Annotated in this window: 97 protein-coding genes and 2 tRNA genes (2 of these 99 cut by a window edge); 43 read left to right on the top strand and 56 right to left on the bottom strand. The window is 55.9% G+C overall.

All coding sequences use genetic code 11. The features are described 5' to 3' along the window. Positions 1 to 484: the 3' end of a glycosyltransferase family 4 protein gene (locus AC2FH8_RS08675; protein WP_496689386.1), read on the top strand. Its footprint begins 680 nt before the window's first position; 484 of the gene's 1,164 nt are visible here — the last part of the coding sequence; the start codon falls outside the window, past its left edge; it ends in the stop codon at positions 482 to 484. 33 nt (positions 485 to 517) lie between these two features. After that, the gene (locus AC2FH8_RS08670; protein WP_496677161.1) at positions 518 to 1,354 is read left to right on the top strand and encodes a sulfotransferase family protein; all 837 of its coding nucleotides are present in this window, start codon (positions 518 to 520) and stop codon (positions 1,352 to 1,354) included. Between the two features lie 24 nt (positions 1,355 to 1,378). Here the strand turns inward: AC2FH8_RS08670 and AC2FH8_RS08665 are convergent, their stop codons facing one another. Further along, positions 1,379 to 2,611, bottom strand: coding sequence for a glycosyltransferase family 4 protein (locus tag AC2FH8_RS08665; RefSeq protein WP_496689384.1), 1,233 nt, complete (start codon positions 2,609 to 2,611; stop codon positions 1,379 to 1,381). Between the two features lie 424 nt (positions 2,612 to 3,035). Here AC2FH8_RS08665 and AC2FH8_RS08660 point away from each other — a divergent pair, with 424 nt between their 5' ends. The 3 genes from AC2FH8_RS08660 (at position 3,036) to asnB (ending at position 7,377) form a co-directional block, all read left to right on the top strand. Beyond that, on the top strand, positions 3,036 to 4,199 hold the full coding sequence (locus tag AC2FH8_RS08660) for a DegT/DnrJ/EryC1/StrS family aminotransferase (RefSeq protein WP_496689382.1): 1,164 nt from the start codon (positions 3,036 to 3,038) through the stop codon (positions 4,197 to 4,199). Between the two features lie 94 nt (positions 4,200 to 4,293). Further along, positions 4,294 to 5,424 (top strand): glycosyltransferase, encoded by a 1,131-nt coding sequence (locus AC2FH8_RS08655; RefSeq protein ID WP_496689380.1) that lies wholly within the window; start codon positions 4,294 to 4,296, stop codon positions 5,422 to 5,424. A gap of 3 nt (positions 5,425 to 5,427) precedes the next feature. Continuing rightward, the gene (asnB, locus tag AC2FH8_RS08650) at positions 5,428 to 7,377 is read left to right on the top strand and encodes an asparagine synthase (glutamine-hydrolyzing) (RefSeq protein ID WP_496689378.1); all 1,950 of its coding nucleotides are present in this window, start codon (positions 5,428 to 5,430) and stop codon (positions 7,375 to 7,377) included. A 31-nt stretch (positions 7,378 to 7,408) separates the two neighbouring features. On the opposite strand, the gene AC2FH8_RS08645 is transcribed toward asnB, so the two are convergent. The 3 genes from AC2FH8_RS08645 to AC2FH8_RS08635 are packed head-to-tail and all read right to left on the bottom strand — an operon-like array spanning position 7,409 to position 9,617. Next, positions 7,409 to 8,104, bottom strand: a complete 696-nt coding sequence (locus tag AC2FH8_RS08645; RefSeq protein WP_142636210.1) for a PIG-L deacetylase family protein — start codon at positions 8,102 to 8,104, stop codon at positions 7,409 to 7,411. Continuing rightward, complete coding sequence (locus AC2FH8_RS08640) at positions 8,101 to 9,015, bottom strand: methionyl-tRNA formyltransferase (protein ID WP_281995073.1); 915 nt, start codon at positions 9,013 to 9,015, stop codon at positions 8,101 to 8,103. The genes AC2FH8_RS08645 and AC2FH8_RS08640 overlap by 4 nt, the downstream gene beginning before the upstream one ends. Beyond that, positions 9,012 to 9,617 (bottom strand): sugar transferase, encoded by a 606-nt coding sequence (locus AC2FH8_RS08635; RefSeq protein WP_142636214.1) that lies wholly within the window; start codon positions 9,615 to 9,617, stop codon positions 9,012 to 9,014. Before AC2FH8_RS08635 ends, AC2FH8_RS08640 begins: the two co-directional genes overlap by 4 nt. A 1,020-nt stretch (positions 9,618 to 10,637) precedes the next feature. Here AC2FH8_RS08635 and AC2FH8_RS08630 point away from each other — a divergent pair. The 10 genes from AC2FH8_RS08630 to AC2FH8_RS08585 all read left to right on the top strand — a co-directional run bounded on the left by AC2FH8_RS08630 (position 10,638) and on the right by AC2FH8_RS08585 (position 22,294). After that, the gene (locus tag AC2FH8_RS08630; RefSeq protein ID WP_185956665.1) at positions 10,638 to 12,572 is read left to right on the top strand and encodes a polysaccharide biosynthesis protein; all 1,935 of its coding nucleotides are present in this window, start codon (positions 10,638 to 10,640) and stop codon (positions 12,570 to 12,572) included. Positions 12,573 to 12,656: 84 nt separating this feature from the next. After that, positions 12,657 to 13,079: a GtrA family protein gene (locus AC2FH8_RS08625; protein WP_142636218.1), complete on the top strand. Its 423-nt coding sequence runs from the start codon at positions 12,657 to 12,659 to the stop codon at positions 13,077 to 13,079. A gap of 1 nt (position 13,080) precedes the next feature. Next, positions 13,081 to 14,715 (top strand): glycosyltransferase family protein, encoded by a 1,635-nt coding sequence (locus tag AC2FH8_RS08620; protein WP_496689374.1) that lies wholly within the window; start codon positions 13,081 to 13,083, stop codon positions 14,713 to 14,715. Between the two features lie 96 nt (positions 14,716 to 14,811). Further along, a complete protein-coding gene (rfbF, locus tag AC2FH8_RS08615) occupies positions 14,812 to 15,621 on the top strand; it encodes a glucose-1-phosphate cytidylyltransferase (RefSeq protein ID WP_142636222.1) in 810 nt (269 codons plus the stop codon). Positions 15,622 to 15,629: 8 nt separating this feature from the next. Continuing rightward, a complete protein-coding gene (gene rfbG / locus AC2FH8_RS08610; RefSeq protein ID WP_281995076.1) occupies positions 15,630 to 16,763 on the top strand; it encodes a CDP-glucose 4,6-dehydratase in 1,134 nt (377 codons plus the stop codon). A gap of 24 nt (positions 16,764 to 16,787) precedes the next feature. After that, entirely contained in the window at positions 16,788 to 17,990 is a 1,203-nt protein-coding gene (locus AC2FH8_RS08605; RefSeq protein ID WP_142636227.1) for a DegT/DnrJ/EryC1/StrS family aminotransferase, read from the top strand. After that, on the top strand, positions 17,990 to 19,234 hold the full coding sequence (locus AC2FH8_RS08600; RefSeq protein ID WP_496677139.1) for a methyltransferase domain-containing protein: 1,245 nt from the start codon (positions 17,990 to 17,992) through the stop codon (positions 19,232 to 19,234). The genes AC2FH8_RS08605 and AC2FH8_RS08600 overlap by 1 nt, the downstream gene beginning before the upstream one ends. Positions 19,235 to 19,244: 10 nt before the next feature. Beyond that, positions 19,245 to 20,192: an NAD-dependent epimerase/dehydratase family protein gene (locus AC2FH8_RS08595; RefSeq protein WP_496689371.1), complete on the top strand. Its 948-nt coding sequence runs from the start codon at positions 19,245 to 19,247 to the stop codon at positions 20,190 to 20,192. Beyond that, entirely contained in the window at positions 20,153 to 21,172 is a 1,020-nt protein-coding gene (locus tag AC2FH8_RS08590) for a glycosyltransferase family 2 protein (protein ID WP_496689369.1), read from the top strand. The genes AC2FH8_RS08595 and AC2FH8_RS08590 overlap by 40 nt, the downstream gene beginning before the upstream one ends. 3 nt (positions 21,173 to 21,175) lie before the next feature. Beyond that, positions 21,176 to 22,294 (top strand): glycosyltransferase family 4 protein, encoded by a 1,119-nt coding sequence (locus tag AC2FH8_RS08585; RefSeq protein WP_496689367.1) that lies wholly within the window; start codon positions 21,176 to 21,178, stop codon positions 22,292 to 22,294. Here AC2FH8_RS08585 and AC2FH8_RS08580 read toward each other — a convergent pair. The 16 genes from AC2FH8_RS08580 to AC2FH8_RS08505 all read right to left on the bottom strand — a co-directional run bounded on the left by AC2FH8_RS08580 (position 22,269) and on the right by AC2FH8_RS08505 (position 44,973). Continuing rightward, positions 22,269 to 22,925, bottom strand: coding sequence for an HAD family hydrolase (locus AC2FH8_RS08580; protein WP_496689365.1), 657 nt, complete (start codon positions 22,923 to 22,925; stop codon positions 22,269 to 22,271). The genes AC2FH8_RS08585 and AC2FH8_RS08580 overlap by 26 nt on opposite strands. Continuing rightward, complete coding sequence (locus AC2FH8_RS08575) at positions 22,925 to 23,896, bottom strand: ATP-grasp domain-containing protein (RefSeq protein ID WP_221929479.1); 972 nt, start codon at positions 23,894 to 23,896, stop codon at positions 22,925 to 22,927. The genes AC2FH8_RS08580 and AC2FH8_RS08575 overlap by 1 nt, the downstream gene beginning before the upstream one ends. Before the next feature lie 155 nt (positions 23,897 to 24,051). Then, positions 24,052 to 27,426, bottom strand: a complete 3,375-nt coding sequence (locus AC2FH8_RS08570; protein ID WP_496689363.1) for an error-prone DNA polymerase — start codon at positions 27,424 to 27,426, stop codon at positions 24,052 to 24,054. Further along, the gene (locus AC2FH8_RS08565) at positions 27,423 to 28,901 is read right to left on the bottom strand and encodes a Y-family DNA polymerase (RefSeq protein WP_496689361.1); all 1,479 of its coding nucleotides are present in this window, start codon (positions 28,899 to 28,901) and stop codon (positions 27,423 to 27,425) included. Before AC2FH8_RS08565 ends, AC2FH8_RS08570 begins: the two co-directional genes overlap by 4 nt. 258 nt (positions 28,902 to 29,159) lie before the next feature. Further along, entirely contained in the window at positions 29,160 to 30,266 is a 1,107-nt protein-coding gene (locus AC2FH8_RS08560) for a transporter substrate-binding domain-containing protein (protein WP_142636241.1), read from the bottom strand. A 44-nt stretch (positions 30,267 to 30,310) separates the two neighbouring features. After that, positions 30,311 to 31,552 (bottom strand): peptidoglycan-binding protein LysM, encoded by a 1,242-nt coding sequence (locus AC2FH8_RS08555; protein WP_496689359.1) that lies wholly within the window; start codon positions 31,550 to 31,552, stop codon positions 30,311 to 30,313. 19 nt (positions 31,553 to 31,571) lie between these two features. Next, the gene (locus tag AC2FH8_RS08550) at positions 31,572 to 32,360 is read right to left on the bottom strand and encodes a PP2C family protein-serine/threonine phosphatase (protein ID WP_281995081.1); all 789 of its coding nucleotides are present in this window, start codon (positions 32,358 to 32,360) and stop codon (positions 31,572 to 31,574) included. Positions 32,361 to 32,363: 3 nt separating this feature from the next. Then, positions 32,364 to 33,335, bottom strand: a complete 972-nt coding sequence (locus tag AC2FH8_RS08545) for an FHA domain-containing protein (RefSeq protein ID WP_496689356.1) — start codon at positions 33,333 to 33,335, stop codon at positions 32,364 to 32,366. A 202-nt stretch (positions 33,336 to 33,537) separates the two neighbouring features. Next, entirely contained in the window at positions 33,538 to 35,697 is a 2,160-nt protein-coding gene (locus AC2FH8_RS08540; protein WP_496689354.1) for a serine/threonine protein kinase, read from the bottom strand. A 334-nt stretch (positions 35,698 to 36,031) separates the two neighbouring features. Then, positions 36,032 to 37,318 (bottom strand): dynamin family protein, encoded by a 1,287-nt coding sequence (locus tag AC2FH8_RS08535; RefSeq protein ID WP_496689352.1) that lies wholly within the window; start codon positions 37,316 to 37,318, stop codon positions 36,032 to 36,034. Then, complete coding sequence (locus AC2FH8_RS08530) at positions 37,315 to 39,357, bottom strand: dynamin family protein (RefSeq protein WP_496689350.1); 2,043 nt, start codon at positions 39,355 to 39,357, stop codon at positions 37,315 to 37,317. Before AC2FH8_RS08530 ends, AC2FH8_RS08535 begins: the two co-directional genes overlap by 4 nt. Positions 39,358 to 39,424: 67 nt before the next feature. Continuing rightward, complete coding sequence (locus AC2FH8_RS08525; RefSeq protein WP_142636255.1) at positions 39,425 to 40,297, bottom strand: hypothetical protein; 873 nt, start codon at positions 40,295 to 40,297, stop codon at positions 39,425 to 39,427. A gap of 22 nt (positions 40,298 to 40,319) precedes the next feature. Beyond that, on the bottom strand, positions 40,320 to 40,721 hold the full coding sequence (locus tag AC2FH8_RS08520) for a hypothetical protein (RefSeq protein ID WP_142636257.1): 402 nt from the start codon (positions 40,719 to 40,721) through the stop codon (positions 40,320 to 40,322). A gap of 30 nt (positions 40,722 to 40,751) precedes the next feature. After that, positions 40,752 to 42,344 (bottom strand): P-loop NTPase family protein, encoded by a 1,593-nt coding sequence (locus AC2FH8_RS08515; protein ID WP_496689348.1) that lies wholly within the window; start codon positions 42,342 to 42,344, stop codon positions 40,752 to 40,754. Between the two features lie 131 nt (positions 42,345 to 42,475). Then, complete coding sequence (locus AC2FH8_RS08510) at positions 42,476 to 44,488, bottom strand: dynamin family protein (RefSeq protein ID WP_142636261.1); 2,013 nt, start codon at positions 44,486 to 44,488, stop codon at positions 42,476 to 42,478. A gap of 2 nt (positions 44,489 to 44,490) precedes the next feature. Further along, entirely contained in the window at positions 44,491 to 44,973 is a 483-nt protein-coding gene (locus tag AC2FH8_RS08505; protein WP_246097206.1) for a hypothetical protein, read from the bottom strand. A gap of 664 nt (positions 44,974 to 45,637) precedes the next feature. On the opposite strand from AC2FH8_RS08505, the gene AC2FH8_RS08500 reads away from it, so the two are divergent. The 5 genes from AC2FH8_RS08500 (at position 45,638) to AC2FH8_RS08480 (ending at position 50,709) form a co-directional block, all read left to right on the top strand. After that, a tRNA-Leu gene (locus tag AC2FH8_RS08500) sits at positions 45,638 to 45,722 on the top strand. A gap of 403 nt (positions 45,723 to 46,125) precedes the next feature. Continuing rightward, entirely contained in the window at positions 46,126 to 47,331 is a 1,206-nt protein-coding gene (locus AC2FH8_RS08495; RefSeq protein WP_142636285.1) for a YcaO-like family protein, read from the top strand. Then, positions 47,328 to 48,650: a TfuA-like protein gene (locus AC2FH8_RS08490; protein WP_142636287.1), complete on the top strand. Its 1,323-nt coding sequence runs from the start codon at positions 47,328 to 47,330 to the stop codon at positions 48,648 to 48,650. Before AC2FH8_RS08495 ends, AC2FH8_RS08490 begins: the two co-directional genes overlap by 4 nt. A gap of 44 nt (positions 48,651 to 48,694) precedes the next feature. Further along, positions 48,695 to 49,990, top strand: coding sequence for a gluzincin family metallopeptidase (locus AC2FH8_RS08485; RefSeq protein ID WP_496689345.1), 1,296 nt, complete (start codon positions 48,695 to 48,697; stop codon positions 49,988 to 49,990). A gap of 113 nt (positions 49,991 to 50,103) precedes the next feature. Continuing rightward, positions 50,104 to 50,709 carry a pentapeptide repeat-containing protein gene (locus AC2FH8_RS08480; RefSeq protein ID WP_246097208.1) on the top strand — a complete coding sequence of 202 codons (606 nt, stop codon included), beginning with the start codon at positions 50,104 to 50,106 and terminating at the stop codon, positions 50,707 to 50,709. Positions 50,710 to 50,761: 52 nt separating this feature from the next. On the opposite strand, the gene AC2FH8_RS08475 is transcribed toward AC2FH8_RS08480, so the two are convergent. From AC2FH8_RS08475 to AC2FH8_RS08450, 6 genes are all read right to left on the bottom strand, one after another. Then, positions 50,762 to 52,531 (bottom strand): adenylate/guanylate cyclase domain-containing protein, encoded by a 1,770-nt coding sequence (locus AC2FH8_RS08475; RefSeq protein ID WP_281286267.1) that lies wholly within the window; start codon positions 52,529 to 52,531, stop codon positions 50,762 to 50,764. 85 nt (positions 52,532 to 52,616) lie between these two features. Continuing rightward, positions 52,617 to 53,264 (bottom strand): GNAT family N-acetyltransferase, encoded by a 648-nt coding sequence (locus AC2FH8_RS08470; RefSeq protein ID WP_246097210.1) that lies wholly within the window; start codon positions 53,262 to 53,264, stop codon positions 52,617 to 52,619. Between the two features lie 151 nt (positions 53,265 to 53,415). Next, positions 53,416 to 54,360, bottom strand: a complete 945-nt coding sequence (locus AC2FH8_RS08465; protein ID WP_142636294.1) for an ABC transporter substrate-binding protein — start codon at positions 54,358 to 54,360, stop codon at positions 53,416 to 53,418. A 48-nt stretch (positions 54,361 to 54,408) separates the two neighbouring features. After that, positions 54,409 to 55,416, bottom strand: a complete 1,008-nt coding sequence (locus tag AC2FH8_RS08460) for an ABC transporter permease (protein ID WP_142636296.1) — start codon at positions 55,414 to 55,416, stop codon at positions 54,409 to 54,411. After that, positions 55,413 to 56,939 (bottom strand): sugar ABC transporter ATP-binding protein, encoded by a 1,527-nt coding sequence (locus AC2FH8_RS08455; protein WP_271948851.1) that lies wholly within the window; start codon positions 56,937 to 56,939, stop codon positions 55,413 to 55,415. The genes AC2FH8_RS08460 and AC2FH8_RS08455 overlap by 4 nt, the downstream gene beginning before the upstream one ends. Positions 56,940 to 56,979: 40 nt before the next feature. Continuing rightward, positions 56,980 to 58,533, bottom strand: a complete 1,554-nt coding sequence (locus AC2FH8_RS08450; protein ID WP_281995157.1) for a UxaA family hydrolase — start codon at positions 58,531 to 58,533, stop codon at positions 56,980 to 56,982. 83 nt (positions 58,534 to 58,616) lie between these two features. Here AC2FH8_RS08450 and AC2FH8_RS08445 point away from each other — a divergent pair, with 83 nt between their 5' ends. The 6 genes from AC2FH8_RS08445 (at position 58,617) to AC2FH8_RS08420 (ending at position 63,352) form a co-directional block, all read left to right on the top strand. Then, positions 58,617 to 59,354: a GntR family transcriptional regulator gene (locus tag AC2FH8_RS08445; protein ID WP_281995093.1), complete on the top strand. Its 738-nt coding sequence runs from the start codon at positions 58,617 to 58,619 to the stop codon at positions 59,352 to 59,354. Beyond that, complete coding sequence (locus AC2FH8_RS08440) at positions 59,351 to 60,403, top strand: aldo/keto reductase (protein ID WP_496689342.1); 1,053 nt, start codon at positions 59,351 to 59,353, stop codon at positions 60,401 to 60,403. Before AC2FH8_RS08445 ends, AC2FH8_RS08440 begins: the two co-directional genes overlap by 4 nt. Continuing rightward, positions 60,393 to 60,821: an RbsD/FucU family protein gene (locus tag AC2FH8_RS08435; protein ID WP_142636301.1), complete on the top strand. Its 429-nt coding sequence runs from the start codon at positions 60,393 to 60,395 to the stop codon at positions 60,819 to 60,821. Before AC2FH8_RS08440 ends, AC2FH8_RS08435 begins: the two co-directional genes overlap by 11 nt. Then, on the top strand, positions 60,818 to 61,648 hold the full coding sequence (locus tag AC2FH8_RS08430) for an amidohydrolase family protein (RefSeq protein WP_496689340.1): 831 nt from the start codon (positions 60,818 to 60,820) through the stop codon (positions 61,646 to 61,648). The genes AC2FH8_RS08435 and AC2FH8_RS08430 overlap by 4 nt, the downstream gene beginning before the upstream one ends. Before the next feature lie 86 nt (positions 61,649 to 61,734). Then, on the top strand, positions 61,735 to 62,490 hold the full coding sequence (locus AC2FH8_RS08425) for an SDR family oxidoreductase (protein ID WP_496689339.1): 756 nt from the start codon (positions 61,735 to 61,737) through the stop codon (positions 62,488 to 62,490). A gap of 19 nt (positions 62,491 to 62,509) precedes the next feature. Next, on the top strand, positions 62,510 to 63,352 hold the full coding sequence (locus AC2FH8_RS08420) for a fumarylacetoacetate hydrolase family protein (protein ID WP_496689338.1): 843 nt from the start codon (positions 62,510 to 62,512) through the stop codon (positions 63,350 to 63,352). 32 nt (positions 63,353 to 63,384) lie between these two features. On the opposite strand, the gene AC2FH8_RS08415 is transcribed toward AC2FH8_RS08420, so the two are convergent. Next, the gene (locus AC2FH8_RS08415) at positions 63,385 to 64,422 is read right to left on the bottom strand and encodes a GlxA family transcriptional regulator (RefSeq protein WP_496689336.1); all 1,038 of its coding nucleotides are present in this window, start codon (positions 64,420 to 64,422) and stop codon (positions 63,385 to 63,387) included. Between the two features lie 157 nt (positions 64,423 to 64,579). Between AC2FH8_RS08415 and AC2FH8_RS08410 the strand changes: the two genes are divergently transcribed. Beyond that, positions 64,580 to 65,257: a GntR family transcriptional regulator gene (locus tag AC2FH8_RS08410; RefSeq protein WP_496689334.1), complete on the top strand. Its 678-nt coding sequence runs from the start codon at positions 64,580 to 64,582 to the stop codon at positions 65,255 to 65,257. 1 nt (position 65,258) lies between these two features. On the opposite strand, the gene AC2FH8_RS08405 is transcribed toward AC2FH8_RS08410, so the two are convergent. From AC2FH8_RS08405 to AC2FH8_RS08375, 7 genes are all read right to left on the bottom strand, one after another. Continuing rightward, a complete protein-coding gene (locus AC2FH8_RS08405) occupies positions 65,259 to 66,215 on the bottom strand; it encodes an ABC transporter ATP-binding protein (protein ID WP_496689332.1) in 957 nt (318 codons plus the stop codon). Continuing rightward, the gene (locus AC2FH8_RS08400; RefSeq protein ID WP_142636312.1) at positions 66,212 to 67,189 is read right to left on the bottom strand and encodes an ABC transporter ATP-binding protein; all 978 of its coding nucleotides are present in this window, start codon (positions 67,187 to 67,189) and stop codon (positions 66,212 to 66,214) included. Before AC2FH8_RS08400 ends, AC2FH8_RS08405 begins: the two co-directional genes overlap by 4 nt. 4 nt (positions 67,190 to 67,193) lie before the next feature. Further along, entirely contained in the window at positions 67,194 to 68,096 is a 903-nt protein-coding gene (locus AC2FH8_RS08395) for an ABC transporter permease subunit (protein WP_185956667.1), read from the bottom strand. Beyond that, positions 68,096 to 69,103, bottom strand: coding sequence for an ABC transporter permease subunit (locus tag AC2FH8_RS08390; protein ID WP_142636316.1), 1,008 nt, complete (start codon positions 69,101 to 69,103; stop codon positions 68,096 to 68,098). The genes AC2FH8_RS08395 and AC2FH8_RS08390 overlap by 1 nt, the downstream gene beginning before the upstream one ends. After that, positions 69,103 to 70,197, bottom strand: a complete 1,095-nt coding sequence (locus AC2FH8_RS08385) for a M24 family metallopeptidase (protein ID WP_142636318.1) — start codon at positions 70,195 to 70,197, stop codon at positions 69,103 to 69,105. The genes AC2FH8_RS08390 and AC2FH8_RS08385 overlap by 1 nt, the downstream gene beginning before the upstream one ends. A gap of 65 nt (positions 70,198 to 70,262) precedes the next feature. After that, entirely contained in the window at positions 70,263 to 71,846 is a 1,584-nt protein-coding gene (locus AC2FH8_RS08380; protein WP_142636319.1) for an ABC transporter substrate-binding protein, read from the bottom strand. A 368-nt stretch (positions 71,847 to 72,214) separates the two neighbouring features. Then, complete coding sequence (locus AC2FH8_RS08375) at positions 72,215 to 72,832, bottom strand: TetR/AcrR family transcriptional regulator (RefSeq protein WP_142636321.1); 618 nt, start codon at positions 72,830 to 72,832, stop codon at positions 72,215 to 72,217. 193 nt (positions 72,833 to 73,025) lie between these two features. On the opposite strand from AC2FH8_RS08375, the gene AC2FH8_RS08370 reads away from it, so the two are divergent. The 5 genes from AC2FH8_RS08370 (at position 73,026) to AC2FH8_RS08350 (ending at position 77,560) form a co-directional block, all read left to right on the top strand. Then, positions 73,026 to 73,955: an AEC family transporter gene (locus AC2FH8_RS08370; protein ID WP_142636323.1), complete on the top strand. Its 930-nt coding sequence runs from the start codon at positions 73,026 to 73,028 to the stop codon at positions 73,953 to 73,955. A 104-nt stretch (positions 73,956 to 74,059) separates the two neighbouring features. Beyond that, a complete protein-coding gene (gene fghA / locus AC2FH8_RS08365) occupies positions 74,060 to 74,893 on the top strand; it encodes an S-formylglutathione hydrolase (RefSeq protein ID WP_142636325.1) in 834 nt (277 codons plus the stop codon). A 3-nt stretch (positions 74,894 to 74,896) separates the two neighbouring features. Next, positions 74,897 to 76,345 carry a Si-specific NAD(P)(+) transhydrogenase gene (gene sthA / locus AC2FH8_RS08360; RefSeq protein ID WP_496689328.1) on the top strand — a complete coding sequence of 483 codons (1,449 nt, stop codon included), beginning with the start codon at positions 74,897 to 74,899 and terminating at the stop codon, positions 76,343 to 76,345. Continuing rightward, positions 76,342 to 76,797, top strand: a complete 456-nt coding sequence (locus AC2FH8_RS08355; protein ID WP_281972917.1) for a YaiI/YqxD family protein — start codon at positions 76,342 to 76,344, stop codon at positions 76,795 to 76,797. The genes sthA and AC2FH8_RS08355 overlap by 4 nt, the downstream gene beginning before the upstream one ends. A gap of 142 nt (positions 76,798 to 76,939) precedes the next feature. After that, positions 76,940 to 77,560 (top strand): HAD family hydrolase, encoded by a 621-nt coding sequence (locus AC2FH8_RS08350; RefSeq protein ID WP_496689326.1) that lies wholly within the window; start codon positions 76,940 to 76,942, stop codon positions 77,558 to 77,560. Position 77,561: 1 nt separating this feature from the next. Here AC2FH8_RS08350 and AC2FH8_RS08345 read toward each other — a convergent pair whose 3' ends face one another. Then, on the bottom strand, positions 77,562 to 78,800 hold the full coding sequence (locus AC2FH8_RS08345; RefSeq protein ID WP_496689324.1) for an MFS transporter: 1,239 nt from the start codon (positions 78,798 to 78,800) through the stop codon (positions 77,562 to 77,564). Between the two features lie 146 nt (positions 78,801 to 78,946). On the opposite strand from AC2FH8_RS08345, the gene zapE reads away from it, so the two are divergent. Next, positions 78,947 to 80,005 (top strand): cell division protein ZapE, encoded by a 1,059-nt coding sequence (gene zapE / locus AC2FH8_RS08340; RefSeq protein ID WP_496689322.1) that lies wholly within the window; start codon positions 78,947 to 78,949, stop codon positions 80,003 to 80,005. A gap of 59 nt (positions 80,006 to 80,064) precedes the next feature. On the opposite strand, the gene AC2FH8_RS08335 is transcribed toward zapE, so the two are convergent. Genes AC2FH8_RS08335 through AC2FH8_RS08320 form a run of 4 tightly spaced genes read right to left on the bottom strand, consistent with a single transcriptional unit; the run spans position 80,065 to position 86,300 of the window. Next, positions 80,065 to 81,339: a bifunctional folylpolyglutamate synthase/dihydrofolate synthase gene (locus AC2FH8_RS08335; RefSeq protein ID WP_496689320.1), complete on the bottom strand. Its 1,275-nt coding sequence runs from the start codon at positions 81,337 to 81,339 to the stop codon at positions 80,065 to 80,067. Beyond that, the gene (accD, locus tag AC2FH8_RS08330; protein ID WP_496689318.1) at positions 81,336 to 82,253 is read right to left on the bottom strand and encodes an acetyl-CoA carboxylase, carboxyltransferase subunit beta; all 918 of its coding nucleotides are present in this window, start codon (positions 82,251 to 82,253) and stop codon (positions 81,336 to 81,338) included. Before accD ends, AC2FH8_RS08335 begins: the two co-directional genes overlap by 4 nt. 59 nt (positions 82,254 to 82,312) lie before the next feature. Next, positions 82,313 to 83,209 carry a CPBP family intramembrane glutamic endopeptidase gene (locus tag AC2FH8_RS08325; RefSeq protein ID WP_496689316.1) on the bottom strand — a complete coding sequence of 299 codons (897 nt, stop codon included), beginning with the start codon at positions 83,207 to 83,209 and terminating at the stop codon, positions 82,313 to 82,315. After that, positions 83,202 to 86,300 (bottom strand): ABC transporter transmembrane domain-containing protein, encoded by a 3,099-nt coding sequence (locus AC2FH8_RS08320; RefSeq protein WP_142636344.1) that lies wholly within the window; start codon positions 86,298 to 86,300, stop codon positions 83,202 to 83,204. Before AC2FH8_RS08320 ends, AC2FH8_RS08325 begins: the two co-directional genes overlap by 8 nt. A 246-nt stretch (positions 86,301 to 86,546) precedes the next feature. Here AC2FH8_RS08320 and AC2FH8_RS08315 point away from each other — a divergent pair, with 246 nt between their 5' ends. After that, complete coding sequence (locus tag AC2FH8_RS08315; protein WP_271948884.1) at positions 86,547 to 87,308, top strand: DUF6478 family protein; 762 nt, start codon at positions 86,547 to 86,549, stop codon at positions 87,306 to 87,308. 10 nt (positions 87,309 to 87,318) lie between these two features. Further along, on the top strand, positions 87,319 to 87,666 hold the full coding sequence (locus AC2FH8_RS08310) for a hypothetical protein (protein ID WP_496689313.1): 348 nt from the start codon (positions 87,319 to 87,321) through the stop codon (positions 87,664 to 87,666). Positions 87,667 to 87,740: 74 nt separating this feature from the next. On the opposite strand, the gene AC2FH8_RS08305 is transcribed toward AC2FH8_RS08310, so the two are convergent. Then, on the bottom strand, positions 87,741 to 88,439 hold the full coding sequence (locus AC2FH8_RS08305; protein WP_496689311.1) for a helix-turn-helix transcriptional regulator: 699 nt from the start codon (positions 88,437 to 88,439) through the stop codon (positions 87,741 to 87,743). 133 nt (positions 88,440 to 88,572) lie between these two features. Here AC2FH8_RS08305 and AC2FH8_RS08300 point away from each other — a divergent pair, with 133 nt between their 5' ends. Further along, positions 88,573 to 88,929: a VOC family protein gene (locus AC2FH8_RS08300; protein ID WP_142636355.1), complete on the top strand. Its 357-nt coding sequence runs from the start codon at positions 88,573 to 88,575 to the stop codon at positions 88,927 to 88,929. Positions 88,930 to 89,054: 125 nt separating this feature from the next. Here AC2FH8_RS08300 and AC2FH8_RS08295 read toward each other — a convergent pair whose 3' ends face one another. The 6 genes from AC2FH8_RS08295 to AC2FH8_RS08270 all read right to left on the bottom strand — a co-directional run bounded on the left by AC2FH8_RS08295 (position 89,055) and on the right by AC2FH8_RS08270 (position 96,167). Beyond that, complete coding sequence (locus tag AC2FH8_RS08295; protein WP_142636359.1) at positions 89,055 to 90,395, bottom strand: S41 family peptidase; 1,341 nt, start codon at positions 90,393 to 90,395, stop codon at positions 89,055 to 89,057. 6 nt (positions 90,396 to 90,401) lie between these two features. After that, the gene (locus AC2FH8_RS08290) at positions 90,402 to 91,532 is read right to left on the bottom strand and encodes a murein hydrolase activator EnvC family protein (protein ID WP_496689309.1); all 1,131 of its coding nucleotides are present in this window, start codon (positions 91,530 to 91,532) and stop codon (positions 90,402 to 90,404) included. Continuing rightward, positions 91,529 to 93,046, bottom strand: a complete 1,518-nt coding sequence (gene gpmI, locus AC2FH8_RS08285; protein ID WP_496689307.1) for a 2,3-bisphosphoglycerate-independent phosphoglycerate mutase — start codon at positions 93,044 to 93,046, stop codon at positions 91,529 to 91,531. Before gpmI ends, AC2FH8_RS08290 begins: the two co-directional genes overlap by 4 nt. Before the next feature lie 104 nt (positions 93,047 to 93,150). After that, complete coding sequence (locus tag AC2FH8_RS08280) at positions 93,151 to 94,824, bottom strand: sulfatase-like hydrolase/transferase (protein ID WP_496689305.1); 1,674 nt, start codon at positions 94,822 to 94,824, stop codon at positions 93,151 to 93,153. A 66-nt stretch (positions 94,825 to 94,890) separates the two neighbouring features. Next, on the bottom strand, positions 94,891 to 95,127 hold the full coding sequence (nqrM, locus tag AC2FH8_RS08275) for a (Na+)-NQR maturation NqrM (RefSeq protein WP_271948901.1): 237 nt from the start codon (positions 95,125 to 95,127) through the stop codon (positions 94,891 to 94,893). A 14-nt stretch (positions 95,128 to 95,141) separates the two neighbouring features. After that, positions 95,142 to 96,167: an FAD:protein FMN transferase gene (locus AC2FH8_RS08270; RefSeq protein WP_281972907.1), complete on the bottom strand. Its 1,026-nt coding sequence runs from the start codon at positions 96,165 to 96,167 to the stop codon at positions 95,142 to 95,144. 363 nt (positions 96,168 to 96,530) lie between these two features. Between AC2FH8_RS08270 and AC2FH8_RS08265 the strand changes: the two genes are divergently transcribed. Beyond that, positions 96,531 to 97,055 carry a CBS domain-containing protein gene (locus AC2FH8_RS08265; RefSeq protein WP_496689303.1) on the top strand — a complete coding sequence of 175 codons (525 nt, stop codon included), beginning with the start codon at positions 96,531 to 96,533 and terminating at the stop codon, positions 97,053 to 97,055. Between the two features lie 3 nt (positions 97,056 to 97,058). Here the strand turns inward: AC2FH8_RS08265 and AC2FH8_RS08260 are convergent, their stop codons facing one another. Then, on the bottom strand, positions 97,059 to 97,829 hold the full coding sequence (locus tag AC2FH8_RS08260; RefSeq protein ID WP_271948909.1) for a metallophosphoesterase family protein: 771 nt from the start codon (positions 97,827 to 97,829) through the stop codon (positions 97,059 to 97,061). Between the two features lie 159 nt (positions 97,830 to 97,988). On the opposite strand from AC2FH8_RS08260, the gene AC2FH8_RS08255 reads away from it, so the two are divergent. Together AC2FH8_RS08255 and tviB are read left to right on the top strand one after the other, a co-directional pair. Next, entirely contained in the window at positions 97,989 to 99,002 is a 1,014-nt protein-coding gene (locus tag AC2FH8_RS08255; protein WP_281995105.1) for a GDP-mannose 4,6-dehydratase, read from the top strand. A 5-nt stretch (positions 99,003 to 99,007) separates the two neighbouring features. Further along, a complete protein-coding gene (gene tviB / locus AC2FH8_RS08250) occupies positions 99,008 to 100,291 on the top strand; it encodes a Vi polysaccharide biosynthesis UDP-N-acetylglucosamine C-6 dehydrogenase TviB (protein WP_496689481.1) in 1,284 nt (427 codons plus the stop codon). 53 nt (positions 100,292 to 100,344) lie between these two features. Here the strand turns inward: tviB and nqrF are convergent, their stop codons facing one another. The 6 genes from nqrF to AC2FH8_RS08220 are packed head-to-tail and all read right to left on the bottom strand — an operon-like array spanning position 100,345 to position 106,205. After that, positions 100,345 to 101,568, bottom strand: a complete 1,224-nt coding sequence (gene nqrF / locus AC2FH8_RS08245) for an NADH:ubiquinone reductase (Na(+)-transporting) subunit F (RefSeq protein WP_281972904.1) — start codon at positions 101,566 to 101,568, stop codon at positions 100,345 to 100,347. 10 nt (positions 101,569 to 101,578) lie between these two features. Then, the gene (gene nqrE / locus AC2FH8_RS08240; protein WP_142636377.1) at positions 101,579 to 102,187 is read right to left on the bottom strand and encodes an NADH:ubiquinone reductase (Na(+)-transporting) subunit E; all 609 of its coding nucleotides are present in this window, start codon (positions 102,185 to 102,187) and stop codon (positions 101,579 to 101,581) included. Beyond that, positions 102,187 to 102,840: an NADH:ubiquinone reductase (Na(+)-transporting) subunit D gene (locus AC2FH8_RS08235; RefSeq protein ID WP_142636378.1), complete on the bottom strand. Its 654-nt coding sequence runs from the start codon at positions 102,838 to 102,840 to the stop codon at positions 102,187 to 102,189. The genes nqrE and AC2FH8_RS08235 overlap by 1 nt, the downstream gene beginning before the upstream one ends. Beyond that, the gene (locus tag AC2FH8_RS08230; protein ID WP_496677034.1) at positions 102,840 to 103,655 is read right to left on the bottom strand and encodes a Na(+)-translocating NADH-quinone reductase subunit C; all 816 of its coding nucleotides are present in this window, start codon (positions 103,653 to 103,655) and stop codon (positions 102,840 to 102,842) included. The genes AC2FH8_RS08235 and AC2FH8_RS08230 overlap by 1 nt, the downstream gene beginning before the upstream one ends. Beyond that, positions 103,648 to 104,856: an NADH:ubiquinone reductase (Na(+)-transporting) subunit B gene (locus tag AC2FH8_RS08225; protein ID WP_282027194.1), complete on the bottom strand. Its 1,209-nt coding sequence runs from the start codon at positions 104,854 to 104,856 to the stop codon at positions 103,648 to 103,650. Before AC2FH8_RS08225 ends, AC2FH8_RS08230 begins: the two co-directional genes overlap by 8 nt. Positions 104,857 to 104,861: 5 nt before the next feature. After that, positions 104,862 to 106,205, bottom strand: coding sequence for a Na(+)-translocating NADH-quinone reductase subunit A (locus tag AC2FH8_RS08220; protein ID WP_496689299.1), 1,344 nt, complete (start codon positions 106,203 to 106,205; stop codon positions 104,862 to 104,864). Positions 106,206 to 106,481: 276 nt separating this feature from the next. Here AC2FH8_RS08220 and AC2FH8_RS08215 point away from each other — a divergent pair, with 276 nt between their 5' ends. Further along, positions 106,482 to 107,597: a THUMP domain-containing class I SAM-dependent RNA methyltransferase gene (locus tag AC2FH8_RS08215; protein WP_282027196.1), complete on the top strand. Its 1,116-nt coding sequence runs from the start codon at positions 106,482 to 106,484 to the stop codon at positions 107,595 to 107,597. A 115-nt stretch (positions 107,598 to 107,712) separates the two neighbouring features. Continuing rightward, positions 107,713 to 107,789 (top strand) — tRNA-Pro (locus AC2FH8_RS08210). 80 nt (positions 107,790 to 107,869) lie between these two features. Here the strand turns inward: AC2FH8_RS08210 and AC2FH8_RS08205 are convergent. Further along, on the bottom strand, positions 107,870 to 108,130 hold the full coding sequence (locus AC2FH8_RS08205) for a hypothetical protein (RefSeq protein WP_496689297.1): 261 nt from the start codon (positions 108,128 to 108,130) through the stop codon (positions 107,870 to 107,872). Positions 108,131 to 108,764: 634 nt separating this feature from the next. Here AC2FH8_RS08205 and AC2FH8_RS08200 point away from each other — a divergent pair. Further along, positions 108,765 to 109,844, top strand: coding sequence for an extracellular solute-binding protein (locus AC2FH8_RS08200; protein WP_496689295.1), 1,080 nt, complete (start codon positions 108,765 to 108,767; stop codon positions 109,842 to 109,844). A 29-nt stretch (positions 109,845 to 109,873) separates the two neighbouring features. Continuing rightward, positions 109,874 to 111,475: a BCCT family transporter gene (locus AC2FH8_RS08195; protein ID WP_496689293.1), complete on the top strand. Its 1,602-nt coding sequence runs from the start codon at positions 109,874 to 109,876 to the stop codon at positions 111,473 to 111,475. Between the two features lie 382 nt (positions 111,476 to 111,857). Here the strand turns inward: AC2FH8_RS08195 and AC2FH8_RS08190 are convergent, their stop codons facing one another. Further along, a complete protein-coding gene (locus tag AC2FH8_RS08190) occupies positions 111,858 to 113,879 on the bottom strand; it encodes a DEAD/DEAH box helicase (protein ID WP_496689291.1) in 2,022 nt (673 codons plus the stop codon). A 410-nt stretch (positions 113,880 to 114,289) separates the two neighbouring features. After that, positions 114,290 to 115,343, bottom strand: the 3' portion of a protein-coding gene (locus AC2FH8_RS08185) for an ATP-binding protein (protein WP_496689289.1). The gene runs 110 nt beyond the window's last position; 1,054 of the gene's 1,164 nt are visible here — the last part of the coding sequence; its start codon lies off the right edge, out of view; the stop codon is at positions 114,290 to 114,292.

Genomic DNA, 115,343 nt, shown 5'->3' with positions numbered 1-115,343 from the left:
CATTCAGAAACAGTTTGCGGACAGGCCGGTACATGGCCTGCTGTTTGGCAAAGTACTCAATCCCGATGACGGGTTGGACTTAGGCTCCATGGACGTGGCCCGAGAACAGGGGATGGGCGCGCAGATTCATATGATGGGTTTTCGGCAGGATGTTGAAAAGTGCATGGTCGCCATGGATGCCACCCTTGTGCCGGCCTTGAACGAGCCATTTGGACGCACCTTGATCGAGGCCATGCACCTTGGGCTGCCCGTTGTGGCCACACGGCACGGCGGCAATGTCGAGGCAATCGATCATGGCAAAACCGGTTTTCTGGTAGATCCGCAGGACCCCGAGGCCTTTGTTGAGCCGGTCGTCTCTCTGATTGAGGACCCGAGCCTGAGACAGCAGGTAACACAGGCGGCTTACCAATATGTGCAGGATAATTTTGGGTTGGATAAACACGTGGCCGAAGTGTCCGACGTGTACCGGGAATTGGTATCGTGATCCCGATGCGAATTGTAGGGTTTAGAGGGTAAAATGGGTTTGGCGAACGAGCGAAAAATAGATTTCCTGATTTTTGGTGCTGCAAAATGTGCGACCACCTGGTTGCAGAATTCTTTGACCGCGACACCGCAGATTTTCATGCCGGACCCCGAGCTGCACTATTTCTCGGATCATTATGACCGGGGGGCGGCCTGGTATCGCGATCAATACGAAGGATATTCGGGCCAGAGTATCGTGGGTGAAAAGTGCAATACCTACCTGACACATCCAGAGGCCGCCAAAAGGATCGCCCAGGATCATCCTGATGTCAGGTTGATCCTGCAGATGCGCGATCCGGTTCGCAGGGCTTATTCCGATTACTGTATGCTGTATCGCCGGGGCACTGTCGGGGACGACATTCATCGGTATCTGGACCCCGACAAAGCCGGTGATGAAAGGTTCTTGCACAACGGCAGATATGGCTATCACCTGCGCCGCTTTTACGATCTGTTTCCGACCGATCAGATTTTGTTACTGGCCTATGAAAATACCGTCTCGCAACCGGTGGAAACCTTGCGCCGTGTTGCCGATCACATCGGTTATTCCGGCGTCGTGGAGCCGCCACTAGAAGAGCGGGTCAAAAACAAAAATACGCCAATCGTGCCCTTGCCTCTGAGGCGGGTTCTGGCGCCGCTTCGACCGTTGCTTGACCCGATCCGGCATACGGGGCCGTTAAAGGCCATTCGCAGAGCGGTGGCGCGGCAGGTGGAATACCCTGAATTGCCCGATGCTTTGGCGCAGAAAATGGCCGATTTCTACAGGCCAGACGTTGCCGAGCTTGATGCGATTGATCCGGGTCTCAGCCGCGGGTGGCGCAGTTTCTCGGATTAGACGTCAGCTTAGAATGGGTGTGGATCAGTCGGTGGCAGTCGAGGGCAGCGTGGTATCGCTGTCGATCAGCCCCATTTTCCGTAGCAGGATCGTGTTGATCCGCGCGACGTCAAACTCTTGCTCGGCACGCGCCCGCGCGGCCTGACCCATGGATTCGATTAGGCTCCGGTCTTCAACGAATTTTCTCATCGCATCCGCCAGCCCCTCTGGATTGCGTTTGGGGACGATAAACCCGTTTTCCCCGTCGCTGACCGCATCGGCGCATCCCGGGGCATCGGTCGTAATGACGGCGCGCCCGGTCGACATCGCCTCAAGAATGGCGCGGGGGATGCCCTCGCGATAGACGGTGGGTAGTACGAAGACCGAACATTCCTTGAGAAATGGCCGAACATCCTTGGTTTCGCCTAGATACTCGATATGCCCCAGCTGGCCCCATTCTTCGAGCTGCTGTGCGTTGACCGAGTCCGGGTTGTCATCCAGCGGACCCAAAAGCTGACAGCGCACATCAGGGAATTGTTCCCTAAGCTGCCGGGCGGCTTCGGCATATTCGAACACGCCCTTGTCACGCAGCAAACGTGCGATCATCAGAAACACGGGTGGATCCGTAGGCTGATGGGATTTTGCGTATCTGGCGAGATTGACACCGGAACCGGGCACAATCGACAGCGCGGCCTGAGGTGCCAGCAAACGTCTGCTGCGAAACTCCTCGGCGTCGACCGAGTTGTAAACCAGAACTTCGTCGGCACCTTTCAATCCGATGCGGTAAAGGCCTGTCGCCACCGCTCTCAGCACTTTTCGGCGCAGGGTCAGTTTGGCATCCGCAAATACATAACCTAAACCGGTACACATCGCGAACCGCCGCCGAACGCCGGTCAACCGCGCCGCAAGGCCGCTGAAGATGATCGGCTTCATCGTATAGGCAAAGACGATATCGGGCCGTATTTCCCGGCAGATCCCGATCAGTGTGAACAGGGTGGACAGATCCTGAAATGGATTTAACCCCGCGCGCGCCATGGGGATTTGCCGAAATGTCACGCCGATCTCGGCAAGGGCTGCTTCGGTCGCCGCATCGTTTTCTGGTGCGCAAGCAAGTACGTCTGCGCGTTCAGCAAGCTCTTTCAGCAGGTCATAACGAAAATTGGTCAAAGAGGTCGTAAGATTGCCGACAAACAGAACTTTTGGACGTCCGCCAGTTGTCGAACCTCGTTCGGCAGGTACGGCTTGGGCACCGGAAGCGGTGTCGGGAAAATCACTCATCAAAGAAACATTTCAAACTTTAAAAACCAAGGTTGAGGCGATGCTGATCCATGTCGCCGAAGCTGTCAACGGCGCTGTCACCAAAGCCGATTGTTGCCTATTTTTCACCTCTGACTGTCTGCGGCCTGATTGTTGAAAAATCACGCTGTTAAGTGACCTGGAACCTTGCATAAGCAATCGATTCAGGTCAGGTTTCGCCTGCCGCGGCACAAAAAGATATTTCCGAACCTGCGGAGTTTGTTTCCAATTCAGGCGCTGAGCGCCAAAAATTTGTTAATTGTTGAGCTTGCCTGACCTCCTCGGATGGTTTGGCGCGAGGTAAAGAAATGATCCGGAAATCCTGCTGTCTAAATTTGAGCAATTATAGGCTTGGCCCATCTTCCATCGGCTATCCTCTGGCCGCTTATCTGAAGGGAAACAGCTGATGCCCAAATGGCCATTCTTCGAAGAAGATGAAATTGATGCTGTCAGCGCAGTGCTAAGATCCGGTTGCGTGAATGCCTGGACCGGCCCCGATGTCAAAGAGTTCGAACGTGAATACAGCGCCTATACCGGCGCGCAGCATGCGATCGCCATGGCAAATGGCACGGTCACTCTGGACGCCGCGCTGCTGGCGTTGAACATCCGACCCGGAGACGAGGTTATCGTCACACCGCGTAGCTTTATCGCGTCTGCCAGTTCGATCCTTCTGGCCGGTGGCAAGCCGGTATTTGCAGATGTGGATCGTGACAGCCAGAACATCACCGCAGAAACGATTGCACCGGTTCTGACCGACAGAACCGTGGGGATTATCGCGGTCCATCTGGCCGGGTGGCCATCGGATATGGCGGGTCTCATGGATCTGGCGCGCAGCCGCGACCTCTGGGTGATCGAGGACTGTGCGCAGGCGCATGGTGCCATGATCGGTGACCAGCACGTGGGAACCTTTGGCACCTGCGGCTCGTATTCTTTCTGTCAGGATAAAATCATCACAACCGGCGGCGAAGGCGGAATGCTGATCACCAATGATGATGAGCTGTGGTCCAAGGTCTGGAGCTATAAGGATCACGGTAAAAGCTATGAACACGTGTTTAACAAAAGCCACCCTCCGGGGTTTCGCTGGCTACATAGTGGGCAGCCGGGCACCAATCTGCGGATGACCGGGCTTTCCGCCGCCATCGGGCGCATTCAGCTGGGGAAACTGGACGGGTGGCGCGCCCATAGAACCAGAAATGCCGAGATTTTGGCGGAAGCTCTATCCGGATGCGCTGCGTTTCGGGTACCTGTTCCACCTGCCGGGCTGACACACGCCTATTACCGGTTTTATGCGTTCATAAGACCTGAGAATCTGGCCTCGGGTTGGAGCAGGGATCGCATCATAGCTGAGATTTCTGCGGCGGGTTTCCCCGTGTTCTCGGGCAGTTGTTCTGAAATATATAGAGAAGAGATGTTCGCACGCCTTGGTGTTGGCCCGGTTGATCCCTTACCGGTGGCGAAAGAGCTTGGTGAAACCAGCCTTGCTTTTCTGGTTGATCCGACCTGGTCGCATCAAGATATCGTCGGTCTGGCCGAATTTGTACGCGAAATCGGAGATCGGGCGCGTGCATAGGCAATTCACACCGCCGCATCCAGGGCGCGTGTCTGAAGGTTCCGACCCGGCATGTGCCGCCGGATCAGGTTAGTGAGTTACGGGTGTTGAACGGATGATCATGCATGTCATCACCGATTTTTCCGGTCAGGGCGGGGCCCAGGCGATGCTGGCGCGGCTGGTTGCCAAATCCGGGGATCGGGTATTGGTGGTGTCGCTGACGGAGGTTTCGGACAGGATCAAAAGCCAATGTGCAAATCCAAACGCCGTTCTGATCGGATTGAATGCCAGATCACTGTCGTCCATGCCCCGCGCGATATTGCAGATATCGCGTCTTATCCGTCAGTATAAACCGCAGGCGGTTCTGTGCTGGATGTACCATGCGATGGTCATCGGGCTGATTGCCAGCTGGATATCAGGTCGAAAGGTGCCAATTTACTGGACGGTGAGGCAGGCTTTGGACGATACCAGCTCATTCACGCGCAGCACGCGGATTGCCGTTGATCTGTGTCGGCGTTTGTCGGGCAGGTGTGCAGGGATCATTTATAACTCGCAACGCGCATTGGATCAGCACGCGAAGAACGGGTTTGCTGCTGCGCGGTCTTGCGTCATTCCGAACGGTCTGGTCATGCCGCAAGTGAAATTGGTGCGGAACGATCCGCCCAGGGTTTTCGGGATTGCGGCGCGGTTTCATCCACAGAAGGATCACGAAACCCTTTTCCAGGCTCTGTCCCTGGCGCTGCTGTCAGTCCCCGATCTGCGCATCATCGCGGCCGGAGAGAATATGTCGCCTGAAAACTCCGAAGTACAATCATTGCTGGCGCGCTATAACCTGACTGCCGACAATGTAGAGCTGTGCGGCGACCTGCATGATATGGCTGCATTCTACAAACGGATTGATGCGCTGGTGCTTTCATCCCGAACCGAAGGGTTTCCGAATGTCATTGTCGAAGCGATGAGCTATGGCCACCCCGTTGTGTCGACGGATGTGGGTGATGCGGTGGTGATCATTCGCGACTGCGGATTGATCGTACCGCCCCGCAACGCGGAATTGCTGGCAGACGCTTTGGTCCATGCCGCAAATTGGTCGGCCCCAGAGTATCTGGAAAAAAGAGAAAAAGCCCGGGCGATTGTGGCCAGTACCTACCAGCTTGACCGCATTGCCGCGCAGTATCGGAACATTTTGGAGAGCGGCAGTCTTGATCCCGGTAAGATTGCCTCTCAGCCAGAACAGAAGGGGATCTGAGCGATGTGTGGCATCACCGGATTTATCAACTTTGGCACCGTTGATCGGTCTCAGGCCTCATCCGTCCTTGGCAGGATGTGTCAATCGATTGAACACCGTGGCCCGGATGGAACCGGGTTGTTTGTGGACCCGGATCAGGGTGTGGCCCTGGGGCATCTGCGTCTGGCCATTATTGATCTGTCGGAAACCGGGGTCCAGCCGATGGATTCCGCAGATGGTCGGTTCACCATTGTGTTCAATGGTGAGATCTATGGCTATCTGGAACTGCGTCAGGAATTGCAGGATCTGGGCATAAGCTTCAGGGGCACGTCCGATACCGAAGTTTTGCTGGCGGCGATGCAGCTTTGGGGTATCCGCAAGACACTGGACCGCGTCCACGGGATGTTTGCCATTGCCGTGTTTGACCGGAAAACCCAGAGCGTGACATTGGCGCGCGACCGGATTGGCAAAAAACCTCTCTATCTGGGCCTGGCCGGGAAAACCGTTCTGTTTGGGTCCGAATTGAAGTCACTGCGCGCGCATCCGGAATTTGGACCGGCAGAGGTGGACCGCGCAGCCTTGGGATCGTTTCTTCGGTTGGGATATATTCCTGCGCCGCGCACGATTTACCCAAATGTCCTGAAACTACCTGCGGGCTCTATGGTCGAGATCAAACTTGACACCCCACCGGCCTCGTTGGATGCGCTTCTGCAAGGGATCGAGCGGTTTTGGGATATCGAGGCCGTAGTCACCGAGGCGCGCGCAAACCCCTATCCTGACGATGAAACGGCCATAGCTGAAATCGAATCCGAACTGCTGCGCGCGGTGGGCGAACGGATGGTTGCGGATGTGCCGGTTGGGACATTTCTGTCCGGAGGCGTCGACTCGTCGCTGATAACTGCAATGATGCAAGAGCAATCCAGCAGGAAGGTTCCCAGCTTTACCGTACGCTTTGAGGACGAAGACACCAACGAAGCCGACCATGCAAAAGCCATCGCCGAGTATCTTGGGACGGATTACCACGAGGTGACGGCGACGCCGGAAATGGCGTTTCAAGCCATCGAAGGCTTGCCGCAGGTGTTTGACGAACCTTTCGCCGACCCGTCGCAACTACCAACCCTGCTGGTTTCGCAACTGGCGCGCCAGCAGCTTAAGGTCGTCATGTCCGGCGACGGCGGTGACGAGTCGTTTGGTGGCTATGCCCGATATGTTCGGATGCAGGCCTTTGAGCGCCTGAAGGGCAAGATGCCCGACCTGGCAATTCAAGCCCTGTCGCAGGCGCCGCAATCGGTTCTTGCCGCTCTGTTGCCAGTCCTAAGGCCATTCGCCCCGCGCAGCATGCGCGATGATCTGAGCGCCGACCGTCTGGCCAAGCTTGCGCCGGTTCTGCAGGGACGAGAGTTCCAGTGCCGCTATCAGGCCCAGTTTTCGATCTGGTCCTCCGGTATGCTTGGAAAGTCCGGCATCCCGCTGGGCAATGAGATCGGAACGCATGATTTGCCCGCAGGGTTGAGCCAGTTGGACAGCATGATGTTGTTGGATTCGCTCTATTATTTGCCGGATGATATTCTGGTGAAGGCCGACCGCACTTCGATGTCGGTGGGCCTTGAGATGCGCGCGCCGTTGTTGGACTACCGCGTTGTCACCGCCGCCTGGCGCTCTTCGGCATCGCTTCGGTGCGACGGGAAGGTTGGCAAGGTGGCGTTGCAGGAGCTTTTGAAAAAGCGGGTTCCGCAATCGCTGTACGACCGGCCAAAGCGCGGGTTCGGTATCCCACTCAACGCTTGGTTGCGCGGGCCCCTAAAGTCCCGTGTTTCCAGCATTCTTCTGGATGGGAACGGGCTTGAGGGTTTCGTGGAAAAGGCAGCGCTGGAAAAATGCTGGGCCGAGCACCAATCAGGCAAACGCAACTGGGGTGCTCAGCTGTGGACGGTCTTTATGTTCCAACTATGGTCCGAAGCGTGGATGCGCTGATCACAGCTTGGCGATTTTGCGACCAGGTCAGTCAGATAACTGACCTGACCAAGACAAAGCCCTCAGCCGCGGCCCGGTGAACCGTCGCGCCACGCAAAGTTGCCAACGCTTTCAAGCTCTGAACCGAACGCTCGTGCGGCGGCTGTTTGACCTGGCTTGCAAATAACTGGAATGCTTCCAGTTTACGCTCCAATGTATCCGAAATGTCCACAAACATGTTCGGTACGAATGGCGGCGTCAGATATGGCGCGTTCCAATTTGTCTCGGACAGCGTCTCATAGGCCGCGATCGTCGTCGGGTATTTGTCCTGATAAGGTCGGCTTGCTACCAAAGTCGAAAGGAAACTCAACTGGTGGTCCAGATGGATGTCGCCGGGATGCGGCGCCAGGATGACACTTGGGTCGAGATCGCGGATCAGTGTTCCCAGACCTGCGTTCAGGTCACCATGGGGGTGCTCAGCCAGTTCAGCGGCAGGGAAATCCAACCAATGCGTATGCGTCACACCAAGATGCTCATGTGCGGCCCTGGCTTCGGCCTGTACATTGGCGATCTGTTCCGTGCTGAACCGGGGCGACCGACCCGTTGTGACAATCGCAATATGGACTGCGCGACCTGCATCTGCCAGTCGTGCGATGGTGCCGCCAGCCCCAAGGACTTCATCATCCGGGTGCGGAGCAACCACAAGTACCGGTCCGTCCTGTCCGTCAAAAGGTGTCAGCGCTGTCATTCGGAATTCCTGAGCTTTGAGTGCAGTTCGGGCGGCGCATCGGCGCCGGTCCAGTTTATGATGTCCAGACATTTCCCATCCCCACAGGCGACCGTAAACCGGTTTCCTTCGATGGCCTGTATCTGACCAGGCAGGCCGATATAGTAGCCCTGCAGGGCGGTGTTCTGTACACCCAGCAGGACCAGCTTCTCACCGGAGGCAGTGTAGGTGAAAGCGCCGGGATAGGGCGGTCCGGCTGCGCGTATCAACCGGTTAATCTCTGCCGCGGGTCTGGTCCAGTCGATCAGCCCGTCCTCGGGCCGCCGCCGCGCACAAAGGCTGATCCCGGTTTCTGGCTGCGGAGCCGCCGGGATATCGCCTTCAGAGATTTGCGTCAGAAGCTGAGGCAGCAGCTGCGTCAGGGCCTGAAGCGCCCGGTCATACAGCTCGCGTGCTGTTACCGTGTTGGGATCGACCGCATATCGAGCTTGCGCCGCAATCGGGCCGTCATCGGCCCCTTCACCCAGCCAGAACAATGACGCGCCTACATCGGTTTCGCCCAATATGACAGTCCAGGGGATCACACCGCGCCCGCGCAGACGGGGCAGGGCGGATGGGTGAAACCCGACGCATCCGATCTTTGCCTGGGCCCGAAATTCCGGCCCGCAAATCTGAGACCACCCGATGACCAGTATCAGATCAGGTTTTACGGCTTGAATGGTTTTGATTGTTCCGGCCGAGTCACTTTTGGCGGTATAGTGGACAGGAATATCATACCGATCTGCAGTGGGTTTGAGATCTGCAAAATCAGAGTGCCGGTGGGACAAGTCCGGCGGTAGTGTCACCACCAAATCCGGTACAAACCCTCGGGCACATATGGCGGATAAGGCGACATGCGATCCTTCGACCGCCCCCACAAATACCGTCTTCATGCAGGTGTCTCCTTTCGGCTGTCCAGCCAGTTGTCTGCGGCCTGAATTCGGTCAGGGCGTTTATGCTCTCCGGCCAAGGCTACCATAATGGTTTCGAACAATATCTTCAGATCAAGCGACAGTGACCGGTGCGCGACATACCATAGATCCAGCTTTAGCTTCTCGTCATTTGAAAGCGCGGTATTGCCGCTGACCTGAGCCCACCCTGTCAGGCCGGGCCGAACCGTGCAGCGCACCCGCCCATTGTCTCCAAACTCTTCGATGGTTTCGGGAAGCAGGGGACGGGGGCCAACAAGGGCCATATCTCCGCGCAAGATGATCACAAGCTGGGGCATCTCATCCAGCCTCACGCGGCGCAGAAGCTTGGTGGTTTTTGTCTGACGTTCCGAATCTGGCAGCAAAGCCCCGCTTTGATCGCGTGTGTCGGACATTGTTCTCAGCTTCCAGATGCGAAAGACGCGCCCGTTGCAGCCTGCCCGCCGTTGGCCAAAAAACAAAGGTCGCCCGACCGAAAACAGCACAATCACACAACCCGCCAGAAAAAAGGGCAGCGCGATCGTGCCCGCGATCAGGCAACACAGTATTTCGAGAAATCTGTTCATATTCAAACCCAAGAACTGTAGCTGAAAACTACGAATATCAAACCAAGAACCAACATCTCTCCGGATCATCCTGCTGGCCGGATCCAAGTTCCGGCGCACTGATCCGAAGTCTGGGCTGAGTTGATCCCAAATTGATTCTCGATTCAAGCGGCAGAGCTGACCGGCACCCTGACTATGCGGAAATTTTTCCAAGCATGCGCCAAGTTCACAAAGCCTTTGTCAGGAAAACCGGCCTGCGACTCATGAGAGGATTGGCCGAAAGGAGTTGTCATCTTTGTTGCGTCTTGGTTCACAATGCTCCGATTGGGGCTTATTGTGGATCGATTAATCAAGATTGAGGCCCGGACAGCGGCCCACGAAGATTTCATCGGATTGAGAAAATGACTGTAATTTTCCCCGTGAGATTAGCATTTCCATTGTTTACGCTAGGTCAATCGGCGCTCAAGTCAGCCGAAACAAGGAGGAAATTCTGCAACCCTCAGCAAAATATCAGTCAAAGAGTACTTCAGGAAACGCTGCATTTCGTTAATGAAGTGTGAAGAAATTACTTTTGAGGGCGCGGAAACGTATGTTAGCGTTGAAGGAGATTGAAGAAATTGCGCTAACCGGCGAACCAGAGGAACAATTTTGTTACTTGCGCGAATTATTATTATTAACGAGTGAAGTGAGTGTGTTCAACTTGGGCGATTGAGACAAGCTCAAGTGAAGGGGGCAAAACAAAGATACGGGTACAAGGCTTTCGGTTGATCATCTGATCGCGAGCCTTTGGTTTATATAGGACAGCTGCAAGCGGTCTGTGAGTGATCAGTTGGGAGCTGTGGCAATGTTTTGATGCTGCAGGATCCTGTTAGGTGACGATGTACGAGTAATTCTCGACCGGAATTGAGCCGGTGATGAGATAAAGGGGTGAGGTAAATGGTTTCGGGTTTTCATTGCTGGCAAACGCAGATTGTTAGTGAGTTGCGTGCCAATCATCGATTAGTCTTTGGAGACATTGTTGCTTCGTCTTTCTCAGCCGTAGTGGCAATCAATCTTGCGAATGGTGGAACGGTAGCGCAACAGATGGCGCCAGCCATGTTCCCGCTGATGCTCTTGTCCAGCCTGATTGGACTGGCGGTTTTCCCGCTTGCGGGCATGTACCGGCGCCACACACGCTCGACATCACTGCGAGACATTCGTCTGATCCTGCGGGGATCGACAATGTTGGTCCTGTGCCTCATGGCTGCCAGTGCAGTTTTCGAAGTGACCAAGGCTGTACCCTTCGCGGCCTTCATTATTCAGCTTGGCTTGATGATCCTTCTGCTCAGTGCCCTGCGTGTAGTTGCCCGTAGCCGTGAGCTGAATCGCCAGAATGCGCGGTTGATGGCCGAACATCAGGACAAAGTTCCGGTGCTTTTGGTTGGTACAGGTGCAAGTTGTGATCTGTTTGTCAGGTCTTTGCGGAATACGCATTCCAAGTATCAGCCGGTGGGCATTATTGACGATGCGCGCAATACCATGGGGCTGTATTTCCACGATGTTCAGATTATCGGATCTCTTCTGGATGCCGATCGCGTGGTCGAGCGACTTAAAGCCTGGGATCATTTGCCCAGACGCTTGTTCCTGACCGAACCGATCACGCATTTTGAAAGTGATGGCATCCGCAAGCTGACCAGCTGGTGTGAATCCAACGGTATCGCTGTCTCACGCGTGCCGGGTCTTGGGGAAGAAGGCCAGGATGCGGCCAATGGCTGTATTATCAACCCGGAAGAAATTCTCGAGCGGCCACAAAAAGCTGTCGAACGCTCGATGTTGCGCGAGATGTTCCGTGGGCGCCGCGTATTAGTGACCGGTGCAGGTGGTTCGATCGGTAGCGAACTGGCACGTCAGATTGCCTCTTTCGATCCGGCGGAACTGGTGATGATCGACCATTGCGAGTTCAACGCCTATTCCATCGACATGGATTTGTCGCAGAACTTTCCAGATGTTCCCCGGCGGATGTATATCGCAAGCATTCGCAATGCGTCGCGTGTGAATGACATCTTTGAACGTCATCGCCCCGAGCTGGTATTCAATGCCGCAGCGCTGAAGCATGTTCCGATGGTTGAGATGAATCCCTGCGAGGGCGTTTTGACCAATGTGATCGGAACCCGTAACGTCGCGGATGCGGCCCGGAACTATGGTGCCATCGCGATGGTACAGGTTTCCACGGACAAGGCTGTAAACACCACCAATGTGATGGGTGCAACCAAGCGCGTTGCTGAGTTCTACGTTCAGGCGCAGGACCGTGTAACCAACGGAACCGAGGAAGAAACCCGGTTCTTCTCGGTGCGGTTTGGCAATGTTCTGGGGTCGTCGGGCTCGCTGATCCCGCTGTTTCAACGTCAAATCTCGAACGGTGGTCCGCTGACCGTGACTGATCCCCGGATGGAACGGTACTTCATGACCATCCGTGAGGCCGTGCAACTGACTCTGGTTGCGGCCGCAAGCGGGTTGAAAATGGAAAGCAGCCACGGAGAGATTTTCGTTCTGGATATGGGTCGGCCGGTCAAGATCGTGGATTTGGCTGAACGGATGATCCGCCTTGCCGGGCTAAAGCCTTATGAGGATATCGACATCGAATTCATTGGAATTCGTCCAGGCGAAAAGCTGTTCGAGGAATTGTTTGATGCGTCTGAGAAGCGCCACGAATGTGGCATTCCGGGCGTCGGATCCGCGCGGCCCGAGGGCATTCCCGTCGCCCGCCTGCGCGCCATGATCCGGAAACTGGAACAGGCTGCGGCAGAAGGTGACGAACTGGCAGCCAAGCGCCTGCTGAAAGAGCTCGTGCCTGGGTATGGTGCAAATGGCCTGCGTCCGGTTCCGATCTCGGAATTTTCATCCAAGCCCATTTTCAAAAGCGCTGGCACAAACGCAGCAAATGCGGTCAGTCAGTCTGAAGGAGAAAACCCGGAACTGCTGCCCGCTGGCAGCTGATTTAGCATTGTTTTTTCTGGTGTCGGTTATTTTGCCGAATTTGGTTTCTGTGTTTAATATTTCCGCCGAAAGGGCCAACATTTGATGGCGAGGCTTAATATACGCTCGGCTTTTGCGCCGTCAGAAGAACGTGCGCAGGTGGTACGGTTTCTCTGGGCCGGCCTGATAAACACGGCGTTTGGCTATAGCGTGTTTGCCCTTTTGATTTTTGCGGGCATGCATCCGCAGCTTGCGCTTCTGCTTCAGTTTATTTTGGGTGTGATCTGGAATTTTTGTATCCACGCCCGGTTTGTCTTTGGCGTGCAGGGATACCGCCGTTTCCCGCTATATGCGATGTCTTATGTCGTGCTGTATTTTGTGAATGCGCTGCTTTTGCGCGGTTTGATGCAGGTTGGGCTTGATCCCTATCTGGCACAGGCGGTCGCATTAGGGCCCGTTGTCATATTGTCTTACCTCATGATTTCGCGTGCGCTTGGCAGGGGTCAGGCGATGGATCGGAGGGGCTGAGATGAGCGATGCGAGAATATCAAGCTTTAAGGGCACCACCCCGTCAAGTACGCGCATGGGTGCTATGCTTGGGATCGTGACCGCTGGTCTGGGGCTTGTGTTGCTGATTGCCGGTTTGTTCGGCCGCCTGATGACCTATGATCTGCGCCGGGATGAGCTGATGTTCGTCCCTCCGGCGCGTTTGCTCGGAGAGTGGGAGCTTTATTCGGACTTCTTCTACAATCACGTCCCTTATTCGGCGTGGTATTACCTTGGGACCGGCATTCTGTTCGATGAGTTCGGCCTGTTGGGGTCCGCTCGGATCGGCCTGTTTCTGGCCTGGCTTGGATTGATCGCGGCGACTGGCTGGGTAACGCTGCGCTTGTCGGGATCACCGGTTCTCGCTGTCTTTTCAATTATCGGCATTGTGACATGCGAGCTGTTTCTGACCGGTGCCGGTATGGCCGCAACCAACAATCTGTTGCCACTGCCATTTGCGGTCATCGGGCTTGGCCTGTTTTTGATCGAGACGTCAAAGCCCGCGCCGCGATTTTTGACGCTGGTTCTATCGGGCGTCGCATTGTCTATTGCGGCGGGGATGAAGGTCAGTGCGGTACTGTTTATTCCGCCGATTGCTCTTGCCGCATTCTTGTTGCCTGCGGATGTTTCGATGGCACGACGACTGAAAGCCGTGGTCCTGCCGCTGCTGATCGGAGGGCTGATCGGGGCCTTGCCCCTGTTTGCCTTTCTGCTCGCTGATCCGGGCGTCTTTCTGGCGCATGTCTTGGGGTTTCACACCGGACCACATGTCGCCTATTGGGAGGCCAACGCCGCAACAGAACCGGGGCTGGCCCTGAGATTGTCGGGCAAGTTGATGCTGGCCCATTCGGCATGGGTGGCCGGAGTGGGCCTGGTGATGGTTATGGCCATTCTGTCCGTGCTTTGGATTATCCTGCGTGGTGGTGCGCGTGTCGACGAAATGCAGCCCTCGCAACTGCGGCATGGTGGTGTTGTTCTGGCGATCATTATCCTGACTGCCTCAATGGCTTTTGTTCCAACGCCCGGTTTTCCGCAATATTATATCCAGCCTCTGGTCTGTCTGCCTCTGCTGCTCGCGGTTCTGTTTCGTCGGCTTGACCCGCCACGGCGGCACGAGGCAGTGCCTGTGCTTGCGGCAGGTATTGTCTTGATGGTCATCCTGGGACTCCCGCGTATCGGGATGGGCCTGGTCTCGCTGACAGAACCTTCGAAGTTCACCTCGGCCCGTTTTGCCGGTTCCGGTGCTGTCCTTCGGGATGCGGTGGCAGGCAGTGCACTGCCTGATGGTCCGGTCGCGACTTTGCTGCCGATCTATCCGCTTGAGGCGGGCCTGAGCGTTTATCCAGAATTTGCAACGGGGCCATTCGCTTACCGAATTGCACCCTTCACGGACCCGGAACTTGCCGGCAAATACGTGATGGCAGGCGCCGAAGACTTACCGGCTCTGTTTGCAGATAACCCGCCTTCGGCTTTCCTGCTTGGATACGATTCCGTTCTGGAAGCCCCATTGTTGAGCTATGCGCGGGCAAACAACTACCGCCCGGTCGAATTATCAGGTCTGAACAACCGCTACGGCCAAGGTGTGGTATACTTGAAAGCTGCAGGGGCTGAACAATGACCAGTGCCTGCGCGACTCAACCTGCCTATATTTTTCCTGGGCGGGCCCATTCACATGACCATCAATTCTATTGATCGAATAAAGGAAGGATAGACAATGAAAACGGTACTTCTGGCTGGTGGACTAGGCTCGCGTCTGGCCGAAGAAACGGTTTCCATTCCCAAGCCCATGGTTGAAGTGGGCGGGCGTCCGATCATCGCACGCGTGATGGATATCTACAGCCATTTCGGGCATCGTGATTTTGTTGTGGCTGCCGGGTACAAAGCATTGCTGCTGAAGCAGTTCTTTGCCAATTATCACCTGATCGCCAACAATATATCGGTATCGCTGGACACTGGGGAATTGCAACTGGTCCCTTCTGCTCCGGGCGGGTGGAATGTGTCAGTGGTAGACACCGGTGCGCATACCATGACCAGTGGTCGTATCCGTCGGCTCAAGGATTGGCTGACTCCTGATGAGCCGTTCATGTGCACCTATTCGGACGGCGTAGGAAATATCGACATCAATGCACTGATTGATTTCCACAAATCACACGGCAAGCTGGCGACCGTAACTGCGGTTCAGCCCCCGGCGCGGTTTGGTAACATCGAGCTCAAGGGCGACAGGGTTGACGCCTTCACTGAAAAGGTCCGCAATCGCGAAACCTGGATCAATGGCGGCTTCTTCGTCTTCGAGCCGGGCGTCTTGGACTATATGGTTGATGACAATGAGCCGCTGGAACAGACCCCGCTGACCCAGATGGCCCGCGACGGAGAGCTGATGGCCTATCGCCACGATGGGTTTTGGCATCCGATGGACACTCTGCGCGACAGGAATACGCTGGACGGTCTGTGCGAAGGTGAAACGCCGCCCTGGCTTAATTTCAACGAAGGTTCGGGCAAGAGCTACCCTGCTCTGGCGATATGAGGTGAACCGTGAGCGGGCAGGTCAATTCTCAGTTTGATGGCGTTTTTGCCGGCCGCCGTGTTCTTGTGACCGGGCATACCGGATTCAAGGGCGGGTGGATTTGTGCATGGCTGAGGCGTCTGGGGGCAGAGGTGACAGGCTTGTCATTGCCTCCCGAACAGGGGCATTCATTCTTTGATGCCTGTTCTGTTGACGGGCTGACCGACAGCCGGATTGCGGATATCCGCAATCGTCAGGCGGTGCTGGATACACTGTCAGGGGTGGACGCTGAAATTGTGTTCCACATGGCCGCCCAACCCTTGGTGCGCCGGTCTTACAGGGATCCTGCCGAAACCTTTGCGACCAATGTATCTGGAACGGCCCATGTTCTGGATGCCGCTTTGGGGATGCGCTCACTGAAGGCGGTGGTCGTTGTCACCAGTGACAAGTGTTACGACAACAAGGAATGGACCTGGGGTTATCGCGAAAACGATCCGATGGGCGGCAGGGACCCGTATAGCGCCTCGAAAGGCTGTACCGAACTTGTGGCGCAATCTTATGGTCATTCCTTCTTTTCATCAGCGGATGGGCCGCAACTGGCAACAGTCCGGGCCGGGAATGTGTTCGGAGGGGGCGACTGGGGCGAAGATCGGCTTATCCCCGACGTGATCCGCGCATCCGAGGCGGGCGAACCGGTGGTGATCCGCAACCCGCTCAGCGTGCGCCCCTGGCAGCATGTTCTTGAACCGCTGTCGGGCTATCTGGCCTTGGCCGCGCGAATGTATCGGGATGGGCAAAGCTTTGCTGGCGCCTGGAATTTTGGCCCTGATGTGTCGGGGACGGTGGATGTCCGGCAGTTGGCAACCTTGATGCAGGATGCCTGGGGCGAAGAGGCCCCGCAGTTTTCGATGGCGTCGGCGGAACAGACCTCTGCTGCGCCGCATGAGGCAGGTATTCTTCGACTGGACAGCACTAAGGCGCAAACGGGATTGGGTTGGCGTCCGCAACTGACATTGCCCGAAGCCGTTCGCCTGACAGTAGACTGGTACAAGGCCCATGCCGCCGGTGCGGAGATGGGTGGGATCACAAACAATCAGATCGGGTTCTACAGTGACCTGATGTCTTCACGGGATTTCGACCGGGCTCCGGTCGCCGCGCAATAGCGGGTTATTGAGGAGAAAAGAATAATGCGAGTGAATTACGGTCAAACCGTGCATGGCCAGGAAGAGATCGACGCGGTTGTCGAAGTTCTGAAAACGTCCACCCAGATGGGCCCCAAAGTGCGCGAGATGCAGGAAAAAGTGGCTGCTTTGTTTTCCAAACGCCACGGCATCATGGTGAACTCGGGGTCATCGGCGAACTATCTCGCGGTCGAGATTCTGGACTTGCCAAAGGGCAGCGAAGTTATCACTCCGGCCCTGACTTTTGCCACGACGGTTGCTCCGCTTGTCCGTCAGGGCCTGATCCCGACATTTGTGGATGCCGCGGTCGGGACCTATAATATCGACGTAGACGCGATCGAACGCATGATCACGCCAAATACATCTGCCGTCATGATTCCGTCACTTATCGGAAACCTTCCAGATTGGCGCCGTATCCGCGAGCTGGCCGATGCGCATGGCCTGAAGGTGATTGAAGACAGCGCTGACACGCTGGGCGCGACCATCGACGGTACAAGCACGGGCGTCTATTCCGACGTCTCTACCACCAGCTTTTACGGCAGCCACGTCATCAATGGCGCCGGGAATGGCGGCATGTTGTGCGTGAATGACGAAGAGCTTGGCCGCAAGGCGCTTTTGCTGAGGTCCTGGGGGCGGTCGTCCTCGCTGTTTGTGGAATCCGAGGCCATCGAGAACCGGTTCAACGTCAAACTGGACGGGATCGAGTATGATGCCAAATTTCTGTTCGAGGATCTTGGCTATAACGTTGAACCTTCGGAAATCAGCGCGGCATTCGGGTTGGTGCAGCTGAGCAAACTGGACAACAACATCCGAGTGCGCGAAGAGGCCTTCGCTGCTCATCGCGCCTTTTTTGCCCGCTATGAAGACTGGTTCATCCTGCCTGAACAACTGCCGAACTCGCGCACCGGGTGGCTGGCCTTCCCGCTGACATTGCGCGAAGGTGCCCCATTCACGCGGCGCGAGATGCAGATATTCCTTGAGACTTCAGACATCCAAACTCGGCCCGTCTTTACCGGAAACATTCTGCGTCAGCCTGCCATGAAGCAAGTAGAATACCGAGCAGATCCCGCGGGCTATCCCAATTCCGATGCGGTTATGCGCGGGGGTATCCTGCTGGCTTGTCACCATGGTCTGATACAAGCGCAAATCGATTATATGCATGCAAAATTTGAAGAATTTGCATTGAAATTCCAAGGAGCACTGGTCTGATGAACGATCAAAGCATCAATACGTCTGTTCGCACGACCTGCCGGACCTGCCGGTCTACCAACCTTATGCTTGTGCTGCCGATGGGCGATCACCCGCCCGCCAATATGTTCGCACGGCCCGAGCAAAAGGATGTTCCGCAACCGGCTTTCCCGCTGAATACTCAGGCCTGTCTGGATTGTGGCTTGATCCAGGTTGCAGATCAGGTGCCTGCTGATTTCTTTACGGACTATCTTTATGTCCCGTCCGGTGCGGCAACAATGCATACACATTTCGCCGAACTCGCCTCGGTCGCGGTAGAGCGTGCGCAAGGTGGGCTGATCATTGATATCGGTTGTAATGACGGTCTGATGCTGTCCCATGCCAATGATCAGGGCGGGCGCACATTGGGCATCGACCCGGCGGCCAACCTTGCCAAGATTGCCGGCGAACGGGGCGTTCGGGTCCATGTGGACTTTTTCAACCGCGCCACCGCGCAGCAGATTCGTGAAACCGAAGGGCCGGCCAGCGTCATCACGACGACCAATACCTTCAACCATATAGACGATCTGCACGGCTTTACCGAAGGTGTTCTGGACCTGTTGACAGATGACGGCGTCTTCATCATCGAAGTGCCTTGGGGCAAGATGATCCTCGAGACCAACGAGTTCGACAATGTTTATCACGAACATGTCTCTGAACTGAGCCTTCTGTCCGTCGTCAAACTGGGCCAGTCCGTTGGGCTCGATGTAGTGGATGTCACAAAACTGCCGGTTCATGGCGGTTCGATGCGCGTGTTCATGCAACCCGCCGCGCTGAACAAAACCCCGGCGCCGATTGTTGCTGATATGCTGGCTGACGAAGATGCCGCGGGCATGACCAACAAAGAGGCATACGAAGCATTTGCCGAGCGTGTTCACGCGATGCAGGAAAGCCTTGTTTCCATGCTGGCCGAGCTTAAGGCATCTGGCAAAACGATTGCTGGCTACGGTGCGCCCGCTAAGGGTAATACGCTGTTGAACTACTTTGATATCGGCACGGAAACTCTGGATTTTTTGGTTGACCGAAACACGTTGAAACAGGGCCTGTATTCGCCGGGCAAGCTTATTCCTGTATTGGCCCCCGAAGCGGTCATGGAACGCAAACCTGATTACCTGTTGGTTTTGGCCTGGAACTTCTTTGACGAAATCCGCGAGCAGATGGCTGATTTCGAAGCCGCTGGCGGCAAGTTCATCGTGCCTTTGCCAATGCCAGTAGTTATTCCCTGAAGGGAAAACAATGACGCGCGTACTGATCACCGGAGCCAGCGGATTCATCGGCTCTCATCTGGCTCGGGCCTGTTTGGCCCGGGACGATGAGGTCGCTGTGCTTACGCGGCCGGGTTCCTCTCTGGACCGTTTGCAAGGTGTTTCGGGAATCCGCGTTTTCACCGATGGGTATTCGGATGTTGCCGCGATCAAACGCGTCGCGAATGCGTTCCGACCCGAGGTAGTTCTGCATACCGCCGCGCAGACAAAATTTGCCGAGACTGATGACCTGGCAGATCTGAATGCCAGTATTTTGCAAAATCTCTCGACGCTGGTTGCGATCCTGTCGGCTTTGGCCATCTGTGATCAGCCACCCAATGCGTTTGTGCGCACCGGATCCATTGCGGAATATGGCGATATCAAGCTGCCCTATGTCGAAACTTCGCGAGAGAACCCGCGAAATTCCTATGGCGCGTCTCTGGTGGCCGGAACGCAATATATTGAAATGGCTCAGCCCCGGCTGCCGTTCAAGGCTGTTACGGCTCGGTTGGCGCTGACCTATGGTCCCGGACAGTCAGAAGATTTCTTCATACCCCATGCCATTGGCCGCCTATTGCGGAAAGCCCCGGTTTTCCTTCATCGTCCACATGATCGGCGTGATCTGATACATATTGACGACATAGTCGAAGCGCTGCTTTTGATTGTTGACGCGCCGGACAAGGCGGGGTCGGTCATCAATGTTGTCACTGGCGATGCTCCGGATATGGCAGCAGTCGCAGGAGAGTTGCAGGTGTTGACCGGAGCAGCTCCGGATATGGTTTCCTCTGCGCCGCCGAAGGATGACCCGGTATTGTTGGTTTCGGATCCTTCACAGATGGCGGAACGTTATGGCTGGTCGGCAAAAATCGCTTTGCGTGAAGGCCTTGAAAGGACGGTTCAATGGACAAAACAGTCACAACAAGCGGAGATGAACGCGTGACTTTGGTTTCAATCCTGATCCCCGCTTTGAACGAAGAAGATAATGTTCGCACGGCCTATGAACGTGTGACCAAAGTGTTTGACGATCTGCCCTCTTATGAGCCCGAGATCATTTTCACTGACAACCATTCCACGGATCGTACATTTGAAATCCTGTCGGATATTGCTGCTGCTGATCCCCGTGTCCGGGTCATCCGGTTTGCCCGCAATATGGGATATCAGTCATCAGTTCTGACGGCCTATCGATCCGCAAACGGGGCCTGTTCGATCCAACTGGATTGCGACATGCAGGACCCGCCCGAACTGATCCCGCAGATGCTGGATACCTGGCGGCAGGGATATCACGTGGTATACGGCATTCGCCGTAGCCTGCCGGACGGACCCATCGTCGCTGCCGCGCGGCGAGGCTTTTATGCTTTGATCGACATGATCAGCAATGATGATTTGCCGAGAAATGCGGGCGAGTTTCGGCTGACTGACCGGCGTATTCTGGACGAGCTGCGCCGGGTCGATGATCGCTCTCCTTATGTTCGCGGGTTAATCAGTGGGATGGGTTTCCGCCAGATCGGCTTTGAATATGATCGCAATGCGCGCACCGCTGGCGAGTCGAAATTTCCGTTTCGGGCCATGCTGTCGCTTGCTGTCGACGGGTTGATCAACCACTCGCTTCTGCCCTTGCGCCTTGCCTCGATGATCAGTCTGACGGTTGGCGCAGGGACGTTTTTGCTGATGATCGGATATGTGATCGGCAAGCTGTTCTTTGGCCAGAACTGGCCGGGCGGTTTTGCCACGACCACCATCCTGTTGCTGCTGTCGATGACCTTGAATGCGATGTTCCTGGGAATAATGGGCGAATATATTGGGCGGATTTTCCTTCAGTCCAAAGACCTGAACCGGCCCATTGTCGAACAAGAGTTGAACCGTCCAGAAACTCTGGATCTGGTACAGCAAGCTGATCGTGTAAAAAGCGCCGCTGAGTGAAAAATGAAACTGTTATTGGTGCAAGCTGGGTTCGGAGCGGGCGGTGCGGAAAAGATCGCCGCAATGATCGCCGCGCATCGGATCTCGGCCGGGGATGAGGTTCACGTCGCCGGGATGGCGACAGAGGATTCTGGTTCCTACTTCGCCTATCCTGAGTGCGCGCAATTGCACATGATTCAGCCGCTAAAGATTTCGCGGCGACTGACGCAGGCACGGCGCTACTTGCATATTCGCAAGGTCATCCGGGCTGTGCGTCCCGATCTGATCATCTCGTTTCTGACCAAGGTGAATGTGCTGACCATGTTGGCCGCGCGTGGAACCGGGGTGCCTGTCGTGATCTCTGAGCGGAACAATCCGCTGGTTCAAAGCGGAAATCCCATGTGGCTGAAAGCGGTGAACAGGCTTGCGCGGGGGGCATCCGGAATTGTCATGCAGACCGAACGTGCGCGTTTGGATTTGCCTGCGGACCTGATCCCAAAGGCCAGAGTAATCCCCAATCCATGTGCTCCGCTGGGGGGGATCCACATCGGGTCCGGACAGACCCGGCTTGTGGCTGTCGGGCGTTTGGATCGTCAAAAGGGGTTCGATATGCTGCTGCGGGCAATGCCCGAAGTGCTGCGCGACAACCCAGACATCCGGTTGACGATCTTTGGCGAGGGCCCAGAGCGCGACGCGTTGGAACAGCAGATCTCTGCTGCGAATTTATCGGATGTAGTATCATTGCCCGGCGCCAGCCCAAAACCCGGAGACTGGATGCAAGACGCGGATATTCTTGTATTCCCGTCTCGCTTTGAAGGGTTCCCGAATGTAGTTGCCGAGGCCACGGTCACAGGTCTGCCGGTCATATCGTTCGATTGCGCCTATGGGCCACGGGAATTGATCCGCGACAGGGAAAACGGATTGCTTGTTCCGGCCGAGGATGTTGCCGGTCTGACCAAGGCGATTTTCAGCCTGTCAAAGGATGATGCCTTACTGCATAAAATGCGTCAGAATGCGCGCCATAACAGGGAATGGCTGGAACCGCAGCACGTCCTGTCGGACTGGGATTCTTTGATTGCCAATGTGCAAATCGGAGTTGCTGCCAAAGCCGGCACGGCTAAAGGTCTGACAGAACTTCTGTAAGCTGGTCTAAGCTGGTGACCGTGGCATATGCGGTATGCTGGGTACTGGGTGGAATAGGATCATGAACCGCTCCGGGCCGGAGGATTTGAACCGTCCGCCAGCCTCGGGCATTCGGGGTGATAAAATCCTTGGCCGGATTGTCCGCGACATAGACCATTCTGCGCGGGTTTTGCGCGGCCAATTCCATCTCTTCATAGGCGCGGGGATGCGGTTTCCCGTAGCCATCCGGCCAGGCGCCGGTCGGGCGGATATGCGCAATAAAGCGGTCCAGATCCAGCGCGGCGATCTTGTTGCGCTGCATCTTTTCGGGCCCGTCGGTGATCAACCCCATCGGCTGATCTGCGTTTGTCAAAAACCGCTCGGCGTCTTCGCACAGCGAAATGAGGGGCGGGTGTGATCGGTATTTGCTGATCAGGTCCTGTATGAAAGAATCGGTCGCATCAAGGCCGGTCTGCGCGCAAGCCACATTGAATATGCGTCGTCTTTCCCCCGCATTGTACGCGGCCTGACACCGTTGTCCGAACCCTTCAGCGCCGGTTTTTTCGTGGACCCAACCGTTCAGCCAGTTATAGCCGCTAAAGGCAAAATCTCGCTCCAGATACAGGGTGTCGTCCAGATCAAATACCAGCATCAGCCCTGATACACCGCACTGTCATATCGCATCATTTTCACACCATCGCGCCAGTTGTTATTGGCGGTTGACGGTAATTCGGCAACCTCTTCCAAAAGCCACTGTGCGAACTGTGCGCCCGCATGATCGGCCAGAGGGTAGCCACCCCCGAAACGCGCATTGATCTCAAGCACTGCGGGGCCATGTTCTGGGTCATCGATGATCTGAAAACAGGCGACACCGCGCAGATCGGGCAGGGCCTGTGCAATGCCTTCGGCGATGGTTTGCAGATCATTGCGTCGCCTGGTTTCACCCTTTTCAACCTCACCGGCGCGAATTTGAATGCGCAGATGCGGGATCACAGTGCAGAGCTGACCCGAGGCATCTACAAACATGTTGATTGTGTATTCCGGTCCGTTCAGCTTGTCCTGAAAGATCATCGGTTCGGGGAATTCAGAGGGGACATCAGCGAGGGTTTCGAATACATCCAGCCCCCGGCTTGCACTGCCGCCACTTGGCTTTGCAAAGATGGGCCAACTGATGTCCTGTGGCCGCTCTAGCAATTCCTGATGATCCAATGTGCGCGGAACAGGAACCCCGGCTTCGGACAGTTTCTGGATTGTCAGGCGCTTGTCCCGGACAACCTCAATCACGTTCACCGGCGAGACATGGACTCGCGCGCCCAGATTGGCAAAGGCGGGCGCGGCCTGTGCCAGGGGCATCAGTTCCGGGTCGATTGTGGGGATCACCAAGCTGACTCCGTGTTGACGCACAATCTCGAGGATCGAGGTTGCATAGTCGGGGCTGTCACATCGCGGCACGGCGGCGGCGTGATCGGCAAGCGCGCAAGCCGCGCTTTCATCTGGGTTCAGGTCGCAGGCGATGATGGTCAGGTCAACATCCAGACGTTCCGCAGCCGCCCTGAAGCATTGCAGCAGGCCAACACGGCGACCCGCCGACGTAATCAGGATTGCCAGACATTTTCGCGCCATCGGAAACTCACCAATTCATAAACAATTATACGTGCTTAACCTAGCACAGGGTGTCTTGCCCTGTGAACGGGGTAGGGGTGAGTTTGCCTCAATATTGTTTTGAGTTGCGGCAATCCGACAGTGCGAACCCGGCCAGAGATATCCAGCAGTGCGGCTCAATGAAAATCCCGGCTTGGAAACAGCCGCTTTGCCTGATCCCGTGGGTGCATTGCCCTGGCAGGATAGCGGGATTTCTTCGGTGTATCATCAGTGCGGGACCCTTCGGTGCTTAGGACCTCTGGTTGCGGGTGCCCCAATTCGGAAAGCTTATGTGACATGTCCTGAACGTCCTGGGCGATCAGGTGCACGATAATCCCTTCACGCTGCAGATACCCTGTGATCCGCAGCAGGCGCCCGCCCATCACGGCCCGGCGGAAACGCTCATAAACCTTGGGCCAGACCACCACATTGCTGACCCCGGTTTCATCCTCTAGCGTCAGGAAAATTATACCCGACGCCGTGCCCGGCCGCTGACGGGTGATAACCAGACCACAAACGCTGTGCCGCCCCAGGGGCACCTCAAGCAAGGCGACATGTGTGGTCAGCCCTGGCAGAGAGGGGCGCAGCAGTTCCATCGGGTGGGCCCGCAGGGTCAGGCGGGTGGCAACATAATCCTCGACCACCTCTTCGCCCAGCTGCATGGCGGGCAGGTTGACCGGGGGTTCGTGAACCGTTTCCCCGTCAATCGGATCATTGAACAAGGGCAGAGGTTTGGGGCTTTGAATGGCTTTGACCTGCCAGAGTGCATCGCGCCGGGTTAGCCCCATATCGGAAAAAGCGTCTGCCTCGGCCAAGCGCGTCAGTACATCAGGCCGCAGCCCCGCACGCAGCCACAGCGCCTCTGGATCCTGATAGCCATTGCCGCGGGCGGCCTCAATCCAGCCGGCGTCTTCTTCCCTGAACCCCTTGATCTGGCGGAATCCCAGCCGCAGCGCCAGCGCGCCATCGGGGCGGCGTTCCAGTATATTGTCCCACTCGGAATGATTGACGCAGATGGGGCGGATTTCGACCCCATGCTCGCGGGCGTCGCGCACGATCTGAGCGGGCGCGTAAAACCCCATGGGTTGAGAGTTCAAAAGCGCGCAGGCAAAGATCGCCGGGTGATGGCGTTTCAGCCAGGCCGAGACATAGGCAAGCATGGCAAAGGCCGCCGCATGGCTTTCCGGGAACCCGTAATCGGCAAAGCCTTCGATCTGGGAAAAACACTGCTCGGCCACTTTGATGTCATAGCCGTTGCCCAGCATCCCATTGATGAATTTATCCCGGAATGTGCCGATTGTGCCCATTCGCCGGAACGTAGCCAATGAGCGGCGCAGATGGTCGGCCTCTTCCGCCGTGAATCCGGCCCCGACCACGGCAATCTGCATGGCCTGTTCCTGAAACAGGGGGACGCCCAATGTGCGCGCTGTCACCTGTTCCAGTTCCGGGCCAAAGGGTTCGGGGTTTTCCAGCCCATTGCGTCGCCGGATATAGGGCTTCACCATATCCCCTTGAATGGGGCCAGGGCGCACAATAGCAACTTCGATTATCAGGTCATAAAGCTCGCGGGGGCGCATCCGGGGCAGGAAATTCATCTGCGCCCGACTTTCGACCTGAAAGACGCCGATCGCATCCGCCCGGCAGAGCATGTCATATGTGGCGGTGTCGTCCTGAGGCACCTTGGCGATGCTCAGGGTCTGGCCTTCATGCTGTTGCAGCAGGCTAAAGGATTTGCGCAGACAACTGAGCATACCAAGCCCCAGCACATCGACTTTCAGGATGTTCAGAGCATCAATGTCATCTTTGTCCCAGCAGATGACGGTGCGGTTTTCCATTGCGGCATTTTCAATCGGGCAAAGCTCGTCCAGGCGTCCTTTGGTGATCACAAAACCACCAACATGCTGGGACAGATGGCGGGGAAAGCCGATGATTTCGCCAATCAGATGAATGGTTTGCATGAGGCGCCGGTCGCTGAGGTCCAGCCCCAGCTCGCGAATACGGTCCAGATCAACGCCGCCATTGCTCATGCCCCAGATCTGGCTCGACAGCCCAGCGGTTACATCCTGCGACAGCCCCATGACCTTGCCCACCTCGCGAATGGCTGCACGGGTGCGGAAATGGATGACAGTTGCGCAAAGACCAGCACGTTCGCGGCCATATTTCTCGTAAATCCACTGGATCACCTCTTCACGCCGCTCATGCTCGAAATCGACATCAATATCCGGCGGCTCGCCCCGGTATCTGGATACGAACCGTTCAAAGACCATGGCGATCTGGTCGGGGCTGACATCCGTGATGCCCAAGAGGTAACAGAGCACCGAATTGGCCGCGGACCCGCGCCCCTGACACAGAATGCCCTGCGACCGGGCATATTGTACGATGTCATGTACAGTCAGGAAATAAGCGGGAAACTGCAGATCCGCGACCACCGCCAGTTCCTTGCGCATCAGCCCGACCACCGTGTCGGGCGGCCCTTCGGGGTACCGGCGCTGCAACCCTTCGTGTGCCAGACGTTCCAGACGCGTTTGCGGATGTTCCCCGCTTGCAATCTCATCGGGGTATTCATACGAAAGCTCCGCCAGATCAAAGCTGCACCTGTCGGCAATCTCCATCGTGCGCCGCAAGGCGCTGGGGTGATGGCGGAACAGCCGGACCAGATCCTGGCCGGATTTGAGGCGGCGTTCGGCATTGGGCAATGCGCGGGTGCCGATCTGATCAATCGTGATGTTTTTACGCATGCAGGTCAGGATATCGGCCAGTTGCTTGCGGTGGGCGCGGTGCATCAGCACATCCCCGACCGCCACCATGGGGGCGCAGCTTTTCTGCGCCAGTTGGGCGCATTCGGCCAGATAGGCCTGATCGCTGCCGTCATAGCGTGGCACTGCACCCAGAAAAACATGATTGGGAAATCGTCGCCGCACGGTTTGAATATCCGATGCGGCCTCTGACAGGGTGGTCTGGGGCAGGGCGATCAGGATCATGCCCTTGCAGGCCGTCAGCATGTCTTGCGTATAGAGCTCGCAATCGCCCTTATCCGCACGCCGCTTGCCCAACGTCAGCAGGCGGGCCAAGCGTTTGTAGGCTGCCAGATCACAGGGCAACGCCACCCAATCTACCGCACTGTCGCGCAGCAGCAGCCGGCAGCCGGTAATCAGTTTAGGCAGAACAGTGCAGTCCGGTTTCGGAAGCGCCTGCCTGTGGCCAACCTCTTGCCGGGAAGAGGCATCAACACGATGTTCGGATCTGATTTGAAGGGGCTGTTTGGTCTGCCGCTTAAGCTCTCGCAGTGCCGACCATGCGCGCACAACCCCTGCCAATGAATTGTGATCCGTGATGGCTATTGCCGACAATCCCAGCTCGGCGGCGCGCAGGACGAGCTCTTCGGGGTGGGAGGCCCCGGTCAGAAAGGTGAAATTCGTGGTGACACAGAGTTCGGCATAACCCAGCCCCTGTGCATGGGGCTTTGGCATATGGCGGTGCAGGGCGTCTGTCGGGCGGTTTGCTGTGATCATGCGAACTCTCCCTGTACAAACCAGCCCGGATTCTGCGGCGTGTAAAACAGCCAGAGTCTGCGCCCCTGCGTGGTTTCCACTCGCCAGTAATCCCGCAGGCCAGAGCGCCAGCTTTCATCCTGATGCCACCACTCGGGCGCGATGCGTTCGGGGCCCGTGGCATGGCCGGTTGTCAGGGACATACGTCTCCAGCGGAACCGCGCGGGCGGATGCGGGCCGGTTGCCGCAATCGGTTCGGGTGGAAACAGGTAGAGCGGGCGTGGGTTCAGGATGCTCCACCCGCTGGATGGGTTGGAATAGGCGGCGGCCGCGATGATGAAACTGTGTTCGGGAATATGGCTGTCCGCAGGTAGGAAACGCTGTATGTTTTCAAGCCCGACCCGGGTGCCCAGCCGGGTGATCAGGTCATCCAGCCGGCTCTTGCTGTGGTCCGACACATGGCTGATTTGTTGTACTGGCAGCGCTTCAACCCCGGTGGCCTCCAACCGCATTTGATCAATGCCAAAGCCAGCATCTATTTCCCCCAAACCGCGTTCGAACAAAGACAGGATACGCTGAGGATCGCGCAGAGGTCGGGCCAGACGCAGTTCAACCTGCTGGCAGTCCTGGTCCACCCGACGCAATGTCATGCAAAGTTTCCGGGCGCCCATCTCTTGCGCCTTCAGCTTGGCGCAGAGCTGGGCCAACAGCCGTTCGGTCCCAGCCATCACGTCCGACAGTAATCCGATGGGGTCCGGCAGGGTCATGCGCACCGCGTAATGGGGGGGATCGGACAGCGGCGTGATTGCTTCGGGTTGCGCGCCCAGAGCCTGATCCAGCCTGAGCAGCAGACCGGGGCCAAAACGCCGTGTCAGCGGTGCGCGCGGTGCTGCCGCCAATGTACCAATTTTGCGCAGGCCCATGCGCTGTAAGGCGACCGAGGTCTTCTCATCCAGACGCAAGGCCGCCACCGGCAGCGACTTTAGGGCCGTCAGCATATTGCCAGAGGCTGCGACCCCCTCGTCATAACGGGCAAGCGCCCAAGCCGCACCGCGCGTATCCCCCAATCCGATCTGCACCCAGAGCCCTGCGCGCGTAAACCGTCCGCGCATATCAGCCAACATCACCTCTTCGCCGCCAAAGAGATGGGCTGACCCGGTGACGTCAAGCACCAGCCCATCCTCGCCTTCCATCCCCACCCAGGGGCAATAGCGCGTTGCCCAGCGACGCAGGATGTGCAGGAAACGCATATCGGCCTGAGGATCGGCTGTGCAGCTTTGCAAAGCGGGGCAAAAGGCGCGCGCATCCGCATAGGACATGCCCTGATGCAGCCCCTGTTCCGCAGCCTGAGCGTTCAGGCAATAAATACGATTGGCATTCTGTTGTTTGAGCGTCAGGACAAAGGGTCCATTCACCAGGCGTCGACGCAGAACCCGGTCGCTTGCCAAGCGAGGAAACCACAATGAAACGACGCGACGCTGCATTCCATCGAACATGCCAGATACCAATATGTTCTTGATTTGTTCTTTTTATGCTTCCGCTTTTACAGAGTCGAGTCTTTTGGATCAGACGCCGGCAGATAGTGCCACCGGGGCCAAGTTGTTTCGGCTTCGAAGGGAAAGGCGGCCCTTTTAGGCATCAAACCGCGGCAGCCATTACTCGGACTCTCATTCCTGTCGCAAAAATCTTCGGATCTTGAAAAAAGACAGGGCCGGTCCAAAGACCGGCCCTGCGACTGTTCATATGTATCGGTATTAGTTTGACGCGGCGTTCAGCTTTTCGTTCTGTTCACGCAGCGTGTCCGAGATGATCGCGTACCATTCGCCGGATTCACGCATCTCGTTCAGGCCCTTGTTGACCATAGCGATGTATTCGCGTGCAAACGGGTTGGTGCGGTGCGCAAGGAAACTCATCGAGGACAGCGTGGAAACATAGGGGTTTTCTACGATATCTTCCGAGGTCAGACCCATGTCCTTCATGGTTGCGGCGAAAAGATCGACCTCGAACGCGGCCACATCGGCTGAGCCGGTCAAAACGGCATCCAGACACTCGCGGGCCGAGCTGGGGTGAACCAACGTCAGGTTATCGGAATTCAAGCCGACTTCTTCAAGTACAACCATGCTCCAGCCGTCCATACGACACAGGGTTGCACCTTTGAGGTCTTCGAAGGCCGTCGCTTGTGAGTATTCGCTTTCCGGCAAAGTGAAGAAGCCGCCGACGATGTCATAGACCGGAACCGAAGCAACAAACTCGTTGCACCGGGATTCAGTCGCTGCAGACCACTCATAGGTGTGATTTGTACAATCTGGAACTGTCCAGGCGATCGAGATGTCGAATGCGCCGAGCGGCAAGAGAGTTTCCAAATGCGAAGTCCAGTCGTCGACAAAGCTGACCGAGAAATCACGGCTGTTGCCGGCACGCTGAAGACTTGTGGTCGCCAGGCGGGTCATGATCCCACCACCACTCAGACTTTCGGTCGTGAATGGCTCCCATCCGTTACCCGCTACCAGCTTGATTGGCGGGGCGTAGACGTTCGAACGTTTCACACTGGCCGCACGCTTTTCTTCTGCTGCGATCAGTTCCTGTGCTGACTGGCCATTCGGCAGACTACCGTCTTCACAGGGCAGGGACAGAACCAATCCAGGCGCCAGCGCGTTTGGGTTGGTGATGATGTTGCGGTTGGCGTTGAAGATCGGCTGATAGTTCGAGGTGCCATAAGCCGCGATGGCGATGGTCGCCATCGTGTCACCATCCGCGACGGTATAGTTGCTACAGGCTTCCTGTGCTGCGGCAGCTCCGGCGCTCAGGGCGGTGACGGCGGTGGCCGAAATCACGACTTTCTTCAGGTTAAATTTATACATGTCCACTTCCTCCAGACTTTTTTGAGTTTAGGCCAATAAGGGCCTTAGCCATTTTCCATTTGATAACGCAGAGCGGTTGAGACGATGTCGCGCCACTCTCCTGATTGCTGCATGATCGCCAGACCCTGATTAAGCGTTTCAAGGATCGCTTCTCCATCAGGATTATCCTTGTGAGTCATGATGTTAAGAGACTTGATCGCTGCCAAGTTGGGGTTTTCTACAATGCGATGCTCGTAACCCAGCCGACCGATTGCCTCGACGGCCAGATGGGCCTCAATTGCGGCGATGTCGGCGGTTCCATCCATCAATGCATGGAAACATTCATCCGGCGAAACCGGGCGCAGTATCGTGATCGCGGGCTCGTACAGCCCCACCGCATCCATATGCGACAGAGACCAGCCCTCGGGTCGGCAGATGGTTGCACCGGCAAAATCCGCATATGTCAGGGTCTCTTCATAGCCCGAACCTTCGCGAGCAAAGAACGTGTCCACAACTTCATAGAACGGGTTTGAGAAATTGTAGGTTTCACAACGTGAACGGTCATTTTCAGACAGTGCATCTGCGTCGTCACAATCTGGACGCGACCACGGGAAGGTTGCGTCAAATGCCAGCGTCGGCATCAACAGATCCAGATGTGAAGACCAGTCATTGACGAACTGGATCTTGTAGGACTGTTCCGGCGCTGCGCGCAACATCGCGGTTTCAACAAGATTTGTATATAGACCACGATGCGGCAGAGCTTCATCCGTGAACGGGGAATAGTTGCCGCCAGTGATCAAAATCAACTGACGGTCCCGGATTTCAGGACGTTCACCGGTACCTGCATTGCGGATTAGGGCAGCACCTTCAGCACGCGCGGCCTCGATCTCATCCTTGGCCGCAGCCTTGGCGGCGATGACCGCCTCTGCTTTGGCTTCGGCCACGCGGGACTCGGCTTCGGCGATAGCTTTGGCAGCGCGATCTTCCGCAGCCTTGACAAGTTCGGCGGCCATTTCGGCGGCCATTGCTTCGGCCTCTGTCTGCGGCACGGCAGCCGCGCGCCCGATATCTTCCAAACACGGCAGGGTCAAAACGTCGCCGACGCGGATGACATTGGGATTATTTCCGATTACATCGCGGTTTGCCTCGAAGATGATCCGAAAATCTTCGGTCGAATAGACTGCGATGGTCAGTTCCCGCAGGCTGTCGCCTCGCTGGATTTCATAGGTTGAGCATGCTTCTTGTGCCGAAGCAGCGCCCGTCGCGGCAGCTAGTGCCAGGCTGGATATGATCAGATGGAGTTTCATTGGTCCGGTTGCTTTGCCTCTAGTCGTTTCTTCTGAGTTTGATGACGCCAATCGACGTATTGTCTTGATCCGGGTCGTTCCTGGTTCTCAGTGCCCGCAACAGCGCATCCGCAATATCTTGAGCCAGCGCATCTTCGTTTTCCTCAAGAATTGCCTGAATTTCTGTGTTGCTCAGATATTGCAGCCCATCACTTCCCACGATCAGCACATCCGCGGTGCTAAGACCCAATGGTTCTTCCGGGCAATCGACCTTGGGAATTGCGGCGCCCATTATCACCGAAGTCAGTTGGTTTCGGTCGGGGTGAGACGACGCCTGGTCTGGCGTAAGGGTACCTGCAGCAACCTGAGCATCAATCATCGGAGCCATCGAATGGTCTTCGTTGATTTGGCTGAGGGTACGGTCGCGATAGAGATAAAGGGGGCTGTCGCCAATCGAAATCCAGAAGACGCGCTTTTCCAGCAGCAAAACTCCCAACATGGTTGATCCCATGTTGAAATCTTCACCCTGCTCCTCGCAGTAAGTCGAAATCGCGGCATTTGCCTGCATGGCTGCCAAGGGTAAGGCGTCGATCAGCGCAGTCTCAGCCGGAGCGTCTGCTTCAAGTTCGGTATCCAGTGCATCGCGCCAGGCTTTGACTACCAGTTCAGATGCCACTTCTCCTGCCGCATGCCCACCCATTCCGTCCGCGACGATGACATAGCCCGCATCCGCCGCGTCGAACATACGCGACGCGACCGCGTCTTCCTGCGTGTCGCGCTGACCCTGATCCAGGATCAGCGCAAGATCATATGCCGGGGTCGCCAGCATCAATTAAGCATCCCGCCAATCAAAGCCGTCATCGCAGAAGGCTGCAAAACGGATTGAGGTTTCACTGATCCGGATAAGATCGCCAGTGGAGAGTGGAACCGTGCTGAGAACGGGTTTGCCGTTCAGGCGCACCAGATTGGCCTTGCCGCCATGGCCCAAATAGCATTTGCGGTCTTCCGGGTCATAGGCAATTACCGCATGGTTGCTGCGGGAAATCCCAGTGTCGCCAAAGTCCAGCTGGATCGCCTGATCATCATTACGCCCAATCTGCATAAGGCCTTCTGTCAGCGTAACGCTGGAACCGCGGCCGGGGCCGGAAGTTACAACAAGCCATCCCACCGGGAATGTCGCCTGCGCGGCCTCGGTCTTGGCCATAGCCACCGGCTCGGCCGATTCCATCAGGTCCTGAACATGCGTATCCGCGCGCTCGAAGCCCAGGAAGGTGGTTTTCACACGGCTGCGTCTGTCTTCTTTTGCCGCAGGAGCAGGCTGAGGTTGTACCTCGACCTCTTGGGCAGAAGGCGCTTCTGGTTCCGGATCAACTGTCTCGACGACTACGTCTACGACCGGTTCTTCCATCGCCATTTCAGGCGCGGGATCTTCAATCGTGGCTGTCAGTTCTTCGGTTGACACATGCAGTGTCACAACCGGTTCGTCGTCCTTTGGGTCGGCATCAACTGTAACCTCGGTGGCGCTTTGCACTTCGGCGACCACTTCCTCGACGATAATCTCATCGGCAGTGGCTTGTTCTGCTTTGGAGAACTCCGGCATCTTGTCTTCGGGTAATAGTTCTTCGCTTTCATCGTAGCTATCAGCGGTAGTGTTGCCGCCTGCCAGTGCATTACGAAGTGCGTTGAAATCCGCAATCGGTTCAGCGTTATCAGACTCAGGTGCCGCGACCTCCTCGGTTTCGGTCTCTTGAGGTTTGCCGGCACCTTCGAGAAGCCGGCTAAGGGGGCTTTTATATTTAAACATGGTGTCGACACCTTTGTTTCTTGGCACAGGATCTACGTCCCATGGGGCTGCTACTCACCTCTGCACGTTCGGTACACAGGCACTGATGATTGGGAACAAAAAACTCATTTACCTTCTGCGACGGGCCGGTCCCCGTCAGAGTGATGGCTTTCGCTTCACTCTCAGCAAACACACACAGGCAGATCACAATCAGACCGGATCATTACTCCTGTACCAGGGGCATAACCGCACCCGTTTCAGTACCGTTGCGCAGAACTGTAAAGCGGGCTTCGGACTGGTTTTCAGAAACAAGGAGCTGCAAAAGCGCGTCCAGCCCTTCAGGGTTGGTAATGTTCTGACCGGTATGATTTTCCGAGATCAGTACATCGCCTTTGCGCAGGCTACCTGCTGCGGGCGCGTCTGGTGCAGTGTCAACAACAGTTGCCCAGCCGTTTCCATTGCTGTTTCTGATAGTGAACACATAACCATTCTCGAGACCCAACATGCGAATGGCGGGCAGGGCCAGCAATCCGTTCTGCGCACGGGTTTTTCCGAGTTCCCGATAACGGGCAGTGATGCGGATATACCCATCCGGATCGACCTTCAGGTCATCCAAAATCTGGGCGGCAAAACTTGCATCTGCCTGGACCGGCACTCCGTTCAGAGTATAAATCGACGCCCCATGCTGCACCCATTCTCCGATCACAGAAGTATCCAGCGTGGGGTCAATGCCGGTCACGACAACGACGCTGCCAGTCGAGGCGCGGCGTTTCGAGGTCTGGAACGGTATTTCCACATCCCAATGAGAATACGCAATCTGCGTTTCTGCCGGTTGGCCAGCAGCAGCGCTGATTTCTACCGGGTCAGCAGCAACTGGGGCTGCCTCGACAGGTAGCGCTTCGGCGTTTTGCGCCGTGAGGGTATCCGTCTGCTCAACAGGTTCTACGCTTGCGACTTCTTGTTCTGGTGCTTCAGCTTCCGCAGCGGCCGGTTCTGCCGTTTCCACGACCTCTTCCGCAGCGGCCGGTGCCGCCGTTTCCACGGCTTCTTCCGGCTGTTCCGAGGCTGGTGCCTCTGTCTCGGTCACTTGGACCGGCGCTGCTGTCGGTTCGGGGGTTTCTTCGCTGCCACTGAACAAAACGAATCCGCCTGCAGCCAAGGCAACCACCACCGCAGCAGCGCCTGCGATGACTTTACCGCTGCCGCCTGATCCGTTCTTGACGATCGTATCGACCGCAACCGCGGCCTCTTCTTTTTGTGCAAACTTGGCCAGATCGCCCTCAAACTTATCCTCATTACCCAGGGCAATGTCAGGGTTCCCAGCCAACAAGGCAGTCACCACCGCCTCGGCATTTTCACTTTCGGCTTTGATCCGGGCTTGCTCTTCGACTTCGTCCTTACGGTCCATCGCTACGATGACCGAGACCGGACGATAGGCGAACGAGTCAAACATGACGCCGGGACCACGGAACATCCGCAGCCAATCCAGGGCCGTTTGCAGACGATCTGTTGCGTGAACTTCCATCGCTTTGTCGATCGCTTCAAGGAACCCATCGGGATAGTCGCTGTACTGACCTGCGAGGGGCGTATAGGGATCATCCTGGCCATTGTTGAAGGCATTCAGTCGGGTTTGCCCGTCGATCGGACGTTCGCCACTGATGGCGTGATAAAGCGTCGCCGCGAGAACATAGAGGTCGCTGCTGGGTCCCTGATCTGCGCCGCGTACATAGAATTCGTGCGGGGAATAGCCGTCTTTGATAACCCGCAAAGTCAACAGGGCAGCTGATTGATTGGCTGCCTGTTCCCGCGCGGCACCAAAGTCGATGAGGACCGGGTCTCCGTTTTGGTCAATCAGAATATTGTCCGGTGAGATATCGCGATGCAGCATTCCGCTTTGGTGGATGAACGAAACGGCCGACAGCATTTTCTCGGTGACTTGGACAATGAAATCCGGGCCAGCGTCGTTTTCGGGGTTCTCGGAATAATCTAGAAGATCGCAACCCCGGATCAGGTCCATAGCGATATACGCCGTGTCGTTGTCTTCAAAGACCTGATGTACGTCAACGATATTGGGATGAACCAGTCGGGCGTGATTGCGCGCTTCCTGAATGAACAGGTCGATGATCGCGCGCAGATCTTCTTTGTGGTCGGGATTGATGGGTTCAACCGCGTCACCATTCCGACGGCACAGAGCGCCCGGATAGCACTCTTTGATCACGACATCGCGCTCTAGGCTGTCGCGGGCCAGGTAGGTAATCCCAAACCCGCCATTGCTGAGGAAACGAAGAATCTCATACTGCCCGCGCAACAGCTTTGCGCCAGGTTCAAGTCCTTCAATCTTAGGTTCGTCGTGCGTTGCACCGACAGCCTGGTTATGGCTCATTTCATTCCGCCCGTTCTAATCGTTTTGCGGCAAAAAACCTGGGCAAATAGCCCGCAAACACACAACCAAAAACAACCGCAGGACACTCAAGTCGGTTAGACGATTCAAATTTGACTTTATTGGGGCCGCCTGATGGCTTCACTAAGGATCGTTTTTGCGATTGATCTATATGTGGTGTGTATTTGACAGTTTATACTACATATAGAAATATATTGTGATAAAATCGAAAGCTAAAAACAAATTCTTAAGGATTGGTCTACAAATTCGAAACAATAGATTCGTAGGAATCGCTTCTACGATTCGCGGAATTGCCGCTCAGCCTTGAGCGGAAATTTCAGGTTCCGGTCTTTGGCTGTGCCGATTCAACCCGGCTGCCGGCCCAAGCAAGGTTGTCACTCAGCTGTGCCAGGATGCTAATCGCATCCTTCAGTGGCGCAACGCCGCTTTCGAACTGAAGCAAAAGCAACAAGTCCGTGGCCTTTTCGAACTCACCCGGAATCCAATCCGCCGTCGGGTCAATCTCGCCATCGTTTTCCAGGCGCTCGGCAAAGTCCTCAACGATTTCCTGACAGCTTTGCAGGAAAGCCGCTGGCTCCATATTTGAGGTTTCCCGCAGGTCTTCATAGATACTTGCAATCGCGGCAAGCCAGTCTTCCAGGATCGGATTGTCGATAGGGGGTAGCACGTTTTCCAGCGTGGTCTGAATAGAGGGCGCGTCGAGGGCGGCTATGTCCGGCACCTGAACGTCAATCGATTTCAGATAGGGCAGAAAGTGCTGTTCCAGATCTTCGCGCGCCGAACTCAGGTCTGCCTGTCGCCGGTTCGAAGCAATATCAAGCACCTGTTCGGCCAGCCCCTGACCACCGCAGGTTTCCCAAAGGGCGAAATCCGGTTCTGGCTCTTGCGCCATGGCACGGACAGCCACTGGGGTGCCGATCGGCACAACCGAGCGGAACATATTGCCCTTTTCTTTGTTCAAGCGGGCCAACACCCGGTCAAGCGCGTCGCGTACCGGAGGCAAATCTGTATGTGTCACAGCCAATATGCTGTTTGCTCGCAACTCTTCCGGAACCCTAGCCCAAAGATGGCGTTCCGTTTCGCGCCATGCATTTGTGCCGTTGGTGCACCAGATCGCGCAATCCACAAATTTGAGCAGATCGAGCGTCGGTTTATAGGTATCATCCAAAGCGCCTGACCCAGGCAGATCGTAGAGCGATATCTCTTGCAGGGCAGGGGTGTTCAATCCAACAGAGATAAAGTCGGGTTCGTCTTTGGCGGCTTTTTCAAGTGCAATTCCAGAATAGACTTTAGGTTCCCGGTCCCACCACCCGACAGTTGTTTCGGGGGTTTCGGAATATGCCACAATAACGAGCGGCAGTTTCAGATGTTGCGGCCCGGTAGGCAGAATATCTGCCCCGGCCAGCATGTTGGCCAGGCTGGATTTTCCCGCCCCAAATTCTCCGGCGAATCCAATATTTACCGCGTTTGACAAGCGTTCGGCATGCGCCAAGGCACGGGCGCGCATATCTTCGAGCGCCACGTCGCTCGGCAGGCTTTCGGTCGCGGTCAGAAAGCGCTCAAGCTGCCTCACTTCCTTGTCGGTTCCGGGAAATTCGATCATTCCGCTGCCTCTGCTAGTCTTTCATCTGTTTGATGCTGGCTGAATAGGGTGCCCAGCTCGTCAGAAATATGTTGTGCGTGGTTGAATGCGGCTTGCGCCTCGGCCCGGGCATTTGTTTCGCCGGTTCCGGCACGATGTTCAAGATGTGTGGCGAGCAGGGCCAGATAATGGTCCAGCACGGTATTAAGCCGCTCGGTCAAATCACCGCGGGCGGTATCCACCAGATCATCTCCGATCATCTCAAACTCCTGAACGATCATGCGTTCGGCACGGGACACGACACTTTTACGCGAAATCAGCCGGGACAACCAGTTTACCCGAAGTTCAACAGTGATGCCACGGGTCAAAGCGGACGTGTCCGGACGGAACCAGCGAACTGCGCTGGTGTTCATCCGATTGTCGGTTGCGTCCTGCCAGCCGGGCAGAGCCCGCAGCGTGGCATTGCTTTGCATGTCGATTGCGTAGAGCTCGCTCAGCATTCTTTGGCGGACAACTTGGGTGGCCCCCTGAACAAGTTCGCGCATGCGGTCGCGCAGCGGCGTAAAATTCAGCTCGGTTTCTCCGGTTTTCGACAACAGCGGAGAATCTCCGTTCGGGCCGCGAACAACGCCCGACACGGCCTCGGCCACGGTGTCATCCATTACGCCTCTCAGGTTGGCCAGGACGTCATCCATTTCGTCAATGATCTTGGTGGTCTTGTCGCTGACCGAGTTCCGCAGATCGGCCAATATCCTGTTGTTTTCACCAGCGTCTTCTGCCGAGGTTGTAGTGTCGTTCTCGATCGCGCGCAGATGCGCTTTGGACCGGTCCAATTCACCTTGGGCAAAGCTGTTGAGATGCTGCCAGGCCATACGCAGTTGTTCATCGCGCGGGCCTTCTGTCAGCGCTCGGGTCACATGCCGGCGCAGATCGGGCAACCCGGAGGCGATCATAGCGGCAAAGCGCAAAACACCTTCGCGGCTGATCGGGCCGGGGCCTTGTTTGATCTCTTCGACACCGTCCAGATATTGCTTCATCTGATCGGGGTGCGCGCGCAGCCAGGCCAGGACATCGTCGTGATTGATACCGGCTTCGTCACCGGTCAGGGCGTAATGCGCCCATTGGGCACTGCCGGTCAGAACGTCAATGTTCGAGTTCCCAAGTGCCTTTTCAAGCCCGTCCAAAACATCGGCCCGCACCTTGAAGGCATCTTCGGCACCATTTCCCAATTCGTCCACGCGATTGATAAAAACCACGATCTGGCCCAACTCCAGCGCTTGCATTAGGCGGAACAGTTTCAAGTCCGCCCGAGAAAGCGCCTGATGCGCCGACAGGACAACCACAAAGAAGTCGGACTCTTTGAGGTATTGGCGAGAGATCTCTTCGCGGATCAACAGAGGGTCATTTACGCCGGGTGTATCGGTGACCGTAAGCGGAAATGGGAAATGTCCGATGTCAAAATAGACCTCGGCCTTTCGGGTGATGTCGCTGTAAAGGCCCCGGTCCGATGCCGGATCATGTGTCCCACCCTCGGTCGGGTCATCGCCTGCGCAAACATAACGTGCCAAATCATCCGAATTCAGGTCTTCCAGATCATGATGTTGGCCCAGCAGCTGTTCATAGCTATCGCCCAGCCGAAGCTTGGCGCGGGTCTTCATTGCGTCGACCTGTTCTTCGATCATCTCGCGCTTATAACTGTCCTCGTCATCGGGGAACATGTTGCGCAGCTCTTCGCCTTCGGCAATCAGGGACTGCCACTGACGGTTGTCGAAGAAATGGAACTCGGCACCTTGCGTCCGGCCCGACGGGTGGCCGAAATGCATATCAGTGATTACGGTTGTCCAAGGGTTCACATCCGACGGCAGATATTCGGCCTGTCCGGTAAAACCATTGATCAGTCGGGATTTGCCGGCCTTGATCTGACCAACAAAAGCAATCGAGGGCTTCAGGTTCGAAAGATCACCAATGATCCGAGAGATAAACTGCCCGGTTTCGTCATTGCTGACGCCTTTCATCTCGTTGGCTATACGAAGTAACTCGCGACGATTATTCTCACTCATAACACATACCCTGACTACTATATTTCACGGATCGAATTCGTTGAAAAATTGAACTGTTGGCACCGGATCATTTTTCCGATCCCGTAACTGATTTCCAAAGGTTTACGACGGCTCCCAGTTTGCGCGCTTCATGAATGGCCAGCGCAAATTGTGACCCGTCATGCAGAACGGCAAGCGCATCCCCTTTGCCCCCTGAAGGCCGCATTACAATCAGCTGAGGATGATCCAGCGCGGTGGCGGCGTCACCGTCCCACCCAACAAGATCCTGTGCAAACTGACGAAGCAGATCCTGATCGGCGTGCATGGGTTGCCCGACGTCGCATACTCCTTCGAGCCGCGAGATGGCTGCACCGTCCACGGAAACTTCGGCGCGTCCCAATGCGAACCGTTCAGCGCCATCAAAAAACGCGCTGGCAATGGTTCCTGCTGTCGCCCCGGCGGCGGACGCTGGAATATCTGTTTCTTGCGGGGCAGGCGTGTCGGGAACCAAAGAAACGACCGTCTCGGGCGGCAGCTCGATAGTGCCGCAAGCCTTTGCAATCTCGCTGAAAGTCACACCGACATCATCGACCTCAAGCGCCGTGTCCGGCTGCAGAGAAAGCAACTCCAACGGGGCAGGGGCTGCTGCAATATCGGACACCAATTCGGCCAAGCGGGTCGCAAGCTCTTCACGCGGAGTAGTTTCAAAATCCGGTATCATGCCCGAGCGGACCCGGAAAACATCAGTTACCCGAGAGCTGTTGACTTCCATTGCCAGACAATCGCCATTGGCCGCCGTAAATTCCAGCCGGCGCGGCAAAATGGTTCCGCGAATGGTGCGCAGGATCTTTTCACGACGAATCTCAGTCGTCTCAGCAGCTAATGTAACCGTCGGATTCAAACGGGCGACCGACAACCGCCCGATGTCTTCGAGCATGTCCAGTATGTCAGTATCCATCATGCCGTGACCCCCTCTGGTCCCGTTATACAGCGGCCGTAACCGGCCCTAGGCTTATGTGCGATTTAGTAAGCGCCAGCCCCACATTGGCACTGTCGCGACAGATGTAGCAGACCACATGGTCCGGGTAGTCCGGGGTCCGCAGGAAAATATTCAGCCGATCCTTTGAAAACACTGCGATTTCGCCAAACCCAGGATTTTCCGTATCGTCGGCGTCGGTCGAACGCAGCAGATTCTCAAACGCGATCACACCGCGCCCCTGAAAAAGGTTGGCCACCGCAATGGCCAGAGTATCCAAGGCTTCGGCACTTTCCGAGTCTGTGACATGGGTGCCTAGCAACATACCTGTCTTCATGTCGACATACCCGGCTGCTATGCAGTCGGGTATGGTCGCCATCGCATCGTTTAATGCTGTTTCGATAGACATCAGTTGCCCTGTCTCCTAGGTTTCTCACGGCTAAAGTACATGTCGTTCAACACCCGTGTCTTCAGAGGTATTGGCCATGGGCCTTACCGCGTTATCTGATTTTCGCGCATTGTGGTCGGCCGTGATTTGGTCAAACTCCTCAAGAAATGCTTGAAATACCTTCTTCAACGCTTCTGGGTTGGTGGGCATGTCTTCGCCATCCGTGACCTCGCGCCACATCGCCGCCGCGCTAAGCGGGGTGTCGACGGACACGTTTACAATGTCTTCAAACGAGCCCGCGATTTCCGGTCTGCTCTCTGGCATGGCGACAACCTGAGTGTTCATCAGGCCATTGGTTTCCGGCTCTGGTTCGAACTCATCCTCGGCATCATCCGATTGTTCAGCCATCAACGCTGTGATCGAGGACACGGAAAGTTCGACCGGGGTTTCTTCCGGCTCTGCCTGAGCGGTCTCTTCGGGCTCCGGAACATCTGTAAGCTGGTCCTCCAAAGAGGCCATGAATGTGTCAGCTTCGTCTTCGTCACTGAACAGGTTTTCTTCTTCAGCAACTTCGGCTTCCGCAGAAAGTGGCTGAACTTCAACAATGTCAGTTTCATCAATGACGGATACGGCCCGTGGGTCTGTTTCATCATCCTCGTTAGGAGCAACGGACAGATCGGCAACGTCCGAATCCTCGGGAGTGGTCTCCCGGAAGAACGCCCGCAATTCGTCTTCTTTTTCTTCTTTTACGATCTCGGCGCCCGAGGTCATGTCGGCGCGCAGACGTTCGGCCTCTTGTGGGTCAATGCGCGGGGCACGTTCAACCTCATCAGGGCGCAGTTCGACCCGGGCAGGGCGCACGGGGAATTGTGTCACCACCTCGGGCTCTGTTCCCTCATGCAGCGGGTTTACCAGCTTCAGCGGAGCGGTTCCCTGTACATTCGAGAAATTGCGCCGCGGGCGCAGCGGGTGTACCTGAGGAGCATCGGACAAGCTGGTGTCAATTTGATAACGCGCCAGCTGATGAGCGCGGCTGTCCATGATCAGTTCTGTGATTTCCAGGAAGCTGTCGACCATCTTGCCACCGCCACTGCGGGTCCACAATTCGGCGTCCCCACTTTTGTCGCGGGCCATGATGGCATCACGGGCTGAAAACAGGATCGAACGGTTGAACAGGTGACCTGCTTCGCGGTTCACACGACGAAGGACCTTTTGGCGATCCTTGACATCCAAAACGTCTGCACGTGTGACCAGCAGCAATGAATTATGTTGCAACCGTTCGGGCAGGGAAACCCAGGTTGCCCGTTCAGTTTCGCGCCATGCCTGCGTGGCGTGCGTACACCAAATAACGCCATTTGCCTGACCGACAGCCCGTCGCCAGACATCAGTAGAAATCTTGGGATCGGAAATACCCGGAGTGTCAATCAGGTCGACGGCTTCAAGAATATCGGATTCCAGAAATATGCGAATAAACTGGGCATCATTCACCCCGACTTGTTCCAACTGGTCCAGGTTGATGTTTTCGCGAGTTCCGTCAGGGCGTTGTACATAGGCCGACCTTCTACCCCAACTGAACCAAACTGGTGGCAGCTGTGTGGCTGTAACCTGTGTAGGCAGTGCCTCCGAGCGCAGCAGAAAGTTCATCAAGGTTGATTTGCCGGCGCTGAATTCCCCCATAAGTGCGAAAACAGGTTTCCTGCGGGACCATTTCTCAATGCGGTCCCATGCTTTTGAAGAGACGAAGCGGGTTTGTGAATCTTTTGCCATATCGCTACTTATGCTGCCTCGTTACTAAGATCTTTCAGGATATCGCCGAGGATATCGTCGCGGGATTTCTGAGGGGCCAGCCCCTCCATCAGCGCTGCACTGCGACCGGGGTCCTTTTCGGCCGAGGCCGAAATGTTCAACAGAGTCTCCTTTTGCTCGCGCATAAAGTCGGAAAGGGCGGCGCGGACATTTTCAAGAACTGCTGCAATCTGGTTTTCTTCGATATCCTTGGTGATCGAATTCGCCTCTGATGTGATCAGGCGCGTATAATCCGCCGCATAGGCCTCGAAACCATTGCGGCGTTGCCACCAGCGGCGCCACCATGTGCTTTGCAAGTCCAGGGCAATCGTGCGTCCGATACCCAGTGGAGGTGGTACCCGCGGGACGATTGGTGCCTCGATGCTGAACTCTCCCAGATGGTTGCCCAGCAGGCTTTGATACAACGCTTCGATGTCAGCGGCTGCCGCTGAATACAACGCACCAACTTCTTTGCGCATCGACCGGGCAAAGCTAAAATAGGCCGCTTTTTGCAAGGTCCGCAGCCCGGCAGGATCGTACTGCCACGTTCCTTGCTCGCCATTTTGCTCAAGATGCGCGATCAGAGAATCGGTGGCACGTTTGACAAAGTTGGCTTCGGCCGAGTTTAGACGCTCAAGCACTTTCGCGCGCAAGGAAGCAGTAAGCTCAGCGGCCTTCTTTTCATATTCTGCGTTGACCTCGGCCACGGCGTCTTCGGGTGCTACCCCGTTCAGCTCTCGCACGATCCCTTCGCTGTCGGATAGTTTTTTGGCCACGGCGGTCGCCCGGATCTGACTGGCGATGTTGCGCGCCCGGTGGCGTACACGGTCCAGAAGTCGAGTTCCTGCGCCTTCGGCAATGCGTTCATTCATCGCCAGCAATAGGTCGGGCAAACCGGACAACGCCCAAATCTTGTCCAGTGACGGGGCTTGATCGCCAAACCCGGCCGCCAGATAGAACGTGTTAAGGGCTTTCCGGGATTCCTCAGACAGAATATCGGGATTGCCAGTTATCGCGGCCTCGGCCCACAGAGCGCTGCCGAACACGACACTTGCCTTGGTGTCGATATTGTTCTGTTTCAGCGTGTCCAGAATCCGATCCCGAATCTCAGGAACCTGGGTGACCGGATCTGCAAGTTCGTCAATTCGGTTAACGAACAGGATAATCTGACGATTTTCGAACTGAGCGATGATCCGCATCAGCGCCATGTCCATTGTGGTCAGAGCCTGACTGGCTGCCAGAACCACAATGCAGACTTCGGACCCGCGCAGGCTGCGCAGGGTGATCTGTTCACGCACCATAAACGTATCGTTTACACCCGGTGTGTCGCACAGCTTGAGGGAAATTGGGTACTGGGGGATGTCCATGTACAGCTCAGCCGACTTTGTCACATCCGCAAAACGACCGGTCTTGGGGTTGATGTCCGGGTCGTCTTCATCACCCAGACACACATACCTTTGGATCAGTTCCTCATCGAAATAGTCGTATTGATGGCTTTGCCCCAGAATCAAGTCGAAATGCTTACCCAGTCGTTCCTCGGACTTAGCTTTCATTTCGCCGATCTGACGGCGGATATCGTCCATTTCATCGTCGGCGCCGGCCCGATTGGCCAGCTCTCCCAGCCGGCCGCCGCCAACCATCAGATTGTCCCATTCCTCTTGTTCGAAGAAAGTGAACCGGGATTTTGTATCACCCTGGGTTCTGGTGTTGATGTTCAGCGTGGTAACCACAGAGGTCCAAGGGTTCACATCCGAAGGCAGCAGGGCAGGGCGTGCGGACAGAATGTTCACAAGCGAAGATTTTCCCGCCTTGACCTGACCGACCAGCGTGACGCTGGCAGTGAAATTCTCCATGCGTGTCTTGAGCGTCGCAAGACGTGCCGAGGAGCGCGCGTCCGCCACCTCTGTCAGTTGGTCAATCTGTGTCGTCAATGCCGACATGGCCGAAGTCATTGGGGTCAGCGCTTCGTTTCCAACAGACAAAAGATGATCGTTACGCGCCATGGTTAGCCTCCGGTTCCTGTAGCGGCGATATGAGGTTCGATCTGCCCGTGAGGTGCGCTGGTCAGCGTATCGATCCGGGCGATCAGGTTCAGGGCGTTGCCCAAAATTGCGGCTTCGGCGCTTGGTGTGATCGATTCATATGCGCGGGCATCGGCCAGCACTTCGATCGAGCTGAAGCAGTCGCTATTTTCCAGGCACGCAACACTGCGCCCTGTTGGGAAACCCTGGGATTTGACCTCGGGCAGAGGCATTCGAGAATTGGCAAGCAAATAATGCCCGCCAGAATGCGTGCGCAGCGAGATGCCAAACCCGGTATTCGGGTGTTCGCGATTCAGGGTTTTGAGTTCACCAAGAAAACTTTCGCGTGCAAGACCAATCGCGTCTTGCTCGGCAGATGCAGAGTTCATCATGTTGGTCACGGTAAAGACCCTTGTACTGGAGTTGAGCGAACGAACTGGTAAGACGCCCGAAGGCAAAAGACTCATTAACTCCTTTCCACCCATCAACTACTGGCAAGGCGGTCTTATTTTGACGCGAATAAGATTTTTTGGCGTTTGAATTGTGGCGCAAGTATGGCTGCGGACTTGCCCGGGCCCACTACTAAACTAAAAAGCGTATAAAAATATGAGCATATTGGCTGAAGTTCACAGCCTGCCAAATTTGATAGCTGGTCTCCAAATGGGGTGTAACTATTTATTAAATTATAGTTTTACATACATGTGGTCAGCTCCATATTTGGCAAAATCTTGTCATGAGACAGAATCTATCGCCCAAACAAAGTGCGCTTTCGGGAAAGGCAACAACAACACGGCACAACGTGAGGGTGTTTAAATTTGGCAGGTTCATCAATGGTGAATTTTAACAGGACGCTAGGTTTCACATAGTCTTATTTTGGGTCTGCCTGGTCTACGAGATTTCTGTTTTAGGCGGCGTCAGGCAAAGCTTGGTCAGCTGCAAGCCCATTGGCCGTTCCGGTCGATGTGCTCGTGCGGTCTTTCATATGTTTTCGGGTCGTGTGGTGCCTCTAAGCAGAGGTTGGGTTTGTGCTGAAACGGGCATCAATATTCTTCGTGTAAACTACAATTTCCCTCTCGCACTCGTTCAAAAGCTTTGCTATTGAGCGGCATTCCGGCAGCAGCTGCTGGTCGTGCGGGTGTGGCGAAATTGGTAGACGCACCAGATTTAGGTTCTGGCGCCGCAAGGCGTGGGGGTTCAAGTCCCTCCACCCGCACCATAGTTCATTGTATTGCATTGATTATATTTATAAATTTGACCCAATAGAGCAACTTTCCCGATTGCCCTGAGACCTTCGCACGAAAGAAGGCGCGCTTCTGACAGCTTTTCGAGACATTTTGGGTTTCCGGTCCCGCAGTAAATATCGCAGAATGAAGATTATGTTAAAATAATGCGACATCCTTTGAATATCGTAGCTGCAATTCGATTTTAGGTGCTGGCTGCTGGACACAGTTGGTTCAGCCCGCGCTCATCATCGTCCAGCAAGTAGATTGTCGTGTTGAGACAATTATGGGCGGCAGAGTTGACCCCTATGAAATCATCCCCCATCCTGAGCTGATCCGGTCACCGGCATGTATTTTCGCCTGGTGGCCAATTTCTTTTGTTTTTGGCAAGGTTGCATCATGTCTGACGTATCGGAAAAGCAATATGTGCTTGATACTCATCGCCTGCGAAGCCCCAGCCAAACATTGGAAATCGTAACGCCCTATTTGCGTGAAATGGGCATTACTCGAATTGCGAACTTAACCGGCCTGGATCGTATCGGATTGCCCACGGTCATGGTTGCGCGCCCGAATTCCCGATCGGTTTCGGTGTCGCTCGGCAAGGGATTGTCAGTCCCGGCCGCGCAAGCGTCGGGGGTTATGGAAGCGATCGAAAGCTGGCACGCGGAACGGGTAACGGCGCCTCAACGTCTGGCACGATTTACCGATATAGCGCGCGATGCGCCGGTGGTGGATGTTGATAAGCTACCTCGCGTGACTGGTGGCCGATTTGATCCTGATGCGAACAGATTGTGGGTAGAGGGTCGGGATTTGAATTCCACTTGCGCCCGTTGGGTTCCAATGGAGATGGTCGATACCGATTATACGTCTTTGCCGATGGGTGGGCAGGTTGCTTTTCCCAGAACGACAAACGGTTTGGCATCCGGCAACAACCTGTTTGAAGCCAGTTGCCATGCGATCTTTGAACTCATCGAACGCGATGCCACCACACTGTGGCAATTTCAGTCCGCGCCAGCACGGATCCACCCAGACACTATCGATGATGACAGGTGCAAGGACGCAATAAGCATGGTTGAGGCGGCGGGCCTGAACCTGGGCATCTGGGACACCACCTCGGACATCGGAATCGCCTGTTTCCGCTGTACGATCTGCGAGCCGGACGGGCAGAACGGCCACATCGGTATCGGTGATGGCTGCCATCCAGATCGCGCCATTGCTTTGTTGCGGGCCCTGACCGAAGCGGCACAAACCCGCCTCACCTATATCTCTGGCGCGCGTGATGATCTGGACCCAGAAGAGTTTACTGACCAGGCGCAGATAGAAAGATGTGCCTATATTCGCAATCAGATAGACAGTTCGGACGCGACGCAGGATTTTTCGAATACTCCGACATATGCCACCGGATCATTCCAAGAGGATTTGAACTTGCTGACTACCCGCCTCGAAACTGTAGGTATTTCGCAGGTGATCACGGTCGATCTATCGCGCCCGGAATATGAGATCGCCGTTGTCCGAGCTGTCATACCGGGGCTTGAAGCGCCTCATGACGACCCCGATTACATCGCCGGGGAACGCGCGCAGCGTGTAATGGAAACATACGGATGAGTGTCGTTATTTTTGTGGGCCCGACGTTGACAGCCGATGCTGTGGCCCAATGCTTAGACCCTGTGATCTTGCCCCCGGTCCGGCAGGGGGACGTATATCGCGTGGCACGTGATCGTCCGCGCGCGATCGGGATAATAGACGGCTTTTTTGAGGGCGTCCCGTCGGTCTGGCACAAAGAGATTCTTTGGGCCATGAATCAGGGAATCCCCGTTTATGGCAGTGCCAGCATGGGTGCTTTGCGCGCGGCAGAGTTGGCTGATTTTGGTATGATCGGCGTGGGTCGAATCTTTGAGGATTTCTACAGCCGAACCCTGCAGGATGACGACGAAGTTGCGGTCCTGCACAGCCCGGCAGAATTGGGTTATTTGCCATTGAGCGAACCCATGGTCTCGGTCCGAGCAACGGTTGAGGAGGCGCATAATCTAGGCATGTTGGTCGCTGAACGTGCCGCAGAGGTTCTGCGGATTGCCAAAGGCATGAACTATCGTCAGCGCAGTTGGCCTAACATAATTGACGCGTTGAACGGGCTTTCTGATATCCAGAGTTTTGTGGACTGGCTGCCAAACGGCAAGGTTGATGCAAAAGCGCGTGATGCCATTGAGATGCTTGGGCGTATGGCCGAAGATCTGGCAAACGACCTTCCCTTCCCGGCGACGCAGCAACCGACCGAAGAAACGCTGATGTGGAAAGGGCTGCGTGCCCGAGTGGATGCCGATCAGAAGGCCGATCAGGCGGTTATCGACGAAGTCAGGCTGAACCCGGACATGTATACGCGGCTGCGTGAACGGGCCGCGCTGACTCTGCTGGCGCGGGAAGAGGCTGATCGGCGGGATGAAGAGCCTGACCGCCCTGCCCTGATGGCACAGATGGATGCGCACCGGCAAAAAGCCGGCCTGTCGCGCCGCGCCGCTTTGATGGCATGGCTGGACGAGAATGATCTGAGTGTCGAGGAATACGAGGCGATGCTGGCCGATGCCGCTCGGGTGCATGGCCACATTACCTCTCGGGCTTCGGTCCTTGAGTCATCGCTTTTGCGCGAGTTGCGCCGTGACGGGAGCTATGCCGAATTGCGGGATCGTGCCCATCGCAAGGCACTAAGGGGAGCTGAATCATTGACTGCCCGAGGCGGTCCCGCAAGCGGGCGCCTACCTATGGTTATGTGGTATTTTGAAACACAGCTTGACCAACCAGTGCCGGATGATCTTGAATCATATGCAGTTTCACTTGGATTGGCCGGGCGGGAAGCATTTTTTGATTTGATAGAAGCAGAGTATTTGTTTTGTCACGCGGATGCCGGATTAAATAGTACCGTTGACTAGCCGCCCCAAGGCGGATCCGAGGCGTGGCCTGAAAGGGGGGTATTGTGAACTTACCAGATCACCTTGATGAAGAAGAGCCTGGAACGCGATTTCTGCTGTATCCGCAATCCCCTTTTCTGGAAGAGGACCCACAGCTTGAGCTAGTCGAAATATCGGCCCCGCAGGGCAGTATCGGCCCTGGTCCATCGGGTCCGCGCATGTACACGGTTAACCCTGTCGGAAAGACTACACCCTATGGGGCCATCGTGCCCGGACCGGATGGTCCGGGAATGTATCTGCCGCCCTGGAACGGATATATCCATCCCCCGGCAATGCCTGATGAGTTCGGTAACTTTATCCATATTGGCCCGTCGGACCCGGCTTTTGAGGCAGCGCATCTGTTTGGCTCGGCGCATTTCACGATGGACGTCTGGCAGGGCTATTTTGACCGACCAATCCCATGGCATTTCGCCCGTGATTTTAACCGGCTCGAACTGTCGCTGCTGCCAAGCCTGGACAATGCGCATATCGGTTGGGGTTTCCTTGAAACCGGGGGCACCCATGAACACGGGGACGAATATCGCCCCTACAGCCTGAATTTCGACGTGGTCGCACATGAAATCGGCCACTCAATCATTTACAGCGTCGTGGGCATGCCCACCGACGGAGATGTCTCGGGTGAGTATTACGGGTTCCATGAATCCGCCGCCGATATGGTGGCGCTTCTGGCCTCTTTGCATTTTGGCTCGGTGGTAGAGGCGCTGTTGGAAAACACCAAAGGCAATCTCTACAGCTTCAATCGACTGAATCGCTTTGCCGAGCTTTCGGAAAATGCACAGATCAGAACGGCCGCAAACAACCGGTCACTATCGGAATTCGCTGCCGGATGGTCCAGTGAACATGCACTTTCCGAGCCACTGACAGGTGCAATGTTCGACATTTTGGTGGACATCTATCATGAGCGCCTGTTGGTTCATGGCCTTATCACACAGGCAGAGGAAGACCTGTCCGATCAGCTAGAGGATTCACCCGATTACAGCGCGGTCATGCAGGGTATTTTTGACAAGCGATATGCCGAAAACCCCGATGAATTCCGCGTAGCACTTCTTGAGGCGCGCGATTTCCTGGGCACCTATCTGGCCGACGCCTGGAGCATGTTGGACGCCGATATGCTCAGCTATTTCGGTGTCGAAAAGGCCATGCTGGCGGTGGATCAGGAAATTACCGGGGGTGCCTTCCGGCGGATCATCGAAGGAAACTTTCGGATGCGTGATATCGGGGTGGCAACTGCCGGTCCGCGGCTGCCGGACCCCGATGAAGACAGTCACGCACACTCCGTCCGCACGCAGGTTCCAGACTGATGACAGCAAAATTCTTTTTTTTTCGGCAGATTTATGGCATTTAGAGGCGGGGTGATTTTTGAGGAGACACCGATGCGGTCATCCTCGGGATTTAATCGAAGGGGGTTCGGGTGATGGACCCATATTTGGGAGATGAGTTTATGGCGGAATCCTTGCTCAGTTTTTCGGAAGTGTTGATTTACGGCAGAGTTATCGACGATTTGGATTACGACCCTGCGAAAAAGAAAAGCAGAGGAAAAGGCAACAACAAACATCTTGATGAGCAACTCGCGAATTCAGGAAATGACGAAGCCAAATTTGCCAAGATCTACGGGTTTGCCTATGAAGGCACCTACTACGACCTGCCCGAGCCGGTGATTTTCCTGGTTCACGGCGATGGTCAAGATGTCGCCAAAAAGGGCGAGCCACCAAACCAGGCCTCGCGCGCGCCCACGGATCCTTCGATTGGCGGTGTTGCGGCGGCGGACTATCAGGTCGCTGACGGTATCAAGTTCTGGAGCTATGATAAGTCCGATCAGACCATGCGCATGGATGTCATGACAGGCCAGTTCGAACAGGTTCTTCTAGACCTCTATTTTGGCTTTGACAGCCCTGCTATCAGCGGTGCAAAGGTCAGCGGTGCCAAAGTGAGTGGTGCCAAGGTCAGTGGCGCGAAAGTCAGCGGTGCCAAGGTCAGTGGCGCCAAGGTTAGCGGAGCCAAAGTACGCGGCGGCGACTGATCTTCGGACAAAGTCAGCAAAGAAGGCGCGGGATCTCGCGCCTTTTTCCGTTCTAAAATCCCGCTTTTTTCAGCCCTTCGACAAAGTGCTGCGTGTCGTCTTCCAGACGGTCGGGCAGCACCTTGGCCCAGCGTGACAAAGAAAAGTTCGGGTGTGCGGCGCGGTGCTTTTCAGCAATCATACGTGCCATATCCATGTTGCCCAGCTGCGCATGGCTGGCGGCCAGCATCCGTTGACCCTCGGTTGGATTGTTCATCTTGTTGACGGTTTCGATAACATCTTCATAGCGCCTGAGATTGTAATAGGCGCCGCCGAGGTGCCAGAGATACTGATCCGGAAAGTACGGGTTCAGACGCATGGCCTGTTGCAGATGCGTGATGGCGGTCTCATTTTCCCCCGAATGTGCAAGCGCATCGGCGAAATCCGAATGCATATCCGCATCATTGGGGTTGAGAGCCAAAGCACGTTGGTAAGACTGTAGCGCCGCACTATGCTCCTTGCGATACAGATGGACAAATCCCAGCTCGCCAAATCCCCGTGCGTCTGTTGGGTCCAATTCGATCGACCGCTGTGCCAAAGACAGCGCCTGCTCGAAAGCACTGCCTGGATCTTCGGTCCACGAGTATCGCCAATCCAGATTCAACGTTCGGGACAAGGCGGCGGCGGCACGGGCATAGTTGCCGTCCCGTTCCAGCGCAGATTGATAGAAATTCTGTGCCTTGCGGTTGTCGTTGCGCGTGTATTTGAAGATGTGCTGCTGCCCCTGCAGGACAGAGCCATATGCCTCCAGATCTGAAGGAACGGCCTGAACCATAACTTGGCGCTCATGGGATTCGATCATTACGGCCGTGGCCGCGACGATACATTCAGTCACCTCGTCCAGAATATCAAATATATCGTCAATGTTTCGATCAAACCGCTCACCCCAAATCGTGCGTTCAGTGTTTGCATCGACCAGTTCCGCAGTAATGCGGATTCGACTGGAAGAGCGACGCACACTGCCACGGGCGATATACCGGACATTCAGCTTTCTTGCGGCTTCCTTCGGTGGCATGGACTGCGCCCTGAAGAAGAATGATGAGTTTCGGGCGATGACGAAAAGGTTTCTGAATTTGGAAAGGTTCAGAATGATGTCGTCGGTCAGACCATCGGCAATCCAGCCGTCAGACTCATCCCCGCCGCTGATGCTAAACGGTAGCACAGCGACCGACGGAGTGTCCGGGCGTTCCAACAGATCGACGATAGCGTCGGGACGCATGGTGCCCGCCAAAGTAGCACCGGCAACCTCGCTGCGGACACAGTAGGTAGAAACCGGCGAAAGAATGTTCTTCAGATGCTGCGGACCGAGAAATTCGTACCCATACCGCAACCGGTTACAAACCTGATCATACACCGCAGAGCTGACATAGACCCGCTCGGGTTCCGCAATTTCTTGCAATCGCGCTGCAATGTTGACGTTGTCGCCATGAATTCCACGCTCATCTATCAGGATCTCTCCAAGATGGATGCCAACGCGAAACTTGATTTGCTGTTGATCTGATCCTGAATCGTTGTGCTGGGCAGAAATTTGGTGCAGCTCAACACCAAATTCGACCGCGCTGGTCGCTGTTTCAAACAGGGCCAGGATGCCGTCACCGCGCACTTCGACCACACGCCCCTGATAACGGGCGCATGCGGCTTCGATCTGCGATAGAAGTGTCTTCAAAGCGTTGTAGGTGTCGAGTTCGTTCTCACTCATCAGGCGAGAATAGCCGACGACATCTGCAAATAAGACTGCACCCAGCTTCTGAGTGATTGATGAATTCGGGTTAACTGTATTCACTGGCGGTACTCGATTCCTGAGTTCTGAACGAACCCTAACTTTGGTATAACAAAAAAAGATTTGAAATGATTGGTAATAACGTCTCTTAGTCCGACCCAGTCTCTTGCGGGGGCCAACACCAGCAATCCGAGGCATTATTGCCAAGCTTAACGATGGTTTCACCGCCCAATTCTTTCGCCAGTGAATTTCGGTTTTCGAACCAATCGCTGCTCAGCAACCCGACCACAACCATATCGTGAAATTGACCATCTGCAAACCAGGCCTGACGCATCGACCCCTCGATCTGACACCCCAGTCTGGCAACCAGGTCTCTGCTGCTGACATTATCCGCTCTATAATATGAAGTCAGCCGGTTCAGCCCCAGTTGCCGAAAGGCGAAATCGGCGACCAAAGCCGTCGCCCTGATACCAACTCCATGACGGCGCACCGAATGATCGACGAACATCGCAACGACAGCATCGCGATTGATCGGCGATATCCCCTCGAGGCCGCTCATGCCGACCAGTTTTCCCGCCGAATTCTCAACAACGAACCAACACCTGCGGCCGATGGCTGAGCCGGTGAACATGTCGCTCCAGCTTTCCTCTGTCTGTGCAAGATTAAGAGGGATGCGGGACACGCGTTCGAATTTGGCTAAATCCTCCACATTTTGAAACCAGGGCAGAATTGTCTCAAGATCGGATTTTTCCAGAGGACGCAGGACATAGGTCTTGTTGCTGGGCTTTTTTTTCACCGGAATTTCAACCTTCAATAAACATCAAAAAATAACCCGTAGAGGATAGCATGAAAACGCCACAAACAGAAAAGATGATTGTTGCAACCCAGTAAAACAAAAAACCGGTCCGCCGATCGGGCGAACCGGTCCGTATTAAGCTGTCAGGCTCTTAGTCGTAAAGAACTGCCGCGATCTTCGGATCGTCAATGTTGGAAGCATCGTAATAGTAAAAGCCTGTGTCGATTAGGGCCGGGACTTCTTCGCCTTTCATCGCCGCGACGGCCGCCTTGACCGTTTCATAGCCGATACCAACCGGGTTCTGAGTAATTGCCCCGGTCATCAGACCACTTTTGATCGCGTCTTTTTGGGCTTTGCCGCTGTCATAGCCAATGATGACAAGGCCTTCGGTGCCCAATTCCTGAACCCCGTTCACGACACCAATGGCAGAGCCTTCATTGGTGCCGAAAATACCATCCAGATCGGGGTTTGCAGTGAGGATCGCTTTTGTCACCTCGGTTGATTTCAGATGGTCGCCCTGCCCGTACTGAACGGTGACAACTTCGATATCAGGGTATTTTTCCGCAATGCGGTTCACAAATCCATCGCGGCGGTCAATGCCAGTGCGGCTGGTCTGGTCGTGGGCTACCACTGCAACTTTGCCTTTTCCACCAATCTTTTCGGCCATTTTGTCAGCGGCAAGCCCCGCTGCAGCTAGGTTATCAGTTGTGGCAGTAGAAACAGGAATATCACTGTCGACTCCGCTGTCAAAAGCGATGATCGGGATACCCTTGTCATTTGCCTGCTTCAGCAACGGAATGGCGGCCTGACTGTCGAGTGCGGCAAAGCCGATAGCTTTGGGATTGTTTGCCAGTGCTGCGGCCAGCATGTCGATCTGACGGTCGACCATCGTTTCGTTGTCCGGTCCTTCGAATGTGATTGTGACGTCAAACTCTTCGGCTGCCTGTTCGGCGCCCTGCTTTACCGCCTGCCAGAATTGGTGCTGGAACCCTTTGGATACCAGCGGAATATAGATTTCTTCCGCCATGGCCATCGAGGCCGGAGCTGCGAGGGTGGCTGCGCTGAGCGCCCCCAGAACGAAACGACGTGTTAACATGATATTCTCCTCCAGTTGGTCGTTATCTTCTTTGGTCCTAAAAATTGTTCAGCCGGTCTTTTTGCGCCGCGCCATGTCGGCATAGACGGCCAGAATGATGATCGCGCCAGTGACAACGGTCTGCCATTCCTGCGCGACAGACAGAACGCGCAGCCCATTGGTCAGGACAGCCATGATAAGCGCGCCGATGAGCGTTCCCAGGATCGTTCCGCGCCCGCCGGACAGAGAGGTTCCGCCAATGACCACAGCCGCGATGGCCTCAAGTTCGTATCCCAGCCCCAAAGCGGGTTGTGCCGAGTTCAGGCGCGAGGCGATCAGGATGCCGCCGATGCCGCAAATTCCCCCGGCCAGCGCGTAGATTCGCATCTTCCAGGCGTCGGTGTTGACACCCGACAAGCGGACCGCCTCTTCGTTTGATCCCAAAGCAAACGTATAGCGGCCCAAAACAGTGCGGCTGAGGATATAGGATGCTGCAATCGCGACCAAAAACAAGATCAGCACGCCGTTCGGGATAGGCACCGAGGGGATGATTTCTCCGATCAGAGACCCGCGCGAGATCTGATCGAAACCAGGCGTGTCATTGAAATAGATCGGTCGTGTGCCCGAGATAACCAGCGATAGACCCTTGAGGATCAGCATCATGCCCAGCGTCGCGATGAAGGGCGGGATTTTCATTTTGGCCACAAATGTGCCCGAACACAGACCACAAAACGCACCCGCCGCAATGGCTGCAGCAACACCCAAAAGCAGGGGCATGCCGAGATAAGTCAGGGCCACGCCCGCAATCACGGCACAGAAGGTCATCAAAGTGCCAACCGACAGGTCGATTCCGCCCGTGATGATCACCAGAGTTGCGGCAACGGCCAGTACGCCGTTGACCGAAGTTGCCTGCAGAATGGCAATCATGTTCGAGGTTTGCATGAAGTTCGGCGATGCGATCGAAAAGCCGATCAACAGGGCGATGAGACTGGCAAAGGCCAGCAGCTTTTGATACGCGCCGCTTTCCGACAGGCCCGCCAGGGGCTTTTTTTTGTCTATATCCGTTGCTGTGGTCATATTGCTGTCCCTGTGACCTGCATCGCCGCCGTGCGTTGGGTGGCCAGATGCATGATGTCTTCCTGAGTGGTGTTGTTTCCGCCGGGCAGAATTCCGGTCAGCCGGCCTTCGCACATGACGGCGATGCGGTGGCTGAGGCGCATGATTTCCGGCAATTCGGATGAGATCACGATGATCGTCTTTCCCTGCGCAGCCAGTTCTTCGAGCAGTTTGTAGATTTCCGATTTTGCACCGACATCAATACCGCGCGTGGGTTCGTCAAAGATCAGGATGTCGCAATCTCGCAGAAGCCATTTTGCGATGACTACCTTTTGCTGATTGCCGCCGGACAACAGGCGCACCTCTTGCACATCCGAGGGTGTGCGAATGCCAAGCTGGGCGATATAGCCTTTGGCCGTAGTGCTGATTTCGCTATCGTTCAGAACACCGGTGGCACTGGTAAACCTATCCATCGAAGCCAGAGCGATATTGTCGCGGACGTTCATTCCCGTGGCGAGGCCGAAATGCTTGCGATCCTCGGACAGGTACCCGATCCCGGCCCGCACGGCATCCACAGGGGAACGGATGGGCACGATCTGCCCATGTACCCGGATTTCACCGCCATCGATAGTGTCAGCCCCAAAGATTGCCCGCGCAACTTCGGTCCGCCCTGCCCCCATCAGCCCAGCAAAGCCCAAGATTTCACCCTTCCGGACCGAAAAGCTGACATCTTTCAGATCCGTGCCCCGCGTCAGTCCTGCGACTTCCAGAGAAACCTCGGCATCGCTCAGGTCCGGCACATCCAGAGGGTCTTCGGATACTTCGCGCCCAACCATCATCGCAATGATTTTGCTGATCGGCGTGTCACTGGCACCGACAGTGCCAACATATTCACCGTCGCGCATGACAGTCACACGGTCGGCGATTTGTTTCAGCTCGTCCATTTTGTGGCTGATATAGACAATCCCCACCCCTTCCGCCCTCAGGCGGCGGATGATGACGAACAGCTCGGCAATCTCGGCGTCGTTCAGGGCTGCGGTCGGTTCGTCCATGACCAGAACCTTGGAGCGATAGGACAGCGCCTTGGCAATTTCGACCATCTGCTGCTTGGCAATGGTCAACCCGCCGACCAGCGCTTTGGGATCAAGGTTCAGGTTCATCGCCCCGAAGATTTCAGCGGTTTGAGCGTTCAGCGCGGCCTCGTCCAGGCGACCAAAACGTTTCCGGGGCTCGCGTCCGATAAAGATGTTCTGCGCTACGGTCAGATCATTCATCAGACTCAGTTCCTGATGGATGATCCCGATCCCGAGGTTCTGAGCCTCACGCGGGGATGTGGGACTGGCTGATTTGCCTTGAATGGCCAAGTCGCCGCCATCGCGCTGATAGATCCCGGACAGGATTTTCATCAACGTACTCTTCCCCGCCCCGTTTTCCCCCATAAGCGCGTGGACTTCGCCCGAAAACAGATCGAACTGCACGGATTTCAGCGCGTGCACACCGGGGAAATACTTTTCGATCCCCTTCATTTCGACCAGTTTTTCCATCTCTCCTCCCATTTTGCCCCTACCTCTGACGAACCTGCGGCTACATCACAGCGCCGATTTGCCAGGGGACAAACTCAACGCCCCCAAAACCAAGCTCTTCGCTTTTTGTTTGTTCGCCCGATGCGACACGGATCAACATTTCGAACAACTCTTCGCCCTTGGCCTCGATACTGACCCCGTCAGTGACGATGTCGCCGCAATTCAGATCCATGTCCTCGGACATGCGGGCGTACATTTCCGAATTCGTCGCCAGCTTGATGCAGGGCGTGGGTTGATATCCGGAGACCGACCCCCTGCCGGTGGTAAACACGATCAAATTGGCACCCGCCGCCACCTGACCAGTGACCGAGCAAGGATCGAACCCGGGACTGTCCATGAAGACAAAGCCCTTTTTGTCGATAATTTCGCCAAATCTGTAGACGTCGCGCATCGGGGCCGTGCCCCCCTTGGCCACCGCACCCAGAGACTTTTCAAGAATGGTCGTCAGTCCACCGCGCTTGTTTCCGGGGCTTGGATTGTTGTCCATCTCGCCGCCATTGCGCTTGGTGTAATCTTCCCACCAATGGATACGTTCGATCAGTTTTTCGCCGATTTCCGGCGTTTCTGCGCGCCGGGTCAAAAGATGCTCGGCGCCATAAATTTCAGAGGTTTCCGACAGGATTGTTGTTCCGCCATGGCGCACAAGCAGATCAGAGGCATATCCAAGCGCCGGATTGGCAGTGATGCCGGAATAACCATCCGAGCCACCGCATTGCATCCCGACCGTAATCGCACTGATCGGAGCGGGCTTGCGCACCGCCTGATTGGCCAGCCGCGCGATCCCCTCCAGCTCGGCAAGCCCGCGCTCGATCGTGCGGCGCGTACCGCCTTCGTTTTGGATGGTCATATAGCGCAAGGCACCGTCCTCGCGGATGGGGCGGCCATCAACCAGACTGGCCACTTGCATGACCTCACATCCCAGCCCGATCAGCAGAATGCCGGCAAAGTTCGGGTGCTGGGCGTACCCGGCCAGGGTGCGCATCAACGTAGCATAGCCGTCATCCTTGGCCGACATACCGCAGCCCGTGCCATGCACGATGGGCACCACCCCGTCCACGTTGGGATATGGATCAAGCAACCCATGTTTTAAGGCCGCTTCGGCGATGAACCGGGCTACTGAACCCGAACAATTCACTGTCGTCAGAATTCCGATATAATTGCGCGTGCCAACCTTCCCATCGGACCGGTGATACCCGAGAAAACTCCGCTCTTCGTCGATATGCGGCAAAGGGGTATTTGCGGTCGCATGGGCATAGTCCTGCTGATGGGCCCCCATACCAAGATTGTGGACATGGACGTGATCTCCGGCTGCGATATCTGCCTTTGCCTGACCAATGATCTGACCATAGCGAATGACGTTTTTTCCGGCAGAAATTGGGGTAATTGCAATCTTGTGCCCACGCAGAACCTGATCCCGAAGCGGGACATTCAGCCCGGAAGGCTGCGTGCCGATCTTCAGATCTCGGAGCGCAATGACGATATTGTCGTCCGGGTTCAACCTGACTGTATCGCGCGCTGCGGGCTCAGAAGCCTTTATTTTCTGATCTGGTTGCATCATTTTCCTGTTTGCTGATCCCGACTGCTAATCGTCGGACACGCACTTGTCAACTAACATGTTAGTATGCTAGGTCACCAAATATGAATAAACCACAGGACATAAACGCTCTGCACCTGCGCGATATTTCTACGTCTGAGGGCTCGTTGTCTCAGCGCGTTTACCTCTCAATCAAGCATGCAATCCTGTCGCTGGACTTCGCGCCGGGCGACAACCTCAGGAAGGCGCCGATATGCGAACGCCTTGGCGTTTCGCGTGCGCCCGTGACCGAGGCGATTGCCCGACTTGCTTCAGAGGGACTGGTGGATGTCGTGCCCCAATCCGGCACGCGCGTATCCTATTTCTCGATGTCCGAAATTCGCGAGGGCATGTTCCTGCGTGAAGCACTTGAACTTGCGACGGTCGCCAAAGTCGCGCGCGATTTGACCGAGGATCAGCGCAAGATACTGGGCCGCAACATGCGTCTGCAAGAGCTGCTGATCGAAGATGAAGATGTCCCCGGCTTTTACGAGGCGGATGAAGAATTCCACGGCCTGCTGATGAAATTCACAGGATTCAACAGGTTAAGCGACGTCGCGCAAACCGTTTCACTGCAAGTGACCAGAGCGCGAATGCTGCTGCTGCCTACCCCGGGCCGGGTGGTGGAAACGCTGGCCGAACACCGCGCCATTTTCAACGCGGTTCTTGAGAGAGATGAAAAAGCTGCACAGGACGCCATGCAACGTCATCTGGGGCAGTTGATGCCTCGGATTCAACGCTTGCAGCAGGAACAGTCCCACCTTTTCACGGACTCCCCTCATCCAATACGCGAGGCAGGATGACAGTTACCGCAACAGAGCTTCTAAATGGCCGCACGGCGCGACCCGTTCCGCTGACTCGGATGGGTTTTGGTGGCGCGCCTTTGGGGAATCTCTATCGCAAAGTATCAGACGAGGATGCGCAGGCTGCGCTGCAGGCAGCCTTTGATTTGGGTATCCGATTTTTTGACACCGCACCGCAATATGGGTTGGGCCGCTCCGAGCAACGATTTGGCCAGGCTATTGCCCGGTTCGGACGCGAAGAGATTCAACTTTCGACCAAGATCGGGCGTCTGCTGCTGGATTGCGCACCGCATCATGTCACACCCGAAGCCTTTGTTGATGTGCCGCAGAAACGTATCGTTTTCGACTATACCTATGACGGGGTCATGCGATCCTACGACGCCAGCCGCGACCGGTTGGGTGTCTCATGCGCCGATATCCTGCTTGTGCATGACGTCTGTGCGTTCAGTCAGGGCAGTCAGGAGGCATCTGATGCCAAGATCCGGGAACTGTTCGATGGCGGCGGATACAAAGCTCTGGTCGAACTTCGTGAAGCCGGTGAAATCTCCGCCATTGGAGCCGGTGTAAATGAATGGCAGGTCTGCGAAAGATTATTGGGCTTGGGCGACTTTGACGGGTTTCTTCTGGCAGGCCGTTATACCCTCTTGGAACAAGACGCTTTAGACAGCTTTCTACCCCTTTGCGAAAAGCGGGACGTGGGCATAATTCTTGGCGGGCCGTACAACTCGGGTATCCTCGCAACCGGCGCTGTTTCCGGTGCGAAATACAATTATGCTGATGCACCCGAAGACATCCTTGCCCGAGTTCGCCAGATCGAGGCTGTCTGCTCAGCCCATGATACACCACTGATCGCTGCTGCCTTGCAATTTGTCCTTGGCCATCCCTGCGTCAAAACCGTTGTCCCCGGCGCGGTGAATGCGGCCGAGGTGCAGGCCAATGCGGCCCTGCTCGAACGTCAAATCCCCGCTGCGCTTTGGTCTGATCTGTGTTCGGAAGGATTGATCCGTTCCGACGCCCCCCTTCCCGGAGAGACTGCCTATGCTGCGTAATATTGATCCCATCCTGTCGCCTGACCTGTTGTACACCCTGCGCGCTATGGGGCATGGCGATGAAATCGTGATTGCGGATGCGAATTTCCCCGGCTCCAGCTCTGGGCCGGGCTGCATACGTGCCGACGGGTCAAGCGCCAGCGAAATCCTAAGAGCTATTTTGTCTGTCATGCCGTTGGACACATTTGTGCCTGACCCGGCCCTGACCATGCAGGTTGTTGGCGATCCGGATGCTATACCAGAGGCCATAGCCGATTTTCAGACCATTATCAGCGAAATAGCGGACCACCCGGCCACGATACAGGGCCTTGAACGTTTCGCCTTTTACGACCGGGCGGCCACAGCTTTTGCGATCGTGCAAACCGGCGAACGTCGGCTGTATGGCAACATCATCCTGAAAAAGGGTGTTCTTGGATGAAGATCGACGCCCATCAGCATTTTTGGACATTGGCGCGCGAAGACTATGGCTGGCTGACACCGGATCTGGGGCCGATTTACGCGGATTTCGCGCCCGCGGATCTGGCCCCATTGCTGAAAGGAGCGGGAATTGACGGTACGGTCTTAGTACAGGCTGCGCCGACAGCTGCTGAGACCGAATATCTGCTGTCACTCGCCGAGCAGGCCCCGTTCATAAAAGGCGTTGTCGGATGGGTTGATTTTGAGGCCGCCGACGCACCGGAACAAATCGCACGACTGGCTGCCCACCCGGTTTTTGTCGGTTTGCGCCCCATGGTTCAGGACATTCCCGACCCATTATGGATGCTCAAGGATGGGCTGACACCGGCTTTTGACTCTCTGCAACAGTCAAACCTTACCTTTGATGCGCTGACCCTGCCGCGACATCTGGGGCCGCTTCAACAGCTGCTGGATCGGCACCCACATATGCGCACGGTGATTGATCACGGTGCCAAGCCCCTGATCCGGGAGGGAGTCATGGAGGGCTGGCAAGAAGACATGTCGACATTGGCCCGAAATACAAATGCCTGGTGCAAACTTTCCGGGTTGGTGACCGAGGCCGGGGCGAATTGGACGGTAGAAGATTTGAAGCCTTATGTGAATCACCTGCTGAACACATTCGGGCCCTATCGCCTGATCTGGGGCAGCGACTGGCCGGTTTGCACATTAAACAGCAGTTATGAACGATGGCTCGAGGCGACCGATACGCTGTTAACCGGTCTGTCACCACACGAGCATCAGGCGATACGGGGCGGTAATGCTGCCCATGCCTATGATCTCAGGAACTAGATTGATCTTTCCGAGGCTGTATGCCGATGGGATTTTGCCGTCGTGGTTCCCAGAAGCTTGGATTTTAGAAGGAGAGTGAATTAGATATGACATCATCCGAAAACCTTGGCCGTCTGGCTGGAAAAACTGCTCTGATCACCGCCGCGGGACAGGGCATAGGGCGTGCAACAGCCGAATTGTTCGCCGCCGAAGGTGCACAGGTTTTTGCCAGCGACATTAATGATACCTCTCTGGCAGAGTTGCAAAATATCCAAGGCGTTACGTCGGTAAAACTTGACGTAACCGATACGGCGGCAGTGCAGGACTTCGTCGCGGGAACGCCCCCGTTGGATGTTTTGTTCAACTGCGCAGGATATGTGGCTGGCGGGTCCATTCTGGAATGTGATGAACGTGACTGGGATTCCAGTTTTGAGCTGAACGTCAAATCGATGTACCGGCTGATCCAATGTGCCCTGCCAACAATGCTGGAACATGGTGGCGGGTCTATCATCAACATGTCTTCGGTCGCCTCTTCGTTGAAGGGCGTTCCAAACAGGTTTGCATACTGCGCCTCGAAAGCCGCCGTAATCGGACTGACGAAATCGATCGCAGCCGATTTCGTTACTCAAGGCATCCGGTGCAATGCGATCTGCCCCGGCACTGTCGACAGCCCCAGCTTGCACGACCGGTTACGCGCAACTGGGGATTACGAGAAAGCAATGACTGATTTTATCGCGCGGCAACCCATGGGCCGCATCGGAACCGCAGATGAGATCGCGGAACTTGCGCTCTATCTGGCCAGCGATGCCAGCAAATACACAACCGGACAGCCCTTTGCCATTGATGGCGGCTGGACGATCTGAAGCAAATGAGGAATGTGAAATGAAATTGCTACGATACGGCCCAGCAGGCGCGGAAAAGCCGGGCATAGTTGATAAAGACGGCACTATCCGGGACCTGTCGGGGATCGTCGCCGACATTGCTGGGGAAGCGCTTAGCGATGAAACCCTCGCACGGCTGCGCGCGCTGGATCTTGAAACCCTGCCACCCGTCGATGCCGACAGCCGTATCGGCGCCTGTGTTGGACGTGTCGGCAAGTTCATCTGCATCGGTTTAAACTTTGCCGATCACGCGGCCGAAAGCGGCATGGACCTACCTGCTGAGCCGGTGGTCTTTTTCAAAGCGACATCCGCCATCATAGGCCCCGATGACACCGTTGAAATCCCCCGCGGGTCAGTCAAGACCGATTGGGAGGTGGAACTGGGCGTCGTCATCGGAAAAGAAGCAAAATACATCTCGGAGGATGAAGCACTGGCCCATGTGGCAGGATATTGTGTGATCAATGACCTGTCAGAACGGGATTTTCAGCTGCACCGTTCAGGTCAGTGGGTCAAAGGTAAATCCGCAGATACGTTCGGCCCAATCGGTCCCTGGCTGGTGACACGGGACGAAATCCCTGATCCCCAAGACCTGCCAATGTATCTTGAGGTGAACGGGCATCGGTATCAGGATGGCTCGACCAGAACGATGCATTTCAGTGTCACAGTGGTGATCTCGCACCTGTCGCAGTTCATGTCACTGCAACCCGGCGACGTGATCTCGACCGGGACACCCCCCGGTGTGGGTCTGGGGCAAAATCCGCAGGTTTACCTCAAACCTGGTGACAAGATGGAACTGGGGATCGAAGGTCTGGGGGTTCAACGTCAGAACGTCATACAGGGATAGTCCCAGGGACCTGTCAAGTGGTGCTCATCCAGTTATTCTTGGTGGGTTTCCTCGGACCAGGATCGCCGGAAATTATGCGGTGATATTCTGAATCGGTTCCGGAAATGCACAGAAAGCCTATCCGTACTGGAAAACCCGGATGCAAAGGCTATCTCAGAAACGCTCAGGTTTGTTTCATTCAACAGGGCAAAAGCACGGTCCAGCCTGAGTTCATTATAGAACCGTCCCGGTGACATGTTAGTGTGCTGCCTGAACAGCCGCTCCATATGCCGCCGGGACAGGGACGCCTGATCCGCTATTGCCTCGAGGCTGAGCTGCGTTTCAATATTTTCGCGCATGATTTGCACCGCTTCGATCAATTTGGCATTTCGCGTGCCCAAAAGCGCCGAAACCGGCGATACCTGTTTGCTGCCGCCTTCTCCCAGCCTTCTGTGCAGGCACATTTCCGAAACGTTGTTCGCCAAGGCGTTGCCAAACAATTCCTCGATAACTTCAAGCATCATGTCAGTGCTGGCGTGCCCGCCCCCGCATGTTCTAAGTTTCCTGTCAATTTCATAGAGGTTCTGGGTCGGCTCCATTGTTGGGAAGTTCTCACAAAAGCCAGGCCGGTTTTCCCAATGGACGGTAAAGTTTCTGGTTCCGATCACGCCCGCCTTTGCTAAGGCAAATGCACCGGTACAAATCCCACCGAACTCACATCCATGCGCCTTTTGTCGCCGAATCCAGTTCAGGACATTTGTGTTGAAAGACCTCATCGGTTGCGTTCCGGAACACACAAAGACAAACGCTCCCTTCTCCAGGTCATGGACCGAGTGATCCGCCTGAACACGTATGCCGTTGGAACAGGTCACAGGTTCTCCGTCGGTGGAGAGCACGTACCACTCGAACAGCTGCTTTCTGGACAGTTGATTTGATATGCGCAGAGGCTCAATCGCGGCACTGAAAGCCAGCATCGTCGTGTTGGGTAAAAGCAGAAAATAGAAGGCCTTGGGCGGCCCGTCATAGGAAACGTCCACGGAAATTGCGCCTTTTGGCAAAAAGCGCGGATTATCCATACGATCCTCTTTCATGTTTAATCCTTATAGAACGTGACCATTTTTACTGTGGCAGCCGAGGCGGCTTGAAATCAATCAACACTTTATATTCATTAGTGAATGCAAGGCTCTTGGAAAATCGGTGTCTATTTTGTATTTTGGATACAAAATTACACCAGCAGAGACTGTAACAATGCCAAGAACCCGCGCAATTCCCAGGCAAAGTTTGCCCGATGTCATCACAAATGACCTGCGCGAGCGGATTCTAAGCGGTGAGATGGCAGAAGGTGAAGCTATCCGTCAAGAAGCCCTGGCAGAAGACTATGACGTGTCACGCATGCCCATACGAGAAGCGTTAAAACGGCTTGATGCAGAGGGTCTTGTGCAACTGACCAACAATCGCGGCGCTGCGGTGACAAGACATTCGCTGTCAGAAATCGGTGAGATATTTGACCTCCGGATAATGTTGGAGGTCGATCTGTTCAGGCGTGCAATTCCACAGATGACCGAAGCAAATTTTGCCGAATGCGAAAGGTTTCTGGACGAAATGGAAACGTCCTACGAAGCCTATGATGTAGGGCGGTGGGGTGGTTTGAACTACGAGTACCATAATGCGCTTTACGCTGCTGCAGACCGTGGGATCACCAATGATATACTACAACGGATCAATCTACAGTCCGATCGCTATGTCCGTATGCACCTGAGCGTTATGGAACAACGCGAGCCCGCAAAAAAGGACCATCGCCAACTGCTGACGCTGGCCGAGAATGGGCAAGTTGAGGAAGCCTGCGCGCTGTTGACCCAACATATTGGGCGCACAAAAGACCATTTGCTTGCGATGGTCACCGCAACGCGCAACTCCGAGAGCTAACCTAACCCAGCGGATGCAAGCATGCAGCCTGATGGGTTGTTCCTTGCAGATCAGGTGGTGCCGCACGGCATTCGTCAGTTGCCAGCCAGCATCGCTGAGCAAAGGCACATCCTTTGGGGATATTCATCGGTGAGGGCAACTCACCTTCCAGCTTGATCCGTTCCTTACGCGCCTCGGGGTCGGCACGCGGTGTCGTCGACAACAACGCTTTGGAGTAAGGATGCCGGGGCGCCGCGAACAACTGTTCTTTCGGAGCTTTCTCGACTGCACGTCCCAGATACATGACGATTACGTCATCAGCGAAATGTTTCACCACCGACAGGTCATGCGAGATGAACAGGTAGGCCAGGTTCAGACGCTCTTGCAGTTCAACCAGCAGGTTCAGGATTTGTGACTGGATCGAAACATCCAGCGCCGATACCGGCTCATCCAAAACCAGAACCTTGGGGTTCAGCATCAGGGCTCGGGCAATCGCAATCCGCTGCCGTTGGCCGCCCGAAAACATGTGGGGGTAGCGATCATAATGCTCGGGGCGCAGACCGACAAGATCAATCATTTCGCGCGCGCGAGTTTCCCGTTCCGCAGCGGTCATATCGGGCCGGTTGATGATCAGAGGTTCCTGCAGGATCTGACCGATCCGTTGTCGCGGATTAAGCGAACCATAGGGATCCTGAAACACGATCTGCACGTTTTCGCGCATCTCAGCCCATTTTGAAGGGGTGATATCGACACCGTCGATGGTCAGTGTTCCCGAAGTGGGCTCTTCAATCATCGTTACGACGCGAGCGAGGGTGGATTTACCGCACCCGGACTCTCCTACAATGGCCAGCGTCTTACCAGGCTCTAGGGCAAAATCCACACCGGACAGGGCTTTGACCGTTGCCGATTTCGACAGCAATCCCCCTTTGACGTCATAGTGCCGGGCCAACGCGTTTGCCTGAACGATCGGGGCGGTCATGCCAATTCTCCAGCGGTGATTTCCTTGACGTGGTGACAGCGGGCCTTGCCGAAATCTGCTCCATGCGGAGCGGGTGGTGTGTTCCGGCACAAGTCATCGGCGAATTGGCATCGCGGGCTGAACAAGCAACCTTTGGGACGGTCAAATTGACCAGGAACAACACCTGGAATCGTCGGCAGCAATTTCGAAGTTGCCCGTTCAGGCAAAGCGTTCAGCAAAGCTGAGGTATAAGGATGGCGCGGTGTGCGGAACAGATCGCGTACCGGCTGTTCCTCGACCTTTTGACCGGCATATTGGACCTGAACCCGCTCGGCGGTTTCTGCCACAACACCCATGTCATGGGTAATCAGAACAAGGCCCATCCCCTGCTCATCGCGCAATCGGACCAACAGATCCAGAATCTGCGCCTGAATTGTTACATCAAGCGCGGTAGTGGGTTCGTCCGCGATCAGAAGTTTCGGGGTGCAGGCAATCGCCATCGCGATCATGACCCGCTGATTCATGCCGCCCGACATCTGGTGAGGAAACGTATTCAGACGGCTCTCGGGTGCCGGGATACCCACCAGGTCAAACAGCTCAATCGCGCGCTGATGACGGTCTTTGCGGTTTAACCCAAGATGGATACGCAGTGCTTCTTTGATCTGGAAACCGACCGTGAAACAGGGGTTTAGCGAAGACATCGGCTCTTGAAAGATCATGGCAATATCTTTGCCGATGATCTTGCGCCGATCCCGTGCCGAGATTTTGGTCAGGTCGCGACCCTCAAAGCTCATTTCATCTGCAGTGATTGTCGCCGTCCATGGCAGCAACCCCATCAGCGCCAGCATTGAAACGGATTTCCCCGAGCCGCTTTCCCCGACAATGGCCATCAACTCGCCCTTGTTGACAGACAGATCAACGCCATCCACAGCGCGGAACTCACCCGACGCAGTAGCAAACTCGACCGAAAGATTTCGGATTTCCAACAGGCTCATGTCGTCAGCTCCGTTTCAGCTTGGGGTCCAGCGCGTCGCGCAGACCGTCGCCCATCAGGTTGATTGCCAGCACCGTGACCAGAATGGCCAGGCCCGGGAAAGTTACCACCCACCACGCGCGCAGAATGAATTCGCGCGCTTCGGCCAGCATTGTGCCCCATTCCGGCGTGGGCGGCTGCGCCCCCATGCCTAGAAAGCCAAGTGCCGCAGCATCCAGGATCGCGGTCGAGAAGGACAGCGCCGCCTGGACAATGATCGGCGCCAGACAGTTCGGCAGCACGGTTTTGAACATCAGGCGTGCCTTGCTTGCGCCGGCCACACGGGCCGAGGTCACATAATCCTTTTGCCGTTCGGCCAGAACCGAGGCGCGGGTGAGGCGCACGTAATGTGGTTGAAACACAATGGCGATGGCGATCATTGCATTGGTCAGAGACGGGCCCAGAATGGCGACCAGAACCAGTGCCAGCAGCAGCGACGGAAAGGACAAGATAATATCCATCACGCGCATGATCATCGTGTCGACCCATTTGGGTGCAAACCCGGAAAGCAGGCCAAGAACCACACCGCCTGACACGGCCACACAAACCACGACGATACCGACAAAGAAGGAATAGCGAGATCCCATAATCAGCCGCGAAAGCATATCCCGGCCCAGTGGATCAGTCCCCAGCGGGAAGGCCCAACTGCCGCCTTCCTGCCACGCCGGAGGCTGCAGGATATGCTCGCGGAACTGTTCGGTTGGATCGTAGGGGGCCAGCAAAGGTGCGAAGGCAGCACAAAAGACAAAGGCAGCGAATACCCACAGGCCAATCACAGCGCCGCGGTTTTCACTGAAATAAAACCAGAATTCGCGCAAGGCGCTCGGGCGGTCTTCGGTTTTGGGTGCGTTTGCAGATAGTTCAGCCATCACCGCCTCCGGATTTTTGGATTGATGATGCCATAAAGGACATCGACCAGTAGGTTCACCAGCATCACGATCACGGCGATCATCAGAAGACCGCCCTGCACCACCGGGTAATCGCGCCGGAAGATGCTGTCGACCATCCACTTGCCGATGCCCGGCCAGCTAAAGATCGTCTCGGTCAGAATTGCACCAGCCAGCAAAGTTCCAACCGACAGGCCGATCACCGTAATCACGGGGATCAACGCATTACGCAGAGCATGCAGCCCGTTGATCCGAGTGGGTGACAGACCTTTTGCCCGCGCGGTACGGATGTAATCCTCGCCCAGAACCTCAAGCATTGCCGAGCGCGTCTGACGCGCAATGACAGCCAGCGGGATCGTCCCCAGAACAATCGTTGGCAGAATCAAATGCCGAACAGCCGACGTGAATGCCCCGGGTTGCCCCGACAAAAGACTGTCGATCAGCATAAAGCCGGTCACGCTGGGGAAGTAATACAGAAGGTCGATCCGACCCGAAACAGGTGTCCAGCCCAAATTGCCCGAGAACACGATGATCAGCAGCAGCGCCCACCAGAAGATAGGCATCGAATATCCCACCAGCGCAGATGACATCAGCGCCCGATCAAAGAATTTGCCCCGGTTGACTGCGGCAATGACACCGGCGGGCAACCCAAGGGCCACCGCGAAGATCATCGCGCAGATCGACAATTCCAGCGTCGCTGGGAACAGGGCAAAAAACTCGTCCCAGACCGGTTTCTTGGTGACAAAGCTTTCGCCCAGATCGCCCTGCATAACGCCGGTCAGATAGTCCCAATATTGTTGGAGGACCGGCTTGTCGAAGCCCAGTTTGACCACCATTTCCTGATAGCGTTCCTCGGACATTCCGCGTTCGCCGGCCATGACGATGATCGGATCACCAGGCAAAACGCGAATGAACATGAAGGAGATAAGCGTTACACCCAGAAATGTCGGAATGAACATACCGAGACGAGAAAGAAAGTAGCCAAACATCAGCGACCTATGATTGTGAGATCTTTGGGAAAGTGGGTTAGCGACCGACAGCCATCCCCTGTAACAAGCACGTCATCTTCTATGCGCACGCCGAAATTGTCCAGCGCGTAAAGGCCCGGCTCGTTTGTCCAAACCATGCCCGGCAGGATTTTCTGGTCGTTTCCACGCATGATATACGGCGCTTCGTGAACGTCGCGGCCCAGACCGTGGCCCGTTTTGGTGCGGATCCGATCGGCATAGGGTGACGCTTCGAGAACGCCGATCACGGCATCGTCGATATCATGCGCCGTGACACCGGGACGGCAGGCTTTGAATCCTGCCAGATTGGCGCGCAGAACGGTGTCATAGACCGCCCTGCCCTCGTCCGAGACCTCTTCGACAAAGAACGTGCGGGTGATGTCGGCGGCAAACCCATGTTTGCGGGCTCCGAAATCAAACAAAAGCGCATCGCCCGGTTTGATCTGGTAATCCGCCCGCGCCTTACCATGGGGCCGCGCCGAGTTATCCCCGGCGGCAACAATCGGCGAAAATGCCAGCGAGGCGGCGCCTTCCGCAAACAGCGCCTGAATCAAGGCCTGTTCAATCTGCAATTCGGTCTGACCGACGCGCACATCCGCAATCACGCGCTCTAATGCGCGTTCAGAGATGTCGATCGCGGCTTGAAGCGCTGCGATATCGTCTTCTGTCTTGATAATGCGCAAGCCAGAAATTTCACGCTCGGCATCGACAATCCGCAGGTCCGGTAACGCGTTGGTAAACGCTTTCGACACAAAGACTCGCATCACCTGCCCTTCCACAGCCAGCGATGTCAGCGGCATATGCTTGGCGAGGGCTGCAAAGGCGTCATCATATCCGGTCTGGTCGAACCAGTCGAAAACGGCGCCTTCAAATTCAACCAGGTCCCAACTGCCGAGCTCAAGGTTGGGAACGATGGCCGCAGGAGAACCTTCGCCGGGGACCACGACCACAAAGGGCCGCTCGTGGCTCATGAAAGGTTTTCCCAATGCGCGGGTGAAATTCGGGCCGGGCACAAGGGCCACGGCATCAACTGACATGTCCTTTGCCAGTTGACGGTACTCGGACAAATTCGGCATCAGGGCCGACCTCCAATAAGAAACCGGAGCCGCCACGCGGGCGGCTCCGGTCGGTAAGTGATGAATTATTCGACGCTCACACCGTAGAAGATGTGGCCGCCCAGCGGGTGCACTTTATAGCCCTGCACTTCGTTGCGCATCGGCATAAAGACCACCGAGTGTGCGATCGTTGCCCAAGGCGCCTGCTCTTTGAAGACCACCTGAGCGTCTTCGTACAGCTTGGTGCGTTCGGCCTGATCGGTGGACTGCTTGGCCTTGAGGATCAGCTCTTCGAAGGGCTCGTGGCACCACTGCGCCCGGTTCGAGGCTTCGCGTCCGTCACAACCCAGCAGAACCGCCAGGAAGTTGTCTGGATCGCCATTGTCACCGGTCCAACCCAGCAGAACGGCTCCGTCACGGTCCAGATCTTTCGAACGCGACAGGTATTCACCCCATTCATAGGACACGATTTCGACGTCGACACCAACCTTGGCAAAATCCGCTTGGATCAGCTCGGCCATACGGCGTGCATTCGGGTTATAGGGACGCTGTACCGGCATAGCCCAAACCTTCATCGACAGGTCGGATACGCCTTCGGCTTCCAGCATCGCCTTGGCCGCTTCGGGATCATACGCGTCATCGGTGATGGCGTCGTTATAGCCCCACATGGTTGGCGGGATCGGGTTCTTGGCAACTTGGCCCGAGCCCTGGAACACGACGTCGATGATCGCATTCTTGTCGATCGCCATGTTCAGCGCCTTGCGGACCTTCGGATTGTCGAACGGTGCCATGGTGGTGTTGTAGGCGAGGTAGCCGACGTTCAGGCCTTCCTGCTCCAACATGTTGATATCTGCATCGTCCTGCATCGCCTGAATGTCGGCCGGGTTCGGATAAGGCATGATATGACATTCGCCCGCTTTCAGCTTTTGATAGCGAACCGATGCATCCGGCGTGATCGCGAAGATCAGGTTCTCCACATCCGCAGGGGCCTTCCAGTAGTCAGCATTCTGCGCATAGCGGATCACCGCGTCTTTCTGGTAGGCTACAAACGAGAACGGACCAGTCCCGATCGGTGCTGTGTTCAGCTTCTCAGGCGTACCCGCGGCCATCATCGCATCCGCATATTCCGCAGACAGGATCGAGGCAAAGTCCATCGCCATGTTGGCCACAAAAGGCGCTTCAGGCTTGGACAGGGTGAACTTCACTGTGTAGTCGTCGACTTTTTCAATCGACTCGACCAGGTCCGGCATACCCATGCCCTGGAAATATTCCCAGGTACCACCAGATACCTGATTATAGGCATGGCCTTCATCCTTCTGGCGCATGAACGAGAAGATCACGTCATCAGCATTGAAATCACGCGTCGGCGTGAATTCGTCATTCGAATGGAATTTGACGCCCTGACGCAATTTGAAGGTATATTCCAGACCATCATCGCTGGCCTCAACGCTTTCCGCCAGACCGGGGATAACATTGGTAGTACCGGTCTCAAACTCGAGCAGACGGTTGTAAATCGGGTGTGACGAGGCATCAAAGGTTGTCCCTGCGGTAAATAGCGCCGGGTCAAAGCCTTCGGGTGATCCTTCCGAGCAATATACCAAAGTATTTGCTTGGGCCGCAGCACTGGACAACGCAATCGCTGCAGTTGCGGCCATCAATCTAAGTTTCATGAGTTTCTCCCAGAAATGTTTTTTCTTCAGATTTTCGCGTTGTTCTAATTTCTAGTCAGAACAATCTTTGATGACTGTCACCGCAGCGAAATCCCTGCCCAATGTATCCAAAATACAAAATCCATTGTCAACTGAGTTCACCGCCCAGCGATCAGGAAGTAAAAAAGAGGGCAGGTACAGCGTTATGATTTGCCTGGTCGAGCCTGTTTTCTAACTGATTTCGGTTCTTTGGCGATTAGAGCCAAGCAGTGGCGAAGCCACCGGGCAGGAGCGTCCGAACTCTTGAATGCCATCAATCCTAAATGCCGCGGGCTTCAGGGATCGACCTCCACATCCATATCTTGAATCGAGTCGATCCGACCCAAATGTCAGGCGCCGTAACGGGCCATGAACATGTCAACAGCCTGCAGCGCGACCTCTTCAATCTCAGCCTCTGAAAAGCTGCTTTGAATGCCGAATGTGGATCGGGGCCAAAGGCGGACCTTGCACAATTCCGAAAACTGTTCAGCGGCAAATTGAAGGTCCTCGATAACCAATTCGCCTTTATTCACCGCTTTTTGCAGATATTCTGCAAGTTGCCGGGTGCCATTTTGCGGCCCCGCCTCATAGAAGGCGCGGCCAAGTTCGGGGAACCGATCTTGCTCGGCCACGCAGATGCGGAACACCTGCTGCGCAAAATCCGACACCAGAAATGCGGCCAGCTGGGTCGCAGCGATGGTCAGCACCTCGCGTGCGGGTTTTGTATCGTCAACCATCGAAACGACATTCTCGGCCATACGGCAGCATTCGTTCTGGGCGACCTCCATGAAAAGAAGACGCTTGTCCGGGAAATAGCTGTACAAAGTCGCCTTGGAAACACCCGCCGCGCGCGCAATGTCATCTACACTAGCTCCTTCGAAACCATCTGCCATGAACACTGATCGGGCTCCTTGCAGGACCTGATCAAATTTTCGGCCTGTTCGCAAAATGGCAGTTGCTTCGGACATGCGCTCTCCTTCAGGGGTGAATTCGTCGAATCTATAAACTGATCAGTTCAGATACAACGATTCGCATAGGATTTCGGCCATGGGCAGGCGGGATTATGGTAATTTTTCCGTTAGGTCAGTCCGCGAAGGTCGTTCGGCGGGGCCTGATTGGCCAGGGGTTGCCGCCAGAGAAAACCGTGCTAACACTCTGGCCATGGCTGATATTTTTCTGCGTACGCTGCCGTTCTTTGCGATTATTGGCCTGGGGTATTGGGCTGGGCGCAGTCGGTTCTTTTCGGAAGAAGCCACGGCCTATCTGACGAAATTCGTGTTCTATTTCGCGCTTTCGGCAATGTTGTTCCGCTTTGCCGCCACCCTGCCCTTTGCCGAGATATTCGACGGCAGATTGGTCGCGGGCTATCTGCTGGGAACGCTTACGGTTTATGCTCTGGCCAGTCTGATCGCGTGGATGCGCGGCCTTGACATACCAACCTCGGCCGTCGAGGCCCAATGCGCTGCGATCGGCAATGTGGGCTTTCTGGGGCTGCCGATGCTTGCGCTTTTGTTCACCGAAGCAGCAATCGGCCCGGTCATGCTGGTATTGACTGTCGACCTTGTGGTGTTTTCCTCGCTGATCGTGATTTTGATCAATGCCGGACGCGATGGGCGGCTGACGCCGGCAACATTTAGGTTGATTGGCCTCGGTTTGCTCAAAAACCCGATGATCGTATCTATTTCAGCGGGGCTTTTGTGGTCAGCCTTCCAAATTCCCGTGCCCGTTCCACTGAACGATTTTCTGACAATCCTGGGCGGGGCAGCCACTCCGGGAGCCTTGTTTGCGATAGGGGCATCGCTCGCCAGCAAATCCGCCGAGCGTGTTCAGATCGCTGCCTGGCTGAGTTTTTGCAAACTGATCATTCATCCGCTCTGCGTTGCTGTTTTCGTAATCTGGCTGATCCCGGCGGAAAGCTTCTCGGCTTCGGTTGCCATTGCAGCGGCAGCACTGCCTGTCGCTGGGAATGTCTATATGCTGGCGGCCTATTACGGGGTCGCACCCCATCGGGCTTCGGCCGCAATTCTCTTGTCCACCGTGGTCAGCATCCTGACACTGCCGCTGGTGATTGCCATAGCCGGAACATTCTAAGCCACAGATAGGGAAAAATACTCGCTGGCCGCAGGAACACAGACTTTACGCACGGACCGAGTAACGATAGCCATGGCGCGAACCTAACGTAAGGACGGAACCAAATGGAAACCCTTTCGGAAAACGCTTGTTTCGGAGGCGTCCAGGGCGTCTATCGCCACGCCTCGGCTGCCTGCCAATGCGACATGACTTTTGGACTGTTCCTGCCCGCCGAGGCAAAGGACGGCCCGGTTCCGGTTCTATGGTATCTGTCTGGCCTGACCTGCACCCATGAAAACGCCATGACCAAGGCCGGGGCGCAGGCCTGGGCCGCGGAACAGGGTATCGCCCTTGTTTTCCCTGACACATCCCCGCGCGGCGAAGGCGTCGCCGATCACGAGGACTACGATCTGGGCCAGGGCGCGGGGTTTTATGTGAATGCCACGCAATCACCCTGGGCACCGCACTTCAACATGTGGGACTATGTGGCCGAGGAATTGCCCGCTCTGCTGGTTGAAACCTTTGCAATCGACGCAGACCGCCAGGCCATTACCGGCCATTCCATGGGCGGCCATGGCGCCCTGACATTGGCAATGAACCTACCGGGTCGGTTCCGATCGGTTTCGGCATTTGCACCAATTTCAAACCCAACAAGCGCCGATTGGGGCCGCAAACAACTGAAGGCATATCTGGGCGATGACGCGGCCCAATGGGCCAAGCACGACGCATCGCTGATGATGAAGAACACCGGTTTCGACGGCCCTGTCCTGATCGACACCGGCGACAATGACCAGTTCATCGACCTGTTGCGCCCCGAGGCGCTGGCCCAGGCGATAGCCGAACGTCGCCAACAGGCAGTTTTCCGTCTGCAGCCCGGCTATGACCATTCTTACTTCTTTGTGTCGACCTTCATGGAAGACCACATCACTTTCCACGCCGAAGCACTGTATGGAGACTGAGGCATGAGCAAATACGACTATGACCTGATCATTGTCGGGTCCGGCCCTTCCGGTCGTTCGGCGGCGATTCAGGCAGGCAAGTTGAAACGCCGGGTGCTGGTTATCGACCGCAAGGATCGGTTGGGTGGGGTCTCGGTCCATACCGGGACCATCCCGTCAAAAACCCTCCGCGAGACAGTGTTGAACCTGTCTGGCTGGCGCGAGCGCAGCTTTTACGGGCGCTCGTACCGGGTAAAGGATCAGATCCGGGCCGAAGACCTCAAGGCTCGGTTGCACATGACGCTGGACCATGAGGTCGACGTGCTGGAACATCAGTTCAATCGGAACCACGTGGAAACCTTAAATGGTCTGGCAAGATTTGTCGGTCCCCACGAGATTGAGGTTGCAACCGACGCAGGCGAAACCACACGTCTGTCCGCCGCAAAGTTCCTGATCGCCACCGGAACCAAGACCTATCGTCCCGATTATGTGCCCTTCAACGGGAAGACCATCGTCGATGGCGATGATTTTCTGGAGATGGTCGAGATACCGCGCTCGCTATGCGTGATCGGGGCCGGTGTAATCGGTGTGGAATATGCTACGATGTTTTCCGCGCTTGATGTACGTGTCACCCTGATTGAACCCCGTGAGACGTTTCTGGATTTCATCGACAGCCGGCTGATCCACGACTTTACCCACCAAATCCGCGAAAACGGTGTGGATTTGCGACTGGGCTCTGCCGTTGAAAAGATCGAAGATGGAGGTAGCCACGTAGAAGTGACGCTCGAGAATGGACGGCATGTCCGGGCCGAGATGTTGCTGTTTGCCGCCGGGCGGATGGGCGCGACCTCGGCGTTGAATCTGGATGCGGTCGGGCTGACAACCGATCACCGCAACCGGATTGAAGTCGATCGCAAGACCTATCAGACAGCGGTACCGCATATCTATGCGACCGGAGATGTAATCGGACATCCCTCGCTGGCATCAACCTCGCTGCAGCAGGGGCGCGTGGCGGCATGTCACGCGTTGGAGACCCCGACCCTGCCGGAAAGCCCCTGGTACCCTTACGGCATCTATTCGGTGCCCGAGATATCCACCTGCGGCATGTCCGAAGAAGAGTTACAGGAGCGCGATATCCCTTACGAGGTCGGCGTCGCGCGATTCCGCGAAACTTCTCGCGGGCATATCATGGGGTTGGAACATGGCATGCTGAAGATGCTGTTTTCACTGAAAACCCGCCGGGTTCTTGGTGTGCAGATCGTAGGCGAAGGCGCGACTGAGCTGATCCATATCGCGCAGGCTGTATTGAACCTGAAAGGGACAGTGGATTATTTCGTTCAAAACACATTCAACTACCCGACCTTGGCCGAGGCCTATAAGATTGCTGGTCTGGATGCGTTCAATCGGATGCCCATCCCCGAGGAATTCAAGGTCAAGAAGAAGCCTGCCGAGAAACAGGCAAAGAAAGCGTGACAACCCTGTACATAGACGCAGATGCCTGTCCAGTGAAGGCCGAGGCCGAGCGTGTAGCGACCCGACATAAGATTCCGATGGCTCTGGTATCGAACGGTGGCCTGAGGCCTTCGGCCAATCCTCTGGTACAGGTTGTGATCGTGTCCGCAGGTGCGGATGAGGCCGATAAATGGATCGCAGAGCGTTGTGGTACAGGGGACGTGGTTGTGACCTCTGACATTCCTTTAGCCGCAAAATGTGTTGAAGCAGGTGCGCGTGTATTACGTCACAACGGCGAGGCCTTTACCGCCGCCAATATTGGTCAGCAACTGGCGATGCGCGACCTGATGGCAGACCTGCGTTCGGCAAACCCTCTGGGCGCGGGCGGCGGTGGCAAGCCTTTTGGCAAGGCCGATAGGTCCCGGTTTTTGGATGCGTTGGAACGGGAATTGCGGGCGGCACTAAGGGCGTGACCTTCCCGCCCGTCTCAGACGCATCAGAGTTGCGTCCCCTCCGGTTGGGCCGGGCAGCGCTGCGCGCTGCAGTTCCTGTCTTGAAAAGCGCAGCAAGGATTGATTCAGTCAGCCCCAGCAGAGATTCTAAGAAGGATTATTCATGCCAATAGAAGCGGTGGTTTTCGACATCGGGAATGTCCTGATAGAATGGCAGCCAGAACGGTACTACGACGCGGTTATTGGTGAAGACCGTCGCCGGGCCATGTTTGCCGAGGTTGACCTGCATGGAATGAATGATCTTGTTGATCAGGGGCAACATTTCACTGACACCATCTATGGCTGGGCTGATAAATATCCCGAATGGCGGGATGAAATCCGGATGTGGCACGACAAATGGATCGAATTGGCCACGCCCGAAATCCCCCACTCGGTACGGTTGCAACGTGCGCTGCGCGCCAAAGGCATCTCGGTCTTTGCGCTGACAAATTTCGGGGTGCAGAATTTTGAGTATGCAACCACGGTCTATCCATTCCTCAACGAGTTTGACCGGCTGTATGTTTCGGGTCGCATGCAGACCGTGAAACCGCATGTCCCGATTTACGAGATGGTCGAAGCCGATTGTGGTCTGGCGCCTGAGGCGTTGTTGTTCACCGACGACCGGATCGACAATATCGAAACGGCGCAGGCGCGAGGCTGGCAAACGCATCATTTTGAGGGCCCGCAAGGATGGGCAGACCGGTTGGTGGCAGAGGGGCTTTTGACCCGCGAAGAGGCCCGCTAAATCAGGCTGCGACGGAGAGCGGCCGGTTCTCGCGGATGGGAAGGTGAACGATGGCGCTGAAGGCGCCGATGGCCACGCCGATCCACCAGACAAAGGTGTAATCTCCGTACTGGTCATACATGCGGCCGCCAAGCCAGACGCCAAGAAAACTGCCGACCTGATGGCTGAAGAAGATGATGCCGTAAAGCGTACCCATGTAGCGCAACCCGTACAAATGTGCGACAAGCCCCGAGGTCAGTGGAACCGTTGCCAGCCAGAGCGAACCCATGACCAATGAGAATACAACGACCGTGAATGGCGTGATTGGCAGGATTATGAAAGCCGCCGCTGTAAGCGTGCGGGCGGCATAAATAGAGGCCAGAAGGTATTTCTTGGGAAAGTGCATTCCGGCCCACCCCGCCAGCAATGTCCCTCCGATATTGGCCAACCCGATCAATGAAATCGACACAGCCCCTAATGCGGAAGTTGTCGTTATACCAATGGAATCCAGTATTCCACCCGGCTGAATCGGGCCGCACATTTCGGTAACGAAAGCGGGAAAATGCGCTGTGATAAAGCCAAGCTGATAACCACAGCTGAAAAATCCCAGGAAAATCAGGGTATAAGACGGGTCCCGGAAGGCCTTGCCCAGAATTTGCCCCATGCTTTCTTCGATTTCGGCTTTGGTTGCGGCTTGGGGGGCGCGCATGAAGGGCAGAGTCATGACCAGTGCCAGGATGGCAACGGCAAACACGATGAAAACCTGTTGCCAGGGCATAAAAGACAAAAGCCATTCCGCCGTTGGAGCACCCAAAACCTGGCCAAAGCTTCCTGCCGCTGTCACGACGGCCAGAGACATAGAGCGGTTATGATCAGAGGACGCCCGCCCAACTACGGCAAGCACGACACCAAACCCCGTGCCGGCAATCCCAAAGCCCACAAGCCAGGCGTACATCTGATGCTCGAACGGGGTAACGGACCACGCCGACAACACCATGCCCGCTGCATAGGTCAATGCCCCGAGCACAATCGCACGGCGATCCCCCACCTTCTCGGCGATGGCGGCAAAAATGGGTTGTCCAATTCCCCAAGCGAGGTTCTGGATCGCAATCGCCATCGAAAAATCGGAGCGCAGCCAGCCGAATTCAGTCGCAATAGGGATCTGGAATACGCCAAAGGATGCCCGCACTGCAAAACTGACTGCGATAATTATGCAGCCGACGATCAAGATCGGGTTTAGCAGGCGCGCGTGTTGGGGCATTGAATCCTCGGGATGGCAGAGCCGCGACGGTACGCAAATTTGTACCGTGGTCAATTCAGGAGTTTTGACGCCGCGGATAAGCAAAATTGATGCATCTTCCAAATGCCTTCTTTTCAACGCCCTGAGGTGAAGGTATCCCTCGGGATATGTCAGATTTGATATCGATTTACGAGGCACGCATCGCCGATGGCACTTTGACGCGGGACGATGCGCAAGAGGCTGTCCTTCCGCATTTCGAACGCATTCGCGCGGCCTTGGCTACCCCGGTCAAGCGTGGTTTCTTTCGCAAGGCACCCCCGCCGCCCCAGGGACTTTATCTTTGGGGCGGAGTTGGTCGTGGCAAGTCGATGTTGATGGATATGTTTGTCGACGCGCTTGGCGACATCCCTGCCCGTCGCGTCCATTTTCATGCTTTCATGCAGGAAATCCACGCGGGGATGCACAAAGCTCGTAAGGACGGAGTTGAGGATGCGCTTGCACCGGTCGCGGACTCGGTTGTCAAATCCGTAAAACTGCTGGCTTTTGACGAGATGCAGATCACCGATATCACCGATGCGATGATCGTCGGGCGGTTGTTTGATCTTTTGCATGCTGGCGGGGTCGTGGTCATCACCACATCCAACCGGCACCCGGACGAATTGTACAAGAACGGCTTGAACCGCCAGCTCTTTTTGCCATTCATCGCGCATATCAAGGAACAGCTTCAGATATGGGAGCTGGTCTCGCCCACTGATTACCGACAGAACCGTCTTGAAGGTGCGCCAGTCTATTTCACGCCGATCGGCCCCGAGGCTCGACAGAATATCCGATCCGTCTGGAACGATCTCGCGGGCGGTGCGGCGGAACCGCTGGTGTTGCAGGTAAATGGCCGTGCTGTCGAATTGCCGGCCTTTCGGAACGGGATAGCCCGAGCAAGCTTCTATGATCTGTGCGGACGGATGCTGGGCCCTGCAGATTATCTGGCCGTTGCCGAGGCGGTCAAAGTCCTGGTTCTGGAGGACATCCCGCGCCTGTCCCGGAATAATTTCAATGAGGCCAAGCGCTTTGTGACGTTGATTGACGCCTTGTATGAGGCGCGGGTTCGCCTGATCTGTTCGGCGGCCGCAGAGCCCGAGATGTTGTATGTCGAGGGTGAAGGGACGTTCGAGTTCGAACGCACTGCCTCGCGACTGCGCGAGATGCAGGCCGAGGATTGGGGGGCATAGGGGCGCTGCCCCGTCACGTTTTGCGCGCCTCCCCCAAGGTATTTCAGCCAGGTGAAGACTTATCCGTTTTCGCGTAGGATGTTGCCCGCCAAATAGAGTGATCCGCAAATCAGGATACGGGCCTGAGGGTCTTGGTCTGTGATTTTCTGCAGGGCCGCGGATACACTCTCTGCTGTGTCGGCTTTCAAGCCAACCTGGTCAGCAGCCTGCGCCGTATCTTCAGCGCTAAGCGTTGCGGCCTCACCCGGTATCGACACTGCGGTCAGGCTTTGAGCCTGCGTGGCAAGCGGTGCAAGATAGCCTGTAACATCTTTGGTGTTGAGCATTCCGCAGATCAAATGTGTCGGAGATTGCGGTAATTTTCTCAGCACTTCAGCAAGCGCAATTCCCGCGGCGGCATTGTGCCCACCATCCAGCCACAGCTCGGCCTGTGCGGCCTGTTCAACAAGCGGGCCGGATTTCAGACGCTGCATCCGTGCTGGCCACTCGGCCTTGGTAACGGCGGCCTCATAGGCCTGATCACCAAGTTCAAGATGGCGCAATACCGCTATTGCCGCACCCGCATTCTGAATTTGATGTGCGCCAAGCAGGTTGGGCAGCGGCAGATCCCGCAGCCCGATTTCGTCCTGATACACAAGACGTCCGTTTTCCTCGGTCACATGCCAGTGCTGACCGTGTACCAGCAATGGGGCGCCCAGACGGGCCGCTGTATATTCGATGACCTCAAGCGCTTCGTCCTGCTGTGGGCCGACGATACAAGGGACGCCCGGCTTGATGATCCCGGCTTTTTCGGCAGCGATCTTGCCCAACGTGTCGCCTAGAAACTGTTCATGGTCGATGGAAACCGGCGTGATAACCGTCACGGCGGGTTCGTGCACCACGTTTGTTGCATCCAGGCGCCCGCCAAGGCCGACCTCAAGCAAGGTATAATCAGCCTGTTTGCGGGCAAAGGCCAGCAGGGCCGCACAGGTCGTAATCTCGAAATAGGTGATGTTCTCACCACCATTGGCGGCATAGCACTCATCAAGGACGTTTGTCAGTTCGGCTTCCGAAATCAACTCACCTGCCAGCCGAATACGCTCGTGAAACCGGGCAAGATGCGGAGAGGTATAGGCGTGAACCGTTTTCCCCGCCCCTTCCATACCGGCGCGGATCATAGCCTGCGTAGACCCCTTGCCATTTGTCCCTGCGATATGAACGACCGGAGGCAATTTGGTCTGAGGGCTTTCCAGTGCGGCAAGCAAACGCCACACCCGATCCAACGTCAGGTCAATGATCTTGGGATGCAGCGCCATCATCCGATCAAGGATGACGTCTGACGATGGCGAAGTCATTCCTGATCCGCGTCTTTCTCTGGGGCTTCGGGGGTGGGCGCGGGCAAATCACCTTTGACCGCAGGAGGCTGATTCATCAGCATGCGGGTAATCGTGATCAATTCGTCACGCATTTCGGTACGCTTCGTTACCCGGTCCAGCATTCCGTGGTCCAGCAGGTATTCTGCGCGCTGAAATCCTTCGGGCAGCTTTTCCCGAATGGTCTGTTCGATCACGCGCGGGCCTGCAAAGCAGATTAGCGCATTGGGTTCCGAGATATGGACGTCGCCCAGCATCGCATAAGAAGCGGTCACGCCTCCGGTGGTAGGATGGGTGAGTACAACGATATAGGGCAGTTTGGCCTCTTTCAGCATCTCAACCGCCACGGTGGTTCGCGGCATCTGCATCAAGCTCAGGATGCCTTCCTGCATTCGCGCGCCACCCGCTGCCGAGAACAGGATCAGCGGGCGTTTCAACTTCACTGCCTCTTGCGCGGCCGCAATGATGGCATTGCCGACATACATACCCATCGAGCCGCCCATGAACGAGAAATCCTGGGCCGCTGCCACGACCGGCGTACGTCCGATATCACCTTTGGCGACCAGCATCGCCTCTTGCTCGCCAGTTTTCTTCTGCGCTGCTTTCATCCGGTCGGGGTATCTCTTCTGGTCCCGGAACTGTAGCGGATCATCTTTGGGAGCGGGAACATCGACCTCGGTAAATATACCACCGTCAAACAGGTGCCCGAACCGGTCGCGCGGTGTGATCGCCATATGATGATCACATTGGGTGCAGACATTCTGGTTTTCCGCCAATTCGCGGTGGAACAGCATCGTGCCGCATTCGTCACACTTGTGCCAAAGGTTTTCGGGGACTTCCCGGCGTGAGAAGATCGAATTAATCCGGGGACGGACGTAGTTTGTGATCCAGTTCATGTCGGAACCTTGCTAGTACGGCGTTGACGTCACATAAGACGCTACGGAAAGAATTGCAATCAGCGCCTGAGCGCAAGGCGCGCGATAAACCAGCTGACAATCATCACGGCAAAATCCACATATAACCATTGCCGCAATGTCAGAGTATCGGTCATATCAAAGGGCAGTACAAATAAGGCAAGACCGCTGAGGGTGTCAGGTAGCGAGACAAACAAGAGCGCTATGACATTGTTGAAAAAATGCAGCGCTATGGCCGGGCCCAGGGTTCCCGCCCGCGCGGTCAAATCCGCAGCCAAAAGTCCAAACAGACCAGTCCACAGCACCAGCAACTCTGCATTGCCGCCCGCCGCATCGGGCGAATAGTGCCCCACCGCGAATAGAAGCGACGGTACCCCCATCCAGATGATCGGAGAACGAAATCGCGCCGCCAGGCTTTGCTGCATATATCCGCGGAAAAGCAGCTCCTCTGCACTGATTTGGACAAACACAGCCAATAGCGACAGAGGCAGGAATACCAGCCAAACCGAAAAGGACAGGTTTTGAACAAGCGGCGCGCCCAAAATGACGTGCGGCACGGTTACGAGAACCACGCCAAGCACCATCAGGGCGCGCAGCACAAGCCAGAACTGTCTGGCCGCTTTGCCCCGAGTCCCTAAAATAGAACCCAGGGACCGCTTCTGAAACTGTCGCGCTGCGGTCCACACACCAAATGTGACAAACCCAAAGCTTGACAGCAGGATCACCATCGAGATCGGGGTCGAGCCGTTCATCAACCCGCTGGCCCATTCCTGCGGTCCGGCCACGGTTACGACTGCAAACAGGATCAGATTGAAGACGGTTGCAACGACCACGATTGTTGCCAGGCCGGCCAGCAGGCGCCACAGCTGTGGTTTGTCGCGTGCGTCGGCGACCAGTTGCTCATGCGGGGCGTAAGAGGGCGCGCGGATTTCAGACATTCTGGTGGGAACTTTCGGTCTGGTCCTCATCATCGAAGAACAAGGTCGATGCTTTGGTGGCGTTGATCTTTTCCGAAATGGTTGTCAGGTATCCGGCAACTGTTTCAAGCAACTGAACCGCAACGCTTGCATCGCTTTCGATCACCGCGCGCAGTTCCACTGCACCAATCCGCAGGAATGAACAGTTTTCGCCTGCCACAAGATCCAACTGTCTGGTCTCACCGGTGATAACAGACAGGTCACCGATCAGGCGCCCGGGTTCAATGACAGATATGGACCGAGTCGAACCGTCTTCTTCGTGCCACATAAGCTTCGCATGACCCGAAATGCACAGATAGGCCGCATCCGGCGCCTGCCCACGAGAGAAAATGACCTGACCAGCGGCAGCATCATACCACTGCGCCGAAAACGCCAGCAATCTCTGGTTGCGACCGTCGATATTGGCAAAAAGCGGAGTTGATGAGATAATCTTCAGCTTGCGGCTGAGGTCAGCGGTGGTGCCGGATTCTTGTTCGAGCTGCGTTTTCGAGACACCGTCAATGCGGCCATCCTTGATTTCAACAAACAGATCATAGGCCTCGGGATGGGCGAAACTGTCCTCCATGAAAATCATGATGGAATCGGGCAGCAGTTCGCGCAGTTTCAACCGGGTGCGTAAACGGCTCTCAGAGTCATGGCTGGCCAACGCTTTATCCAGGATTAGCAAATCCGGCCGTTTAATCCCGGCGCGCGAGAAGGCAATTCGTTCCTGAAAGACGGTTGTCAGATTGTTCCCACCCAGCCCTGCGGACAGATCATAGACGATGGCCGCTGCCTGTCTGCGCAGACCTGCGGCATTGATCACTTCGGCAACCACATCCTCTATCTCGTCAGCATGAGCTCCCGCCGTCACAGACACCCGCCCGAAAAGCGCATTTTCCATAACCGTCATACGCGCGATGTATGTGTCCGGTGTGACCGGTACAAATATCTCCTGCAGGCTTCCACGTAGCCTTTCGCCCTGTTCAGTGCGGATTTTCAGAATCTTCTGTTTGTATTCATCCGGGAAATCAGGGCCTATCTGTTCGGCGGTCAGCAGGAACGGAACAGTCAGAAGAAAGGCGTGTTCGCGCTGCGACAGCTCGTCCACTCCTTTTGCCTTGCGCTTGTCTTCGATCGCCAGCAGCCGGTGGAACATATCCTTGCTCAAGCCCAGGCGCAGGAACAGCGGATGGTCGGTTCCGTCCCGCCCAAAAGCATGGTTCAGCGTTTCTAGAACAGCGCTTGAGATACTCAGCGCGTCGTCATCAAGCTCATGTGTACGCAGCATCTGCATGAACCGATTATCGCCGGCCAGAATGTCCGGCGAGATTTCCTGCGACGGTGCTGCATAAAGAAGGTTGCCGCCCAAAGGCACAGTTGGGTTGAACCTGTCCGGATCGAACCGGTAGACAAAGCGGTCCAGATCTTTTTCCACCAACTTGTCATGGATGGGGCCACGGAGGTCGATGATATTTTGCACAAACTCGGGATGCTGATCCGGATTCAACTGGCTGCGCAGGGTGCGGCGGAACATGAATTCATCCGTTCCCATCGCCTCGACCAGCTTGAACCACCAATCCTGGATGTCGTCAGTGTTGTTGAGCCCGGCCAGACCGGGATCAATCCATTCATCTGACAGCGAATCCACCGAGTTCCCCGCTCGCGCGGCCTCGATCTGGCGGCGGCTAGGGGCCCTGGCGGCGTCGGCTTCATGCTGAGGGCGTGTTTTCAGGGGCATCATCAAGTTGTCCCCAATCGACCCATCAAACAGATATGGTCGAGAATAGGCATATCCGATCCGCGCCGCGATGACGGATTGGTGCAAGGATTGGATGTCATGCCCGGCAATTGTGACGTCGCCCTGAACCGGCAGCAATTCGCGGGTCAGCAGCTGAGCCAATGCCCCTCTTTCGGCCGCATTCGAGGATTTGATGGCCACGCGGGCCCCTTTGGGTATGACGAGGTCTATATCCTCGAGAACAGTTTTCCCATCGTTATCCCGAACGGTAATATTCTGCAGCTTGATCTCGCCAGTCAGATGCGGAATGGAATCAGGCTCGCCCTCGAAAAGCTCTTCGGGCACCATGTTGTCGGGTGCGAAGCGTTCGGTCACGATTTCCCACCGCAACGACATGTCCTGAACCTGATTGTAATAGGTCAGCAGATCCTTCCAAGGTCCGCTAAGATCCTTATATGCTCCCAGGGCCGCCACCAGCGCGCCCACTGTTACCTCGCCCGTGATCGCCAGGTATCCGCCCACCGAATAAAACAGGAACGGGGTCATCTGAGTGATCAGATTGTTGAGAAACTTCATGAAGAACTTTTTGTTATAGATCTTGAATCGGATCTCGAACAAAGTTCCCAAACGATGGCTGAACTGGGCCAATCTGTGCCGCCAGCCTCCGTTGGTGCGCAGATCACTGATCCCGGCTGCGCTTTCGCCGATTTCTGAGCTCAAGCGCCTAACTTCCTGGATTCGGTCTTTGTTCAACAGGTTGATCTGGCGCTGCAATTTTGGAATCAACCAAGCCTGCAGCGGAATCAGCGCAATACTTGCAAGACCAAACCACACGCTTTGCATGAACAGAAACGTCACAATGGTCATCATCTGACCAAACTGGAATACAGGTTGTGCGATCGCATCTCCCATCAGGCCGCCCATCGGTTCAGCCTCGGACGTGATCATCGACACCAACTCGCCCTGACTGGTGGTGGCAAAATAGGATTTCGGGAACCGCAGAGTTCGGTGGATCAGCGTGTACCTCAGTCGGCGTAACATGCGTTCGGCCAACACACCTTTCATCGTGTTGATCCGCATTTTCATCAGACCGCTGGCGATGACCGTCGCCAGAAAGGCCAGACACAGAATCAACAAATACTGCACCTGCGTCACCGTAACTCCTAAGAAAGTTACCGAGCTGCCTGGTGCACCAATCGCATCGTTAATGATCTGCTTGGGCAGCTCCAATGATGCATAGAGGAAGGGAAAAGAAAACAATGTCAGCAGCAACAATACCAGTTGCTGTTTCTTGGAATGCTTCCAGATGAATGCGAATAGAGTGGGTTCCATGCCCCGTCTTTGCCTCGGAAATATTGCTATAGGGTTGTAACGGATGGTCCACTGCAATCAGGTGTCAGACGGTACGCACTGACCGGGTCGATTGCAAGAACGGCGCCCTCCGTAACAGGTCACAACTTTGCTGCCTAGCCAAAAGCGTGTTCACATTTTCGGTAATTTACCGACGCTATGATGCAAATCGGCTTTATCCTCGGGTGGATATCCGACAAAAGATGTGTGGAGCAATAGATTGGGATCATGGGCAAGCTACTGGATCGCTATATTCACCGCAAAGCACTTACGCGCTGGCAGCGGGACGCCCGGGCAGCGCCCGAAGCTGTGCTTTCTGAATTGCGGCTGCAGCGTGATGATGCACGTCGCTTGCGATCCGAGCTGGATGCGCTGATCCTTCAGGCCAACAGCCGCCTTACACGGCCTGTGGCGGGATCAACCCATTTCCCGAAACCGTTGGGCACCGACTGGAGCTGGAGGCCCGAGCTGTGGCGCTATCCTCAGCCCCGCCCCGGTGTCGCCTCGGCCCCGCGTAAGGCACGTATCAACGATGAGGCAACGCTGTTTCACGACTGTCCGCGCCAGGAAATCAGCACGCGCCAGATCAGGAACACGCGCAAGCATGATCTGTCACCGTTCAGCTTGGCGGTCGAGGTTTTTGGGTTCGAGGGATCATTTCTCTCTCTCTCTATCGAGCTTCCACAAGAGGCTGTGCAAGGGCTGACGCAGCAGCATCTGATCCGAGTCGATTGCCATATTGAGGCCGAACGCCCACAGGAATTGTTCGCGCGGCTCAATATTCGACACGGCCCAAACGCCGAACAGGTTCTGCGCAAACTTGATCCCACTGGTCCTTCAAACAGCGTGGATTTTGATCTTGCACATTTACCACTGAATGAACGCCGCATGGACAAAGTCTGGCTGGATATCATTCTGGATAATCCTCGGATGAACCGGATAGTGTTGCAGGACCTGACCGTCTGTCGTCACCATCGCGCCGATTTATGAGAACCCAGCCATGACCGATCTGATACTCACATCACTGGGCCTGGAAAATGGCACCTGGATGGGCCACCTGCAGGCTGATACGCAGCCCGAGATCAGCGTGTCCTACCGTGGTGACGCGCTGGATGAGGTTCACCTGTCACCAGCCGACACCGGGTGGGAGCTTCGTGTACAGGTGCCTGATGTGGCCCTGTCTGACGGGGTCCATAGTTTTGTAATCTCAGATTCTGTTTCAGGGCTTAAACTGGGCGGGTTCTCGATCATTGCAGGAAACGCCGCCGCCGATGACCTGCGCGCCGAACTGGACCTGATGCGAGCAGAGCTTGATATGCTAAAACGAGTCTTTCGCCGGTCTCAGTAGGCGGTAGAAGGGCGGACGAAGTGCGTGCCTATAATTCAGGTGTCATTGTACGCTTACTGTTGGCCATGACCCGATCACATCGAAGAATCATCAATTACCAATGAGGGTTGAAATTTTTCTTTCGGCAGCAGCTTGAAGCGCGTTTCGCCCATTGAGGCCCCAAGCATCCGGTCGCACCGAAATGTCCTTGGTTCGTTTCTCAGACGGTCGATCGCAACGACGTACCAAATGGGATACTTCAACAAGAGATACTGAGGCTCAATTTGCCGGTTGGAAATAACACCGTCTTCTCTTTGATATTGCAGCTCCAAGACCTTTTGATCGACGAAAGCCTGATGAACCGCTTGCACAATCCTTTTTGGTGGGGCGCTCGCGCTGGCTTGAACATAAGTCGAAGCCGTGACGCCTATGAGAATACGGGACTTGAGCTGGTTCACCTTGTTGCGTTTCTCGGGTGAAAACGAGGCCACAAGCTGCCGCCTTACCGATGCCAAGTTCGCAAGCAACATTGGTGATTTCATCTGCTCTGCGACAGCGATGCTGATTAGCAGATCGACCGCCTCAGCGTATGTCAGGTTCATGCGACCAACGCCCCAGTTGCGGTCGAGGCGCACACCTCCTCCACGACCGCGATCAGCGTCTATCTGCATGCCTTGGTCCCGCATAAGCACAAGGTCGCGGGCTATCGTGCGCATGCTGACACCATGCTGTTGCGCCAAGTCTCTAACCGTACAATGGGCATCTTGCTTGAGTTGAACCGCAAGCAATTCCAATCGCCTCAGTCTGTTGTGTGTATTAGCCCGTGCCATGAATCAAATAAGACATAAAATGGCACATTAGTCGATATAGCTTGGGTCACTGAAACCAATGCCTGACGCAGGCCACTCACTTGCAGGAGCTAAATCGATGAAAATGAATTACTTTGTTGTCGGAACGAATGACATGGCAGCTGCAAGAACCTTCTACGACACACTGTTTTCGCAATCGGGTCTCCAAAGCATGTCGCCTTCAGAAAGAATGACTTACTGGCTTGGAAAGGATTTTGCCTTCGCCGTGGCCAAACCCTTCGACACGTTGCCGGCCACTAACGGTAATGGAACGATGGTTGGATTTTGCGTTGGTGGCGAAGCAGAAGTCAGAAGGCTGCACGCTTTAGCCACAGATCTCGGGGGTGATTGTGAGGGGGCCCCCAACCAACGCGGGCCAAAGTTCTCTGCATACGTTCGAGACCTGGATGGAAACAAGATGTGTTTTTCTGACTAGCTTTTCACAGAGCGGACGTTGGTTGGGAGACAACATAGGTGGCATCGGGCTCTAATCAGCCACCTTACCTCGATCGGCAGCGGCCCCATCAGGAAAAGGGCCGCCTGTCAGGCGGCCCGGCTTCTTTATTGCGATGGCCCGTCCGGGTTGAAGGCTGACAGCCCCTTGAGGATGTCGATGGCATAGGCCAGCTGGTAATCCTCTTCCCGCAATTCGGCGGTGGCTTCGGCCTTGGCCCTATCTTCTTCGATCTGGCGGATTTCATCCTCGCTCAGGCTGTCATTGTTCAGACTGCCACGCAGATCAGCCTCGGAACGGGTGTTCCCATTGGCCTCTTCTTCCTCGGTCTCCGGGGCTGGACGGGGTTGTTCGACGATGATGTCGGGGCTGACACCAAGCGCCTGAATCGAACGGCCCGATGGCGTGTAATAACGCGACGTGGTCAAACGCATCGCACCATCGCTCCGCAGTGGCATAACGGTCTGGACCGAGCCCTTGCCGAAACTTTTGGTTCCCACAACGATTGCGCGGCGATGATCCTGCAGCGCGCCGGCTACAATCTCGGATGCCGAGGCGGACCCGCCATTGATCAGCACGACAATCGGCTTTCCTTCTGCCAGATCACCCACTGTTGCGTTGAAACGCTCACCATCGCTTGGATCGCGGCCACGGGTTGATACGATCTCACCCTCGTTTAGGAATGCGTCCGAAACCTTGATTGCCTGTGTCAGCAGACCACCGGGATTGTTGCGCAGGTCCAGAACGACACCATTCACCTTGTCGATCCCTCCGGCCTCTTCGATCTGCTCGGCCAGACCTTCCTGCAAGTTGGGATAGGTTTGGTCGTTAAAGGTGGTCACACGCAGAACCACACTGGTCCCTTCGGTGCGCGCGCGTACTGCCGTCAGTTTGATTGTGTCGCGGATGATAGGCACGTCAAAAGGTTCCTGTTCACCCTCGCGGACAACGGTGATCACGATTTCCGAGCCCACCGGCCCGCGCATCAGATCGACCGCTTTGTCCAGGGTCAGGCCCAGTATGCTTTCGCCATCGACATGGGTGATGAAATCTCCGGCTTCGATCCCGGCCTCATCCGCAGGCGTATCGTCGATCGGCGAGACAACTTTGACAAAGCCCTCTTCCTGCGTGACTTCGATACCCAGACCGCCAAACTCGCCACGGGTCTGGACCCGCATTTGTTCGGCATCATCCGGCGACAGATAGCTGGAATGCGGATCCAGCGAGGTCAGCATACCGTCAATGGCCGCCTCAATCAGGTCTTCGGGCTCAACCTCTTCGACATATTGCGCGCGGATGCGTTCGAAAATATCGCCAAACAGATCCAGCTGTTCATAGACACTGGCCTTGTTTTCGGCTTCTTGGGCAAGCAACGGACCGGCGATCTGCGTCGTTACAATCAGGCCTGCAATAGTTCCAGCCAAACCGGCCATCACAAATTTCTTCATACTCGTTTATCCATCCTTGTCGGTCCGAAACCACGATTCCGGGTCCACGGGGCTGTTATCCTGTCTTACCTCTATATAGAGCGTTTCTGACCGGTCAGTTCCAGTGCCATCACTGCTTGTTGACAAAATTGCGCCGATTTCCTTCGATTCTGCAGGCATCAATCCGACTGGCGTCCCCCGGGGAATCACCTGACCGGCTTCTCCGTAGACCTCTTGTAGCCCGGAAAAGACAAATAGAAGCCCCGGTTGCGGCTCGAGGATCACCAGATTCCCCAACTCCAGTAGTGGCCCGCGATACCGTATCGTGGCCGCCGTTGGCGAGGTGACTATTGCGCGCGGTCGGGTGCCCAATACGATACCAGGGCGTTTGACACCGGCCGCATCGGTTTCATTTGCCCGGTGCAGGATGATGCCCTGCGTCGGCAGCGCAATTTGACCCTTGATACTTGATATATCCGCATCCGTTTCGGCGATTTGCCCTTCGGAGATCTGGGAAAGCCCGCTGGCAAAACCGTCAAGCGTTTCAGTCGATGAGATCAGGATCGCTGTGCGGATCGGGTCCTCGACAAAGCGGCGCGGCAAATCCGTTCGGTCTGCGATGGCGGTGCTGAGCTGGGTGCGGGCATTCTGAACGCCGGTCAAGCCCTCGACCAAGGTTTCCGAGGCGCTTTGCTGCAACAATCGCAGCGTGCGCACTTCTTGAAGATCACGCGCAAGAGACTGCGCTTTTGCGTTCAGACCTAGCGTAACCTCGGACAGCATCATACCGGCCCGGGCCGAGCCCAACGGCCCTGACGGGTGTAGCATCAGAACCGGAGGCGCCGTGGTTTCGATCGTTTGTAATACGCCCAACAGCTGTGCCACGTCCTTTTCCCGACTGCGCAACTCGGCTGTTAACTGGGCTTCGCGTGTTGCCGCCCGTCGTAGGCCATCCCGCATGGCCGACAGGCCCGCCTCATACGCCTGTATGGTTTCGGTCAGGGCACGGACCCGGTCGCGGGCGCTTTCGGCCTCGGTCAACCATACTGATGCCTGCTCAAGCATCTGCGCTGCATTCAATGCAGCGGTCGCGGGGTCGGTCTGGGCAACCGCCCTGGATGCAAAGAAAATCGCCAGAAGCAGCGCACGAAGCGTCATGAAAGCAGGCTCTTTCCAGTCATTTCAGGGGGCTGATCCAACGCCATCAGTTCCAGCAGTGTGGGCGCCAGATCGGACAGGCGACCATCCCGCAAGGATACCCCTGCTGGTCCCCCGACTAACGCCACGGGCACGGGGTTCAGCGTATGGGCTGTATGCGGCCCGCCGGTTTCGGGATCGACCATCATCTCGCAATTTCCATGATCGGCCGTTACAATCATTGCGCCCCCCACTTTTTCCAACGCGGCGACCACTTGCGCCAGCCCTTGATCCACAGCCTCACAGGCGCGGATTGCCGCTTGCAGGTCGCCGGTATGCCCAACCATATCCGGATTGGCATAGTTGGTTATGATCAGATCATAGCACGCCCCGATGGCTTCGACGAATTTTGCGGTTACTTCGGCCGATGACATCTCGGGTTGCAGGTCGTAGGTCGCCACTTTGGGTGATTTAGGCATAAAGCGGTCTTCGTTCGCCTCAGGCACTTCCTTGCCGCCATTGAGGAAGAAGGTCACATGCGGGTACTTCTCAGTCTCGGCCAGTCGGAACTGGCTGAGCCCATTTTTTGCCACCCATTCGCCCAGTGTATTGATGATGTCACGTTTGGGGAAAACAGTGGTCATATAAGCGCTGTGCCCGTCGGAATATTCGACCATGCCCAGCAGGGCTGAAGGCTGTGGGCGCGGGCCGGTGTCGAAATCATCAAAGCCGGGTTCGCCAATCGCCCGCAGAATCTCGCGGGCCCGGTCGGCGCGGAAGTTGAGGCAGAAGAACCCGTCTCCGTCTTTGATGCCGTGATAGCCGTCGAGGACGGTCGGAACGATGAACTCGTCCGTTTCCGACTGCTGATAGGCCTGATCCACGGCATTGCGCGCCGAAACAGCGCTGCGCCCTTTCCCCTTGATCATTGCACCATAGGCTTCGCTAACACGTTCCCATCGGTTGTCGCGGTCCATGGCAAAATAGCGCCCGCAGACCGAGGCAACACGGGCGCCGTCGGGCAAGCGCTCCTCAAGCTCTGTGATATAGGTCAGCGCTGATTTCGGGGCCACATCCCGGCCATCCGTAACCGCGTGCAAGGCTACGGGCACACCAGAATCCGTTATCGCCTTTGCCGCAGCAATGATATGGTTCAGGTGGCCATGCACTCCCCCGTCCGAGACCACCCCCAACAGATGTGCGGTGCCACCTGCAGCCTTTACCTTACCGATAAAGTTCTGCAGCGCGGAGTTGGCAAAGAAAGAACCGTCCTCAATCGCCAGATCAATCTGGCCCAAATCCATCGCAACAACGCGGCCAGCCCCAATATTTGTGTGACCGACTTCGGAATTGCCCATCTGACCACTTGGCAGACCAACATCCGGACCATGGGTGATCAGCTTGGCGTGTGGGCCCTTGGCCATGATCGCATCAAATGTTGGCGTGTCGGCAAGGTAAGGCGCATTGGCCTCGGTGTCCTCGGACAGGCCCCAGCCATCAAGAATACACAGGACGACGGGTTTCGGGGCGGTCATTTCGGCTCTCCGGGTTTGCTGCTCTTGGTTGGTCTTGTATCGCCTGCCCCGCGCAGGGTGAACCGCCTTTTGCCCTGATCAGGTCAGAATTCATGTTACAAAGGCTATTCCTTGCCGGTATGGTCCTGATAGGGGCGCGCTTTGCGGCCTCTGTATTTCACGGTCAATTCCAGTGGTGCGTCGTTTTCGTCATAGATTCCAATAACCACCCCTCTGCCCCGACTATTGGTGCGCATATCGATCAGTTGCTGTTCGGAACGTGTTGTGCGCTGCGACGGGCGACGCGCCCAAGTGAACAGATGGTCATACATCTTGGCGATGATATCCGCGTGTTCAGCACTGTTGCCAAGGTCGGTTAGTTCATTCGGGTCGTTTTCAAGATCGAACAGCAGTGGCCGATGCCCGCCTTCGCAATGGATCAGCTTCCAATTCTTGTTGGCCACCATGAACATCACTGCATCCCGAACCGAGGCATTCAGCTTTTCCGCCATGGGCGAGGCGGAATAGTCATACTCACTGATTGCCACTTCCCGAGGTGTCTCGACCTGATGGCCACACAAGATCGGCAACAAGGAGTGACCTTCCAGAATGTGACCCGACGCTTCGCCTCCGGCTATGTCCAAGAATGTTGGGGCGAGGTCGATGGACTCGACCAGCGCGTCGCTGACAGTGCCACGGGTTGCCTCAGCCTCGGGGGATGGGTCATAGATGATCAACGGCACCTTGACCGATGCGTCCTGGAAAAAGGTCTTCTCACCCATCCAGTGATCGCCCAGAAAATCCCCGTGGTCCGAGGTTAACACGATCATCGTGTCCTCCATCCGACCCGTCTTTTCCAGCCATGCGAACAGCCGGCCCATTTGGTCGTCGGCCTGCTTGATCAGACCCATATAAGCGGGGATCACGGCGTCGCGCACATCCTGCCGCGAGAACGCCTCGCCAACCTTGGTGTCCATGAATGCCCGGAGCACCGGATGGGCATTCCGGCGTTCCGCCTCAGACCGGACCACGGGCAGGATATGTTCCGGTCCGTACATTGAGGCATAGGGTTCCGGCACGACATAGGGCCAATGCGGTTTGATAAAGCTCAGGTGGCAGCACCAGGGGCCGTCATGGGTTTCCATGAATTCGATCCCGCGCCCGGTCAGATAGGGCGTTTCGCTATCTTCCTCGGCAATATTCGCCGGCTGGGACGAGTTCTTGAGAAACCAGCCCGACAGAACATTGCCATCAGCGTCGAGACCTGAATTGGCGAAGTCATGCCAGGGATTGTCGCTGTCATATCCTTTGGCCGATAGATATTTGTTGTATTCCTTGGCTCCGTCCGGGTCATAATACCCATCCGGCCCTTCGGGCAGCATTCCGTCATCACGCTCGAACACGTCGAACCCGCATTCGGCCACGCGCGCACCAATCAGACTGTCCGGCTCCAGCCCCAGCCGCGCCATGCCTTCAGCATCCGCGCGCATATGGGTTTTGCCCACCAGCCAACAGTCCATCCCGGCCTTGCGCAGATGATCACCCATGGTCATCTCACCCACTTTCAGCGGGATACCGTTCCAAGAAGCCCCATGCGAATGCACATAGCGCCCGGTATAGGTCGACATACGGGAGGAACCGCAAATAGGAGACTGAATATAGGCCCTGTCGAACCGCACGCCACGCGCAGCCAAGCGGTCTATGTTGGGGGTGTGCAGATGCGGATGCCCGTAACAGCTCAGATAGTCCCAGCGCAGCTGGTCGAACATGATGAACAGGATGTTTCTTGCTTTGGCCAAATCTGCGCCCCCGTTATTCAGGGACCTGCTTAGCCAATTCCAACCGCCAAACGAAGCGCTAAGTTATTAGGCTTGCCGTTCCATCTGCTCAAGCATCTTTTGGGCGCGTTTGCACTGAAGCTTGTCGCGCAAGGGGCTGTTAGGGTCCACGTCCTTTTGGCAGACCACACATTTATCCGCCCCCGAGATCGCATTCAGGCCACCGCAGCTGCCCTTGATGGTCTTACCCATCAACATCACACCCAGCGACATGCCAACCATGATGATCAGCAGCAGAATGAAGGCCAGAATAAAAGTGCTCATCTCAGCTCAACCCGTCAGTTGGTGCCCAACGCCTCTTTGAACGCTGTGCTGTGTACCGTGATATAGGCATCCTCACCGCCTGTCACATCCCGCGAGATGAAATACACGGCAAGTTTATGCGTCTCGGCAAGTTTCAAACCCTTTTCCTGACCCAAGGCCAACATCGCTGTCGCCCAAGCATCTGCCATCATAGCATTTTCGGCCAGTACCGTGACCGAAGTGGTCCGATGCGTGATCGGGCGGCCAGTAGTTGGGTCAATGATATGCGAATACCGCACACCATCTTGTTCAAAGAAATTCTTGTAATCGCCGGATGTCGCCATACCCAGATCATCAAGCTGTACGATCAACTGCAGATTCTGCGCATCGGCCTGGGGTTTTTCGATCCCGATCCGCCAAGTTTCACCCTTGTCGTTATCGCCTCTTGTGACCAGATCGCCGCCGATCTCGACCATATAGTCCTCAATCCCAGCCGTGCGCAGCGTTTCGGCCACGGCGTCGATGCCATACCCCTTGGCAATGGCGGACAGGTTAATGCCGACTCCGGCATCGGCCTTCGCCAAAGTTCCGGCATCGCGATCCAGTTGCAGCAATCTGGCCTGTCCGACCTTGCCCAAAGCCGCCTGGATGTCAGCATCTGCGGGCACCGGATCTTCCGGTTTGCGCGGACCAAAGCCCCACAGCTCGATCAGCGGGCCGAGAGTCACGTCGAATGTACCCCCGGATTTCTCGTGCACATCATTCGCGGCATCAAGCACCAGCGCAAATTCATCCGAAACGGCTACAGGTTCAGTGCTGCCCGAGTCCGAGAAGGTCGAAACCTCGGAATTCGGGTCCCAGTTCGACATCTTTGCGTTAACTTCGGCCAGTGTCTGTTCGACCGCACCCGCCAGCGCTTCTTCATCAACATCGACACCGATGGCCGTGATGTTGAAGGTCGTCCCCATCGTTTCGCCTGACAGGCGTACCACCTCGGGCTCTTTGTCGAACAAGCAGCCGGAAATAAGTGTGGCGACAGCCAGGACTGGCAAGAAACGCATATGGGTCCCTCCTGAGGAAAAGCGTGCCCGGCATATGACAGCGGCCCTAATCAGAGTCAAACCTGCATCAGGCTTTCAGCGGCAGGAAGCCTAGCGCCAACAAACCGATTCCGGCGGGCACCCCGAACAGCCATGCTTTCTTCTGCCATCCCGGAGCCTGTTGTTTCCAGGTCATGCGAAAATTATGGCCACAAACGACAACCGCAAAAAATATCAGCGCGGCAACAGGGGGGGTCAGATAAAAGTTGGACAACGGGCCGGATTTCCTTGGTTTTTGGCAGTTTTCCCCGGTTAGGGCATTTGTACCCTATACAGGTCATATGGCTGCGGTAAGGTGAAAAGCAAAGCAAGAGGAGATTGCCCATGGCCCCAAGCTCTTACCAGCCACCGACACGCGGCGACAAGGCCGCGGCTGCCTCGCATAGCCAGTCGGTTGAATCGAACCTTTCTCATACACAGACAACAGTCGAAAAGCTGCTTGTTGGCAAAGGGGACGCGGTTTTTACCGTGCGCCCGAAAGACACAATTCATTCGGTGGTGAATATCCTCAAGGAAAAGCGTATTGGCGCTGTGGTGGTGACAGATCAGAACAGTACGCTTCAGGGTATCCTGTCCGAGCGTGATATTGTGCGCCGTATGGCCGATACTCCGGGCCAGACCCTGCCCCAATCTGTCGAAGATCTGATGACCCGCAGTGTACAGACCTGCGCGCCCGAGGATCTGTTGAACGATGTACTGAAAACCATGACAGAGGGGCGCTTTCGCCACATGCCCGTCCTCAGCGATGGCCATCTTCGTGGCGTGATCACGATCGGTGATGTCGTGCATTTCCGCCTCAAAGAGCTGGAGTATGAAGCCCTTCGCATGAAGCAGATGATCGTCGGTTGACAGCTATTCCGGCTGCTCGTTGGTTGCGATGAACCGGACCTCGCCGGCGCGAATATCAGTGGCGGTCAACCTGCCACTGAAGAAGGCGCCGGTGTCGATCGAAACAACGCCATTCTCAGCGCGGGGCTCTGACGTGATCGTATGACCATGGACAACCCACTGGCCATCTTCCCGCATCTGCCGTGAGAAATTCGGATGGCCCCACAGGCGGACTTGGCGTGTCTGCTCATCCAATGGCTTGCCCGGGTCCAGCCCTGCATGCACCACGGTGACATTGCCGCTGGTCCAGGTCAGGGGACGGTCGTGCAGCCATGACAGCAAATCTTCTCCCATTGCGCGTCGCAATCTGTCAGCCACCGAGACAGCATCCGCACCAACCGTGTCTTCATCCACACCGGTAATTCCAAATGAGGCGAGCGTTTGCAGGCCACCGTTTTGCAGCCAAAGCCTGCCGACCCGTTTTGGGTCATCGGTGAACCGCAACAGCATCTCCTCGTGATTACCCAGCAGGCAAATGAAATCATTGCCCCGGACCCGGCTAAGGTGCCGTAACTGGTGCAGCACCTGGGCGCTGTAATTGCCACGATCAATGTAGTCCCCGACAAAGATTGTGGGGCAATCTGGATCCAGCCTTGCCAGCAAAGTCTGCAACAGATCCAATCGCCCGTGGATATCCCCCACGGCATAAAACCTCTGGTCAGGCGCGATGTCAGAAACTGAATTCTGTGCCGCCTGAGGTTTTTTCCACCTGGTTTTGATCCAATCCCACACCATCGCAATTTCCTACCCTGACTGGCGGGCAACAACAATCCGCAAGTGAATTCGGGTTCTGGATTGCCCCATTGGCGCGGTTTGTAGGAAAATCCCCTTGACCTTGAGGGGCTGAAAGTATCCCTGATGTTTCAAACGGTTTTGGTTTGGGTCGAGGGTTAAATGAAGCGCGTATTAGTCACAGGCACAGCAGGGTTCATCGGTTTTCACTTGGCAAAACTACTACTGGCCGAGGGGTTTCAGGTTCACGGCTACGATGGGATGACGGATTATTACGACGTCTCGCTCAAGCAGCGCCGCCATCAGATGCTCTTGCAATCCCCTGGGTTTTCCGCAACCGAGGATCTTTTGGAAAACTACGAGCAGCTTGCAAAGGTCGCTGAGGAGTTCCAGCCCGAGGTGATCGTGCATCTCGCGGCGCAGGCTGGTGTCCGCTATAGCCTTGAGGACCCGCGCAGCTATATCAATTCCAACGTGGTCGGCACGTTCAACGTCATGGAAATCGCGCGCGAGCATAAGGTGGATCACCTTCTGATGGCCTCGACATCCTCGGTCTATGGCGCCAACGAGGTCATGCCCTTCACCGAGGTCGAAAAGGCCGACACGCCGCTCACGATTTACGCCGCGACCAAAAAGGCAAATGAGGCGATGGGCCATTCCTATGCCCATTTGTGGAACCTGCCCACGACCATGTTCCGGTTCTTCACCGTCTATGGCACCTGGGGGCGACCCGATCTTGCGCTCTATAAATTTGTGGACGCCATCCTGGATGACCGCCCGATCGATATCTATAACCACGGCGACATGTATCGGGATTTCACCAATGTCGAAGACCTTGTCCGCGGTATCCGACTGCTGATCGACGTCCCTCCGGTGCGGCCGGACAGCGCAGATGAGATTGAAGAAGGTGACAGCCTGTCGCCGGCGGCGCCCTGGCGCGTGGTGAATATCGGCAATGGCGACAAAGTGCGGCTGATGGATTTTATCGAAGCCATTGAGGAAGCTATCGGCAAGAAAGCCATCCGCAATTACATGCCTATGCAGATGGGTGATGTTCCTGCCACTTGGGCGAATAGTGATCTGCTGCAAAAGCTGACCGGCTATCGTCCGCAGACAAATTTCAAAGATGGAATCGCCCAGTTTGTCGAATGGTTCCGCGACTATCATGGTAAGTGACGCATATGCTTGAAACCGACCCCAATTCCCGAAAGATTGCTGTGATCGGGCTGGGTTATGTCGGCCTGCCCCTGGCCGTGGCCTTCGGCAAAATTGGCAAGGTGATCGGATTTGACATCAATGCGGCGCGGGTCGAGGCACTACGCGCTGGCGTAGATGCAACGCATGAGGTTGAGCCACATGACCTGAGCGCGGCGGGCGGCCTGAAATTCACAACCAACCCCTCGGAGATTGCCGATTGCGATACCTATGTCGTAACCGTCCCCACGCCGATCACCGCAGGTAAGCAGCCTGATTTAGCCCCCCTTCTGGCTGCGTCGGAAACAGTTGGCCACGTATTGAAACCCGGTGATTTGGTGATCTACGAATCCACCGTCTATCCCGGCGCAACCGAAGAAGATTGCGTTCCGGTGCTGGAACGCGCCTCGGGCCTGACTTTCAACACGGATTTCTTTGCAGGCTACAGCCCCGAGCGGATCAACCCCGGTGACAAGACCCACCGTATCGCGGACATCTGCAAAGTCACCGCTGGTTCAACCCCGCAGGTCGCTGATCTAGTTGACGCGCTCTATGCCCGGATCATCACCGCTGGAACCTACAAGGCCGAAAGCATCCGCGTGGCTGAGGCCGCGAAGGTGATCGAAAACACCCAGCGCGACCTGAATATCGCTCTGGTGAACGAGTTGGCGATGATCTTCGGTCGCATGGGCATCGATACCGAGGCTGTGCTGCGCGCAGCCGGAACCAAATGGAACTTCCTGCCCTTCCGCCCCGGTCTGGTCGGCGGGCATTGCATCGGCGTGGATCCTTACTACCTGACGCACAAGGCCGAGGCCGTGGGCCATCACCCGCAGATCATCCTTGCAGGGCGGCGCCTGAATGACAGGATGGGCAGCTATGTGGTGTCGCAACTGGTCAAACGTATGACCCGTTGCGGTATCAATGTTGGCGCCGCCCGTGTTCTGGTGATGGGCCTGACGTTCAAGGAAAACTGCCCCGACCTGCGCAACACCCGTGTCGTCGACATTATCGAAGAATTGCAAAGCTATGGCATCAGCGTCGATGTCCACGACCCTCATGCCGACCCCAAAGCCGCGCACGAAGAATACGACCTGGCCCTGATCGACCAACCTGAGCCAGGGCTCTATGACGGGGTCGTCCTGGCCGTCGCGCATGCGGAATATCGGGCACTCGATCCTTTGCAGTTTCGAGCCTATGGCAAAGAAAACAGCGTAGTCTTCGACATCAAATCCTGCCTGCCACGCGAGGCAAGCGACCTGCGCCTGTAATCGAACCAAAAGACCTAAAATGAAACCGGCGCCACAGGGCGCCGGATAACTGATTACCCGCCGAAATCGTCGAGCATGATATCTTCGCGGTCCACACCCAGATCCAGCAGCATGTTGATGACCGACTGGTTCATGATCGGCGGTCCGCACATGTAGAACTCGCAATCCTCGGGTGCCGGGTGGTTCTTGAGGTATTCGTCGAACAGCACGTTATGGATAAAGCCGGTATAGCCTTTCCAGTCATCCTCGGGCTGGGCATCCGACAGGGCGACATGCCATTCGAAATTGTCGAACTCTTCCGCGAGGCTGTCGAAATCCTCGACAAAGAACATCTCTTTCTTGGACCGGGCACCGTACCAGAAGGTGATCTTACGGTCGCGATTCTCAAGCCGTTTGAGCTGGTCGAAAATATGGCTGCGCATGGGCGCCATACCAGCACCACCACCGATGAACACCATCTCTCTTCCGGTCTCGCGGGCGAAGAATTCACCGAATGGACCCGAGATCGTGACCTTGTCACCCGGTTTCAGGTTGAAGATATACGACGACATCTGGCCCGCCGGTATCCCTTCGGAACCCGGAGGCGGTGAGGCAACCCGGACGTTCAGCATGATCATGCCCTTTTCGTCCGGATAGTTGGCCATGGAATAGGCGCGTTCGATGGGTTCGGCAACGACCGAGTCGTATTGCCACAGATTGAAGCGATCCCAATCTTCGCGATATTCCTCCTCGACATCGAAATCAGTGTATTTCAGCGCATGGGCGGGGGCTTCGATCTGGATATAGCCACCAGCGCGGAAATTCACATCCTCACCTTCGGGCAGGTCCAGCGTCAGCGCTTTGATAAAGGTGGCAACGTTTTCGTTCGACCGAACCGTGCATTCCCATTTCTTGACGCCAAAGACCTCTTCGGGGACCTCGATATCCATGTCTTGTTTAACTGCAACCTGACAAGACAGACGGTCGCCACAAGCGGCCTCGCGCTTGGTGATATGGCTTTCTTCGGTCGGCAGGATCGAGCCACCGCCGGAATGGACGCGTACGCGGCATTGTGCGCAGGTCCCGCCGCCGCCACAGGCCGATGGCACGAACAGTTTCTCAGCTGCCAGGGTTTGCAACAGCTTGCCACCGGCGGGCACGGACACGGTTTTCTCACCATTGATGGTGATGTTGACATTGCCTGTCGACACCAACCGCGACCGGGCGGCCATGATAAGGGCGACAAGCGCCAGAACGATCAGCGTGAAAAGAACGACGCCTAGGCTAAAGGTTTCCATTGCCGCCCCCTTACAGTTTCACGCCCGAGAAGGACATGAAGGCCATCGCCATCAGACCCGCGGTGATAAAGGTGATCCCCAGACCCTGCAGGCCATCAGGAATGTCCGAATATTTCAGCTTTTCGCGCACCCCCGCCATAGCGGTAATCGCCAGCGCCCAGCCAAAGCCGGAGGACAGACCATAGGTCGTGGCCTCGGCAAAGTTATAATCCCGCTCGACCATGAACAGCGAGCCACCCAGGATGGCGCAGTTCACCGTGATCAGCGGCAGAAAAATACCCAGCGCGTTGTAGAGCGGGGGGAAATACTTGTCCAAGACCATCTCGAGGATCTGAACCATCGCGGCTATCACGCCGATATACGAGATCAGGCCAAGGAAGGTCAGGTCCACATCCGGGAACCCGGCCCAGGCCAGCGCGCCCGGCTTCAGCAGATAGGTCAGCAACAGGTTGTTGGCGGGAACGGTGATCGCCTGCACGACCATGACCGAGATCCCAAGACCCAGCGCGGTCGAGATCTTCTTGGACACGGCGATGAAGGTACACATGCCAAGAAAGAAGCTGAGCGCAAGGTTTTCGACAAAGATGGCCTTTACGGCCAGTGAGATAAGCCCTTCCATCAGTGCGCCTCTACCTGCTGGATTTTGTATTCGCGTTCTTCGACCTGGTTCGGCTTCCATGTACGGAAGGCCCAGATGATCAGGCCGATGATGAAGAACGCCGAAGGTGGCAACAGCAGCATACCGTTGGGTACGTACCAGCCGCCATTGTTCACAGTCTGCAAGATGGTGACACCGAACAGCGACCCGGCCCCCAACAGCTCGCGGATAAAGCCGACTAGCAGCAGGATCAGCCCATAGCCCATGCCGTTGCCAACACCGTCGATAAAAGATGCTATCGGGGGGTTCTTCATCGCAAATGCCTCGGCACGGCCCATCACGATACAGTTTGTGATAATCAGCCCAACGAAAACCGACAGGGTTTTCGAAATCTGGAAGGCATAGGCCTTGAGAACCTGATCCACCAGGATCACCAGCGACGCGATGATCACCATCTGAACGATGATCCGGATTGAGCCGGGTATCTGGTTGCGCAACATCGAAATGAACATCGACGAGAAGGCGGTCACGAAGGTCACAGCCAGCGCCATTACAAAGGCCACCTGCAACGAAGAAGTCACGGCCAGCGCGGAACAGATGCCCAGGACCTGCAGCGTGATCGGGTTATTGTCGACAAGCGGGTCGACCAGCATCTCTTTCTTGGTCTGAGACATCAAAACTCTCCTGCTTGCAGTTTGGCCAGGAACCGGGCGTAGCCCGCGTCACCCATCCAGAATTTCACCAGGTTATCGACACCAACCGAGGTCAGAGTGGCCCCAGCAAGCGCGTCGACATAGAAATCGGGACCGGCGGCGGGCTGCGACTTGGCGACGGTAATCTGCAGCTCGCCTGCATCGTCGCGCAATTTCTTGCCATTCCACAGACCTTTCCATCGCGGGTTGTCCACCTCGGCGCCAAGGCCGGGGGTCTCACCATGCTGATAGAACTGCAGGCCGTAGATGTCGTTGCCGTTACTTTCTAGAGCGATAAAACCATAGAGCGTCGACCACAGGCCATAACCATGCAGCGGCAGGATCACTTTGTCTAAATCGCCCGCATCATCGCGCAACAGATAGATCACTCGGTACTTGGCCTGACGACCAATACCCGCCGGGTCAGTGTCCAATGCTACGCTGAGTTCAGGATCACTTGCAGCAGCCTGGTCATCAAAGGTTGCCGGATCGAACTGATCGTCGACAAATTCGCCGGTGGCAAGCTCGAGCACATGCGGCTCGAACGCAGCGAAGGCTTCGGTCACATCTATGCCCGGCTCGAAGACACCAGCCACCTGCAAAACGTTAACCTGTTTGTCCTTCAGCGCGTTGGCTTCTTGCACCGGGCGCAGGCTGACCGCAGCGGCGGAGACCACCATCGAGGCAACAAGACAGACAGCAACGGCGACGAAGATCGTCTTGCCAACCGAATCCGGCGAGGCGGCCAGAAAGCGAGCCAATGCGCCCTTGGGTTCTTGAGGTTGCGGATCAGACATGGCGACGCGCCCTCCGTTTGATATTGGCCTGCACGACGAAATAGTCGATCAGCGGTGCAAAGACATTGCCGAACAGGATGGCCAGCATCATGCCTTCGGGGAAGGCCGGATTGATCACGCGTATCATCACAACCATCACTCCGATCAAGGCGCCATAGATATAGCGGCCCAGGTTGGTGTGGCTGGCGGAAACCGGTTCGGTCACCATGAAGGCCAGGCCAAATGCATACCCACCCAGAACCACATGCCAATACCACGGCATCGCGAACATCGGGTTGGTATCCGACCCGATCAGGTTCAGCAGCAGAGTAAATCCGATGGTCCCGGCCAGACAGCCAACGATCAGGCGGTAATTGGCAATCTTGGTCATCAGCAGGAAGGCCATACCAATCAAGCAGGCCAAGGTCGAGGTCTCGCCAAAGCTGCCCTGAATGGTGCCGTAAAAAGCGCTGGACCATGTGATCCCTTCGGCAGCAAGAGCCTGTACGCCCTCGGCCGCTGACACCGCCAGCGCGGTTGCACCCGAGAACCCGTCAACCGGGGTCCAAACCGAGTCACCCGACATCTGAGCAGGATAAGCGAAGTACAAAAACGCACGACCAACCAGCGCGGGGTTAAGGAAGTTCTTGCCGGTGCCGCCAAATACCTCTTTGCCGATCACCACACCGAAGATAATGCCCAAAGCCACCTGCCACAAGGGTGTAGTGGCCGGCATAATCAGAGTGTAAAGCATTGATGTTACAAGGAAACCTTCGTTCACCTCATGGCCGCGCACGGTGGCAAAGATGACCTCGAATATACCGCCTGCGACCAGTGTGACGATGTAGATAGGCAGAAAATACATCAACCCGTGCATCACATTTGCAAAGACACTGCTGGGGTCCAGCGAGATACCAAACATCTGCAGCAGAGCGATGCGCCAACCGGTGGCAGAGTCCGGCCCGAGGCTGGCGATGGCCGAGTTGGCCTGATAGCCGGTGTTCCACATCCCCCAAAGGATACAGGGAATGGTCGCGATCACGACATAGGTCATGATCCGCTTCATATCCACGTAAGACCGCGCATGCGGGGCCACAGAGGTCACGGTTTTCGGAGTGTAGATAAAGCTTTCGACCATCTCGTAGATGGGGAAATACTTTTCGTACTTGCCGCCCTTGGTAAAGTTCGGCTCGATCCGATCGAAGAAGCTGCGCAAACCCATTTGGATCAGCCCTCCTTTTCAATCTTGTTCAGGCAGTCGCGCAACGCCAGCCCGTATTCATATTTTGCCGGACAGGCAAAGCCGACAAGGCCCAGATCCTCTTCGTCCAGCTCTAGCGCGCCCAGAGCTTGCGCAGTATCGGTGTCCATCACCAGTAGTGCCCGCAGCAGTTGCGTCGGCAGATAGTCCTGCGGCATCAGCTCTTCGAACGTACCCGTGGGCACCATGGCGCGGCGCCCCCCATTCAGATTCGAGCTGAGCGCGTACAGCTTTTTGGCGAAAGCAGAACCCAGCACCGGCTGAACCGCAAATTTCGAAGGCATCGGGCGGATCCAACCCATCGGAATCTGGTCGTGGTCCTCACGGATGATGGTCATCTGCCTTGCAAAACGCCCCAGATAAGCCGTTGGGCCATCCGCATGCTGACCAGATAGGATCGAGCCCGAAATGATCCGTGCCGTGCCCTCCACATCAATCTCATCCCGGGTCAGGTCTTCGGTCGACGCTCCCATCACCGTACGGATCAGGCGCGGCTGACGGGCTCCCGGGCCAGTCAGGGCGATCACCAGATTAGGGTCCAGATGGCCCGTCTGCATCAGGCGGCCAATGGCGATGACATCTTGATACCCGATGGTCCAGACCTGCTTTTCGCCCGCAAGCGGTTCGAGGAAATGGATGTGGGTTCCGGCCAAACCCGCAGGATGCGGACCAGAGAATGCCGCCGCCTCTACGTCTGGCAGATCGCTACCCGGAACTGAAGCACCGTCCTGCTGGCACAAATAGGTTTTGCCCTCGGTCAGCTTGGATACGGCTACCAGACCATCCGCAAATGCTTTGCCCGCGTCATTGATGATGAGTTCTGCATCTCCGGCCAGTGGCTCGCTATCCATGGCGGTGACGAAAATCGCTGCTGGCTTAGTGCCCGGAACTGGCATCTTGGAATAGGGACGCGTACGGAAAGCGGTCCACAGCCCCGCGGCGCATAGCTTGGCGGTAACACCCTCGGCGCTGTCCGCATCACCAACACCCGAGAAATCGATACCCGTGTCGTTGGCATCCGCAACCTCGATCACAACGCTTTGCAAAACCCGGCGCGCACCACGGTTGATGGCAACGATCTTACCACTTAGCGGGGCGACCATCATCGCCTCGGGTGCGTCCTTGTGACAGAAAAGCGGAGTGCCACGTTGAACGTCATCCCCCTCCTGAACCAGCATTCGCGGTTTCAAGCCAAGGTAATCGCCCCCCAAAACCCCAACAGTCTTGAATTCTGGACCCGGATGGATGGTTTGTTCCGGTGCGCCTTGCACCGGCAGCTCCAACCCTTTTTTCAGTTTGAAAGTTTGCATGTCGCTACGGTCTTCCAAGCCTCTTTACCTGTGCCGGCTGAGCCAACACCTATCTAGTGTCAGACAATAACGCGAGAATTCCAAGCAGTCGTCGCAAAAGCGTCGAATTGCGACTGAAATCCGCGGCCGTCCCTCTGATTGTGGCCCCTTTACGCGGGGATGATATCAAAAGCAAACCTGTAACCGTCAAAATTCCCTCACGGTATTCACTTTCTTGTATCACTTTCGCTGAAATTGCCTGTCGCGCCCCGATCATGTCCGGTGTAAGCACCCTTGATGGAACAAACGAACGATCTGGAAATTTTTCTGGTAGCAACGCCCGGACTAGAGGCGCCGCTGCATGCCGAGGCCACCGAACAGGGATTCGCCGATGCTAAGGTCATTGCCGGTGGCGTGGTTTGTCGGGGCGGGTGGCCCGAAGTATGGCGTGCCAACCTTTGCCTTCGGGGCGCAAATAAAGTTCTGGTTCGGATTGGCAGCTTTCCCGCTGTCCATCTGGCACAACTGGACAAACGCGCCAGAAAATTTCCGTGGTCAGATTTCCTGCGCCCGGAAGTGCCGGTAAAAGTCGAGGCGACAAGCCGCAAATCGCGCATTTATCATGCGGGTGCCGCGCGCCAAAGGATCGAACGAGCGCTGGCCGAGACACTGGGGACTCCAATCTCGACAGATGCAGCCCTGCGCGTGCTTTTGCGGATTGAGAAAGACATCTGCACATTCTCGATCGACACCTCCGGAGAGCCCCTGCACAAGCGAGGTCACAAGACTTCCGTCGCCAAGGCCCCCATGCGCGAGACAATGGCGGCCATGTTCCTGCGCGAATGTGGCTATCACGGGACCGAACCGGTGCTGGATCCCATGTGCGGGTCGGGCACTTTCGTCATCGAGGCTGCCGAGATCTCATTGGGCCTGCTTCCCGGTCGCACGCGTAATTTTACATTCGAAAGCCTAAGGAGTTTTGATCCCGACATCTGGTCCGACATGCGCGCCGGGTCAGAACCCCCTGCCCCCGAGGTTCAGTTCTTCGGCTCCGACAGGAATGCAGGCGCGATCGAAGCCGCAAAAGCCAACGCGGAACAAGCCGGTGTTTCGACCAATACAACATTTCATTGCCACTCCGTCAGCGATCTGAAGCCCCCGCCAGGGGCTGAGGGGTTAGTGATCGTAAACCCCCCTTATGGCGCCCGGATAGGCGATGAAAAACGGCTGCGATCCTTGTATGGGAGTTTCGGCAAGGTTCTGATGTCACGCTTCAAAGGCTGGCGCGTTGGCATCGTAACAAGCACCCCATCCCTGGCCCATGCCACGCGCCTTCCTTTGCTTCCGGCAGGGCCGGTAGTGGATCACGGCGGCACAAAAATCCGACTTTATCGCACTGATCACCTGATCTGACATGGGGCTAACCACAGGGATTTTGAGCCTGTCCAAAGCCTGTTACTAATCACTAACCAGACCCAGAATTCCTCTTGCACATCCAAACCCTCAGGTATAAATCACCCGCCACGGTCGGAGTGTAGCTCAGCCTGGTAGAGCACTGTCTTCGGGAGGCAGGGGTCGGAGGTTCGAATCCTCTCACTCCGACCAATAAAGCAAGGTTTCAACTGCAAAGATTTTTTTCTGTTTGACCAATAAACCTACTTTTCCGCACAATTTGGTTCGAGGATTCACTGCATTAATCCAAGGTGATAGCTGTGTGGTATGAACTGCTTTACTCCCACGAAGTCAAAATGACGAACTGGTTGGCCTACAATGAAGCGTTGAAACGGCTCGGCGCAAGGAATGAGGCCCTGCGAGCCTCTAGAAACCTCTGTCGCGCCATCAGGTAAAATTGAGACGACGAGCATCGCTGGAGGCGCGTCGAGGGCAAGATAAATTGTATCAAATTGCTCGGCCGGTGCTTGATGGCTTGCGACTTCAACCAGCAAGTCACAGAGTTACTGGCCCCTATCGACATCCTGAACGGTTACACAGCAAACGACATACAAATCACAAAGCGCGCAGGATATATTTGCCTACTCCCGTGGGCGGCGGCGATCATGCAGCTGTCATGAGAATGTTGATCAAGACTTCAAAGCTCCGCGATGTTGATATCCGTCGCGTGTGCGATGTGGCACACCATGTCCTGGGCGTCGTCATTCCATCGCCCACGCACGCCCCTGAGGCTCTTTCGCCGAAGGTGAGATAGGCCCCAAGATCAGGTCCGTAATTAACTGTGGTCGATGAACAGGAACCGGTTTCTCTGTATCGCTGGCTTCTGGAAAACAGCCTGTAACCGCAAGCCTTGTTTCTTGGTGGCTCTGCCAAATCTGTCGCTCTGTCTGGCGTAATAGTCGTATTTAGCTTTCGCAATTTTTGATTATTGCTGATCATCAGGGTGAATTTGATGTATTCTTGCTGAATGTGCTGGGAATTGACCAGGAGGACGACCCAAACAAAGCGCTTATACAAAATTAGAAGCGACTAGGGAGGAATTTGATGATGTACTATAGGCTAAAGGCGGTCAGGGGCTGTCGGATAATGATAGCTGCGCTGTTTTCTACTCTCTCTTTGAGTAATGCGATGGCGCAAAGTAACTCTGAGAGCGAAACCACAATCCCAGAGCCCGGGCCGTCCATCACCTTCACATCCTGGACCGGCCCTTACATGCGAAGTCAGATGCTTGGGTTTGTGCGCCCTTATGAGCAAGCCAAAAACGCTGATGTGCATGTTGCACATTACAATGGTGGCATCTCGGAAATCCGCGATCAGGTCGAAAGCGCAAATGTGATTTGGGATGTGGTCGACCTTACGCAAGCAGATTCACTTCGCGCCTGCGAAGAGGGCTTGCTGGAGAACATATCTGACATAGATCTGCCTGATGGCGTCGATGGCACACCATTTCGAGAGGATTTTGTCGAAGGTGCCCTGAATGATTGTGGCGTAGGAGTCATCGTATGGGGCACCGCATATGCGTATAACAATTCTCAATTCGCAGAAACGCCTCCATCAACCATTTCGGATTTCTTCGACACAGAAACCTATCCTGGGCCACGTGCCATCCGAAATGATCCGACAGTGATCATGGAATGGGCCCTTATGGCCGACGGCGTAGCCCGCGATGATGTGTATCCAACGCTAGAAACCGAAGAAGGTGTTGAGCGCGCGCTGAAAAAGATGGACGACATAAAAACCGGCCTGCAAATCTGGGAAACCGGGCGCGAACCCGTACGTCTGCTGAACTCTGGCGACATTGCTATGTCATCGATTTGGGCCACTACCGGTGCAACGGCCGCCCAGGAAGATGGTTCCGATTTTACGGTCAACATGGACGGCCGTGTGATTGAGCTGGATCTGTTCGGCATTCCAAAAGGAAGCCAGAATAAAGAAGAGGCCATTGATTTTATTCGCTTTGCTAGCAGCTCAAATTCGCTGGCCGATATGGTCGGGCACCTGCCAAATGGTCCAACCCGAAAATCTTCGATGACACTCCTGTCAGATGACGTTTTGGAGCGCATCCCGAACGGTCCGGCGTATGAAGACAATCTTTACATTCTGTCGGACGCCGAGTGGTGGGCCACCAACCACGGGCGCCTGGAAGAGGCGTTCCAGTCCTGGCTCGCAACCTCCGCCCGTCAGGGCGCTGCGGGTTCAACACGGTAAGCCGAAACAACAGGTCTAAGAGGTGCAAAATGAGTGATCAATCAACACAGAAACCTGACAATCTTGTAGCAAAGAGCGGCTTGTTCAAAGGTATGAATCCGACGATGGGTATCGCTTCGATGGTGATGATATTGGGGTTTGTGTTTTTCACGATCCGTGATGTTGAAGCTTCAAGTGCGATCTTTGCGACAGGTAAAAACTTCATCATCGGTAGCCTGGACTGGTTCTATGTACTGGTCGTTAACGCGGCACTGTTTTTCGTAATTTGGCTTATGATCAGTCGGTTCGGACACGTGAAGCTGGGCAAGGATGATGACGAGCCAGATTTTTCAACGTTTTCATGGATTTGCATGCTGTTTAGTGCGGGCTTGGGATCTGGTCTGATCTATTGGGGCGTTGCAGAGCCAATGTTCCATATCCAAGGCAGCCCATTCCTTGAACGGGCGGGAATTGAACCAAGTTCGGTTGACGCGGCGGTTTCTGCGGTAACGATCACGAATTTCCACTGGGGTTTCCACGGTTGGGCCCTTTATGTGCTGGTTGGCCTCTGCCTTGCATATTTCTCGTACCGCCATGGGCTTCCTCTGACTTTGCGCACCGCTCTTTATCCTGTCCTGAAGGAACGGATCTATGGTCCCTGGGGTCATCTCGTCGATCTGATTGGCGTATTTGGTACAATCTTTGGCCTCGCAACCTCATTGGGGTTGGGCGTCACACCAATCGCCGCCGGTCTTGAGGATCTTGGCTGGATGGCAAACACCCAGACAAATCAGTTGATCCTCGTCGCAATCATCACCTGTCTTGGCACGGCTTCTGCTGCATCGGGTGTTGGCAAAGGCGTGCGTATCTTGTCTGAAGCCAACGTTATGGCAAGTGTTGGCCTGCTGCTCCTGTTCATCATTCTGGGACCCACGGCATTCCTGTTGGGCATAACCATATCCGGATTTGGAGATTACCTCTGGACGGTGATACCCATGGGTTTCTGGATCAACGGTGAGCCCGAAAACCAATGGCAGAGCTGGTGGACGATCTTTTACTGGGGCTGGTGGATCGCATGGTGCCCGTTTGTTGGACTGTTCATTGCGCGGGTATCAAAGGGGCGGACGATCAAGCAATTCTGCTATTGCGTTCTTCTTATTCCAACCTCAGTCGTGATGCTCTGGATGGGTGTCTTTGGTGGCGCAGCAGCCGGGGTTGATCTGTTCTACGACGCAGGTGTCGTCGAGGCGGTCAACAATGACTACGCCGCTGGCGTATTCCAAACGGTCAAAGGATTTGGCTACACATGGTTGGTGTACCCGATCACAGTGTTGATTACGGTTCTGCTGATTTCGTGGTTTGTCACGTCTTCTGACTCGGGGACACTCGTGATGTGCACAATGCTGTCGATGGGTGACGAGCATCCGCCAATCAAGTTCCGTGTATTTTGGGGTATTACCGCAGGCGTTGTTGCCGGTGTCCTAATGCTGGCCGGTGGGTTGAGCGCGCTACAGACAGCGTCCATCGTCGCAGGGCTACCAATCGCTGTGATCTTGTTGTTCATGATCTATGGTATTGTCTCGTCGCTTCACGCTGAGCACCCAGTGCCAGATGTTGAGGATAAGTACGAAATGGAGTTCCTCAACAGATAGGCAGCCATTGTGGTTCAATTTGTCGAGAGGCAGTTACATCTGCCTCTCGACAATTACAGACATGGGTTTCGATCTGTCCGCGAAACTTTCCTCGTTCTGATGTGAAGTTTGCTAAACTTTCTGGGATCAAACGAATACGAAAGAACCTCTGCCTAATGGTTTCCACCAGCATCTCTGCTACCCGCGTGGTACAGCAACTGGATAGGCTTGTCGGCTCTCCATGGTGAGCCTCTCACACAATCTCGACCCGTGAACCAAAGGTACATTGTGGGGGATAGTCCGATCCTGGTCGTGATGGAGCGGTTTCTTTCGCCCATGCCTTCCATTGTCCCTTAAAGGTAATGCCCAAAGCCAAAAAACCAGGTTCGGAATGGAATGCAGGCTAAGTCTTCCGCCGTTTCGGGACAGAATCGCCACCTTTTGTAGATTTGGCCGCTGCGACTCGCGCTCGGTTCTTCTTGCTGCTTGACTTACCTTTGGGTGGAGGCGGACCCTTTGATGCTGTTCGGGCAGATTTGATATCGCCGCCTTTGGCTTCAGATTTACCGCCCTTACGTGCCTTTGGCTTTGCACCAACCGGTTTGAACAAGGCATCTGCCTCGTCTTTCGAAGCACGCTGGCGTTCTACTTTGGCTGATTTGACGGCCCTTGTGGAACGTTCTGCAGGGCTGGAAGGTGCCCGGCCCTCGGGTTCAGGCTTGCGACGTCCATAGGTTGCAGTGCCGCTCCGTTCGGTCGGAGTCGTATCTCGTTTGCTCGTAATCGGTTTGCCTCTTTGCTTTCCGATGGGCTTGGTCCGGCCAGTTTCAGCAAAGTCCGGTGCCGCGTCCAGACGCACGAGATTCTTGACCTTTTCGATCTTCATCTCGGGCCCAACGGCTGTCAGAAACCCTTCGACGCTGGGCTCACGTATCTCGAAATAGGTCACATCATCGGCAATCCTGATGGCCCCAATGTCATCCTTCGTCAGATTGCCTGACTTGCAGATCATCGGCAGCATATAACGCGGCGACGCATTTTGATTGCGCCCCTCGGACAGCGAAAACCAGACGCTGGGGCCAAAGGCCGCGCGCGGTTTCTGGCTTTGCTGATCGACCGTCGACAACTCTTCTGGCGCGGAATGACGCAGCTTGTACTGCCGCAGGTAAGCTGCTGCAATCTGCTCAGGGGCAAAGCTTTCTACCATTTTCTGAACTGCTGCGCGTTCACTTTCCGTGATCTCTGCTTGCCAGTCATCCGATGCGAACATCCTCACCTGATCGCGTTCGGTCACCTCTTCGGCTGACGGGGCTGTCCCCCAATCGGCGGTCAGCTTGGCGAATTTCAGAATACGTTCCGCCTTTTTCCGCGACGCGGGTGCAACCACTAGTGCGCTAACGCCCTTGCGTCCGGCCCGGCCTGTTCGACCCGAGCGGTGCAGCAGTGTTTCATGGCTGTTTGGCAGTTCCGCATGGACCACCAAATCAAGGTTAGGCAAATCAATACCGCGGGCGGCAACATCCGTTGCCACACAGACCCTGGCACGCCCATCGCGCATGGCCTGCAAAGCGTTCGAGCGTTCGCTCTGGGTCAATTCTCCGGATAGGGCGACGACCGAAAAGCCCCGGTTTGACAGGCGCGCTGTCAGACGTGACACCATCGCGCGGGTATTGCAGAACACGATGGCGTTCGGCGCCTCATAATAGCGCAACACATTGATAATTGCATTCTCGCCGTCGCGCGGGCCGACCAACATAGCACGATAATCGATATCGGCGTGCTGCGTCTTTTCGCTGACGGTGCTCACACGTTCTGCATCGCGCTGATACCGTGTCGCCAGATTGGCAATCGCACGTGGGACAGTGGCAGAAAACAGCAAAGTCTGACGGTCTGATGGTGTTTCATCCAGAATGAATTCCAGATCCTCTCGGAACCCGAGATCCAACATCTCGTCGGCCTCATCAAGAACCACGGCGCGAATGGCCGTCAGGTCGATCGAGCCCCGCATGATATGATCCCGCAGCCGTCCCGGAGTGGCGACAACAATATGCGCGCCACGCGCCAACGCACGGCGTTCATCCCGAATATCCATGCCTCCCACGCAGGACGCCAGAAACGCGCCCGCATCGGCGAACAACCAGCTCAGTTCACGCTTGACCTGCAGCGCCAGTTCCCTTGTTGGTGCTACAACAAGTGCCAGCGGTGCGCCCGAGGTTTCGAAAGTCTCAGCGTCACCCAGAAGTCGCGGCGCAATCGCCAGACCGAATCCGATGGTTTTACCCGATCCGGTTTGGGCCGAAACCAGCATATCCTTCCCCTCCAGTTCGAGCCGGGTTACAGCCTGCTGAACTTGGGTTAAGGTGTCATAGCCCTTGCGAGCCAGCGCATTTGCAATGGTTTGTTTCACAGCGGTGGTTCTTTTCATCGGTCAGGAGATGGGATTGTGCGGTATTGCAATCAATGCATCATCCATGGGTAAAGACAGCCCCTTAACGAGTGTCTTGACTATTGTATAGCCACGAACCGGGGCAGATGCGCTGAAAATCCCGTATCCTGTCCGTACTGCTCCCTTTCAGTAGCGGCTTGAGACCCTCGCCGCTTTCGGTTCAATTTGTTGAGACGCGGCAGAAGCGCAGGCTTGGAATAATCAAAACAGGCGTTTTTCTGTAGAGCTTTCAACCGTCTGTAAACCAGCTGTCCCTGTCGGGCTGGCGGTCAACGTGACTACTCCTTCGGGAAATCTACTACAAGCAGTCGGATTCGATAGCTTCTACGACCACGTTTTCTTCGAATTTAGGGCATGACGTTGATCCAATGGCGCGGTCCCTCTTGCGTCTACGCAGACGCCAGCCGTTTCATCGCGCTCATGAGAGGCATAGCTTGTACACCTCCCTGCCCCGGCACTTCCTTGTCGTTGGCATAGACAAGGATGCGCTCTGAGACGTCCAGTTCTTCTGTCGCGATGTGAAACCCACGCGTGACCTTCGCTGATGTCGTCCGCTTGATCTCTATGGCCCAGAGGCCGCCGCGGGGAAGTTTCAACATCAAATCCACCTCAGCCCCTGCTGAAGAGCGATAGAAGCTTGCTTCTGTTCCGCGCGGTGCCGCGGCGATCAGGTTTTCGATGCAGAACCCTTCCCAACTGCCGCCGACAACCGGATGCCCAAGCAGGTCTTCCGGTGTTTCGATCCCAAGAAGCGCATGGGCCAACCCGGAATCGCGGATATAAACCTTAGGAGATTTGACCAGACGCTTTCCGGCATTGGAATGCCATGGCTGCAAACGGCGCACCAGCATCAGGTCGACCAGCAAATCAAGATAGCGCGCAACGCTCTGGCCAGAGACACCCAGGTTTCCCGCAAGTTTCGCCGCATTGAGTAACCCGCCTTGCTCATGGGCAAGCATTGTCCAGAACCGGCGCAATGTTTCCGCCGGGATGCGCAACCCAAAAGCCGGAACATCGCGTTCCAGATAGGTGCGGATGAAATCCTCGCGCCATGCCAGGCTGGTTTTGTCGTTCTTGGCAAGGAAGCTATCTGGAAACCCACCCCGCAACCACAGCGCAGAGATCGAGTCCGCTCCGGTTTCCGACAAAATGAAAGGCGTCAGCTCGTGATAGCTGACCCGGCCAGCCAAGGATTCTGCGCTTTGGTGCAGAAGCGTGTTCGAGGCCGACCCCAGCAGCAGGAATTGCCCAGTCCGATACCCTTGTCTTCGTCGTCGGTCAATCTGACCGCGTAATGCCTTAAACAGGCCTGGCATAAGCTGAACTTCATCGATCACCACCAGGCGCCCAACCTGCTCGTCGAGATAGAGGTCTGGCTCTTCGAGTACCTGGCGATCAGCAGATCTCTCCATATCAAGATAGACAGCGTCACGGCTTTCAGCG

It is taken from the genome of Ruegeria sp. CDSC025 (assembly GCF_059610805.1).
Note: the sequence above shows the minus strand (reverse complement) of the source record. Positions and strands in the feature narration are given on the sequence as shown.

Coding starts and splice junctions, on each gene's coding strand:
- AC2FH8_RS08375 (WP_142636321.1), bottom strand. CDS start 72,832: ATGTCCGAAGCAACTGCCATTTTGCGAACAGGCCGAAAATTTGATCAG.
- AC2FH8_RS08390 (WP_142636316.1), bottom strand. CDS start 69,103: ATGTTTGGCTACTTTCTTTCTCGTCTCGGTATGTTCATTCCGACATTT.
- AC2FH8_RS08620 (WP_496689374.1), top strand. CDS start 13,081: ATGAGCGATGCGAGAATATCAAGCTTTAAGGGCACCACCCCGTCAAGT.
- AC2FH8_RS08395 (WP_185956667.1), bottom strand. CDS start 68,096: ATGGCTGAACTATCTGCAAACGCACCCAAAACCGAAGACCGCCCGAGC.
- AC2FH8_RS08195 (WP_496689293.1), top strand. CDS start 109,874: ATGAGTGATCAATCAACACAGAAACCTGACAATCTTGTAGCAAAGAGC.
- AC2FH8_RS08315 (WP_271948884.1), top strand. CDS start 86,547: ATGGGCAAGCTACTGGATCGCTATATTCACCGCAAAGCACTTACGCGC.
- AC2FH8_RS08215 (WP_282027196.1), top strand. CDS start 106,482: ATGGAACAAACGAACGATCTGGAAATTTTTCTGGTAGCAACGCCCGGA.
- AC2FH8_RS08335 (WP_496689320.1), bottom strand. CDS start 81,339: ATGACTTCGCCATCGTCAGACGTCATCCTTGATCGGATGATGGCGCTG.
- AC2FH8_RS08405 (WP_496689332.1), bottom strand. CDS start 66,215: ATGACCGCCCCGATCGTTCAGGCAAACGCGTTGGCCCGGCACTATGAC.
- AC2FH8_RS08445 (WP_281995093.1), top strand. CDS start 58,617: ATGAATAAACCACAGGACATAAACGCTCTGCACCTGCGCGATATTTCT.
- AC2FH8_RS08490 (WP_142636287.1), top strand. CDS start 47,328: ATGAGTGTCGTTATTTTTGTGGGCCCGACGTTGACAGCCGATGCTGTG.
- AC2FH8_RS08450 (WP_281995157.1), bottom strand. CDS start 58,533: ATGCAACCAGATCAGAAAATAAAGGCTTCTGAGCCCGCAGCGCGCGAT.
- nqrE (WP_142636377.1), bottom strand. CDS start 102,187: ATGGAAGGGCTTATCTCACTGGCCGTAAAGGCCATCTTTGTCGAAAAC.
- AC2FH8_RS08400 (WP_142636312.1), bottom strand. CDS start 67,189: ATGAGCCTGTTGGAAATCCGAAATCTTTCGGTCGAGTTTGCTACTGCG.
- AC2FH8_RS08260 (WP_271948909.1), bottom strand. CDS start 97,829: ATGGTGTGGGATTGGATCAAAACCAGGTGGAAAAAACCTCAGGCGGCA.
- AC2FH8_RS08670 (WP_496677161.1), top strand. CDS start 518: ATGGGTTTGGCGAACGAGCGAAAAATAGATTTCCTGATTTTTGGTGCT.
- sthA (WP_496689328.1), top strand. CDS start 74,897: ATGAGCAAATACGACTATGACCTGATCATTGTCGGGTCCGGCCCTTCC.
- AC2FH8_RS08550 (WP_281995081.1), bottom strand. CDS start 32,360: ATGCTGGCGACCCCGGCATATGATCTTGCGCTGATCCTGGATCAGGGT.
- AC2FH8_RS08570 (WP_496689363.1), bottom strand. CDS start 27,426: ATGATCACAGCAAACCGCCCGACAGACGCCCTGCACCGCCATATGCCA.
- AC2FH8_RS08430 (WP_496689340.1), top strand. CDS start 60,818: ATGAAGATCGACGCCCATCAGCATTTTTGGACATTGGCGCGCGAAGAC.
- AC2FH8_RS08605 (WP_142636227.1), top strand. CDS start 16,788: ATGCGAGTGAATTACGGTCAAACCGTGCATGGCCAGGAAGAGATCGAC.
- AC2FH8_RS08425 (WP_496689339.1), top strand. CDS start 61,735: ATGACATCATCCGAAAACCTTGGCCGTCTGGCTGGAAAAACTGCTCTG.
- AC2FH8_RS08535 (WP_496689352.1), bottom strand. CDS start 37,318: ATGATCGAATTTCCCGGAACCGACAAGGAAGTGAGGCAGCTTGAGCGC.
- AC2FH8_RS08660 (WP_496689382.1), top strand. CDS start 3,036: ATGCCCAAATGGCCATTCTTCGAAGAAGATGAAATTGATGCTGTCAGC.
- AC2FH8_RS08350 (WP_496689326.1), top strand. CDS start 76,940: ATGCCAATAGAAGCGGTGGTTTTCGACATCGGGAATGTCCTGATAGAA.
- AC2FH8_RS08520 (WP_142636257.1), bottom strand. CDS start 40,721: ATGTCTATCGAAACAGCATTAAACGATGCGATGGCGACCATACCCGAC.
- asnB (WP_496689378.1), top strand. CDS start 5,428: ATGTGTGGCATCACCGGATTTATCAACTTTGGCACCGTTGATCGGTCT.
- AC2FH8_RS08265 (WP_496689303.1), top strand. CDS start 96,531: ATGGCCCCAAGCTCTTACCAGCCACCGACACGCGGCGACAAGGCCGCG.
- AC2FH8_RS08345 (WP_496689324.1), bottom strand. CDS start 78,800: ATGCCCCAACACGCGCGCCTGCTAAACCCGATCTTGATCGTCGGCTGC.
- AC2FH8_RS08505 (WP_246097206.1), bottom strand. CDS start 44,973: ATGAGTCTTTTGCCTTCGGGCGTCTTACCAGTTCGTTCGCTCAACTCC.
- AC2FH8_RS08410 (WP_496689334.1), top strand. CDS start 64,580: ATGCCAAGAACCCGCGCAATTCCCAGGCAAAGTTTGCCCGATGTCATC.
- AC2FH8_RS08665 (WP_496689384.1), bottom strand. CDS start 2,611: ATGAGTGATTTTCCCGACACCGCTTCCGGTGCCCAAGCCGTACCTGCC.
- AC2FH8_RS08320 (WP_142636344.1), bottom strand. CDS start 86,300: ATGGAACCCACTCTATTCGCATTCATCTGGAAGCATTCCAAGAAACAG.
- AC2FH8_RS08370 (WP_142636323.1), top strand. CDS start 73,026: ATGGCTGATATTTTTCTGCGTACGCTGCCGTTCTTTGCGATTATTGGC.
- AC2FH8_RS08270 (WP_281972907.1), bottom strand. CDS start 96,167: ATGCGTTTCTTGCCAGTCCTGGCTGTCGCCACACTTATTTCCGGCTGC.
- AC2FH8_RS08640 (WP_281995073.1), bottom strand. CDS start 9,015: ATGAAGACGGTATTTGTGGGGGCGGTCGAAGGATCGCATGTCGCCTTA.
- AC2FH8_RS08540 (WP_496689354.1), bottom strand. CDS start 35,697: ATGAGCCATAACCAGGCTGTCGGTGCAACGCACGACGAACCTAAGATT.
- AC2FH8_RS08295 (WP_142636359.1), bottom strand. CDS start 90,395: ATGAAGAAATTTGTGATGGCCGGTTTGGCTGGAACTATTGCAGGCCTG.
- AC2FH8_RS08530 (WP_496689350.1), bottom strand. CDS start 39,357: ATGAGTGAGAATAATCGTCGCGAGTTACTTCGTATAGCCAACGAGATG.
- AC2FH8_RS08225 (WP_282027194.1), bottom strand. CDS start 104,856: ATGGGTTTGCGCAGCTTCTTCGATCGGATCGAGCCGAACTTTACCAAG.
- AC2FH8_RS08310 (WP_496689313.1), top strand. CDS start 87,319: ATGACCGATCTGATACTCACATCACTGGGCCTGGAAAATGGCACCTGG.
- nqrM (WP_271948901.1), bottom strand. CDS start 95,127: ATGAGCACTTTTATTCTGGCCTTCATTCTGCTGCTGATCATCATGGTT.
- AC2FH8_RS08645 (WP_142636210.1), bottom strand. CDS start 8,104: ATGACAGCGCTGACACCTTTTGACGGACAGGACGGACCGGTACTTGTG.
- AC2FH8_RS08595 (WP_496689371.1), top strand. CDS start 19,245: ATGACGCGCGTACTGATCACCGGAGCCAGCGGATTCATCGGCTCTCAT.
- zapE (WP_496689322.1), top strand. CDS start 78,947: ATGTCAGATTTGATATCGATTTACGAGGCACGCATCGCCGATGGCACT.
- AC2FH8_RS08255 (WP_281995105.1), top strand. CDS start 97,989: ATGAAGCGCGTATTAGTCACAGGCACAGCAGGGTTCATCGGTTTTCAC.
- AC2FH8_RS08230 (WP_496677034.1), bottom strand. CDS start 103,655: ATGTCTGATCCGCAACCTCAAGAACCCAAGGGCGCATTGGCTCGCTTT.
- AC2FH8_RS08565 (WP_496689361.1), bottom strand. CDS start 28,901: ATGTTCGATGGAATGCAGCGTCGCGTCGTTTCATTGTGGTTTCCTCGC.
- AC2FH8_RS08325 (WP_496689316.1), bottom strand. CDS start 83,209: ATGTCTGAAATCCGCGCGCCCTCTTACGCCCCGCATGAGCAACTGGTC.
- AC2FH8_RS08510 (WP_142636261.1), bottom strand. CDS start 44,488: ATGGCGCGTAACGATCATCTTTTGTCTGTTGGAAACGAAGCGCTGACC.
- accD (WP_496689318.1), bottom strand. CDS start 82,253: ATGAACTGGATCACAAACTACGTCCGTCCCCGGATTAATTCGATCTTC.
- AC2FH8_RS08220 (WP_496689299.1), bottom strand. CDS start 106,205: ATGCAAACTTTCAAACTGAAAAAAGGGTTGGAGCTGCCGGTGCAAGGC.
- fghA (WP_142636325.1), top strand. CDS start 74,060: ATGGAAACCCTTTCGGAAAACGCTTGTTTCGGAGGCGTCCAGGGCGTC.
- AC2FH8_RS08560 (WP_142636241.1), bottom strand. CDS start 30,266: ATGTATAAATTTAACCTGAAGAAAGTCGTGATTTCGGCCACCGCCGTC.
- AC2FH8_RS08290 (WP_496689309.1), bottom strand. CDS start 91,532: ATGACGCTTCGTGCGCTGCTTCTGGCGATTTTCTTTGCATCCAGGGCG.
- AC2FH8_RS08385 (WP_142636318.1), bottom strand. CDS start 70,197: ATGCCGAATTTGTCCGAGTACCGTCAACTGGCAAAGGACATGTCAGTT.
- AC2FH8_RS08545 (WP_496689356.1), bottom strand. CDS start 33,335: ATGTTTAAATATAAAAGCCCCCTTAGCCGGCTTCTCGAAGGTGCCGGC.
- AC2FH8_RS08435 (WP_142636301.1), top strand. CDS start 60,393: ATGCTGCGTAATATTGATCCCATCCTGTCGCCTGACCTGTTGTACACC.
- AC2FH8_RS08460 (WP_142636296.1), bottom strand. CDS start 55,416: ATGACCACAGCAACGGATATAGACAAAAAAAAGCCCCTGGCGGGCCTG.
- AC2FH8_RS08380 (WP_142636319.1), bottom strand. CDS start 71,846: ATGAAACTTAGATTGATGGCCGCAACTGCAGCGATTGCGTTGTCCAGT.
- AC2FH8_RS08415 (WP_496689336.1), bottom strand. CDS start 64,422: ATGAAAGAGGATCGTATGGATAATCCGCGCTTTTTGCCAAAAGGCGCA.
- AC2FH8_RS08200 (WP_496689295.1), top strand. CDS start 108,765: ATGGCGCAAAGTAACTCTGAGAGCGAAACCACAATCCCAGAGCCCGGG.
- AC2FH8_RS08585 (WP_496689367.1), top strand. CDS start 21,176: ATGAAACTGTTATTGGTGCAAGCTGGGTTCGGAGCGGGCGGTGCGGAA.
- AC2FH8_RS08495 (WP_142636285.1), top strand. CDS start 46,126: ATGTCTGACGTATCGGAAAAGCAATATGTGCTTGATACTCATCGCCTG.
- AC2FH8_RS08465 (WP_142636294.1), bottom strand. CDS start 54,360: ATGTTAACACGTCGTTTCGTTCTGGGGGCGCTCAGCGCAGCCACCCTC.
- nqrF (WP_281972904.1), bottom strand. CDS start 101,568: ATGGAAACCTTTAGCCTAGGCGTCGTTCTTTTCACGCTGATCGTTCTG.
- AC2FH8_RS08590 (WP_496689369.1), top strand. CDS start 20,153: ATGGACAAAACAGTCACAACAAGCGGAGATGAACGCGTGACTTTGGTT.
- AC2FH8_RS08420 (WP_496689338.1), top strand. CDS start 62,510: ATGAAATTGCTACGATACGGCCCAGCAGGCGCGGAAAAGCCGGGCATA.
- AC2FH8_RS08555 (WP_496689359.1), bottom strand. CDS start 31,552: ATGAAACTCCATCTGATCATATCCAGCCTGGCACTAGCTGCCGCGACG.
- AC2FH8_RS08480 (WP_246097208.1), top strand. CDS start 50,104: ATGGACCCATATTTGGGAGATGAGTTTATGGCGGAATCCTTGCTCAGT.
- AC2FH8_RS08600 (WP_496677139.1), top strand. CDS start 17,990: ATGAACGATCAAAGCATCAATACGTCTGTTCGCACGACCTGCCGGACC.
- rfbF (WP_142636222.1), top strand. CDS start 14,812: ATGAAAACGGTACTTCTGGCTGGTGGACTAGGCTCGCGTCTGGCCGAA.
- AC2FH8_RS08440 (WP_496689342.1), top strand. CDS start 59,351: ATGACAGTTACCGCAACAGAGCTTCTAAATGGCCGCACGGCGCGACCC.
- AC2FH8_RS08455 (WP_271948851.1), bottom strand. CDS start 56,939: ATGGAAAAACTGGTCGAAATGAAGGGGATCGAAAAGTATTTCCCCGGT.
- AC2FH8_RS08525 (WP_142636255.1), bottom strand. CDS start 40,297: ATGATGGATACTGACATACTGGACATGCTCGAAGACATCGGGCGGTTG.
- AC2FH8_RS08655 (WP_496689380.1), top strand. CDS start 4,294: ATGATCATGCATGTCATCACCGATTTTTCCGGTCAGGGCGGGGCCCAG.
- AC2FH8_RS08635 (WP_142636214.1), bottom strand. CDS start 9,617: ATGAACAGATTTCTCGAAATACTGTGTTGCCTGATCGCGGGCACGATC.
- AC2FH8_RS08190 (WP_496689291.1), bottom strand. CDS start 113,879: ATGAAAAGAACCACCGCTGTGAAACAAACCATTGCAAATGCGCTGGCT.
- AC2FH8_RS08580 (WP_496689365.1), bottom strand. CDS start 22,925: ATGCTGGTATTTGATCTGGACGACACCCTGTATCTGGAGCGAGATTTT.
- AC2FH8_RS08235 (WP_142636378.1), bottom strand. CDS start 102,840: ATGTCTCAGACCAAGAAAGAGATGCTGGTCGACCCGCTTGTCGACAAT.
- AC2FH8_RS08575 (WP_221929479.1), bottom strand. CDS start 23,896: ATGGCGCGAAAATGTCTGGCAATCCTGATTACGTCGGCGGGTCGCCGT.
- AC2FH8_RS08625 (WP_142636218.1), top strand. CDS start 12,657: ATGGCGAGGCTTAATATACGCTCGGCTTTTGCGCCGTCAGAAGAACGT.
- AC2FH8_RS08515 (WP_496689348.1), bottom strand. CDS start 42,344: ATGAACTTTCTGCTGCGCTCGGAGGCACTGCCTACACAGGTTACAGCC.
- tviB (WP_496689481.1), top strand. CDS start 99,008: ATGCTTGAAACCGACCCCAATTCCCGAAAGATTGCTGTGATCGGGCTG.
- AC2FH8_RS08300 (WP_142636355.1), top strand. CDS start 88,573: ATGAAAATGAATTACTTTGTTGTCGGAACGAATGACATGGCAGCTGCA.
- gpmI (WP_496689307.1), bottom strand. CDS start 93,046: ATGACCGCCCCGAAACCCGTCGTCCTGTGTATTCTTGATGGCTGGGGC.